Origin of the sequence: Streptomyces sp. NPDC101393 (assembly GCF_044767385.1) — a bacterium.
GTDB lineage: Bacteria > Actinomycetota > Actinomycetes > Streptomycetales > Streptomycetaceae > Streptomyces.
Window position 1 is genome coordinate 1 of record NZ_JBIWNU010000013.1, and the last position, 112,214, is coordinate 112,214.

At 72.4% G+C, this 112,214-nt stretch carries 103 protein-coding genes, 2 pseudogenes and 1 riboswitch (1 of these 106 running past the window's edge); of the genes and pseudogenes, 59 read left to right on the forward strand and 46 right to left on the reverse strand.

From position 1 onward, the window contains the following. Nucleotides 1-162: 162 nt before the first annotated feature. The 3 genes and pseudogenes from ACIRQ7_RS33000 to ACIRQ7_RS33010 form a co-directional block, all read right to left on the reverse strand. On the reverse strand, nt 163-819 hold the full coding sequence (locus ACIRQ7_RS33000; protein ID WP_404266267.1) for an MBL fold metallo-hydrolase: 657 nt from the start codon (nt 817-819) through the stop codon (nt 163-165). A gap of 83 nt (nt 820-902) precedes the next feature. After that, nucleotides 903-1,643 (reverse strand): maleylpyruvate isomerase family mycothiol-dependent enzyme, encoded by a 741-nt coding sequence (locus ACIRQ7_RS33005; RefSeq protein ID WP_404266268.1) that lies wholly within the window; start codon nt 1,641-1,643, stop codon nt 903-905. Nucleotides 1,644-1,735: 92 nt separating this feature from the next. Then, nucleotides 1,736-3,276 (reverse strand): annotated as a pseudogene (locus ACIRQ7_RS33010) (FAD-dependent monooxygenase). 165 nt (nt 3,277-3,441) lie between these two features. Between ACIRQ7_RS33010 and ACIRQ7_RS33015 the strand changes: the two are divergent. Next, nucleotides 3,442-4,203 (forward strand): TetR/AcrR family transcriptional regulator, encoded by a 762-nt coding sequence (locus ACIRQ7_RS33015; RefSeq protein ID WP_404266269.1) that lies wholly within the window; start codon nt 3,442-3,444, stop codon nt 4,201-4,203. Between the two features lie 276 nt (nt 4,204-4,479). Continuing rightward, nucleotides 4,480-7,497, forward strand: coding sequence for an excinuclease ABC subunit UvrA (gene uvrA / locus ACIRQ7_RS33020; RefSeq protein ID WP_404266270.1), 3,018 nt, complete (start codon nt 4,480-4,482; stop codon nt 7,495-7,497). A 214-nt stretch (nt 7,498-7,711) separates the two neighbouring features. Here the strand turns inward: uvrA and ACIRQ7_RS33025 are convergent, their stop codons facing one another. Together ACIRQ7_RS33025 and ACIRQ7_RS33030 are read right to left on the reverse strand one after the other, a co-directional pair. After that, nucleotides 7,712-8,683, reverse strand: a complete 972-nt coding sequence (locus ACIRQ7_RS33025; protein WP_404266271.1) for a carbohydrate kinase — start codon at nt 8,681-8,683, stop codon at nt 7,712-7,714. Then, nucleotides 8,680-9,735 (reverse strand): LacI family DNA-binding transcriptional regulator, encoded by a 1,056-nt coding sequence (locus tag ACIRQ7_RS33030; protein ID WP_404266272.1) that lies wholly within the window; start codon nt 9,733-9,735, stop codon nt 8,680-8,682. Before ACIRQ7_RS33030 ends, ACIRQ7_RS33025 begins: the two co-directional genes overlap by 4 nt. 246 nt (nt 9,736-9,981) lie before the next feature. Between ACIRQ7_RS33030 and ACIRQ7_RS33035 the strand changes: the two genes are divergently transcribed. Genes ACIRQ7_RS33035 through ACIRQ7_RS33045 form a run of 3 tightly spaced genes read left to right on the forward strand, consistent with a single transcriptional unit; the run spans nt 9,982 to nt 12,853 of the window. Continuing rightward, nucleotides 9,982-10,989 (forward strand): zinc-dependent alcohol dehydrogenase family protein, encoded by a 1,008-nt coding sequence (locus ACIRQ7_RS33035; protein ID WP_404266273.1) that lies wholly within the window; start codon nt 9,982-9,984, stop codon nt 10,987-10,989. A gap of 5 nt (nt 10,990-10,994) precedes the next feature. Next, entirely contained in the window at nt 10,995-12,416 is a 1,422-nt protein-coding gene (locus ACIRQ7_RS33040) for a sugar porter family MFS transporter (RefSeq protein ID WP_404266274.1), read from the forward strand. Nucleotides 12,417-12,466: 50 nt separating this feature from the next. Beyond that, nucleotides 12,467-12,853, forward strand: a complete 387-nt coding sequence (locus ACIRQ7_RS33045) for a Rieske (2Fe-2S) protein (protein ID WP_404266275.1) — start codon at nt 12,467-12,469, stop codon at nt 12,851-12,853. A 63-nt stretch (nt 12,854-12,916) separates the two neighbouring features. On the opposite strand, the gene ACIRQ7_RS33050 is transcribed toward ACIRQ7_RS33045, so the two are convergent. Further along, nucleotides 12,917-13,855 (reverse strand): hypothetical protein, encoded by a 939-nt coding sequence (locus ACIRQ7_RS33050; RefSeq protein ID WP_404266276.1) that lies wholly within the window; start codon nt 13,853-13,855, stop codon nt 12,917-12,919. 240 nt (nt 13,856-14,095) lie between these two features. Between ACIRQ7_RS33050 and ACIRQ7_RS33055 the strand changes: the two genes are divergently transcribed. From ACIRQ7_RS33055 to pgi, 12 genes are all read left to right on the forward strand, one after another. Continuing rightward, nucleotides 14,096-14,731, forward strand: coding sequence for a papain-like cysteine protease family protein (locus ACIRQ7_RS33055; RefSeq protein ID WP_404266277.1), 636 nt, complete (start codon nt 14,096-14,098; stop codon nt 14,729-14,731). Between the two features lie 4 nt (nt 14,732-14,735). Next, nucleotides 14,736-15,629, forward strand: a complete 894-nt coding sequence (locus tag ACIRQ7_RS33060) for a hypothetical protein (protein WP_404266278.1) — start codon at nt 14,736-14,738, stop codon at nt 15,627-15,629. A 222-nt stretch (nt 15,630-15,851) separates the two neighbouring features. After that, entirely contained in the window at nt 15,852-18,008 is a 2,157-nt protein-coding gene (uvrC, locus tag ACIRQ7_RS33065; RefSeq protein WP_404266279.1) for an excinuclease ABC subunit UvrC, read from the forward strand. Further along, on the forward strand, nt 18,005-18,958 hold the full coding sequence (gene rapZ, locus ACIRQ7_RS33070; RefSeq protein ID WP_401478933.1) for an RNase adapter RapZ: 954 nt from the start codon (nt 18,005-18,007) through the stop codon (nt 18,956-18,958). Before uvrC ends, rapZ begins: the two co-directional genes overlap by 4 nt. Next, the gene (gene yvcK / locus ACIRQ7_RS33075) at nt 18,955-20,016 is read left to right on the forward strand and encodes a uridine diphosphate-N-acetylglucosamine-binding protein YvcK (protein ID WP_401478930.1); all 1,062 of its coding nucleotides are present in this window, start codon (nt 18,955-18,957) and stop codon (nt 20,014-20,016) included. The genes rapZ and yvcK overlap by 4 nt, the downstream gene beginning before the upstream one ends. Then, entirely contained in the window at nt 20,007-20,996 is a 990-nt protein-coding gene (whiA, locus tag ACIRQ7_RS33080) for a DNA-binding protein WhiA (protein ID WP_159504431.1), read from the forward strand. The genes yvcK and whiA overlap by 10 nt, the downstream gene beginning before the upstream one ends. Before the next feature lie 221 nt (nt 20,997-21,217). Further along, the gene (gene gap / locus ACIRQ7_RS33085) at nt 21,218-22,222 is read left to right on the forward strand and encodes a type I glyceraldehyde-3-phosphate dehydrogenase (protein ID WP_404266280.1); all 1,005 of its coding nucleotides are present in this window, start codon (nt 21,218-21,220) and stop codon (nt 22,220-22,222) included. Between the two features lie 147 nt (nt 22,223-22,369). Next, nucleotides 22,370-23,581: a phosphoglycerate kinase gene (locus ACIRQ7_RS33090; protein WP_404266281.1), complete on the forward strand. Its 1,212-nt coding sequence runs from the start codon at nt 22,370-22,372 to the stop codon at nt 23,579-23,581. 38 nt (nt 23,582-23,619) lie between these two features. After that, a complete protein-coding gene (gene tpiA, locus ACIRQ7_RS33095) occupies nt 23,620-24,375 on the forward strand; it encodes a triose-phosphate isomerase (RefSeq protein WP_401479135.1) in 756 nt (251 codons plus the stop codon). A gap of 162 nt (nt 24,376-24,537) precedes the next feature. Beyond that, on the forward strand, nt 24,538-24,774 hold the full coding sequence (gene secG, locus ACIRQ7_RS33100; protein WP_128508572.1) for a preprotein translocase subunit SecG: 237 nt from the start codon (nt 24,538-24,540) through the stop codon (nt 24,772-24,774). A gap of 154 nt (nt 24,775-24,928) precedes the next feature. Continuing rightward, nucleotides 24,929-25,264 carry an RNA polymerase-binding protein RbpA gene (locus tag ACIRQ7_RS33105; protein WP_401478920.1) on the forward strand — a complete coding sequence of 112 codons (336 nt, stop codon included), beginning with the start codon at nt 24,929-24,931 and terminating at the stop codon, nt 25,262-25,264. A gap of 214 nt (nt 25,265-25,478) precedes the next feature. Continuing rightward, nucleotides 25,479-27,131, forward strand: a complete 1,653-nt coding sequence (gene pgi / locus ACIRQ7_RS33110; protein WP_404266358.1) for a glucose-6-phosphate isomerase — start codon at nt 25,479-25,481, stop codon at nt 27,129-27,131. 98 nt (nt 27,132-27,229) lie between these two features. Here pgi and pgl read toward each other — a convergent pair whose 3' ends face one another. Genes pgl through tkt form a run of 5 tightly spaced genes read right to left on the reverse strand, consistent with a single transcriptional unit; the run spans nt 27,230 to nt 33,818 of the window. Continuing rightward, a complete protein-coding gene (pgl, locus tag ACIRQ7_RS33115; RefSeq protein ID WP_404266282.1) occupies nt 27,230-28,012 on the reverse strand; it encodes a 6-phosphogluconolactonase in 783 nt (260 codons plus the stop codon). Next, nucleotides 28,009-29,037: a glucose-6-phosphate dehydrogenase assembly protein OpcA gene (opcA, locus tag ACIRQ7_RS33120; protein WP_404266283.1), complete on the reverse strand. Its 1,029-nt coding sequence runs from the start codon at nt 29,035-29,037 to the stop codon at nt 28,009-28,011. The genes pgl and opcA overlap by 4 nt, the downstream gene beginning before the upstream one ends. Then, complete coding sequence (gene zwf, locus ACIRQ7_RS33125) at nt 29,034-30,557, reverse strand: glucose-6-phosphate dehydrogenase (RefSeq protein WP_404266284.1); 1,524 nt, start codon at nt 30,555-30,557, stop codon at nt 29,034-29,036. The genes opcA and zwf overlap by 4 nt, the downstream gene beginning before the upstream one ends. Before the next feature lie 5 nt (nt 30,558-30,562). After that, nucleotides 30,563-31,681: a transaldolase gene (gene tal, locus ACIRQ7_RS33130; protein ID WP_401478908.1), complete on the reverse strand. Its 1,119-nt coding sequence runs from the start codon at nt 31,679-31,681 to the stop codon at nt 30,563-30,565. 34 nt (nt 31,682-31,715) lie between these two features. Beyond that, a complete protein-coding gene (gene tkt, locus ACIRQ7_RS33135) occupies nt 31,716-33,818 on the reverse strand; it encodes a transketolase (protein ID WP_404266285.1) in 2,103 nt (700 codons plus the stop codon). 497 nt (nt 33,819-34,315) lie between these two features. Here tkt and ACIRQ7_RS33140 point away from each other — a divergent pair, with 497 nt between their 5' ends. From ACIRQ7_RS33140 to ACIRQ7_RS33150, 3 genes are all read left to right on the forward strand, one after another. Next, nucleotides 34,316-35,275, forward strand: a complete 960-nt coding sequence (locus ACIRQ7_RS33140) for a heme o synthase (protein WP_404266286.1) — start codon at nt 34,316-34,318, stop codon at nt 35,273-35,275. A gap of 85 nt (nt 35,276-35,360) precedes the next feature. After that, entirely contained in the window at nt 35,361-35,741 is a 381-nt protein-coding gene (locus tag ACIRQ7_RS33145) for a hypothetical protein (protein ID WP_404266287.1), read from the forward strand. Nucleotides 35,742-35,883: 142 nt separating this feature from the next. After that, complete coding sequence (locus ACIRQ7_RS33150; protein ID WP_404266288.1) at nt 35,884-36,939, forward strand: amidohydrolase; 1,056 nt, start codon at nt 35,884-35,886, stop codon at nt 36,937-36,939. Here the strand turns inward: ACIRQ7_RS33150 and ACIRQ7_RS33155 are convergent. The 3 genes from ACIRQ7_RS33155 to ACIRQ7_RS33165 all read right to left on the reverse strand — a co-directional run bounded on the left by ACIRQ7_RS33155 (nt 36,903) and on the right by ACIRQ7_RS33165 (nt 39,701). Continuing rightward, the gene (locus tag ACIRQ7_RS33155; RefSeq protein WP_404266289.1) at nt 36,903-37,904 is read right to left on the reverse strand and encodes a heme A synthase; all 1,002 of its coding nucleotides are present in this window, start codon (nt 37,902-37,904) and stop codon (nt 36,903-36,905) included. The genes ACIRQ7_RS33150 and ACIRQ7_RS33155 overlap by 37 nt on opposite strands. A gap of 73 nt (nt 37,905-37,977) precedes the next feature. Then, nucleotides 37,978-38,778 carry an ABC transporter permease gene (locus tag ACIRQ7_RS33160; protein ID WP_404266290.1) on the reverse strand — a complete coding sequence of 267 codons (801 nt, stop codon included), beginning with the start codon at nt 38,776-38,778 and terminating at the stop codon, nt 37,978-37,980. Next, nucleotides 38,775-39,701 carry an ABC transporter ATP-binding protein gene (locus tag ACIRQ7_RS33165; RefSeq protein ID WP_401478888.1) on the reverse strand — a complete coding sequence of 309 codons (927 nt, stop codon included), beginning with the start codon at nt 39,699-39,701 and terminating at the stop codon, nt 38,775-38,777. Before ACIRQ7_RS33165 ends, ACIRQ7_RS33160 begins: the two co-directional genes overlap by 4 nt. A 243-nt stretch (nt 39,702-39,944) precedes the next feature. On the opposite strand from ACIRQ7_RS33165, the gene ACIRQ7_RS33170 reads away from it, so the two are divergent. The 12 genes from ACIRQ7_RS33170 (at nt 39,945) to ACIRQ7_RS33225 (ending at nt 49,957) form a co-directional block, all read left to right on the forward strand. Continuing rightward, nucleotides 39,945-40,820, forward strand: coding sequence for a helix-turn-helix transcriptional regulator (locus ACIRQ7_RS33170; RefSeq protein ID WP_404266291.1), 876 nt, complete (start codon nt 39,945-39,947; stop codon nt 40,818-40,820). Next, nucleotides 40,817-42,238, forward strand: coding sequence for a Fe-S cluster assembly protein SufB (gene sufB / locus ACIRQ7_RS33175; protein WP_401478882.1), 1,422 nt, complete (start codon nt 40,817-40,819; stop codon nt 42,236-42,238). Before ACIRQ7_RS33170 ends, sufB begins: the two co-directional genes overlap by 4 nt. Nucleotides 42,239-42,297: 59 nt before the next feature. Further along, entirely contained in the window at nt 42,298-43,482 is a 1,185-nt protein-coding gene (gene sufD, locus ACIRQ7_RS33180; protein ID WP_401478879.1) for a Fe-S cluster assembly protein SufD, read from the forward strand. Further along, nucleotides 43,479-43,796, forward strand: a complete 318-nt coding sequence (locus ACIRQ7_RS33185; protein WP_401478876.1) for a non-heme iron oxygenase ferredoxin subunit — start codon at nt 43,479-43,481, stop codon at nt 43,794-43,796. Before sufD ends, ACIRQ7_RS33185 begins: the two co-directional genes overlap by 4 nt. Before the next feature lie 7 nt (nt 43,797-43,803). Continuing rightward, nucleotides 43,804-44,568: a Fe-S cluster assembly ATPase SufC gene (gene sufC, locus ACIRQ7_RS33190; RefSeq protein ID WP_244415588.1), complete on the forward strand. Its 765-nt coding sequence runs from the start codon at nt 43,804-43,806 to the stop codon at nt 44,566-44,568. Between the two features lie 115 nt (nt 44,569-44,683). Then, entirely contained in the window at nt 44,684-45,940 is a 1,257-nt protein-coding gene (locus tag ACIRQ7_RS33195) for a cysteine desulfurase (protein WP_401478873.1), read from the forward strand. Nucleotides 45,941-45,995: 55 nt separating this feature from the next. Beyond that, nucleotides 45,996-46,454 (forward strand): Fe-S cluster assembly sulfur transfer protein SufU, encoded by a 459-nt coding sequence (sufU, locus tag ACIRQ7_RS33200; protein WP_401478870.1) that lies wholly within the window; start codon nt 45,996-45,998, stop codon nt 46,452-46,454. Continuing rightward, nucleotides 46,451-46,786, forward strand: coding sequence for a metal-sulfur cluster assembly factor (locus ACIRQ7_RS33205; protein WP_401478867.1), 336 nt, complete (start codon nt 46,451-46,453; stop codon nt 46,784-46,786). The genes sufU and ACIRQ7_RS33205 overlap by 4 nt, the downstream gene beginning before the upstream one ends. A 142-nt stretch (nt 46,787-46,928) precedes the next feature. Next, on the forward strand, nt 46,929-47,249 hold the full coding sequence (locus tag ACIRQ7_RS33210) for a DMT family transporter (RefSeq protein WP_404266292.1): 321 nt from the start codon (nt 46,929-46,931) through the stop codon (nt 47,247-47,249). Continuing rightward, nucleotides 47,249-47,827 carry a TetR/AcrR family transcriptional regulator gene (locus tag ACIRQ7_RS33215; protein ID WP_404266293.1) on the forward strand — a complete coding sequence of 193 codons (579 nt, stop codon included), beginning with the start codon at nt 47,249-47,251 and terminating at the stop codon, nt 47,825-47,827. The genes ACIRQ7_RS33210 and ACIRQ7_RS33215 overlap by 1 nt, the downstream gene beginning before the upstream one ends. 43 nt (nt 47,828-47,870) lie before the next feature. After that, nucleotides 47,871-48,869, forward strand: a complete 999-nt coding sequence (gene dapD / locus ACIRQ7_RS33220) for a 2,3,4,5-tetrahydropyridine-2,6-dicarboxylate N-succinyltransferase (protein WP_404266294.1) — start codon at nt 47,871-47,873, stop codon at nt 48,867-48,869. A gap of 131 nt (nt 48,870-49,000) precedes the next feature. Continuing rightward, nucleotides 49,001-49,957: an EI24 domain-containing protein gene (locus ACIRQ7_RS33225; protein ID WP_404266295.1), complete on the forward strand. Its 957-nt coding sequence runs from the start codon at nt 49,001-49,003 to the stop codon at nt 49,955-49,957. Here the strand turns inward: ACIRQ7_RS33225 and dapA are convergent. The 3 genes from dapA to ACIRQ7_RS33240 form a co-directional block, all read right to left on the reverse strand. After that, entirely contained in the window at nt 49,854-50,816 is a 963-nt protein-coding gene (gene dapA / locus ACIRQ7_RS33230; protein ID WP_404266296.1) for a 4-hydroxy-tetrahydrodipicolinate synthase, read from the reverse strand. The genes ACIRQ7_RS33225 and dapA overlap by 104 nt on opposite strands. Nucleotides 50,817-50,980: 164 nt before the next feature. Beyond that, nucleotides 50,981-51,118, reverse strand: coding sequence for a hypothetical protein (locus ACIRQ7_RS33235; protein ID WP_401478855.1), 138 nt, complete (start codon nt 51,116-51,118; stop codon nt 50,981-50,983). 99 nt (nt 51,119-51,217) lie between these two features. Then, nucleotides 51,218-53,056 (reverse strand): endonuclease/exonuclease/phosphatase family protein, encoded by a 1,839-nt coding sequence (locus ACIRQ7_RS33240; RefSeq protein WP_404266297.1) that lies wholly within the window; start codon nt 53,054-53,056, stop codon nt 51,218-51,220. A 215-nt stretch (nt 53,057-53,271) separates the two neighbouring features. Here ACIRQ7_RS33240 and ACIRQ7_RS33245 point away from each other — a divergent pair, with 215 nt between their 5' ends. Both ACIRQ7_RS33245 and ACIRQ7_RS33250 read left to right on the forward strand, forming a co-directional pair. Continuing rightward, entirely contained in the window at nt 53,272-54,768 is a 1,497-nt protein-coding gene (locus tag ACIRQ7_RS33245) for a hypothetical protein (protein ID WP_404266298.1), read from the forward strand. Nucleotides 54,769-54,926: 158 nt separating this feature from the next. Then, nucleotides 54,927-56,378 carry an alkaline phosphatase PhoX gene (locus tag ACIRQ7_RS33250; protein WP_404266359.1) on the forward strand — a complete coding sequence of 484 codons (1,452 nt, stop codon included), beginning with the start codon at nt 54,927-54,929 and terminating at the stop codon, nt 56,376-56,378. Here ACIRQ7_RS33250 and ACIRQ7_RS33255 read toward each other — a convergent pair. Beyond that, nucleotides 56,375-57,304 carry a class I SAM-dependent methyltransferase gene (locus tag ACIRQ7_RS33255; RefSeq protein ID WP_404266299.1) on the reverse strand — a complete coding sequence of 310 codons (930 nt, stop codon included), beginning with the start codon at nt 57,302-57,304 and terminating at the stop codon, nt 56,375-56,377. The two genes, ACIRQ7_RS33250 and ACIRQ7_RS33255, sit on opposite strands and share 4 nt — an antisense overlap. 93 nt (nt 57,305-57,397) lie before the next feature. Here ACIRQ7_RS33255 and ACIRQ7_RS33260 point away from each other — a divergent pair, with 93 nt between their 5' ends. Further along, entirely contained in the window at nt 57,398-58,417 is a 1,020-nt protein-coding gene (locus ACIRQ7_RS33260; RefSeq protein ID WP_404266300.1) for an MsnO8 family LLM class oxidoreductase, read from the forward strand. A gap of 926 nt (nt 58,418-59,343) precedes the next feature. Here ACIRQ7_RS33260 and ACIRQ7_RS33265 read toward each other — a convergent pair. The 3 genes from ACIRQ7_RS33265 to ACIRQ7_RS33275 form a co-directional block, all read right to left on the reverse strand. Further along, entirely contained in the window at nt 59,344-60,537 is a 1,194-nt protein-coding gene (locus tag ACIRQ7_RS33265) for a TerD family protein (protein ID WP_404266360.1), read from the reverse strand. An 81-nt stretch (nt 60,538-60,618) separates the two neighbouring features. After that, on the reverse strand, nt 60,619-60,891 hold the full coding sequence (locus ACIRQ7_RS33270) for a GlsB/YeaQ/YmgE family stress response membrane protein (protein ID WP_401479645.1): 273 nt from the start codon (nt 60,889-60,891) through the stop codon (nt 60,619-60,621). Between the two features lie 101 nt (nt 60,892-60,992). Then, nucleotides 60,993-61,802, reverse strand: a complete 810-nt coding sequence (locus ACIRQ7_RS33275; RefSeq protein WP_404266301.1) for an NAD-dependent epimerase/dehydratase family protein — start codon at nt 61,800-61,802, stop codon at nt 60,993-60,995. Nucleotides 61,803-62,026: 224 nt separating this feature from the next. On the opposite strand from ACIRQ7_RS33275, the gene ACIRQ7_RS33280 reads away from it, so the two are divergent. Both ACIRQ7_RS33280 and ACIRQ7_RS33285 read left to right on the forward strand, forming a co-directional pair. Continuing rightward, complete coding sequence (locus tag ACIRQ7_RS33280; protein ID WP_404266302.1) at nt 62,027-63,019, forward strand: 5-dehydro-4-deoxyglucarate dehydratase; 993 nt, start codon at nt 62,027-62,029, stop codon at nt 63,017-63,019. Then, on the forward strand, nt 63,019-64,242 hold the full coding sequence (locus ACIRQ7_RS33285) for a hypothetical protein (protein WP_404266303.1): 1,224 nt from the start codon (nt 63,019-63,021) through the stop codon (nt 64,240-64,242). The genes ACIRQ7_RS33280 and ACIRQ7_RS33285 overlap by 1 nt, the downstream gene beginning before the upstream one ends. A 15-nt stretch (nt 64,243-64,257) precedes the next feature. On the opposite strand, the gene ACIRQ7_RS33290 is transcribed toward ACIRQ7_RS33285, so the two are convergent. The 3 genes from ACIRQ7_RS33290 to ACIRQ7_RS33300 all read right to left on the reverse strand — a co-directional run bounded on the left by ACIRQ7_RS33290 (nt 64,258) and on the right by ACIRQ7_RS33300 (nt 66,898). After that, on the reverse strand, nt 64,258-64,992 hold the full coding sequence (locus ACIRQ7_RS33290) for a class F sortase (RefSeq protein ID WP_404266304.1): 735 nt from the start codon (nt 64,990-64,992) through the stop codon (nt 64,258-64,260). 87 nt (nt 64,993-65,079) lie between these two features. After that, nucleotides 65,080-65,757: a hypothetical protein gene (locus tag ACIRQ7_RS33295; RefSeq protein ID WP_404266305.1), complete on the reverse strand. Its 678-nt coding sequence runs from the start codon at nt 65,755-65,757 to the stop codon at nt 65,080-65,082. A 370-nt stretch (nt 65,758-66,127) separates the two neighbouring features. Continuing rightward, nucleotides 66,128-66,898, reverse strand: coding sequence for an IclR family transcriptional regulator (locus tag ACIRQ7_RS33300; RefSeq protein ID WP_403676448.1), 771 nt, complete (start codon nt 66,896-66,898; stop codon nt 66,128-66,130). A gap of 84 nt (nt 66,899-66,982) precedes the next feature. On the opposite strand from ACIRQ7_RS33300, the gene ACIRQ7_RS33305 reads away from it, so the two are divergent. Beyond that, on the forward strand, nt 66,983-68,569 hold the full coding sequence (locus ACIRQ7_RS33305) for an aldehyde dehydrogenase (NADP(+)) (protein WP_404266306.1): 1,587 nt from the start codon (nt 66,983-66,985) through the stop codon (nt 68,567-68,569). Between the two features lie 22 nt (nt 68,570-68,591). After that, the gene (locus ACIRQ7_RS33310) at nt 68,592-69,197 is read left to right on the forward strand and encodes a GNAT family N-acetyltransferase (protein WP_404266307.1); all 606 of its coding nucleotides are present in this window, start codon (nt 68,592-68,594) and stop codon (nt 69,195-69,197) included. Here the strand turns inward: ACIRQ7_RS33310 and ACIRQ7_RS33315 are convergent. After that, complete coding sequence (locus ACIRQ7_RS33315; protein WP_404266308.1) at nt 69,142-69,825, reverse strand: class I SAM-dependent methyltransferase; 684 nt, start codon at nt 69,823-69,825, stop codon at nt 69,142-69,144. The genes ACIRQ7_RS33310 and ACIRQ7_RS33315 overlap by 56 nt on opposite strands. A gap of 80 nt (nt 69,826-69,905) precedes the next feature. Between ACIRQ7_RS33315 and ACIRQ7_RS33320 the strand changes: the two genes are divergently transcribed. The 3 genes from ACIRQ7_RS33320 to ACIRQ7_RS33330 all read left to right on the forward strand — a co-directional run bounded on the left by ACIRQ7_RS33320 (nt 69,906) and on the right by ACIRQ7_RS33330 (nt 72,973). Beyond that, nucleotides 69,906-70,610, forward strand: a complete 705-nt coding sequence (locus ACIRQ7_RS33320; protein WP_404266309.1) for a DsbA family oxidoreductase — start codon at nt 69,906-69,908, stop codon at nt 70,608-70,610. Between the two features lie 113 nt (nt 70,611-70,723). Next, the gene (locus ACIRQ7_RS33325) at nt 70,724-71,791 is read left to right on the forward strand and encodes an aminotransferase class V-fold PLP-dependent enzyme (RefSeq protein WP_404266310.1); all 1,068 of its coding nucleotides are present in this window, start codon (nt 70,724-70,726) and stop codon (nt 71,789-71,791) included. Between the two features lie 111 nt (nt 71,792-71,902). Next, entirely contained in the window at nt 71,903-72,973 is a 1,071-nt protein-coding gene (locus ACIRQ7_RS33330) for an alkene reductase (RefSeq protein ID WP_404266311.1), read from the forward strand. A 42-nt stretch (nt 72,974-73,015) separates the two neighbouring features. Here ACIRQ7_RS33330 and ACIRQ7_RS33335 read toward each other — a convergent pair whose 3' ends face one another. From ACIRQ7_RS33335 to ectA, 5 genes are all read right to left on the reverse strand, one after another. Then, entirely contained in the window at nt 73,016-74,326 is a 1,311-nt protein-coding gene (locus ACIRQ7_RS33335; protein WP_404266312.1) for an alpha/beta fold hydrolase, read from the reverse strand. 99 nt (nt 74,327-74,425) lie between these two features. Next, entirely contained in the window at nt 74,426-75,325 is a 900-nt protein-coding gene (gene thpD, locus ACIRQ7_RS33340) for an ectoine hydroxylase (protein WP_401479603.1), read from the reverse strand. A gap of 91 nt (nt 75,326-75,416) precedes the next feature. Next, complete coding sequence (locus ACIRQ7_RS33345) at nt 75,417-75,821, reverse strand: ectoine synthase (RefSeq protein WP_404266313.1); 405 nt, start codon at nt 75,819-75,821, stop codon at nt 75,417-75,419. 46 nt (nt 75,822-75,867) lie between these two features. After that, nucleotides 75,868-77,136 carry a diaminobutyrate--2-oxoglutarate transaminase gene (ectB, locus tag ACIRQ7_RS33350; RefSeq protein ID WP_401479598.1) on the reverse strand — a complete coding sequence of 423 codons (1,269 nt, stop codon included), beginning with the start codon at nt 77,134-77,136 and terminating at the stop codon, nt 75,868-75,870. A 131-nt stretch (nt 77,137-77,267) separates the two neighbouring features. Further along, on the reverse strand, nt 77,268-77,837 hold the full coding sequence (gene ectA, locus ACIRQ7_RS33355; RefSeq protein WP_403676432.1) for a diaminobutyrate acetyltransferase: 570 nt from the start codon (nt 77,835-77,837) through the stop codon (nt 77,268-77,270). Nucleotides 77,838-78,331: 494 nt separating this feature from the next. Between ectA and ACIRQ7_RS33360 the strand changes: the two genes are divergently transcribed. Next, nucleotides 78,332-79,423, forward strand: coding sequence for an amidohydrolase family protein (locus ACIRQ7_RS33360; protein WP_404266361.1), 1,092 nt, complete (start codon nt 78,332-78,334; stop codon nt 79,421-79,423). 131 nt (nt 79,424-79,554) lie between these two features. Here the strand turns inward: ACIRQ7_RS33360 and ACIRQ7_RS33365 are convergent, their stop codons facing one another. Then, nucleotides 79,555-80,565, reverse strand: a complete 1,011-nt coding sequence (locus ACIRQ7_RS33365; protein WP_404266314.1) for a bile acid:sodium symporter family protein — start codon at nt 80,563-80,565, stop codon at nt 79,555-79,557. A gap of 391 nt (nt 80,566-80,956) precedes the next feature. Here ACIRQ7_RS33365 and ACIRQ7_RS33370 point away from each other — a divergent pair, with 391 nt between their 5' ends. Next, complete coding sequence (locus ACIRQ7_RS33370) at nt 80,957-81,943, forward strand: SCO1860 family LAETG-anchored protein (RefSeq protein WP_404266362.1); 987 nt, start codon at nt 80,957-80,959, stop codon at nt 81,941-81,943. A 104-nt stretch (nt 81,944-82,047) separates the two neighbouring features. Here the strand turns inward: ACIRQ7_RS33370 and cobC are convergent, their stop codons facing one another. The 3 genes and pseudogenes from cobC to ACIRQ7_RS33385 form a co-directional block, all read right to left on the reverse strand. Then, the gene (cobC, locus tag ACIRQ7_RS33375; RefSeq protein WP_404266315.1) at nt 82,048-83,157 is read right to left on the reverse strand and encodes an Rv2231c family pyridoxal phosphate-dependent protein CobC; all 1,110 of its coding nucleotides are present in this window, start codon (nt 83,155-83,157) and stop codon (nt 82,048-82,050) included. After that, on the reverse strand, nt 83,141-84,073 hold the full coding sequence (locus ACIRQ7_RS33380) for a sirohydrochlorin chelatase (RefSeq protein WP_404266363.1): 933 nt from the start codon (nt 84,071-84,073) through the stop codon (nt 83,141-83,143). The genes cobC and ACIRQ7_RS33380 overlap by 17 nt, the downstream gene beginning before the upstream one ends. A gap of 375 nt (nt 84,074-84,448) precedes the next feature. Further along, nucleotides 84,449-84,799, reverse strand: a pseudogene (locus ACIRQ7_RS33385) (cobalamin biosynthesis protein); the annotation flags it as partial. Nucleotides 84,800-84,948: 149 nt separating this feature from the next. Between ACIRQ7_RS33385 and ACIRQ7_RS33390 the strand changes: the two are divergent. Beyond that, nucleotides 84,949-85,674 carry a ZIP family metal transporter gene (locus ACIRQ7_RS33390; protein ID WP_401479589.1) on the forward strand — a complete coding sequence of 242 codons (726 nt, stop codon included), beginning with the start codon at nt 84,949-84,951 and terminating at the stop codon, nt 85,672-85,674. Nucleotides 85,675-85,697: 23 nt separating this feature from the next. Here the strand turns inward: ACIRQ7_RS33390 and ACIRQ7_RS33395 are convergent, their stop codons facing one another. The 6 genes from ACIRQ7_RS33395 to ACIRQ7_RS33420 are packed head-to-tail and all read right to left on the reverse strand — an operon-like array spanning nt 85,698 to nt 93,332. Beyond that, the gene (locus ACIRQ7_RS33395) at nt 85,698-86,372 is read right to left on the reverse strand and encodes a VOC family protein (protein ID WP_404266316.1); all 675 of its coding nucleotides are present in this window, start codon (nt 86,370-86,372) and stop codon (nt 85,698-85,700) included. Continuing rightward, nucleotides 86,369-87,820, reverse strand: coding sequence for a cobyrinate a,c-diamide synthase (locus ACIRQ7_RS33400; protein ID WP_404266317.1), 1,452 nt, complete (start codon nt 87,818-87,820; stop codon nt 86,369-86,371). Before ACIRQ7_RS33400 ends, ACIRQ7_RS33395 begins: the two co-directional genes overlap by 4 nt. 7 nt (nt 87,821-87,827) lie before the next feature. Continuing rightward, the gene (gene cobO, locus ACIRQ7_RS33405) at nt 87,828-88,424 is read right to left on the reverse strand and encodes a cob(I)yrinic acid a,c-diamide adenosyltransferase (RefSeq protein ID WP_401479580.1); all 597 of its coding nucleotides are present in this window, start codon (nt 88,422-88,424) and stop codon (nt 87,828-87,830) included. Further along, complete coding sequence (locus ACIRQ7_RS33410; RefSeq protein WP_404266318.1) at nt 88,424-90,616, reverse strand: putative cobaltochelatase; 2,193 nt, start codon at nt 90,614-90,616, stop codon at nt 88,424-88,426. Before ACIRQ7_RS33410 ends, cobO begins: the two co-directional genes overlap by 1 nt. Further along, nucleotides 90,616-92,316: a cobyric acid synthase gene (locus ACIRQ7_RS33415; RefSeq protein ID WP_404266319.1), complete on the reverse strand. Its 1,701-nt coding sequence runs from the start codon at nt 92,314-92,316 to the stop codon at nt 90,616-90,618. The genes ACIRQ7_RS33410 and ACIRQ7_RS33415 overlap by 1 nt, the downstream gene beginning before the upstream one ends. After that, nucleotides 92,313-93,332: a cobalamin biosynthesis protein gene (locus tag ACIRQ7_RS33420; RefSeq protein ID WP_404266320.1), complete on the reverse strand. Its 1,020-nt coding sequence runs from the start codon at nt 93,330-93,332 to the stop codon at nt 92,313-92,315. Before ACIRQ7_RS33420 ends, ACIRQ7_RS33415 begins: the two co-directional genes overlap by 4 nt. A gap of 132 nt (nt 93,333-93,464) precedes the next feature. Beyond that, nucleotides 93,465-93,622: riboswitch (cobalamin riboswitch) on the reverse strand. A 202-nt stretch (nt 93,623-93,824) separates the two neighbouring features. Here ACIRQ7_RS33420 and ACIRQ7_RS33425 point away from each other — a divergent pair. From ACIRQ7_RS33425 to ACIRQ7_RS33435, 3 genes are read left to right on the forward strand one after another with little or no spacing between them, the layout of a single operon-like run. Further along, the gene (locus tag ACIRQ7_RS33425; protein WP_404266321.1) at nt 93,825-94,280 is read left to right on the forward strand and encodes a hypothetical protein; all 456 of its coding nucleotides are present in this window, start codon (nt 93,825-93,827) and stop codon (nt 94,278-94,280) included. Between the two features lie 5 nt (nt 94,281-94,285). Then, entirely contained in the window at nt 94,286-97,000 is a 2,715-nt protein-coding gene (locus tag ACIRQ7_RS33430; RefSeq protein ID WP_404266322.1) for a caspase family protein, read from the forward strand. Beyond that, nucleotides 96,997-98,355, forward strand: coding sequence for an extracellular solute-binding protein (locus ACIRQ7_RS33435; RefSeq protein ID WP_404266323.1), 1,359 nt, complete (start codon nt 96,997-96,999; stop codon nt 98,353-98,355). The genes ACIRQ7_RS33430 and ACIRQ7_RS33435 overlap by 4 nt, the downstream gene beginning before the upstream one ends. 57 nt (nt 98,356-98,412) lie before the next feature. Here the strand turns inward: ACIRQ7_RS33435 and ACIRQ7_RS33440 are convergent, their stop codons facing one another. Continuing rightward, the gene (locus ACIRQ7_RS33440) at nt 98,413-98,643 is read right to left on the reverse strand and encodes a hypothetical protein (protein WP_404266324.1); all 231 of its coding nucleotides are present in this window, start codon (nt 98,641-98,643) and stop codon (nt 98,413-98,415) included. A 27-nt stretch (nt 98,644-98,670) separates the two neighbouring features. Further along, on the reverse strand, nt 98,671-99,948 hold the full coding sequence (locus ACIRQ7_RS33445; protein ID WP_404266325.1) for an anion permease: 1,278 nt from the start codon (nt 99,946-99,948) through the stop codon (nt 98,671-98,673). 386 nt (nt 99,949-100,334) lie between these two features. On the opposite strand from ACIRQ7_RS33445, the gene ACIRQ7_RS33450 reads away from it, so the two are divergent. From ACIRQ7_RS33450 to ACIRQ7_RS33460, 3 genes are all read left to right on the forward strand, one after another. Then, on the forward strand, nt 100,335-100,991 hold the full coding sequence (locus ACIRQ7_RS33450) for a class II aldolase/adducin family protein (RefSeq protein ID WP_401479553.1): 657 nt from the start codon (nt 100,335-100,337) through the stop codon (nt 100,989-100,991). Nucleotides 100,992-101,131: 140 nt separating this feature from the next. Continuing rightward, nucleotides 101,132-102,259, forward strand: a complete 1,128-nt coding sequence (locus ACIRQ7_RS33455) for an alpha/beta hydrolase (protein ID WP_404266326.1) — start codon at nt 101,132-101,134, stop codon at nt 102,257-102,259. A gap of 255 nt (nt 102,260-102,514) precedes the next feature. Beyond that, nucleotides 102,515-103,939, forward strand: coding sequence for a hypothetical protein (locus ACIRQ7_RS33460; RefSeq protein ID WP_404266327.1), 1,425 nt, complete (start codon nt 102,515-102,517; stop codon nt 103,937-103,939). 75 nt (nt 103,940-104,014) lie between these two features. Here ACIRQ7_RS33460 and ACIRQ7_RS33465 read toward each other — a convergent pair whose 3' ends face one another. Continuing rightward, complete coding sequence (locus ACIRQ7_RS33465) at nt 104,015-104,428, reverse strand: VOC family protein (protein ID WP_404266328.1); 414 nt, start codon at nt 104,426-104,428, stop codon at nt 104,015-104,017. 478 nt (nt 104,429-104,906) lie between these two features. Here ACIRQ7_RS33465 and ACIRQ7_RS33470 point away from each other — a divergent pair, with 478 nt between their 5' ends. The 3 genes from ACIRQ7_RS33470 (at nt 104,907) to ACIRQ7_RS33480 (ending at nt 107,945) form a co-directional block, all read left to right on the forward strand. After that, entirely contained in the window at nt 104,907-106,505 is a 1,599-nt protein-coding gene (locus ACIRQ7_RS33470) for an ABC-F family ATP-binding cassette domain-containing protein (protein WP_401479541.1), read from the forward strand. A 322-nt stretch (nt 106,506-106,827) separates the two neighbouring features. Then, the gene (locus ACIRQ7_RS33475) at nt 106,828-107,049 is read left to right on the forward strand and encodes a helix-turn-helix domain-containing protein (protein WP_384441440.1); all 222 of its coding nucleotides are present in this window, start codon (nt 106,828-106,830) and stop codon (nt 107,047-107,049) included. A 116-nt stretch (nt 107,050-107,165) separates the two neighbouring features. Next, nucleotides 107,166-107,945, forward strand: a complete 780-nt coding sequence (locus ACIRQ7_RS33480; protein ID WP_401479538.1) for an enoyl-CoA hydratase/isomerase family protein — start codon at nt 107,166-107,168, stop codon at nt 107,943-107,945. Nucleotides 107,946-108,013: 68 nt separating this feature from the next. On the opposite strand, the gene ACIRQ7_RS33485 is transcribed toward ACIRQ7_RS33480, so the two are convergent. After that, nucleotides 108,014-108,724, reverse strand: a complete 711-nt coding sequence (locus tag ACIRQ7_RS33485; protein WP_404266329.1) for a hypothetical protein — start codon at nt 108,722-108,724, stop codon at nt 108,014-108,016. A 185-nt stretch (nt 108,725-108,909) separates the two neighbouring features. On the opposite strand from ACIRQ7_RS33485, the gene ACIRQ7_RS33490 reads away from it, so the two are divergent. Genes ACIRQ7_RS33490 through amaP form a run of 5 tightly spaced genes read left to right on the forward strand, consistent with a single transcriptional unit; the run spans nt 108,910 to nt 111,300 of the window. Beyond that, nucleotides 108,910-109,374, forward strand: coding sequence for an Asp23/Gls24 family envelope stress response protein (locus ACIRQ7_RS33490; RefSeq protein WP_401479533.1), 465 nt, complete (start codon nt 108,910-108,912; stop codon nt 109,372-109,374). Between the two features lie 51 nt (nt 109,375-109,425). Further along, a complete protein-coding gene (locus ACIRQ7_RS33495; RefSeq protein ID WP_401479530.1) occupies nt 109,426-109,623 on the forward strand; it encodes a hypothetical protein in 198 nt (65 codons plus the stop codon). A 6-nt stretch (nt 109,624-109,629) separates the two neighbouring features. After that, entirely contained in the window at nt 109,630-110,022 is a 393-nt protein-coding gene (locus ACIRQ7_RS33500; RefSeq protein WP_401479527.1) for a hypothetical protein, read from the forward strand. Continuing rightward, a complete protein-coding gene (locus ACIRQ7_RS33505) occupies nt 110,019-110,687 on the forward strand; it encodes a DUF6286 domain-containing protein (RefSeq protein ID WP_404266330.1) in 669 nt (222 codons plus the stop codon). The genes ACIRQ7_RS33500 and ACIRQ7_RS33505 overlap by 4 nt, the downstream gene beginning before the upstream one ends. 7 nt (nt 110,688-110,694) lie before the next feature. Beyond that, nucleotides 110,695-111,300 carry an alkaline shock response membrane anchor protein AmaP gene (amaP, locus tag ACIRQ7_RS33510; RefSeq protein ID WP_404266331.1) on the forward strand — a complete coding sequence of 202 codons (606 nt, stop codon included), beginning with the start codon at nt 110,695-110,697 and terminating at the stop codon, nt 111,298-111,300. 40 nt (nt 111,301-111,340) lie between these two features. Here the strand turns inward: amaP and ACIRQ7_RS33515 are convergent, their stop codons facing one another. Further along, the gene (locus ACIRQ7_RS33515; protein WP_404266332.1) at nt 111,341-112,096 is read right to left on the reverse strand and encodes an SDR family oxidoreductase; all 756 of its coding nucleotides are present in this window, start codon (nt 112,094-112,096) and stop codon (nt 111,341-111,343) included. A 4-nt stretch (nt 112,097-112,100) separates the two neighbouring features. Further along, nucleotides 112,101-112,214: the final stretch of a glycoside hydrolase family 15 protein gene (locus ACIRQ7_RS33520; protein WP_404266333.1), read on the reverse strand. It continues 1,674 nt past the right edge of the window; only the last 114 of its 1,788 coding nucleotides appear in the window; its start codon lies off the right edge, out of view; its stop codon occupies nt 112,101-112,103.

Sequence of the window (112,214 nt, forward strand, 5' to 3'; positions counted from 1 at the left end):
CGCCGCGCCGCCCGCTCTCCCCCCCCCCCCCCGCCCCCGCTGGCGCGGCCCCCCCCCCCCCGGGCCCCGCGCGCCCCCCCCCCCCCCCGCGCCCGCCCCCCCCCCCCCCCGGGGCCCCCCCCCCCCCCCCCCGTCCACGCCGTCAGCGGTGCGAGGAGGCGCTCACCAGCCGCGCTCGCGCCACTCGTCCAGATGCGGCCGCTCCGCGCCGAGCGTGGTGTCGGAGCCGTGCCCCGGATAGACCCAGGTCTCGTCCGGCAGCTCGTCGAAGAGCTTGCCGCGGACGCCGTCGAGCAGGCTCGTGAAGTTCTCGGCATCGCCGTGGGTGTTGCCGACGCCGCCAGGGAAGAGGCAGTCCCCGGTGAACAGATGGGGCGCGCCGTGCGGGTCGTCGTAGATCAGCACGATGCTGCCCGGGGTGTGGCCGACCAGATGGCGCGCGGTCAGCCGGACGTGGCCGACGCTGAGGACATCGCCGTCCTCGACGGGGATGTCCGTGGCGACCGGGATGCCCTCGGCGTCATACCGCCCCGCATACGTCCGCGCGCCCGTCGCGTCGACGACCTCGCGCAGCGCGCCCCAGTGGTCACCGTGTTGGTGCGTGGTGACGACCGACGCGATGCCGCTGTCGCCGATCAGCGTGAGCAGGGTGTGCGGCTCGGCCGCCGCGTCGATCAGCAGCTGCTCATCGGTCGCACGGCACCGCAGCACATAGGCGTTGTTGTTCATCGGACCGACCGCGACCTTCGAGATCATCAGGTCGGTCAACTCGTGCACGTCGGCCGGTCCGCCGACCTTTACCGCTCCGCTGTAACCCATGCGTTCACTCTAGAGGCCCGTACCGGGCAGCGGAGTCCCGGCGGAGGTCCGTGGCCGCACGGGGCTCCGCCGGAGTCCACTCCCTAGAGGGGCGGGACGGTGGGCAGCGCGGCGCCCGCGGTGTCGAGTGCGCCGCCGTCGCTGCGACCGGTGAGCCAGCCCACCAGCGCCGTGGCGGACCCCGTCACCACCACCGGCCCCTCCCCGTCCGCTGCGGTGTCCGTGCGCCCCGTGCGCCAGCTGCGGCCGTCGTCGGTCCGCAGCTCCAGCGCCGGCACCTTCGGCTGCCCGGCGAACTTCACCTCCGCGAGGAAGGCCAGTTCGGCGTCGACGAACGCGGGCGAGAGCTGGTCGAGGGAGTAGCCGATGCCGAGGTCGAGGTGGTGCAGCTCGACCTCGGCGAGCCGCCGCAGCGGCAGCCGGTCGGCCCGCTCGACCACGCCGTTGCGCATCTCGACCTCGAAGGTCCGGCGCGCGTACGGGAGGGCGGCGGCCGCCGCGTCGAACCGTGCGCCGCTCTCCCGAAGGTCCTCCAGATGCGCGTCCAGGGTGCGGCCGGCGTCCCTGGCGATATCGCTGTCCCGGGCCGTCGCGCTGACGTACATCTGCGCGGGCACGTCCGTACGCGCCCAGGTGAGGAGGTTGACCAACGCGTCGGCGTTGCGCGCGAGATGGGCGAGGACATGGCCGCGGGTCCACCCTGGGAGCAGGGACGGTTCACCGATCGCTTCGTCGTCCAGCTTGGCCACCGACACCAGAAGCCGGTCGGTGGCCTCGTGGACGGCTGCCACGTCGTGCGGGAAGTCAGGCGGGGTCTGGGTCATGGTCCGACGCTAACGCCCCGGAGGCCCGTTCGGGAGTCGATCGGCGCCGATGCCGGGCGTACGCGGGGGTGGGGGAGGGCGGGCGCCGCACCTCAGCCCGCCGCGTCATCGGGCGCCCCGAACCACCGGCGCAGTGCGGCCTCCAGCCCGTCGAGCCCGCCGGGAGTGCCGGGAGCCTCCTGCGGAACCTCCACATCCGCTTCCGCGGACCCGAACGCCCATGCGGTGCAGCCGTCCGGGCGTACCAGGAGTCCGGTGAGGTACGGCCGTTGCGGACAGCCGGCGGTCAGCACCCGCACCCGCCCGTCGTATCCCGCCGCCCGTTTGCGGAGGCCGGCGTCGTCGGCGAGGTCGAGCAGCAGGGCCTGCCCGCCGAGCAGATGCGCGCCGAGCCGGCTGCCGTCGGACAGTTCCAGGTCGGGGGCGCTGCGGCCGGTCAGCGGATGCCCGCCGGGAAGGTCGTAGCGCTGCTGGACGCCGGAGATCTTCTTGGCGAAGAAGGTGGTGGCGGTGACGGTGTCCGTCAGCTCGGCGAGCACTCCGCGCAGCGCTTGGGTGTGTGACTCCGGCCGCATCAGCGCCACTTGGGCGCGGCTCCAGTCCAGCACCCACGCGCCGATCGGATGCCGCTCGGCGGTGTACGTGTCCAGCAGGCCCTCCGGAGCCCGGCCGTGCACCGTCGCGGCCAGTTTCCAGCCCAGGTTCATCGCGTCACCGATGCCCAGATTCAGCCCCTGGCCGCCGAACGGCGAGTGCACATGCGCCGCGTCACCGGCCAGCAGGACGCGCCCCGAGCGGTAGTCGGGCACCTGGGGGCGTTGTCGGTGAAGCGGGTCGCCGAGTGCACCTTGGTGACCGTGACGTCCGGCACGCCGGATACGCGCCGCAGCGAGCCCTGCAACTCCTCGGCGGTGACCGGTGCTTGGCGGTCGGCCGGCGGACCGTCGAACTCCACGGTGAGGATCCGGCCGGGCACCGGACCGTGCGCGTACGTCCCGGTGTCCGTCCAGTTCCAGCCGACGCCCAGCGCGTCGGAGCCGGAGAGCTCCACCAGGGCCTGCCGCCCGGTGATCTCGGGGGCGGTGCCCGGGAACGGGAAGCCGGCGAGGCGGCGGACCGTACTGCGCCCGCCGTCGCAGCCCACCAGCCAGCCGGTGCGCAGCGGCCCGTCCGACGTGTCCACGCGGACACCGTCCGCGTCGGCGTCGAAGCCGGTCAGCCGCACACCGCGGCGCAGCTCGACGCCCAGCTCGGCGGCGCGGGCGGCCAGCAGGTGTTCCAGTTCCGCCTGCGGGACCAGGCCGACGTCTCCCGCGGGGCCGGCGCTGCCGAAGTCCGGGTCGGACTCGTCCAGGAGGTCGCCGCGCAGCATGATGCCCGCGAAGTGCCCGGCGAACTTGGGCGGCTGCCGCACCTGGGAGGCGCCCGCCGCCTGCCGTTGCCGCATGAACGAACGGAACTTCCCGAGCGCGGCCTGCTGTATCTCCGCCAGCCTGGGCAGCATCCCGCGTCGGTAGAAGGCCTCCGCGCTGGGGGAGTTGATCGCCCCCGCCTTGATCGTCGTATCGACGTCGGTCAGCCGTTCAAGGACGACGACCCTGACATCCGCCAGGGCGAGTTCGCAGGCGAGCATCAGCCCCACCGGGCCGCCCCCTGCCACGACGACGTCGGCTATCTCTGCATCCTGGCCCGCTGCGTCCTGGCCCGTGTCCAGTACGTCTGTGTCGTGTGTGTCCGCGGCATGCTTCATACGCATCATTGTAGTGACTAAAAAATTGTTGCGGCTAAAATTCAGGTCATGGCGGAGGAGGGCGGCGACGTGACGGAGGTGGCAGGTGTGAACGGTGCGGCGGGACCGGACCGCGGGGAGCCGGATGCCGGCTATGCGGAGGACGGCGGGCGGCTGACGCTGCGCGAGCGCAAGAAGCTGCGTACCCGGCAGCGGATCTCCGGTGAGGCCACGCTGCTCTTCGTCGAGCGCGGCTTCGACAATGTCACCGTCGCCGAGGTCGCCCGCGCCGCCGAGGTGTCCACGATGACGGTCTTCAACTACTTCCCGCGCAAGGAGGACCTCTTCCTCGACCGGATCCCCGAGGGGCAGGAGCTGGTCACCCGCGCGATCCGCGAGCGGGCGGCCGGCGAGACGCCGCTCGACGCGCTGCGCCGGCTCGCCTTCGGCCTGCTGGAGCGGCGGCATCCGCTGGGTGGAGTGGGGGAGGGCTTCCCCTACTTCTGGCGCACAGTGCTGGACTCGCCGGCGCTGCGGGCCCGGGCGCGCGAGGCGGTCGAGGAGCTGGAGGGCACCTTGGCCGGGCTGCTCGCGGAGGCGGCGGAGGCCGGAAGGGAGACGGGGCCGGGTGACGGTCCGGGCGCCGGCGGTCGCCGTCAGGATGTCCGGCTGGCCGCCGCGCTCATCGTCGCGGCCTACCGCGCGGCCTACGCGGGAGCCGCGGCCCGGCAGCTGGAGGGTGACCCCGCGGAGGGTGTCGCCGTTGAACAGGAATCGGTGCTGCGCCGGACCTTCGATGCGCTGGCGCGGGCACTGCCGGACGGGGGCTGAGGGGCGGAAGGGCAGGTCAGCGGCAGCCTGCGGGGAGCGGGCGGGGGCGGGAAGGTTGTGGGCCCGCCACACGTTTGGGTGAAGAGGGCTTACGAGCTCCGTAAATCGAATGCGCGTGCTATAGGCTCGTGTGTGGCATCAAAAAGACAGTGCCGCGGCGGTCCCCATACCCTGGGGCGGGGGCTCCGCTCCGCTCCGCCGCCTCTGCTCACCCACCGAGCGGCGGACGCAGAGCCGCGGCTCTCCCGCCCCTCTCCAAGAAAGGTGCCGACCGGCGTGGCCGACCGTCTCATCGTCCGTGGCGCTCGCGAGCACAATCTCCGGAATGTCTCGCTCGACCTCCCCCGCGACTCCCTGATCGTCTTCACGGGACTCTCCGGGTCGGGCAAGTCCTCGCTCGCCTTCGACACGATCTTCGCCGAGGGGCAGCGGCGCTATGTCGAGTCGCTCTCCTCCTATGCCCGGCAGTTCCTCGGGCAGATGGACAAGCCCGATGTGGACTTCATCGAGGGCCTGTCCCCCGCGGTCTCGATCGACCAGAAGTCGACCTCGCGCAACCCGCGCTCCACGGTCGGCACCATCACCGAGGTCTACGACTACCTCCGCCTGCTCTTCGCCCGGATCGGCAAGCCGCACTGTCCCGAGTGCGGGCGCCCGATCGCCCGGCAGTCGCCGCAGGCCATCGTCGACAAGGTGCTGGAGCTGCCCGAAGGCAGCCGTTTCCAGGTGCTCTCCCCGCTGGTGCGCGAGCGCAAGGGCGAGTTCGTCGACCTCTTCGCCGACCTCCAGACCAAGGGCTACAGCCGGGCGCGGGTCGACGGCGAGACCATCCAGCTCTCCGAGCCGCCGAAGCTGAAGAAGCAGGAGAAGCACACCATCGAGGTGGTCGTCGACCGCCTCACCGTCAAGGAGACCGCCAAGCGGCGGCTGACCGACTCCGTGGAGACCGCCCTCGGGCTCTCCGGCGGCATGGTCATCCTCGACTTCGTCGACCTGGACGCCGACGACCCGCAGCGCGAGCGGATGTACTCCGAGCATCTGTACTGCACCTACGACGACCTCTCCTTCGAGGAGCTGGAGCCCCGCTCCTTCTCCTTCAACTCGCCCTTCGGCGCCTGCCCGGACTGCACCGGCATCGGCACCCGCATGGAGGTCGACCCCGAGCTGATCATCCCCGACGAGGACCGGTCGCTCGACGACGGCGCGATCCACCCCTGGTCGCACGGCCACACCAAGGAGTACTTCGGCCGCCTCGTCGGCGCCCTGGCCGACGCCCTCGGTTTCCGTACGGACATCCCGTGGGCCGGCCTCCCGCAGCGGGCGAAGAAGGCACTGCTGCACGGCCACCGCACCCAGATCGAGGTGCGCTACCGCAACCGCTACGGCCGCGAGCGGGCCTACACCACCCCGTTCGAGGGCGCGGTGCCGTTCGTCAAGCGCCGGCACACCGAGGCGGAGAGCGACAGCAGCCGGGAGCGCTTCGAGGGCTATATGCGGGTCGTCCCCTGCCCGACGTGTGAGGGGACGCGCCTCAAGCCGATCGTGCTCGCCGTCACGGTGCAGCAGAAGTCGATCGCCGAGGTCGCCGCCATGTCGATCAGCGACTGCGCCGACTTCCTGCGCGAGATGAAGCTCAACGCCCGCGAGAAGAAGATCGCCGAGCGGGTCCTCAAGGAGGTCAACGAACGGCTGAAGTTCCTGGTTGATGTCGGCCTGGACTATCTCTCGCTCAACCGCGCCGCGGGCACCCTCTCCGGTGGTGAGGCCCAGCGCATCCGTCTCGCCACCCAGATCGGCTCCGGCCTGGTCGGCGTGCTCTACGTCCTGGACGAGCCGTCGATCGGTCTGCACCAGCGCGACAATCACCGGCTGATCGAGACCCTGGTGCGGCTGCGCGACATGGGCAACACCCTGATCGTCGTGGAGCACGACGAGGACACCATCAAAGTCGCCGACTGGGTCGTCGACATCGGTCCCGGCGCGGGCGAGCACGGCGGCAAGGTCGTGCACAGCGGCCCGATGAAGGAACTGCTGTCCAACAAGGACTCCATCACCGGCCAGTACCTGTCCGGGAAGAAGGTCATCCCGACGCCGGACATCCGCCGGCCCGCGGACCCGTCCCGGCAGCTGACGGTCCACGGCGCGAAGGAGAACAACCTCCAGGACATCGACGCCTCCTTCCCGCTCGGTGTGCTCACCGCCGTCACCGGGGTGTCCGGCTCCGGCAAGTCGACGCTGGTCAACGACATCCTCTACACCCACCTGGCGCGCGAACTGAACGGCGCCAAGTCGGTGCCCGGCCGGCACACCCGGGTGGCGGGCGACGACCTGGTGGACAAGGTCGTCCATGTCGATCAGTCGCCCATCGGCCGGACGCCCCGCTCCAATCCGGCGACCTACACCGGCGTCTTCGATCACGTCCGCAAGCTCTTCGCGGAGACGATGGAGGCCAAGGTCCGCGGCTATCTGCCCGGCCGCTTCTCCTTCAACGTCAAGGGCGGCCGCTGCGAGAACTGCTCCGGTGACGGCACGATCAAGATCGAGATGAACTTCCTGCCGGACGTGTACGTGCCGTGCGAGGTCTGCCACGGCGCGCGCTACAACCGCGAGACGCTCGAGGTGCACTACAAGGGCAAGTCCATCGCCGAGGTGCTGGACATGCCCATCGAGGAGGCGCTGTCCTTCTTCGAGGCGGTGCCGACCATCTCCCGGCATCTGAAGACGCTGCATGAGGTCGGTCTGGGTTATGTCCGCCTCGGCCAGTCCGCGCCGACCCTCTCCGGCGGTGAGGCGCAGCGCGTCAAGCTGGCGAGCGAGCTCCAGAAGCGGTCCACGGGCCGTACGGTCTACGTCCTCGACGAGCCCACCACCGGCCTGCACTTCGACGACATCAGCAAGCTCATCAGGGTGCTGTCCGGGCTGGTCGACAAGGGCAACTCCGTGATCGTCATCGAGCACAACCTCGATGTCATCAAGACCGCGGACTGGGTCGTCGACATGGGCCCCGAGGGCGGCAACGGCGGCGGCCTGATCGTCGCCGAGGGGACGCCCGAGGAGATCGCGGCGGTCCCCGCCAGCCACACCGGCAAGTTCCTGCGGGACATCCTCGGCGACCGCGTCAGCGATGCCGCCTCCTCGGGGAAGCCGGTGAAGAAGACCGCGGCGGCGAAGAAGCCGGCAGCCAAGAAGACGGCGGCCCGGACGGCGGCGGCGAAGACGACCGCGAAGAAGACCGTGGCCAAGACCGTCTCCAAGAAGGCGGCGACCCGACGGGGCGGCCGGGCGGCCTCCTGACGGTCTCGCCACGGTCGTCGGTCGTCGGTCCGCGGTGCGTCGTACGGCATGCCGTGGCTCGGCAGGAAAACGGGCCTCGCCACTCCCCGGCCGGGGAGTGGCGAGGCCCGTTTCGTCTCCGCCCAGGCACCGACGCTTCCCCCGCCGCCTCCCCTCACACGCCCCTGAACTGCCCCTGCGCGCCTGTGCCCTCCGCCCCTACTGCCCTACGCCCCTACGCCGCGAGTTCGGCGGCGAACGGGGGCTCGGCGCCGGCGCGCGAGCAGGTGATGGCGGCGGCGCGGGCGGCGTAGCCGAGGATGTCGCGCCAGTCGTCGGGGCCGAGCGAGGCGACGGCGGCGTAGGAGAGCGCGTCATGGCTGCCCAGCCGGTGCAGCAGCGCGGCGTTGACGGTGTCGCCCGCGCCGATGGTGTCGACGACCTCGACCCGTTCGCCGGGGACCGTCACCTCGCCGCCGGGTGAGAGCACCGTCAGACCCTCGCCGCCACGGGTGAGGACGATCGCCGCGGGCCCGGCCGCCAGCCACCCCCTGGCCGCAGTGGTGATCTTGTCCCACGCGCCGCTCGCACCACCGCTGCCCGGTTCGCCCCCCGCCAGCCACAGCGCGTCCTCCTCCGACAGCTTCAGAAGCGCCAGATCGGGGAGCCAGGAGTGGAAGCGGGTGCGGTAGGCGGCCGGGTCGGCGATCAGACCGGCCCGGATGTTCGGGTCGAGCGTCGTGAAGACACCCCGCCGGGACTCACGCCGCAGCAGCGCCTCGTACGCACTGGCGCCCGGTTCCAGGACCAGCGAGCAGGTGCCGAGCGAGAGCGCGCGGGTGCCGTCCGGCAGGGCGGGCGGGAGGGTGAAGAGGCGGTCGGCGGTGCCGTCGACGTAGAAGCCGTAGCCGGCCGAGCCGTCCGGGCTGATGTCCGCCATGGCGAGGGTGGTCGGCTCGTCGCCGCGCTGCACCAGGGAGGTGTCCACGCCGCCGGTCCGCAGCCCGTCCAGCAGCGCCTCGCCGAAGGCGTCGTGCGAGACCCGTGAGCAGAACGCGGCGCGGGAGCCCAGCCGGCCCAGGGCGACCGCAGTGTTGTAGGGGCCGCCGCCGCGCCGGGGCAGCAGCGCGGGCAACTGGCCGTCCAGGGGCGGGTTCTGCGGGCTGGGGACGAGGTCGATCAGCGCCTCGCCGGCGACGACGATCACGGGGTGCGGTTCCTTTCCTGGAGGGCCTGGGAGGGCTGCGCGTCCGCTGCGCCCGGGTCGGGGCAGCCGCACGACGTACGGTGCACGAACGTGCAGGGGAGGCGGAGGGTGCGCGGCGGCCGGTCCGGCTGCTCCAGGCGTTCCAGCAGCAGGCGTACGGCAGCGGCCCCGATGTCCTTGCTGGGCTGTGCGATCGCGGTCAGCCGCGGTGAGAACAGGTCGGCCCAGGAGAAGTCGTCGAAGCAGGCCAGCGCGATGTCGCGGGGCACCTGGAGGCCGCGGTCGCGCAGGGCGCGCAGCGCGCCGATGGTCATCGCGTTGTTGGCGGTGATGACGGCGGTGGGCGGTTCCGGCGCGGCGAGCAGGTGGCGGGTGGCGTCCTGGGCGCCCTCCGCCTCGGAATTGCCGCCGGCCAGCAGCTCGGGGGCGAACGGCAGGCCGCGCGAGCGCAGCCCCTCGCGGTAGCCCTGCACGCGTTCGCCGGTGGTGCTCAGGCCGGGCAGGCCCGCCACCAGGCCGATCCGGGTGTGCCCCAAGTCGGCCAGATGCTCGACGAGTTGGCGTACCGGGCCGGTGTTCTCGGCGCACACCTGGTCGTGCTCGTCGCCGACCAGCCGGTCCAGGAAGACGGTGCGGACATCGCGCCGCGTCAGGTACTCGACCATTCCGGCCGGCTCCGCCGAGGGCGCGACGATCATGCCGTCCACCCGCCGTTCGTGCAGGAGTTGGACGACCTTGCGCTCGTGCTCCGGGTCGTCGTGCGGGTCGGCGATCAGCAGGCTGTAGCCGGCCTCCAGCGCGCCGGCCTCGACGCCCTGGAGGATCTCGGTGAAGTACGGGTTGCTGATGGCGGAGACCGCGAGACCGATGGAGCGGGTGCGGGAGGTGACCAGGGAGCGGGCGAGGGTGTTGTGGGTGTAGCCCAGCTCGTCGATGGCGCCGAGCACCGCGGCGCGGGTGTCGGGGCGTACCGGCCGGGTGTCGTTGAGCACATGCGAGACCGTGGCGACGGAGACGCCCGCGCGCCGTGCCACATCCACCATCGTTGTCATCCGGCTCTTCCTCCCCGAGCGTGCGCACCCCTGCGGTGCCCCGGCCGTCGGCCGGGACCCAGCCTCCCGCATGGTGGCCATGCGGTGGTGCGCGGCCCGCGGTCCGCGGTCCACGGCCTCCTGGGGGGCCTGGCCGGTCCTCTGTCGGCAAGGACATCAGACCACATACGTAAACGCTTGCGTAAGCGTTTACGCAGAGGCTACCTTCCGACCACCGAACCCGCACGACGTCGTGAGGAGGCGCGGATGCGCGCTCTCGTGGTCACCGAACCCGGCAATCCGGGCAGCACCGCCGTGACCGAACTGCCCGACCCCCGCCCCGCGCCCCACGAGGTGGTCGTGCGCGTCACGTCCTGCGGACTGTGCGGCACCGACATGCACATCCTCGGCGGCGAGCTGCCCGCCGTGCCCTATCCGCTGGTCCCCGGACACGAGCTGACCGGCGAGATCGTGGCGGTGGGCGAGGAGGTGCACGGCACGGCGGTCGGCGACCGGGTCGCGGTGGACCCCAACATGCCGTGCGGGGCCTGTCATTACTGCCGGATCGGCCGCGGCAACCTCTGCGAGAACTACAGTGCCATCGGCGTCACCCGCGACGGAGGCTTCGCCGAACTCGTGGCCGTCCCGGCGAGCTGCTGCTACCCGCTGCCCGACGGCCTCTCGGAGGCCGCCGCCGGACTCGTCGAGCCGCTGTCCTGCGCCGTGCACGGCCTCAACCGGCTGCCGCGCCGCCCCGGCGAGCACTATCTGATCTACGGCGCGGGCACCATGGGCCTGATGATGGCCGCGCTGGTACGCAACGCCGGCGCCGCCTCGGTCTCCGTCGTGGACCTGAACGAGGAGCGCCTCGCGTTCGCCGAGTCCTTCGGCGTCGACGCGGCCGTGACCCGCGCCGACCGGCTCGGGCGTACTCCCGGCTTCGAGGTCGTCGTCGACGCGACCGGCGTCATCGCGGCCATCGAGGACGGTCTGGGCCGGGTGCGCCGTGGCGGTACGTTCCTCCAGTTCGGCGTCGCCGACCCGGCGCGCGCCGCGTCCTTCTCGCCCTACCGCGTCTACCACCACGAGATCGACATCATCGGCTCGATGGCGGTGCACCACAGCTTCCAGCCCGCCATCGACGTCCTCGCCTCGGGGCTCGACCTCGACCCGCTGGTCAGCGACGTCTACGGGCTGGACGGGTTCGACGAGGCGGTGGCCCGCTTCCGGGCGGGCACCGCCCGCAAGATCCACATCGCTCCGCAGCAGGGCTGAGCGCCGTGCCCGGACGCATCAAGAACGCGCTGATCTGGGTCTTCGGGGCGCTCGGCGGCATCCTGTGGGGCTATGACACCGGCGTCATCTCCGGCGCCATGCTCTTCATCAAGAACGACATCGCGCTGACCCCGCTCCTGGAGGGCCTGGTCGTCTCGGGTCTCCTGGTCGGCGCGATGCTGGGCGCGGGGCTCTCGGGCCGGCTGTGCGACTCCTGGGGCCGCCGCCGGCTGATCCTGGCCGCCTCCGGCGTCTTCATCCTCGGCACCCTCGGTGCGTCGTTCGCCTTCGGCCCTGCCTCGCTGATCGCCTTCCGCTTCGTGATCGGCGTCGGCGTCGGCATCGCCTCCGTCGTCGTCCCGCTCTATCTGACCGAGCTCGCCCCCAAGCACCTGCGCGGCGGGCTGACGTCCCTGATGCAACTGCTGGTCACCGTCGGCATCTTCGTCGCGTACGGCACCGACTACCTGCTCGCCGGTGCCGAGGCCTGGCGCTGGATGATCGGGCTGGGCGTGGTCCCCGCGGCGATCCTGGCGCTGGGCATCATCACCCAGCCGGAGAGCCCGCGCTGGCTGGTCGGCAAGGGCCGCAACGACGAGGCCCGCGCGGTGCTCACGCGGCTGCGCGGCGGCGCCGGGCCGGCGGGGGAGGAGCTGGCGGAGATCGAACGGGCCGAGCGCGTGGAGCGGGAGCAGACCGAGCCGCTGACCATGCGGCGGCTGCTGTCGCCGCGGCTGCGGCCGGTGCTCGCCGTCGGGATGCTGCTGGTCCTCTTCCAGAACTTCGTCGGCATCAACACGATCATCTACTACGCCCCGACCCTGCTCACCGACATCGGATTCGGCTCCGACGGCGCGATCCTCGCCAACGTCGGCATCGGCCTGCTCAACATGCTGATGACGCTGCCGGCCATGCGGCTCATCGACCGCAAGGGCCGCAAACCGCTGCTGCTGGCCGGGGCGCTGGGCATGTGCGTGGCCATGGTGGTGCTGGCCGTCACCCATCTCTCCGGACTCGGATACGGCGCGCTGCTCTCCGCCCTCACGCTCCTGGGGATCGCGCTCTACATCGCGTCCTTCGCGATCTCCTGGGGCCCGGTGCAGTGGGTGATGCTGCCGGAGCTGTTCCCGATGCGGGTCAGGGCGTCGGCGGTCAGCCTGTGTGTGCTCTTCAACTGGCTGTTCAACATGATCGTGGCGCTGGTCTTCCCCTCCCTGCTGCACGCCTGGGGCGCGGGGGTGAACTTCCTGTTCTTCGCCGCCACGACCCTGCTCGCGTTCCTCTTCGTCCACAAGCTGCTGCCGGAGACCAAGGGCCGCAGCCTGGAGGAGATCGAACAGGAACTGCTGCGCGGGCGCTCGGGGCCCGCCGCCCCGCCGGAAGCGGACGGATCTGTGCCGGTATCGTCGGGAGCCGCCCGCCCCTGACCCCGTGACCTCTGGAGCCGCCATGAGCCAGCCCCCCCGCCCGTCGCACCGTGCTGCGCGGGGCCGCGCTCGCCGGCGTCGCAGGTCTCGGTGCCGCGGCCTGCTCGCCGGGGGAGTCCGGCAGCAACGCGCCGGCGGTGCCCACCGATCCGGTCGACCTGGGGGCCGCCGCCGCGGTGCCGGTCGGCGGCGCCAAGCTCTACCGCGAGGACCGTCTCGTCGTGTCGCAGCCCGCCAAGGGCGAGTTCAAGTGCTTCAGCGCCAAGTGCACCCACGCGGGCTGCGTGCTGGCCGAGGTCCAGAAGGAAGAGGGGCACTGCGCCTGCCACGGCAGCCGCTTCGACGTCACCACCGGCAAGGTCCTCGAAGGCCCGGCGTCACAGCCGCTGCCGGAGGTCCCGGTGAAGGACAGGAACGGCAAGCTGATCGCGGGCTGAGGGACCGGCCCTTCACGGCCCGCCGATCGCGGGCCGGCACCCACCGCCAGGCCCGTCCCGCGCTCACCCCCAGTCCCACCCGATCCCCAGGATCCCGGGCCGGACCCCCTGCTCCACCAGATGCACCGCCCGGTGCCGGCCGCTCAGCGTCAGCTCCTGCTGGGCGCTGCGCGGCGCGCCGGCCGACACCTGCGCGAAGCGCCGGCAACGCGCCGGCAGCGCCGCCTCGTCGAAGCGCACCTGGAGGACGTACTGGCCGCCGGCGAAACTGAAGCCGCGGACGTACTCCGCGCTCGGCCCGCCGCTGCCGTCCTCGAAGGCGTAGCCGAAGACGTGCGTGTCGCCGGCCCGCAGCCGGGCGTCGAAGAGCAGCTCGGCGACCACCACCCCGGAACCGGCGTCCCCGCGCACCCGCCCCAGCCGGCAGTTCTCCGCCGCCCGCACCGTCACCCGGGACGGATCACAGCCGGTGTCGCCCCGGTGTATGGCGATATAGCGGTCGATGCCGTCCCGGTGCGCGCGCACCACCTGCAGCGATTCGCGGGCGCTCAGCTCCCGCTCCGGCCCGATCAGCACCCGTTCGTGATGGCCGACGGTGTGCAGCCCGCCGTCCGCGGGCGTCTCCAGCTCGGCGAACAGCTGCTGCAGGGTGCCGGCGGGCGCGACCAGCGAGCGGTACGAGCGGGTGGCCGGGCGCTCGGTCTCCGGTCGGGCGCCGCCCTCCGGCACCAGCAGCCGGTGCAGCGACCGCGCGGGCAGGTCGAGGACCTCCTCCAGGGCGCGCACCGCCCGCAGCGACTCCGGCCGTTGCGGGCGTCTGGCCCCCTGCTGCCAGTAACTCAGGCTGGTCACCCCGACCTTGATGCCGCGCTGTGCGAGCTTGTGCTGGACGCGTTGCAGGGCGAGGCCGCGTGCGGTGAGCGCGCTGCGCAGTGCGAGATGGAACGGGCCGGTGCGCAGCAGTTGTTCGAGCTCGGCCGACTCGGGGGTGTTCTGTGCCATTTCCTCGATCCTCCGGCGCGCGGGTGAACATTCACAACCGGTTCGCACGCCGCGCGCTCTCCCCGCCCGTTCACTGCAGTACGCCGGGCACCGGCTGTTCACAACCGGGCCCGCTCGTTCACACCCCCGTGTCACCCCGCATTGAAGCGTGTTGACCCGCCTCCGACAACACCCGATGCTCCTCACAGCATCCGGATGCGCTCCTCTCCCCCTCACCCCCCTCTGTTCGGGAGGAACGCCATGACCCGTGCACGTTTCGCACGCCGTACACGCCGCAGATGGCTGTCGGCCGCGGCGCTCACCGCCGCCTCACTCACCGTGTTCACCGGCGCGACGGCCTCGGCCGCCCCCGCGCCCTCGGCGCACCGCCCCGCCGCCGCGACCCCCACCGCGTCGGCCGCCAACCGCCTGGACATCTCCATGCAGGCGCAGGAGCAGTCCAACTGGTGCTGGGCGGGCTCCGGCAACACCATCGCGTCCTGGTACGGCAAGAACTACAGCCAGAACCAGTTCTGCAACGCGGCCTTCGGCCGGCAGCAGAACACCAGCTGCCCCAACAACCAGGCCACCCTCGGCAATGTGCAGAACGCCTTCGACTGGATGGGCATCAACTCCGGGTCCTACATCTCCGGCTACCTCAACTACGGCACCGTGCAGAGCGAGATCAACGCCAGGCGCCCCATCGAGACCCGCATCCAGTGGTCCTCCGGCGGCGGCCACATGCACGTGATCTACGGCTACGACGCGGCCGAGAACTGGGTCTACTGGGGCGACCCGTGGGGCTCCAACAGCCGCTACAACTGGGGCGATTTCGGCTACTACGTGAATGGCAGCGACTTCTCCTGGACGCACTCCCTCTACCGGATAGGAGCCTGACGCCATGACGAAGCGCACCGCCGTACGCGCCGCGGCCACCGGGACGCTGGCCACCGCTCTGCTCGCGCTCGCCCCGCACTCCGCGCTGGCCGCCGATGCCCCCGCCCCGCCCACGGCTCCGACCCGCGCCGGCGTCGCCGCCGCCCACGAAGCGGCCGCGTCCCCCGCGACGCTGGACACCCTCGCCCGCTTCTTCGCCAGTGAGGGCGCCCGCCGCGGCGCCCGTGCCGCCGCCCCGACGGCGCAGGACGCCCCGCGCCTGGAGGGCGGCTCCGTCCCCGTCTACGTCCTCTCGCCGGACTTCGTCCGGGGCAAGGCCGGGGCCCCCGTCGCCCGGCTGGAGTTCCTCGCCGGCAAGGCCGTCGCCGCGGACGGCCGCAAGGCCTCCGTCTGGACCGCGCGGCAGGGCGGCTCCTGGAAGGTCGTCAACATCGCCAGTGGCGACGACGAGACCCGCTACGCCGCGGCCGGGGCCGCGAAGGACAAGGCGGGCACGGTCTTCCACGAACCGCAGATCGACGCCTGGTACGTGCAGCGCGGCAACCGCGTGGAACCCCTGGACGCGGACGCCGAAAAGGCGGTCGGCGCCCACGGCACCACCGTCGACGCCTACCGCGAGCGGGTGGTGAAGGCGTACGGCGACAAGCTCCCCGGCTCGGCGTACGACAAGCGCGGCGAGGCCGGCGGCTACGGCCCGCAGGCCGCCCCGGGGTCCGCCCCGGGGCCCGCCTCGCGGCCCGCGGCGCAGGCGGGCCCCGGCGGGCAGCCCACCGAGGCCGGCGCGCAGGCGGGGGACAGCTTCCCGCAGGCCGCCGCCTCGACCGTCGCCGCCGCCGCTGCGCTGCTCGCCCTCGGTCTGCTCGGCGCCGGGGCCGTGCGCCGCAGGCGCGGCCGCTGACCGGCCGTCCGGTGTGCGTCCGCCGCTGATCCGACCGCCTCCCCGCGAGCGGACAGCGGCCGGACGCCACCGGCAGCCACCCTGAACCCGCAGGGGCCCCGGCCCGTCGACGGCGCCACGCCGCGGCCCCTGCGATCCACCACCCGCCACGGGCGTCTTCGGCGGCGGCCCGGAGCGGTCCGGGCCCCGTGAATGTCGGTGGCGGTCAGTAGGGTGGTGGTCATGGCAGACCCCAGCAGCTACCGACCCAAGCCGGGACAGATCCCCGACTCGCCGGGGGTCTATAAGTTCCGCGACGACCACGGCCGGGTCATCTATGTCGGCAAGGCCAAGAGCCTGCGCCAGCGCCTGGCCAACTACTTCCAGGACCTCGCCGGCCTCCATCCGCGGACACGCACGATGGTCACCACCGCCGCCTCCGTGGAATGGACCGTCGTCTCCACCGAGGTCGAGGCCCTCCAGCTCGAATACAGCTGGATCAAGGAGTTCGACCCGCGCTTCAACGTCAAGTACCGCGACGACAAGAGCTATCCGTATCTCGCGGTGACACTCAATGAGGAGTTCCCGCGCGTCCAGGTCATGCGCGGCGCCAAGAAGAAGGGCGTGCGCTACTTCGGCCCCTACGGCCACGCCTGGGCCATCCGCGAGACCGTCGATCTGATGCTGCGCGTCTTCCCGGTGCGTACGTGCTCCGCCGGTGTCTTCAAGCGCTCCGCCCAGATCGGCCGCCCCTGCCTGCTCGGCTACATCGGCAAGTGCTCCGCCCCCTGCGTCGAGCGGATCTCCGCCCAGGAACACCGCGAACTCGCCGAGGACTTCTGCGACTTCATGACCGGCCGCACCGGCGCGTACATCCGCCGCCTGGAGCGCAAGATGCAGGACGCGGCCGAGGAGATGGAGTACGAGCGCGCCGCCCGGCTGCGCGACGACATAGTGGCGCTGCGGCGGGCGATGGAGAAGAGCGCCGTGGTGCTCGCCGACGCCACCGACGCCGACCTCATCGCGGTCGCCGAGGACGAACTCGAAGCCGCCGTGCAGATCTTCCACGTCCGCGGCGGCCGGGTGCGCGGCCAGCGCGGCTGGGTCACCGACAAGGTGGAGGCCGTCACCACCGCCGGCCTCGTCGAACACGCCCTCCAGCAGCTGTACGGCGAGGAGACGGGCGACGCGGTTCCCAAGGAGGTCCTGGTCCCGGCACTGCCCGAGCCCGTCGAACCGATCCAGCAGTGGCTCTCCGAGCGCCGCGGCTCCCAGGTGTCGCTGCGCATCCCGCAGCGCGGCGACAAGAAGGACCTGATGGCCACCGTCGGGCGCAACGCCCAGCAGGCCCTGGGACTGCACAAGACCAAGCGCGCCTCCGACCTGACCACCCGCTCCCGGGCCCTGGAGGAGATCTCCGAGGCGCTCGGCCTGGATTCGGTGCCGCTGCGCATCGAGTGCTTCGACATCTCCCACCTCCAGGGCGAGGACGTCGTCGCCTCGATGGTGGTCTTCGAGGACGGCCTCGCCCGTAAGAGCGAATACCGCCGCTTCCAGATCAAGACCTTCGAGGGCCAGGACGATGTCCGGTCCATGCACGAGGTCATCGGCCGCCGTTTCAAGCGCTACCTCCAGGAGAAGCAGAAGTCCGGTGAATGGACCGAGGACCCCGGGAGCGAGGCCGCGGCCGACGGGCGGGCCACGTCGGACAAGGACACCTCCGCCGGGGCCGGCACCGGCACCACCGGTGACGGCAACGAGCTGAGCGTCACCGCCGCCGTCGACGCCGCGGCCGCCGCCGAGCAGGAGCCCGATCCGATGGACGGCCGGCCCACCGACGAGGACGGACGCCCCAAGCGCTTCGCCTACCCACCCCAGCTCGTGGTCGTCGACGGCGGCGCCCCGCAGGTCGCCGCCGCCCGCCGGGCGCTCGACGAACTCGGCATCGACGACGTCGCCGTCTGCGGCCTGGCCAAGCGCCTCGAAGAGGTCTGGCTGCCCGACGACGAGGACCCGGTCGTGCTGCCCCGCAGCAGCGAAGGCCTCTACCTCCTCCAGCGCGTCCGTGACGAAGCCCACCGCTTCGCCATCACCTACCAGCGCAGCAAGCGCGCCAAGCGCCTGAAGTCCTCGCCGCTCGATGCCGTGGCCGGACTCGGTGACAGCCGCCGCCAGGCATTGCTCAAGCACTTCGGATCGTTGAAGAAACTGCGGGCCGCGACGATCGACGAGATCTGCGAGGTCCCGGGCGTCGGCCGCAAGACCGCGGAGACCGTCGCCGCGGCACTGGCCGGGGCGACACCGACCGCCCCCGCGGTGAACACCGCCACAGGAGAGATCATTGAGGATGACGGGGCCCCACCGGCCGCGTTGTCAGCAGAAGGGGGGCAGGACCGATGAGCACACCGCACGAGACGCAGGAAACCGAGAGAGACGGTGCACAGGTGAGTACGGGCACGATGCGCGAGTCCGACCAGGGCGAGAGCGCCGCGATCCCCGAGCTGGTGATCATCTCCGGTATGTCGGGCGCCGGCCGGAGCACCGCCGCGAAGTGCCTGGAGGACCTCGGCTGGTTCGTCGTCGACAACATCCCGCCCGAGCTGATCCCGCCCATGGTCGAGCTGGGCGCCCGCTCGCAGGGCAACGTCGCCCGCATCGCCGTCGTCGTCGACGTCCGCGGCCGCCGCTTCTTCGACAACCTCAAGGCGTCGATGAGCACCCTCGACTCGCAGAACGTCAAGCGCCGCGTCGTCTTCCTCGAGTCCTCGGACGAGGCCCTGGTCCGCCGCTTCGAGTCGGTGCGCCGCCCGCACCCCCTCCAGGGCGACGGCCGGATCGTCGACGGGATCGCCGCCGAGCGCGACCTGCTGCGCGAGCTGCGCGGCGACTCCGACCTGGTCATCGACACCTCCAGCCTCAACGTCCACGAGCTGCGCGCCAAGATGGACGCCCAGTTCGCCGGCGAAGAGGTCCCCGAGCTGCGCGCGACGGTCATGTCCTTCGGATTCAAGTACGGCCTGCCCGTCGACGCCGACATGGTCATCGACTGCCGCTTCATCCCCAACCCGCACTGGGTCCCCGAGCTGCGCCCGTTCACCGGCCTCAACGAAGAGGTCTCCGACTACGTCTTCAACCAGCCCGGCTCCAAGGAGTTCCTGGACGGCTACGCCGAGCTGCTGCGCCTCGTCGCCGAGGGGTACCGCCGCGAGGGCAAGCGCTACGTGACCATCGCCGTCGGCTGTACGGGCGGTAAGCACCGCAGCGTCGCGATGTCCGAGAAGCTGGGCCGCCGGCTCGTCTCCGAAGGGGTCGAAACCGTCATCGTCCACCGGGACATGGGGCGCGAGTGACCAGCCGTGCGCTGCGGCTGCGCCGGGTCCGCAGACTCGTTCCCAGCGGCCGCATGACCAAGGGCGCCACCCCCAAGGTGGTGGCGCTCGGCGGCGGTATGGGCCTGTCCGCCTCGCTGACCGCGCTGCGCCGCATCACCGGCGACCTGACCGCCGTGGTCACCGTCGCCGACGACGGCGGCTCCAGCGGCCGGCTCCGCGACGAGCTGGGCGTGCTGCCGCCCGGCGATCTGCGCAAGGCGCTGGCCGCCCTGTGCGGCGACGACGACTGGGGCCAGACATGGTCCCGGGTCATCCAGCACCGCTTCGCCAGCGAGGGTGAGCTCCATGACCACGCCGTCGGCAATCTGCTGATCGTCGCCCTGTGGGAGCAGCTCGGCGACCACGTCCAGGCGCTGGACCTGGTCGGCAAGCTGCTCGGCGCGCACGGCCGGGTGCTGCCGATGTCGGCGGTGCCGCTGGAACTCCAGGCCCAGGTCAAGGGCCACGACGAGAGCAGGCCGGAGGAGATCTCCACGGTCCGTGGTCAGGCCACCGTCGCGCTCACCCGCGGCGAGGTGCAGTCCGTCCATGTGGTGCCCGAGGACCCTCCGGCCGTCCCCGAGGCGGTCGCGGCGGTGCGCGACGCCGACTGGGTGGTGCTCGGCCCCGGCTCCTGGTTCTCCTCCGTGATCCCGCATCTTCTGGTGCCCGAATTGCGCGAGGCACTGGAGGAGACCAAGGCCCGAAAAGTCCTTTCGCTCAACCTTGCGCCCCAACCGGGCGAAACCGATGGCTTCTCCCCGCAGCGTCATTTGGAGGTTTTGGCCCGACACGCACCTAAACTCGCTTTCGACGTGGTGCTGGCCGACAAGGCCGCCGTGCCCGACATCGAAGGTCTGACGGTTGCCGCCAAGCAGCTCGTCGGCAGCGAGGTCGAGCTGGCGGCGGTCGCCGCACAAGTGGACGACTCCCGGCTGACGGCCGGGGGAGCCCCGGACCGGCACGACCCGGAGCTGCTGGCAGCCGCGTACGACCGTATTTTTCGGATGCATGGAAGGATCGGCCCATGGCGATGACGGCTGCGGTGAAGGATGAAATCTCCCGGCTCCCCGTCACCCGGACCTGCTGCCGGAAGTCGGAGGTCTCGTCGATCCTGCGGTTCGCGGGTGGTCTGCACCTGGTCAGCGGACGCATTGTGATCGAGGCGGAGCTGGACACGGGCATCGCTGCCCGGCGGCTGCGCAAGGACATCCTGGAGATCTTCGGACACTCCTCCGACCTGGTGGTGATGGCCCCCGGTGGCCTGCGGCGCGGCAGCCGCTATGTCGTACGGGTGGTCGCCGGCGGCGATCAGCTCGCCCGGCAGACCGGCCTGGTGGACGGGCGCGGGCGCCCCATCCGGGGCCTGCCTCCACAGGTCGTCTCGGGGGCGACCTGTGACGCCGAGGCGGCCTGGCGCGGCGCCTTCCTGGCGCACGGCTCGCTCACCGAGCCCGGCCGTTCCTCCTCCCTGGAGGTCACCTGCCCGGGGCCCGAGGCGGCGCTCGCGCTCGTCGGCGCCGCCCGCCGGCTCGGCATCGGCGCCAAGGCCCGCGAGGTGCGCGGCGTGGACCGCGTCGTGGTCCGCGACGGTGACGCGATCGGCGCGCTGCTGACGCGCCTCGGCGCGCACGAGTCGGTGCTCGCGTGGGAGGAGCGGCGGATGCGCCGCGAGGTCCGCGCCACGGCCAACCGCCTCGCCAACTTCGACGACGCCAACCTGCGCCGCTCGGCGCGGGCCGCGGTCGCCGCCGGCGCCCGGGTCCAGCGGGCCCTGGAGATCCTCGGCGAGGAGGTCCCCGAGCATCTCGCGGCGGCCGGCCGGCTGCGCATGGAGCACAAGCAGGCCTCCCTGGAGGAGCTGGGCGCGCTCGCCGACCCGCCGCTGACGAAGGACGCCGTCGCGGGCCGGATCCGCAGGCTGCTGGCGATGGCCGACAAGCGTGCCCAGGACCTCGGCATCCCCGGCACCGAGTCCAATCTCTCGGAGGAGCTGGCCGACGGCATGGTCGGCTGACCGGCGCTCCCCGAAAGCCTCCTCCCGCCCCGCTCGCCCCCGGTGTCCCAGGTGATTCCGGGGGCGCGGTGCGGTCCGTGCGAGGCCTCTCCGGGAGGCAGTGAGAGGGCCTCCTGTCAATGTCACGTACGTCTCGCATTGGGGGTAGGGTCGGAGGCGGTCGGGGACATCCCATACAGCTCGCCGGTATCGCGCCGGCGCACCAACGAGGAGATCGGTTCGTGACGATCCGCGTAGGCATCAACGGATTCGGCCGCATTGGTCGTAACTACTTCCGCGCGCTCCTGGAGCAGGGTGCGGACATCGAGATTGTCGGTGTCAACGACCTGACCGATAACGCCACCCTGGTTCACCTGCTCAAGTACGACACCATCCTGGGTCGCCTCAAGCAGAGCGTCAGCCACACCGACGACACCATCACCGTCGGCAGCCAGACCTTCAAGACGATGGCCGAGCGCGACCCGGCGAACCTCCCCTGGGGCGAGCTCGGCGCCGACATCGTCATCGAGTCGACCGGCATCTTCACCAAGAAGGCCGACGCCGCCAAGCACCTCGCGGCCGGCGCCAAGAAGGTCCTGATCTCCGCGCCCGCCAAGGACGAGGACATCACGATCGTGATGGGCGTCAACCAGGACAAGTACGACGCGGCCCAGCACCACGTCATCTCCAACGCCTCCTGCACCACCAACTGTGTGGCGCCGATGGCCAAGGTTCTCCTGGAGAACTTCGGCATCGTCAAGGGCATGATGACCACGGTCCACGCGTACACCAACGACCAGCGCATTCTGGACTTCCCGCACAGCGACCTGCGCCGCGCCCGCGCCGCCGCCGAGAACATCATCCCGACCACCACCGGTGCCGCCAAGGCCACCGCGCTGGTGATCCCGGAGCTCGCCGGCAAGCTCGACGGCATCGCCATGCGCGTGCCGGTCCCCACCGGTTCGGTCACCGACCTGGTCATCGAGCTGGAGCGCGAGGTGACCAAGGACGAGGTCAACGCCGCCTTCCAGAAGGCCGCCGAGGGCCAGCTCAAGGGCTTCCTGGACTACACCGAGGACGCGATCGTCTCCTCGGACATCGTCAACTGGCCCGCGTCCTGCACCTTCGACTCCTCCCTGACCATGGTCCAGGGCAAGAGCGTCAAGGTCGTCGGCTGGTACGACAACGAGTGGGGCTACTCCAACCGCCTGGTGGACCTGACCACCTTCGTCGGCGGCCAGCTCTGATCGTCAGCTGACGTGATGCCGGGCGGTGCCCGCAGCCCTGCCGGCACCGCCGCAGGCACCGAGATGTGAGGACGGGGCTCGTAGGACGCGATGAAGCGTCGTACGGGCCCCGACCCATGACTGACTGAAGCAACGGAGTCACTTCGCATGAAGACGATCGACGATCTCACCGCAGAAGGGGTCGCGGGCAAGCGGGTCTTCGTCCGCGCCGACCTCAACGTGCCGCTGGACGGCACGACCATCACCGACGACGGCCGCATCCGCGCCGTCCAGCCGACGATCGCCAAGCTCGCCCAGTACGGCGCCAAGGTCATCGTCGCCTCGCACCTGGGCCGCCCCAACGGCGCTCCGGACCCGGCCTTCTCGCTGGCGCCCGCCGCCAAGCGGCTGGGCGAGCTGCTGGGCCGGGAGGTGGCGTTCGCCACCGACACCGTCGGCGCCTCCGCCAAGTCCGTCGTCGACGGCCTGGGCGAGGGCCAGGTCGCCGTCCTGGAGAACCTCCGCTTCAACGCGGGCGAGACCAGCAAGGACGACGCCGAGCGCGGCGCCTTCGCCGACCAGCTCGCCGAGCTGGCCGACCTGTACGTCGGCGACGGCTTCGGTGCGGTGCACCGCAAGCACGCCTCCGTCTACGACCTCCCGGCCCGCCTCCCGCACGCCGCGGGTGAGCTGATCGCCGCCGAGGTCACCGTCCTGAAGAAGCTCACCGAGGACGTCAAGCGGCCGTACGTCGTCGTGCTCGGCGGCGCCAAGGTCTCCGACAAGCTCGCCGTCATCGACGAGCTGCTCGGCAAGGCCGACCGGCTGCTGATCGGCGGCGGGATGGCGTACACCTTCCTCAAGGCCAAGGGCTACGAGGTCGGCATCTCGCTCCTGCAGGAGGACCAGGTCCCGACCGTCACCGAGTACATGGCGCGCGCGGAGAAGAACGGCGTCGAGCTGGTGCTCCCCGTCGACATCCTCGCCTCGACGGACTTCCCCGACCTGAAGACCAAGGCCCCGGCCGACTTCGTCACCGTCGACGCCGACAAGATCCCCTCCGACAAGGAGGGCCTGGACATCGGCCCGAAGACCCGCGAGCTGTTCGCCGCGAAGATCGCGGACGCCAGGACGGTGTTCTGGAACGGCCCGGTCGGCGTCGCCGAGCACCCCGACTACGCCGGCGGCACCGCGTCCGTCGCGCGGGCGCTGCTCGACAGCCCCGGCTTCACCGTCGTCGGCGGCGGTGACTCGGCGGCGGCCGTGCGCGCCCTGGGCTTCGACGAGAACGCATTTGGCCACATCTCTACCGGTGGTGGCGCCAGCCTCGAATACCTCGAAGGCAAGACGCTCCCCGGCCTCGCCGCTCTGGAGGACTGAAGAACGTGACTGCTCTTAACGAGGGCCGTACCCCGCTGATGGCGGGCAACTGGAAGATGAACCTCAACCACCTCGAGGCCATCGCGCACGTCCAGAAGCTCGCCTTCGCGCTCGCCGACAAGGACTTCGAGGCGGTGGAGGTCGCGGTGCTGCCGCCCTTCACCGACCTGCGGTCGGTGCAGACGCTGGTCGACGGCGACAAGCTCAAGATCAAGTACGGCGCCCAGGACATCTCGGCGCAGGACTCCGGTGCCTACACCGGCGAGATCTCCGGCCAGATGCTCTCCAAGCTCAAGTGCGCCTTCGTGGCCATCGGGCACAGCGAGCGCCGCCAGTACCACGGCGAGAACGAAGAGATCTGCAACGCCAAGGTCAAGGCCGCGTTCAAGCACGGCATCACCCCGATCCTGTGCGTCGGCGAGGGCCTGGACGTCCGCAAGGCCGGCAACCAGGTCGCGCACACCCTCGCCCAGCTCGACGGCGGTCTCGACGGCGTCCCGGCCGAGCAGGCCGAGACCATCGTGATCGCCTACGAGCCGGTGTGGGCCATCGGCACCGGCGAGGTCGCCACCCCCGAGGACGCGCAGGAGGTCTGCGGAGCCATCCGCGGCCGTCTCGCCGAGCTCTACAGCCAGGAGCTGGCCGACAAGGTCCGCATCCAGTACGGCGGCTCGGTCAAGTCCGGCAACGTCGCGGCGATCATGGCGCAGCCGGATGTCGACGGCGCCCTGATCGGCGGCGCGGCACTGGACGCGGACGAGTTCGTCAAGATCGTCCGCTTCCGCGACCAGTAGGAGCTATGACGACGGGCCCGGCCCGTCGTACCCTGTCGGGGCCGGGTCCGGCGTCCAGCGCGCCGCCCGGCCCCGCAATATTTCGATCTCGTGTTGTGGCACCGTCACCCCAGGTGACGGAGTCATCGTTCCGTCCGTCAGTCCTAGAGAGTTGGTCCAGCCGTGGTCATCGGGTTCTCGATCGCCCTCATCGTCTTCAGCCTGCTGCTGATGATGCTGGTGCTCATGCACAAGGGGAAGGGCGGCGGCCTGTCCGACATGTTCGGTGGCGGCATGCAGTCCTCGGTCGGCGGCTCCTCGGTCGCCGAGCGGAACCTCGACCGCATCACCATCGTGATCGGTCTGCTGTGGTTCGCCTGCATTGTCGTCCTCGGTGTCCTGATGAAACTCGGTAACTGACATACCGTCGGAGGCGCGGCCTATCATGAGGGCGGCGTCCTTGGACGGGTAACTCCTGTCACTGGACGCGCGTTGGGCCTTACGTAGACTGGAGCGCCCGCAGCGCAGCTGCTGTGAGATGCACTGCAGCACCATTACGCAGGGAGTTACGACCGTGGCAAGTGGCAACGCGATCCGAGGAAGTCGGGTCGGGGCGGGGCCGATGGGGGAGGCCGAGCGCGGCGAGTCCGCGCCGCGGACCCGCATCTCCTTCTGGTGCTCCAACGGGCACGAGACGGTACCCAGCTTCGCCGGCGATGCGCAGGTTCCGGACACCTGGGACTGCCCGCGCTGTGGTTTTCCGGCCGGCAAGGACCGGGACAGCCCGCCGGCCCCGCCGCGCACCGAGCCGTACAAGACCCACCTTGCCTACGTCCGGGAGCGCCGTAGCGACGCCGACGGCGAGGCGATTCTCGCCGAGGCGCTCGCCAAGCTGCGCGGCGAGATCTGACGGACCCGCAGACGCGATGACCGGCCCGGCCGGAGGGTGAGATGTCCCCTCCGGCCGGGCCGGTCGCGTCCGTGTGCGCCGCGGTCGGACATCCGCCCGTCATCTGCCCGACAGCCCTTCGTCCCAGAGCGGACAGACACCTCATACCGCGCTCTGATCAATTAGGTTGGAGGGTGGCGGGGCCGGTACGAGACAGAGAAGGCTGATGTCCGAGATGAACGCAGAAGGCCGCAGCAGGCTCGACCAGATGCCTGAGTGGAGCGCGCTGAACAAGCACCGGGAGCAGCTGGGGGAGGTGCGGCTGCGCGAGCTGTTCGCGAAGGATCCGTCCCGCGCCGAGCGCTACACCCTCCAGGTCGGCGACCTCCACCTGGACTACTCCAAGCACCTGGTCACCGACGACACCCTGCGACTGCTGCGCGAGCTGGCCGAGGCCACCGGCGTCGGCGCCCTGCGGGACGCGATGTTCCGCGGCGAGAAGATCAACATCACCGAGGGGCGTTCGGTGCTGCACACCGCACTGCGCGCGCCCCACTCGGCGGTCGTCAAGAGCGACGGGGAGAATGTCGTCCCCGGAGTGCACTCCGTCCTGACGAAGATGGCCACCTTCTCCGACCGGGTCCGCTCCGGCGACTGGAAGGGCCACACCGGCAAGCGCATCAAGACGGTCGTCAACATCGGTATCGGCGGCTCCGACCTGGGCCCGGCGATGGCGTACGAGGCGCTGCGCGCCTTCAGCCACCGCGATATGCAGTTCCGCTTCGTCTCCAACGTCGACGGCGCCGACCTGCACGAGGCACTGCGCGACCTGGACCCGGCCGAGACGCTCTTCATCATCGCCTCGAAGACCTTCACCACCATCGAGACGATCACCAACGCCACCTCGGCCCGCGACTGGCTGCTGACCGGCCTGGGAGCCGGGTCCGACGCCGTCGCCCAGCACTTCGTGGCGCTGTCGACGAACGCCGAGAAGGTCGCGGAGTTCGGCATCAACACGGACAACATGTTCGAGTTCTGGGACTGGGTCGGCGGCCGCTACTCCTTCGACTCCGCGATCGGCCTGTCGCTGATGATCGCGATCGGCCAGGAGCACTTCCGCGAGATGCTGGCCGGCTTCCACCTCGTCGACGAGCACTTCCGCGCCGCCCCGCCGGAGGAGAATGCCCCCCTGCTGCTGGGCCTGCTCGGCGTCTGGTACGGCAACTTCTTCGACGCCCAGTCGCACGCCGTACTGCCCTACAGCCACTACCTCTCCAAGTTCACCGCCTACCTCCAGCAGCTCGACATGGAGTCCAACGGCAAGTCCGTGGACCGGGACGGCAATCCGGTGGGCTGGCAGACCGGCCCGGTCGTGTGGGGCACGCCCGGCACCAACGGCCAGCACGCCTATTACCAACTGCTCCACCAGGGCACGAAGATGATCCCGGCCGACTTCATCGGCTTCGCCCGGCCGGTCGACGATCTGCAGCCGGGGCTGGTCGCCCAGCACGACCTGCTGATGGCCAATCTCTTCGCGCAGGGCCAGGCGCTGGCCTTCGGCAAGACGCCCGAGGAGGTGCGGGCCGAGGGCGTGGCCGAGGAACTGGTGCCGCACAAGACCTTCCAGGGCAACCACCCCACCACGACGATCCTCGCCGAGGAGCTCAGCCCGTCCGTGCTGGGCCAGTTGATCGCCCTGTACGAGCACAAGGTGTTCGTCCAGGGCGCGGTGTGGAACATCGACTCCTTCGACCAGTGGGGCGTGGAGCTCGGCAAGGTCCTCGCCAAGCGTGTGGAGCCCGCGCTGACGGACGGCGCCGAGGTGCCGGGGCTGGATGCCTCGACGGCCGGCCTGGTCGCCAAGTACCGCGAGCTGCGCGGGCGTTGAGCGAGGCCAGGCGCTGCGGCGGCTGGCACCCGGACAACGGCAGCGGCCCCGCCCTCCCGAAGGAGGACGGGGCCGCTGCCGTTCAGCAGTTCAGCCGTTCACGCCGACGCCGGCGGATACAGGTCGCGCGGCAGTTGTGATGCCGCCGCCTCGTCCAGCAGCCACAGCGTCCGGCGGCGGCCCTTGGCGCCCGCCGCCGGGGCCTGCACCTCACCCGCGCCGGAGAGCGCGATGGCCGCGGCACCCGCCTTGTCCTCGCCGGCCGCCAGCAGCCAGACCTCACGCGCCGCGCGGATCGCGGGCAGCGTCAGCGAGACGCGGGTGGGCGGCGGCTTGGGCGCGCCGTGCACACCGATCACCATCCGCTCGCCCTCGCGCACGCCGGGCTGCTCGGGGAAGAGCGAGGCGACATGAGTGTCGGGGCCGACGCCGAGCAGCAGCACGTCGAAGGCCGGTACCGGGCCGTGGTCCTCGGGTCCCGCGGCGGCGGCCAGCTCGACCGCGTACGCCTCGGCGGCGGCGTCCGCGTTGTTGCCGTACGTGCCGCCCGCCGGGGCCATCGGGTGCACCCGGGCCGGATCCAGCGGGACGCTGTCCAGCAGCACCTCGCGGGCCTGGGTGTGGTTGCGCTCCGGGTCGCCGTCCGGCAGGAACCGCTCGTCGCCCCACCACAGGTCCAGGCGCGACCAGTCGACCGCGTCCCGGGCGGGCGCCTCGGCGAGGGCCGCGAGCAGCCCGTTGCCGTTGCGGCCGCCGGTCAGGACGACGGAGGCGAAGCCGCGGGCTGCCTGCGCGTCCACGATCTTGGTGATCAGCCGGGCCGCCGCGGCCTTCGCCATCAGCTCCTTGTCGCGGTGGACGACCACCTGCGGAGCACTCACTTGGACGCTGCCTTCTTGGCGGGCGCCTTCTTCGCCGCGGGCTTGGCCGGGGTGCTCTCCTCGGCGGCGGGCTCACCGGGGCCCTGCGTCGCCCCGGCGGGCTCACCGAGCCGGTCCACGCCGAACTTCAGCGCGGCGGCGTAGGTGTCGTCCGGATCGAGCCGGCGCAGTTCCTCGGCGAGCAGCTCGGAGGTCTCCCGCCGCTTGAGCGCCACCGCGCGGTCCGGCTGGGCGCGCATGGAGAGCGTGGCGAGCGAGCCGTCCGGGCGGTCCAGCACGATCGTGCCGCTGCTGGACTCCATGCGGACCGCCGTCAGACCGGGACCGGCCGACACCGTGCGCTTGACGGGGACGTTCAGCCGGCCGGCGAGCCACATGGCGAGCAGCTCGCAGCTGGGGTTGAACTCCTCGCCCTCGACCTCGGCCGAGGTGACCGTGCAGGGGACCTGGTCCAGCGCCGCCGCGAGCATCGAGCGCCACGGGGTGATGCGGGTCCAGGACAGGTCGGTGTCACCGGGGGTGTAGTTGTCCGCGCGGCCGGACAGCTCCTGGATGGGCTGCTCGGAGGCGTACGCGTCCGTGACACGGCGCTGGGCCAGCGCGCCCAGCGGGTCCTTGGCGGGGTCCAGCGGGCCGTTCACGGCCCACCAGACCACGACGGGGGCGTCCGGCAGCAGCAGCGGCAGCACCACGGACTGGGCGTGGTTGATCGCCTCGCCGTAGAGCCGCAGCACCACCGTCTCGCCGGTGCCCGCGTCCGCGCCGACCCGGACCTCGGCGTCCAGGCGGGCCTTGGCGCGGTCGCGTGGCGACCGGCTGACCCGCTTGATGACGACCAGGGTGCGCGAGGGGTGCTCGCGGGAGGCCTCGTTGGCCGCCTTCAGGGCGTCGTAGGCGTTCTCCTCGTCGGTGACGATGACGAGGGTGAGCACCATGCCGACGGCGGGGGTGCCGACGGCGCGACGGCCCTGGACCAGCGCCTTGTTGATTTTGCTGGCCGTGGTTTCCGTCAGATCGATCTTCATGGCCGACGCCAGCTCCGTCCGTCTCGTGCGAGCATTTCGTCCGCCTCGGCCGGGCCCCAGGTGCCCGCCGGATACTGCGCGGGCTTGCCGTTCCGGTCCCAGTACTCCTCGATCGGGTCGAGGATGCGCCAGGACTGCTCGACCTCTTCCAGTCGCGGGAAGAGGTTGGCGTCCCCGAGGAGGACGTCGAGGATCAGCCGCTCGTAGGCCTCGGGGCTGGACTCCGTGAAGGACTCGCCGTACGCGAAGTCCATCGAGACGTCCCGGACCTCCATCGAGGTGCCCGGCACCTTGGAGCCGAACCTGACGGTCACGCCCTCGTCCGGCTGCACCCGGATGACCAGGGCGTTCTGCCCCAGCTCCTCGGTGGCGGTGTGGTCGAAGGGGGAGTGCGGAGCGCGCTGGAAGACCACCGCGATCTCCGTGACCCGGCGGCCGAGGCGCTTGCCGGTGCGCAGGTAGAAGGGGACGCCGGCCCAACGGCGGTTGTCCACCTGGAGTTTGACGGCGGCGTAGGTGTCGGTCTTCGACTTGGGGTCGATGCCCTCTTCCTGCAGATAGCCGACGGCCTTCTCGCCGCCCTGCCATCCGGCCGCGTACTGTGCGCGCACCGTCGACTTGCCGAGGTCTGCCGGCAGCCTGACGGCGCCCAGCACCTTGGTCTTCTCCGCGACCAGCGCGTCGGCGTCGAAGGAGGCGGGCTCCTCCATCGCGGTCAGCGCGAGCAGCTGGAGGAGGTGGTTCTGGATGACGTCGCGTGCGGCGCCGATGCCGTCGTAGTAGCCGGCCCGGCCGCCGATGCCGATGTCCTCGGCCATCGTGATCTGGACGTGGTCGACATAACTGCGGTTCCACAGCGGCTCGAACATCGTGTTGGCGAACCGCAGCGCCATGATGTTCTGGACCGTCTCCTTGCCCAGGTAGTGGTCGATCCGGAAGACCTCGTGGGGCGGGAAGACCTCGTGGACGACCTTGTTGAGCTCCTGCGCGCTCTCCAGGTTGTGGCCGAAGGGCTTCTCGATGACCGCGCGGCGCCAGGAGTCCTCCTTCTGGTCGGCCAGCCCGTGCTTCTTGAGCTGCTGGACGACCTTGGGGAAGAACTTGGGAGGTACGGAGAGGTAGAAGGCGAAGTTGCCGCCGGTGCCCTGGGCCTTGTCGAGCTCGTTGATCGTGTCCTTGAGCGTCTCGAAGGCGTCGTCGTCGTCGAAGTTGCCCTGGACGAAGCGGCAGCCCTGGACGAGCTGCTGCCAGACCTCCTCGCGGAAGGGTGTACGGGAGTGCTGTTTGACCGCCTCGTACACCTCCTGCGCGAAGTCCTCGTTCTCCCACTCGCGGCGGGCGAATCCGATGAGCGAGAAACCCGGCGGAAGCAGACCGCGGTTGGCCAGGTCATAGACGGCAGGCATCAGCTTTTTACGGGACAAATCGCCCGTGACGCCAAAGATGACAAGGCCGGACGGCCCCGCGATACGCGGGAGCCGCCGGTCCTGTGCGTCACGCAGCGGATTGCTGCTGGACAAGTTGGTCAGCCCTCCGAAGGAGCGAGGCGCTTGAGCTCTGCCTCAGTCGACTTGAGCAGGTCGTTCCAGGCCGCCTCGAACTTGTCGACGCCCTCGTCCTCCAAGAGCTGCACGACGTCGTCGTACGAGATCCCGGCCTTGGCGAGCGCCTCCAGGTCGGCCTTGGCCTGCGCGTACCCGCCGCGCACGGTGTCACCCGTGATCTGGCCGTGGTCGGCGGTGGCCTCCAGAGTGGCCTCCGGCATGGTGTTGACCGTGCCGGGCGCGACCAGCTCGTCGACGTACAGCGTGTCCTTGTAGGCCGGGTCCTTGACACCGGTCGAGGCCCACAGCGGACGCTGCCTGTTGGCGTGTGCGCGGTCCAGCGCGGCCCAGCGGTCCGAGGAGAAGACCTCCTCGAACGCCTCGTAGGCGAGCCGGGCGTTGGCCAGCGCGGCCTTGCCCTTGAGCGCCTTGGCCTCGTCCGTGCCGATCTTCTCCAGGCGCTTGTCGATCTCGCTGTCCACACGGGAGACGAAGAACGAGGCGACGGAGTGGATCTGCGAGAGGTCCAGGCCGGCGGCCTTGGCCTTCTCCAGGCCCGCGAGGTAGGCGTCCATGACCTCGCGGTAGCGCTCCAGCGAGAAGATCAGCGTGACGTTGACGCTGATGCCCTTGCCGATGACCTCGGTGATCGCCGGCAGACCGGCCTTGGTCGCCGGGATCTTGATCAGGGTGTTGGGACGGTCCACCAGCCAGGCCAGCTGCTTGGCCTCGGCGATCGTCGGCGCGGTGTGGTGCGCCAGGCGCGGGTCGACCTCGATGGAGACCCGGCCGTCCTGGCCGCCGGTGGCGTCGAAGACCGGCCGCAGGATGTCGGCGGCGTCGCGGACGTCCGCCGTCGTGATCATGCGGATGGCTTCCTCGACGGTGACCTTGCGGGCGGCGAGGTCGGCGACCTGCTGGTCGTAGCCGTGGCCGTCCGAGATCGCCTTCTGGAAGATCGACGGGTTCGTCGTGACGCCGACGACGTGCTGCTGGTCGATCAGCTCGGCGAGGTTGCCGGACGTGATGCGCTGTCGCGACAGGTCGTCCAGCCAGATCGCGACGCCTTCATCGGAGAGGCGCTTGAGTGCGTCTGTCATGGGTTTTGCATCTCCTACTTGTCGTATACGGGCGTCAGCGCTGGGCGGCTTCGAGCGATTCCCGGGCAGCGGCCGCGACCGCGTCGGCGGTGAAGCCGAACTCGCGGAAGAGGACCTTGGCGTCGGCCGAGGCACCGAAGTGCTCCAGCGACACGATGCGCCCGGCGTCACCGACGAAGCGGTGCCAGGTCAGACCGATGCCGGCTTCGACGGCGACACGGGCCTTGACGGACGGGGGAAGCACGCTGTCCCGGTACGCCTGGTCCTGCGCGTCGAACCACTCGACACAGGGCATCGAGACGACCCGGGTCGGGACGCCGGCGGCCTGCAGCTGCTCACGCGCCTCGACGGCGAGCTGGACCTCGGAGCCGGTGCCGATCAGCAGGACCTCGGGCTCGGCGCTCTTCCCGTCGGGGCCCGCGGCCTCGAACAGGACGTAACCGCCCTTGGCCGCCTCCCCGTTGGCCTCGTACGTGGGCACACCCTGGCGGGTCAGCGCGAGACCGTGCGGGGCCCCCACGCCGAACTCCTTGGTGTAGCGCTTGAGGATCTCGCGCCACGCGATGGCGGTCTCGTTGGCGTCGGCCGGGCGCACGACGTTGAGGCCCGGGATGGCGCGCAGCGAGGCGAGGTGCTCGACCGGCTGGTGGGTCGGGCCGTCCTCGCCCAGACCGATGGAGTCGTGCGTCCACACGTACGTCACCGGCAGGTGCATCAGTGCGGACAGCCGGACGGCGTTGCGCATGTAGTCGGAGAACACCAGGAAGGTGCCGCCGTAGATGCGGGTGTTGCCGTGCAGCGCGATGCCGTTCATCTCCGCGGCCATGGAGTGCTCGCGGATGCCGTAGTGGATCGTGCGGCCGTACGGGTGGGCGCCCGGCAGCGGGTTGCCCTTCGGCAGGAACGACGAGGTCTTGTCGATCGTGGTGTTGTTCGAACCGGCGAGGTCGGCGGAGCCGCCCCACAGCTCGGGGATGACCGCGCCGAGGGACTGCAGCACCTTGCCGGAGGCGGCGCGGGTGGCGACGGCCTTGCCGGTCTCGAAGGACGGCAGCTTGTCCTGCCAGCCCTCGGGCAGCTCGCCCGCGGCGATCCGGTCGAACTCCGCGGCCCGCTCGGGGTTGGCGGTCCGCCAGGCGGCGAACGACTTCTCCCACTCGGCCTTGGCCTCACGGCCGCGGTCGAGGGCGGCGCGGGTGTGCGCGAAGACCTCGTCGGAGACCTCGAAGGACTGCTCCGGGTCGAAGCCCAGCACGCGCTTGGTCGCGGCGACCTCGTCGTCGCCGAGCGCCGAGCCGTGCGCCGCCTCGGTGTTCTGGGCGTTCGGGGCGGGCCAGGCGATGATCGAGCGGGCCGCGATGAACGACGGGCGCTCGGTCTCGGCCTTGGCGGCCTGCAGGGCCTTGGCCAGACCGGCCGGGTCCAGGTCGCCGTTGGGCAGCTGCTCGACCCGCTGGACGTGCCAGCCGTAGGCCTCGTAGCGCTTGAGGGTGTCCTCGGAGACCGCGGTCTCGGTGTCGCCCTCGATGGAGATGTGGTTGTCGTCCCACAGCAGGACGAGGTTGCCGAGCTTCTGGTGACCGGCCATCGAGGACGCCTCGGCGGAGATGCCCTCCTGGAGGCAGCCGTCGCCGGCGATGACCCAGATGGTGTGGTCGAAGGGCGAGGTGCCGGGAGCCGCCTCGGGGTCGAACAGGCCACGCTCGAAGCGGGCTGCCATGGCCATGCCCACGGCGTTGGCGACACCCTGGCCCAGCGGGCCGGTGGTGGTCTCCACGCCGGTGGTGTGGCCGTACTCCGGGTGGCCGGGGGTCTTCGAACCCCAGGTGCGGAAGGCCTTGAGGTCATCCAGCTCCAGGCCGTAGCCGGCGAGGTAGAGCTGGATGTACAGGGTCAGGCTGGAGTGGCCGGCGGAGAGCACGAACCGGTCGCGGCCGGTCCATTCGGCGTCCGCGGGGTCGTGCCGCATGAGCTTCTGGAAGAGAAGGTAGGCGGCCGGTGCCAGGCTCATGGCCGTACCGGGATGGCCGTTACCGACCTTCTGCACGGAATCCATGGCCAGGACACGGACGGTATCCACGGCCCGCTGGTCCAGTTCGGTCCACTCGAGATCTGTGGTGGTCGGCTTGGTGCTCACCCTGAGTCAGGGCTCCTCTCCACATGTCGAATGCCGGGGACGGTATGTCCGCCAGGCGGTGTCGAGCCTACCCCCGCAAGGGCGTGCGTCTTTTCGACGCTCAGTCGAAGTTTTCGGCGCTCAGGCGGCGACCCGTCACGGCGACAGCTCGATGCTCCGGGCAACCAAATCGGGACATCAGGCATTCCCGGCCAGGATGTGACGCCACACGACCAGACTGCCGGGCGCGGTGCGCGTTCGCCTCTTGAACGGCGGGCGAACGGTGGGCGAAAGCCGGCGCCCCGGTGCCGGGCCGCCGCCGGATGCACGCCCTGACGGGCGGTCGGCGCTGCCCGGTCCCCGCGCCCAACACGACCCCACCCCCGCGAAGATCGCTGTATCCGCAACGTCTAAAGTGGCGTGGTAAGTGCAAGCCTTTACCGGGTCATCACGGACGGCGGAGCTTGCTGGCCTTATCTCTGCGGCGGAAGCCGCAGATGTTACTTCCAGGGGTGTGCGTGACGGCCGTCGAATCCCGTCCTGCGGGGGCGCTCTCTCGGGTCCCCGGGAGTCCCGATGGTCCTGGCGACCGGCCGTTCGGGGCCCGGGTCAAGGCATTCGTGGCGCTGACCAAGCCACGGGTCATCGAATTGCTGCTGATGACCACGGTCCCGGTGATGTTCCTTGCGGCCGGAGGGGTTCCCGACCTGTGGCTGGTGCTCGCCACCTGCGTCGGCGGATACCTCTCCGCCGGCGGCGCCGCGGCCTTCAACATGTACATCGACCGCGACATCGACGCCCTCATGGACCGCACCTCGCAGCGGCCGGTGGTCACGGGCATGGTCTCGCCGCGCGAATGCCTGGTCTTCGCCAGCGTGCTCGCGGTCGGCTCCACCGCCTGGTTCTGGTTCCTGGTCAACCCCCTGTCGGCGATGCTGTCGCTCGGCGCGCTGCTTTTCTATGTCGTCGTTTACACGATGATTCTCAAGCGGCGCACCACGCAGAACATCGTCTGGGGCGGAATCGCCGGCTGCCTTCCGGTCTTCATCGGCTGGTCCGCCGTCACGAATTCGCTTTCCTGGGCAGCGGTGATCCTCTTCCTCGTCATCTTCTTCTGGACGCCGCCGCATTACTGGCCGCTGTCCATGAAGGTCAAGGACGACTACGAGCGGGTCGGTGTGCCGATGCTGCCGGCCGTCGCGGGCAACAAGGTCGTCGCCCGGCAGATCGTCGCCTACAGCTGGGCGATGGTCGGGGTCTCGCTGCTGCTCCAGCCGCTGGGCTACACCGGCTGGTTCTACACCGTCGTGGCGGTGCTCTGCGGTGCCTTCTGGCTCAAGGAGGCGCACGGCCTCCAGTCCCGTGCCAAGTCCGGCATCACCGGCGCCAAGCTCAAGGAGATGCGGCTGTTCCACTGGTCCATCACCTACGTCTCGCTGCTTTTCGTCGCCGTCGCCGTGGACCCCTTCCTCCGTTAGCACCCGTCCCCCCGTCCCCACTTCCGCGCGCGGATGTGGGGACCGCCACCCCCGCAACCGCCTTACCGGCGGGTAGCATGCGGGCATGGCAGACACCCAGCAGGCGGACGAGCAGGTGGAGACGGCGGCCGACGCGAAGGCGACGCGGGCCGGCAAGCGGGCCGGCCGGCGCACGGCCAGGCTCGCCAAGGAGATCCGCGCCTTCGCCGACTCGCACGGCGGCAGCGCCGAGGGTCAGCTCGCCCACATAGGCCGTGGCCGCACCCGCATCGCCCTCGTGGGCGCCAACGGCGAGTGGGGAAACCTCGTCGCCGACAGCTTCGGCTCCGCCGAGGACGCCGTGGAAGCGGCGGGCGTCGCACTCCAGGACGATTTCGACGGCGACCTCGCCGCCAAGGTCCGTACGGGCCCCTACGAGTGGTCCCGGATGGCAGGCATCCAGGTCGGCGGCCCGGCCAACAGCTGAGGCCCCCGCGCGGCCGGACCCGGCGCCGCGCGCCGGGGCGCACGCCGGATCCGCGCCCGATACCTGACCACCTTCCCGTCCGTTAGCCCACCGGACGCGGCACTCTCGCCGCGCACGGTGGGCTCTCGGCGAGGAGGAGCGGATGGACGACCTTCCGCCGCTCATCGATCAGCACAGCCACGGCGCGCTGCACGGCGAACTCGGCCTCGGCTCCTTCGAGGCCCACCTCGCCGCCGCGGCCGGCGCGCACCGCCCGGCCCCCGCGGGCACCAGCTACTTCGACAGCTGGACCGGCATCGCGATACGCAGATGGTGCCCCCCGCTGCTCGGCCTCGAGCCGCACTGCCCGCCCGCCCGCTATCTGGCCCGCCGGCGCGAGCTGGGCGCCTTCCGCGCCGGCCGTCTGCTGCTGCGCGGCGCGGGCATCGGCACGTTCCTGGTGGAGGCGGACGGCACCGGCGATCTGACGTCGGCGGCCGAACTGGCCGCCGCGGCCGAGGCCCGTGCCCACGAGGTCGTACGGCTCGAAGCGCTCGCCCAGCAGATCGCCGACACCTCGGGCAGCGTCGACTCCTTCCTCGGCTACACGGCGGAGGCCCTGTACGCCGCGGCCCAGCACGCCACCGCCTTCGCCTCCGGCGCCACCTACTGCGACGGGCACGCCCCGGAGGCGGGTGAGGTACGGCGCGCGGCGGACCGCTGGCTGCGCGGCCGCCGGCCCGGGGAGCGGCCGGTCGGGCCCGTGCTCGGACGGCATCTGCTGTGGAGCGCGATGGCGACCGGGCTGCCGGTGCAGCTGCACTGCCACGATCCGCGGCCGCTCGCGGAGTTCCTGCGGGCCACCGCCGGCATCGGTGCGGACCTGGTGCTGCTGCCCGGGACGCCGCACCACCCGCAGGCGGCGAGTCTGGCCGCCGCGCACGCGCACGTCTACGCGGACGCCGGGCCGGACCCCGCACAGACCCTCGGCCGGGCACCGTTCGGCAAGCTGCTGTTCTCCTCCGGCGCGCGGGGGCTGCCGGAGCTCTACGTCACCGGCGCCGGGCTGTTCGTCCGCGCCATGCGGCGGACGCTGCGGGAGTGGACGGACGAGGGGCTGTGCACGGCACAGGACGGGCGCCGGATCATCGAGATGGTCGGGTCGGGCACCGCGCGGCGGATCTACCGGCCGGCGGCGGAGGTGGCGGCGGCCGGCTGAGCCGCCGGCGTCTCCTCGTCCCCGGCGGGCGCCGGCACGACCGGCAGCGGACCGCGTTCGCGCAGCGCGAGGACGATCCGCAGGACGGCGATCCAGACCAGCGCCGAGCCGAACATGTGCAGTCCGACGACGATCTCCGGCAGTCCCAGGAAATACTGGGTGTAGCCGATGACGCCCTGCAGCAGCAGGCAGCCGAACAGCTCCAGCACGGCGCGGCGCGGGGCGGCCGGCGCCTTGACGGCGCGGAGCACGAACCACAGCGCGACGGTCAGGCCCACGACGACGTATACGAAGTCGACGTGCAGCTGGGTGATCTCCTGCCAGTCCAGCGGGATGCGGTGGACCTTCTTGGCGTCGCCGGCGTGCGGGCCGGTGCCGGTGACGACCGTGCCCACGAGCGTCAGCACCGCCGTCGCCGCGAGCAGCACCCAGGACAGCTGGCGCACCGGGCGGACGACCACGCCACGCGGTTCCTCGTCGCCCTCGCAGGCCCGCCGCCAGGTCACCACGGCCACCGTGAGCAGGCCGGTGGTGAGCAGGAAGTGCGCGCTGACGATGTACGGGTTGAGGCCGGTGAGGACCGTGATCCCGCCGACGACGGCGTTGCCCATGACGATCCAGAACTGGGCCCAGCCGAGCCGGGTCAGCGAACGGCGCCGGGGCGCGCGGGCGCGGGCCGCGATGATGAAGAGGCCGACGACCGCGCAGAGCACGTACGTCAGCATGCGGTTGCCGAACTCGATCAGGCCGTTGATGCCCATCGCCGCGGTCGGCGTCAGGCTGTCCGGGGTGCACCGGGGCCAGGTGGAGCAGCCGAGGCCGGACTGGCTCAGCCGCACCGCACCGCCGGTGATGACGATGATGACGGCCATGACGACGGCGGCGAGTGCGGCCCGCTGCACGAAGCGTGCGGACGGCTGCCAGCGGCGGGCGATCAGCTCAAGGGGATTCAGCGTGTTCGGCACGGGAGCAATCGTAGGCGGCCCTTTGTGCAAACTTTCACGAGGGGTGCGTATCGCAACGGAACGCCCCCGGCGGCTACTCCCAGCGGAAGAAGCGGGCCGCCGCGCCGAGGCCCAGCACCGACCACGCCGCCAGGATGCCCAGGTCCGCCCAGGGCAGGCCCGCGCCGTGCTGGAGGACGTCGCGCAGCCCGTCGGACAGCGCCGCGATCGGCAGCAGGCCGAGCACGGACTGCGCGGCCTCCGGGAACTTCTCCAGCGGCACGATCACGCCGCCGCCGACCAGGAGGAGCAGAAAGACGAGGTTGGCGGCCGCGAGGGTCGCCTCCGCCTTGAGCGTGCCCGCCATCAGCAGGCCGAGACCGGAGAACGCCGCGGTGCCCAGCAGGAGGAGCAGCACCACGGAGAGCGGGTTGCCGTGCGGGGACCAGCCCAGGGCGAGCGCCACGACGGTCAGCAGCGCGATCTGCAGCACCTCGGTGACCAGCACCGCGCAGGTCTTCGCGGTCATCAGGCCCCAGCGCGGCAGCGGCGAGGCGCCGAGCCGCTTGAGCACGCCGTACCGCCGCTCGAAACCGGTGGCGATGGCCTGCCCGGTGAAGGCGGTGGACATCACGGCGAGCGCCAGGATGCCGGGGGCCAGGAAGTCGACGGAGCCGCCCGCGCCGCCCGCCGTGTCCGTGGGCACCGCGATGATGTCGACGGCGGAGAACAGCACCAGCAGCAGCGTCGGGATGATGACGGTCAGCAGCAGCTGCTCGCCGTTGCGCAGCAGCATCCTGGTCTCCAGGGCCGCCTGCGCGCGGATCATCCGGGGCAGCGGGGCCGCCCCGGGGCGCGGCGTGAACGTGCCGGTGGTGGCCTCGGTGACGGTCATACGCGCAGCTCCTTACCGGTCAGCTCCAAGAAGACGTCCTCCAGGGTGTGCCGTTCGACGGCTATGGCGTCGGGCATCACGCCGTTCTGCGCGCACCAGGAGGCGACGGTGGCGAGGAGCTGCGGGTCGACCTTGCCGTTGACCCGGTAGGTGCCGGGGACGATTTCGGTGGCGGCGCTGTCGGCGGGCAGCGCCTTGAGGAGCGAGGCGACGTCGAGGCCGGGGCGGCCGGTGAAGCGCAGGGTGTTCTCGGCGCCGCCCCGGCACAGGGCGTCCGGGCTGCCCTGGGCGATGACCCGGCCGCCGTCGATGATCGCGACGTCGTCGGCCAGCTGCTCGGCCTCGTCCATGAAGTGGGTGGTCAGCACGACGCTGACGCCGTCCGTGCGCAGTTCGCGCACCAGGTCCCAGGTGGCGTGCCGGGCCTGCGGGTCGAGGCCGGCCGTCGGCTCGTCGAGGAAGACCAGCTCGGGCCGGCCGACGACGGCCATCGCCAGCGCGAGCCGCTGCTGCTGGCCGCCGGAGAGCCGGCGGTAGGCGGTGCGGCCGCAGCTGCCCAGGCCCAGCCGTTCGATGAGGTGATCCACGTCGAGGGGGTGGGCGTGCAGGGTGGCGGTGTGCCGCAGCATCTCCTCGGCCCTGGCGCCCGGGTAGACACCGCCGGACTGGAGCATCACCCCGATCCGGGGCCGCAGTGCCGCGGCGTCGGCGACCGGGTCGAGGCCCAGGACGCGGACCGTGCCGGCGTCCGGGCGGCGGTAGCCCTCGCAGGTCTCGACGGTGGTGGTCTTGCCGGCGCCGTTGGGGCCGAGGACCGCGGTCACCGCGCCGCGCGCGACGGTCAGGTCGAGCCCGTCCACGGCGGTCTTGGTCCCGTATCGCTTGACCAGGCCGACGACCTCGGCGGCAGGCTCGGTTCGCATGCCGGGCAGTCTACGGAGCGGGGCCCGGCGCCCGGGAGCGGGGCCCCGGCGGTGTGCGGGTAGTCAGGATGGCGGTGTCCGGGCGCGCGGGTTCCGGTGCCGGTGCGGCCGGCGGAGAGGTGCCCCGGACCGGTGCGGGGCCCGGCAGCCGCTCGGATTAGGTAACCCTAAGTGATCGAGACCACCAGTCCGTGATCCGGACGAGGGTTGTATCGCCTTGACGAATTACGCAACAATGGCGTTGTGAAATACGCGAGCGAGGATCAGGAAGGGCCCGCGGTCGAGACGACCGCAGGGCCGGCCGCCTCCGCGCCCGACCGGAGCGAGCAGGCCGCCCGGACCGCATTCCCGCAGTCCCCCCACCCGGCCGCAGCTCCGCACGACGAGCAGCAGGGCACCCGCAATCGGGTCGTCCGCTCCATTCTCGACCACGGTCCGTCCACCGCAGCCGAGCTGGCGCTGCGCCTGGAGCTGACCCAGGCGGCCGTCCGACGGCACCTGGACGCGCTGGCCGCGGAGGGTGTCGTCGAGCCCCGCGAGAAGCGGGTCTACGGCGCGCGCACCCGCGGCCGCCCGGCCAAGGCCTTCGCCCTCACCGACTGCGGGCGGGACGCCTTCGACCAGTCCTACGACGAGCTGGCCTCCGACGCGCTGCGCTGGATCGCGCAGAGCGCGGGAGGCGGCGAGAAGGGCGAGGCGGCGGTCGCCGCGTTCGCCCGCGCACGGCTCGCCGGTCAGGCCGAGGGGTACCGCGAGGCGGTCGAGGCCGCCCGGCCCGAGGCCCGTACCCAGGCCCTTGCCGAGGCATTGACCGCGGACGGGTACGCTGCTACGGCGCGCAGCGCGCCCAATTCCCAGCTCGGTGAACAGCTCTGCCAGCACCACTGCCCGGTCGCCCATGTCGCCGAGCAGTATCCGCAGCTGTGCGAGGCGGAGACCGAGGTCTTCTCCCGATTGCTCGGGACCCACGTACAGCGTCTTGCCACCATCGCCCACGGCGACGGGGTGTGCACGACCTTCATCCCGAAGGCCGGCAGGACCGCTCACCGCACCACAGCGCCGAAGAACACCAAGACCATCACAGCATCTGCAAGCACGGCCGGGAGGAACCCCGCATGACGCTCCCCACGGAGACTGCTCACCCCGAGCTCGAGGGCCTGGGCAAGTACGAATACGGCTGGGCCGACTCCGACGTGGCCGGCGCCTCCGCGAAGCGCGGTATTTCCGAGGCCGTCGTCCGCGACATCTCGGCCAAGAAGAACGAGCCGGAGTGGATGCTCAAGCTCCGTCTCAAGGGCCTGAAGCTGTTCGGCAAGAAGCCCATGCCGAACTGGGGCTCCGACCTGTCGGGCATCGACTTCGACAACATCAAGTACTTCGTCCGCTCCACCGAGCAGCAGGCCGCCTCCTGGGAGGACCTGCCCGAGGACATCAAGAACACCTACGACAAGCTCGGCATCCCCGAGGCGGAGAAGCAGCGCCTGGTCGCCGGTGTCGCCGCGCAGTACGAGTCCGAGGTCGTCTACCACCAGATCCGTGAGGACCTGGAGGAGCAGGGCGTCCTCTTCCTGGACACGGACACCGCGCTGAAGGAGCACCCGGAGCTCTTCCAGGAGTACTTCGGCACGGTCATCCCGGTCGGCGACAACAAGTTCGCGTCGCTGAACACCGCGGTGTGGTCCGGCGGGTCGTTCATCTACGTCCCCAAGGGTGTCCACGTCGACATCCCGCTGCAGGCCTACTTCCGGATCAACACCGAGAACATGGGCCAGTTCGAGCGGACGCTGATCATCGTCGACGAGGACGCCTACGTCCACTACGTCGAGGGCTGCACGGCGCCGATCTACAAGTCGGACTCGCTGCACTCCGCGGTCGTCGAGATCATCGTGAAGAAGGGCGGCCGCTGCCGCTACACGACGATCCAGAACTGGTCGAACAACGTCTACAACCTGGTCACCAAGCGCGCCGTCGCTTATGAGGGCGCGACCATGGAGTGGGTCGACGGCAACCTCGGCTCCAAGGTGACCATGAAGTACCCGGCGGTTTACCTCATGGGTGAGCACGCCAAGGGCGAGACCCTGTCCATCGCCTTCGCGGGCGAGGGCCAGCACCAGGACGCCGGCTCCAAGATGGTCCACATGGCGCCGAACACCTCCTCCAACATCGTCTCCAAGTCGGTGGCGCGAGGCGGCGGCCGGACCTCCTACCGCGGTCTGGTCGAGATCGGCGAGGGCGCCGCGGGCTCCAAGTCCAACGTGCTCTGTGACGCCCTGCTGGTGGACACCATCTCCCGCTCGGACACCTACCCGTACGTCGACGTCCGCGAGGACGACGTGTCGATGGGTCACGAAGCGACCGTCTCCAAGGTCAGCGAGGACCAGCTCTTCTACCTGATGGCCCGCGGCCTGACGGAGTTCGAGGCCATGGCGATGATCGTGCGCGGCTTTGTCGAGCCGATCGCCCGTGAGCTGCCGATGGAGTACGCACTGGAGCTCAACCGGCTGATCGAGCTGCAGATGGAAGGTTCGGTCGGCTGACCCCCGGCCCCCCGCAGCGACCGACTCCCTGATTGCAGAAAGCGAGCACGACGACAGCCATGGCTGAGGCTCAGAACATCCCGGCGGGTTCCACGACCACCGGCTCCATCGCGGTGGCCGCGGAGTCCACCGTCGCCACCCGGATGAGCGCCCCGCCGTCCTATGACGTGGCGGACTTCCCGGTGCCGCACGGCCGCGAGGAGGAGTGGCGCTTCACGCCCCTCGCGCGCCTGCGGGGCCTGCACGACGGCACCGCCGTCGCCGGTGGTGCCGACCTGAAGATCGACATCACCGCGCCCGAGGGCGTCACCCACGAGCTGGTCGACCGCGACGACGCCCGCGTCGGCAAGGCCGGCAAGCCCGTGGACCGGGTCGCCGCGCAGGCGTACAGCGGCTTCGAGAAGGCCTCGGTCGTCACGGTCCCCAAGGACACCGTGCTCGACGAGCCCATCCGGATCGCTGTGCACGGCGAGGGCGGCACCGCCTTCGGCCACCAGGTCATCGAGCTGGGCGCGTTCGCCGAGGCGGTCGTCGTGATCGACCACACCGGCGACGCCGTGCTGGCCGCCAACGTCGACTACCTCCTCGGTGACGGCGCCAAGCTGACCGTCGTCTCCGTCCAGGACTGGAACGACACCGCCGTCCACGTCGGCCAGCACAACGCCCTCGTCGGCCGCGACGCCTCGTTCAAGTCCGTGGTCGTCACCTTCGGCGGGGACGTCGTCCGCATCCACCCGCGGATCACCTACGCGGCCCCCGGCGGCGAGGCGGAGCTCTACGGCCTCTACTTCACCGAAGAGGGCCAGCACCAGGAGCACCGCCTCATGGTCGACCACGAGGCGCCGAACTGCCGCTCGCACGTCACGTACAAGGGCGCGCTGCAGGGCCAGGACGCGCACGCCGTCTGGATCGGTGACGTCCTCATCCGGGCGTCCGCCACCGGCACGGACACCTACGAACTCAACCGCAACCTCGTCCTCACCGACGGCGCGCGGGTCGACTCGGTCCCCAACCTGGAGATCGAGACCGGCGAGATCGTCGGTGCCGGACACGCCTCGGCGACCGGCCGCTTCGACGACGAGCAGCTGTTCTACCTGATGGCCCGCGGCATCCCCGCCGACGAGGCCCGCCGGCTGGTCGTCCGCGGCTTCTTCGCCGAGCTCGTCCAGCAGATCGGTCTCCCGGACGTGGAGGCCCGCCTGATGACCAAGATCGAGGCTGAGCTGGAAGCGTCCGCCGCATGACGTACGTACGCGCAGCGGCGCTCAGCGAGCTGGAGGAGGACACCCCCACCAGGGTGGAACTCGACGGCACGCCGGTCTCCCTGGTCCGCACCGAGGGCGAGGTGTTCGCGATCAACGACATCTGCTCGCACGCGAACGTCTCCCTCTCGGAGGGCGAGGTGGAGGACTGCTCGATCGAGTGCTGGCTGCACGGCTCGAGCTTCGACCTGCGCACCGGCAAGCCGTCCGGTCTTCCCGCGACGCGCCCCGTCCCCGTATACCCCGTAAAGATCGAAGGGGACGACGTGCTCGTCTCCGTCACCCAGGAGTCCTGAGTTCCCCATGGCAACGCTTGAGATCCACGACCTGCACGTCTCCGTCGAGGCCGAGAACGGCCCGCGCGAGATCCTGAAGGGCGTCGACCTGACTGTGAAGCAGGGCGAGACGCACGCCATCATGGGCCCCAACGGCTCCGGCAAGTCGACCCTCGCCTACTCGCTGGCAGGCCACCCCAAGTACACGATCACCGGTGGCACGGTCACCCTCGACGGCGAGAACGTCCTGGAGATGTCCGTCGACGAGCGCGCCCGTGCCGGCGTCTTCCTCGCCATGCAGTACCCGGTCGAGGTGCCCGGCGTCTCCGTCTCCAACTTCCTGCGGACGTCCGCGACGGCCATCCGCGGCGAGGCCCCCAAGCTGCGGCTGTGGGTCAAGGAGGTCAAGGAGGCCATGGAGCGTCTCTCCATGGATCCCGCCTTCGCCGAGCGCAACGTCAACGAGGGCTTCTCCGGCGGTGAGAAGAAGCGCCACGAGATCCTCCAGCTGGAGCTGCTCAAGCCGGCCATCGCGATCCTCGACGAGACCGACTCCGGTCTGGACGTCGACGCGCTGCGCACCGTCTCCGAGGGCGTCAACCGCGTCCGCGAGACCGGCGAGGTCGGCACCCTGCTGATCACCCACTACACGCGCATCCTGCGCTACATCAAGCCCGACCACGTCCACGTGTTCGCGAACGGCCGGATCGCCGAGTCCGGTGGCGCCGAGCTCGCGGACAAGCTTGAGGCCGAGGGCTACGAGGAGTACACGAAGGGCGGCGCAAGCCTGTGAGCTGGGGGCACCTCTCAGCGATAGCTGGGGGAGCACGCGAGGCCACCGGCCTGCGGACGACCTGCTCCCCGCAGGTGCGCCTCGTGGGCGGAGAAGCGAACGAAAGGGCACGAGCGTGACACAGATGCCGGGCCTCCTCGACACAGAGGCGATCCGTAAGGACTTCCCCCTCCTGGATCGCGTGGTCCACGACGGGAAGAAGATCGTTTACCTGGACAACGCGGCGACTTCGCAGAAGCCGCGCCAGGTGCTCGACGCGCTGAACGAGTACTACGAGCAGCACAATGCCAACGTCCACCGCGGTGTGCACGTGCTCGCCGAGGAGGCCACGGCGCTGTACGAAGGCGCCCGCGACAAGGTCGCGGCCTTCATCAACGCGCCGAGCCGCGACGAGGTGATCTTCACGAAGAACGCCTCCGAGTCGCTCAACCTCGTCGCGAACATGCTGGGCTGGGCCGACGAGCCCTACCGCGTGGACCGCGAGACCGAGATCGCGATCACGGAGATGGAGCACCACTCCAACATCGTCCCGTGGCAGCTGCTCTCGCAGCGCACCGGAGCGAAGCTGAAGTGGTTCGGGCTGACCGACGACGGCCGGCTCGACCTCTCCAACATCGACGAGGTCATCACGGAGCGGACCAAGGTGGTCTCGTTCACCCTGGTCTCCAACCTGATGGGCACGATCAACCCGGTCGAGGCGATCATCCGGCGCGCCCAGGAAGTCGGCGCGCTGGTCTGCATCGACGCCTCGCAGGCCGCCCCGCACATGGTGCTGGACGTGCAGGCGCTGCAGGCCGACTTCGTGGCCTTCACCGGCCACAAGATGGTCGGCCCGACCGGCATCGGTGTGCTGTGGGGCCGCCAGGAGCTGCTGGAGGACCTCCCGCCGTTCCTCGGTGGCGGCGAGATGATCGAGACCGTGTCGATGCACTCCTCGACCTACGCCCCCGCGCCGCACAAGTTCGAGGCCGGTACGCCCCCGATCGCCCAGGCCGTCGGCCTCGGCGCGGCCGTGGACTACCTCTCCGCGATCGGCATGGACAAGATCGCCGCGCATGAGCACGCGATCACCGAGTACGCCGTCAAGCGGCTGCTGGAGGTCCCCGACCTGCGCATCATCGGTCCGAGCACGGCCGAGGACCGCGGGGCGACGCTCTCCTTCACACTCGGCGACATCCACCCGCACGACGTGGGCCAGGTGCTGGACGAGCAGGGCCTCGCGGTCCGGGTGGGCCATCACTGCGCCCGGCCCGTTTGCCTGCGGTACGGAATTCCTGCGACCACGCGAGCGTCGTTCTATCTGTACTCCACTCCCGGCGAGGTCGATGCCTTGGTCGAGGGCCTGGAGCACGTCCGCAACTTCTTCGGTTAAGAGACAACCGCCGGTTCATTGGGCACAGCGGATGAGGACGAGGACTGACTGAGCTGTGAAGCTGGATTCCATGTACCAGGAAGTCATCCTGGACCACTACAAGCACCCGCACGGGCGCGGTCTTCGGGACGGCGACGCCGAGGTGCACCACGTCAATCCCACCTGCGGTGACGAGATCACCCTGCGGGTGCGGCTCAACGGCGCGACCATTGAGGATGTGTCCTACGAGGGCCAGGGCTGCTCCATCAGCCAGGCCAGTGCGTCGGTCCTCAACGATCTCCTGGTCGGCAAGCAGCTCGGGGACGCGCAGAAGATCCAGGAGACGTTCCTGGAACTGATGCAGTCCAAGGGGCAGCTGGAGCCGGACGAGGCGATGGAAGAGGTGCTGGAGGACGCTGTCGCGTTCGCCGGTGTCTCGAAGTACCCCGCGCGCGTGAAGTGCGCGCTGCTCAGCTGGATGGCCTGGAAGGACGCCACGGCCAAGGCTCTCTCGGAGGAGGCGAAGACCGCATGACCGACACCCCGACCACCACCAAGCCGGCCTCGGAGGAAGAGGTCCGCGAGGCGCTGTACGACGTCGTGGACCCCGAGCTGGGCATCGATGTCGTCAACCTGGGCCTGATCTACGGCGTGCACATCGACGACGCCAACATCGCCACCATCGACATGACGCTGACCTCGGCGGCCTGTCCGCTGACCGATGTCATCGAGGACCAGGCGAAGTCCGCGACGGACGGTCTGGTCAACGAACTGAAGATCAACTGGGTCTGGATGCCCCCGTGGGGCCCGGACAAGATCACCGACGACGGCCGCGAGCAGCTGCGCGCGCTGGGCTTCAACGTCTGATCGCCCCCTGGGCGCCGCCTGAGGCGCCCTTGGTGAACGGTTTCACGGCCGTGCCCGCCGGACTCACCGGCGGGCACGGCCGTTTCGCATGCCCGCCCGTGCTTGTGTACGACCGTACGCAACGTTGTGTACGCTCGTACGCATGGTCTATGTGACGCTGGCCGGCGCGATCGCGTCCGAGATACTCGCGACCACCGCGATGAAATACAGCGACGGCTTCAGCAGGCTCTGGCCGTCCCTGGGCACCGCGGTGGGCTACCTCATCGCCTTCGCCCTGCTCGCCCGGACCCTCCGGACGATGAGCATCGGCGCCGCGTACGCGATCTGGTCCGGCGCCGGCACCGCCGTGATCGCGGCGATCGGCATGGTCTTCCTGGGCGAGAGCGCGAGCGCGCTGAAGATGCTCGGCCTGCTGCTGGTCATCGCCGGCGTCGCGGTGCTCAACCTGGGCGGGGCGCACTGATGGCCCGCCGCTACGACCCCGCGCGCCGCCAGCGGATCATCGACGCGGCGATCGGCATCGTCGGCCGGCGCGGGATCGCCGCGCTCAGCCACCGCACCGTGGCCGCCGCCGCCGACGTCCCGCTCGGCTCGACGACCTATCACTTCGCCACGCTCGACGATCTGCTGGTCGCCGCCCTGCGGCAGGTCAACGGCGAATGGCTGGCCGGCTTCGCACGCTGGGTCGATTCCATCGACCCGGCGGTACCGCTCGCCGACGAGGTCACCCGGCTCATCGAGGAGACCCTGTCCGGCGACCGCTCGCGGGTGGAGCTGGAGTACGAGCTGTATCTGGCGGCGCTGCGGCACGCGGCGGTACGGCCGATCGCCGCCGAGTGCCTGGACGAGATGGTGCGGCTGCTCGGCCGGCGGACCGGGGACGTGCCCACCGCACGGGCCGTGGTCGCCCTCGCCGACGGGCTGATGCTGCAGCACCTGCTGACCGGGCTGCCCTTCGAACGCGCCGCCGTGCGGGCCGGGCTGGGCGGGGTGCTGGGCCGAGCGGACGGCGCCGCGACCCCGGGGCCGCCCGGCCGCTGAGACCGGTTCGCCTCGGCGGGCGCCCTCCGGTTAAGTTTTCGGCATGACCGATGCTGCTACCTCTCGTACCACCGGCGCCGTCGCCGCCGGGCTCGCCACCGTCACCTCCGACGGCACCGTTCTCGACACCTGGTTCCCCGCGCCCGAGCTGATCGCCGCGACGGCCGACCTCGGCCCCGCCGGCACCGAACGGCTGGACGACGAGCGCGCCGCCGAGCTGCTGGGCGCCGCCGCGCCGAAGGCCGTCGGCCTCGACCCGGTCCGTGATGTCGAGGTCGTGGCCGTCCGTACGGTCATCGCCTCCCTGGACGACAAGCCGCTGGACGCCCACGACGTCTACCTGCGCCTCCACCTGCTGAGCCACCGCCTGGTCAAGCCGCACGGCCAGAACCTGGAGGGCCAGTTCGGTCTGCTGTCGAACGTCGCCTGGACCTCGCTCGGCCCGGTGGCCGTCGACCGGCTGGAGAAGGTGCGCCTGAACGCCCGCGCCGAGGGACTGCACCTCCAGGTCACCAGCGTCGACAAGTTCCCGCGGATGACCGACTACGTCGCGCCCGCCGGTGTGCGCATCGCGGACGCCGACCGGGTGCGGCTCGGCGCGCACCTCTCCGCCGGCACCACCGTCATGCACGAGGGCTTCGTGAACTTCAACGCCGGCACGCTCGGCACCTCCATGGTCGAGGGCCGGATCAGCGCGGGCGTCGTCGTCGGCGACGGCTCGGACATCGGTGGCGGCTCCTCCACGATGGGCACCCTGTCGGGCGGCGGCAAGCAGATCATCTCGATCGGCGAGCGCTGCCTGCTCGGCGCCGAGTCCGGTATCGGGATCGCCCTCGGCGACGAGTGTGTCGTCGAGGCGGGCCTGTACGTGACCGCGGGCACCCGCGTCACGCTGCCCGACGGCCAGGTCGTCAAGGCCCTGGAGCTGTCCGGCGCCGACAACATCCTCTTCCGCCGCAACTCCACCACCGGCGTCGTCGAGGCGCGGCCCAACAAGGCGGTCTGGGGCGGCCTCAACGAGGTGCTGCACAGCCACAACTGATCGCTCACGATCGACGGCGATCACTTCGCGCGGCCCGGTGGGGGATCCCCACCGGGCCGCGCGCGTAACGGATCCGCTGCGGCTGCCATGGGCGTGACAAAAGCCGGGCAGGGCGCCGTTAGGCTTTACCCATGCGTGATCTTGTAGCGGGGATGCGGTATCTGGGCAAGGGCCAGCGGTGGGTCGCCGGGCACGGCCGATGGTGGGGGTTCGGGCTGATCCCCGCGCTGATCGCCCTCGTGCTGTACGCCGCGGTGCTCACCGTGCTCGCCATCTGGTCCGGCGACATCGCCGCCTGGGCGACACCGTTCGCCGATGGCTGGGGCGCGCCCTGGCAGGCCCTGCTGCGCGGGCTGTTCGTGGCCCTGCTGTTCGCCGGCGGGCTGATGCTGTCGGTGCTCACCTTCACCGCCGTCACCCTGCTGATCGGCGACCCCTTCTACGAAGCGCTGTCGGAGAAGGTCGAGGAGTCCGAGGGGGCCTGTCCGCCGAGCCCGGACCGGCCGCTGTGGCAGGAGATCTGGATCGCCCTGCGGGACAGCGTCCATGTGCTGCTGCGGGCCGCCGGCTTCGGTGTGGTGCTCTTCGCCCTCGGCTTCCTGCCCGTCATCGGGCAGACCGTGATCCCGGTGCTCGGCTTCTGCGTCTCCGGCTTCTTCCTCGCCGTCGAACTGACCTCGGTCGCGATGCAGCGCCGGGACATCCCCGTCCGGGAACGTCTGCGGCTGATGCGCGGCCGCAAGGCGCTCGCCATCGGCTTCGGCGTCCCGGTCGTGCTGCTCTTCCTCGTCCCCTTCGTCGCGGTGTTCCTGATGCCGGGCGCGGTGGCCGGCGCGACGCTGCTCGTACGGGACCTGGTGCCGGGCGAGGAGGAGCCGCCGGCGGCGCCGGGGGACGGCATGGACCAGCTCGGGACCGGATCGCCGTACGGCGGGGCCGCCCCGGCGGCGGGCGGCTTCGGACAGGCCCCCGCCCCCTTCCCGGCTACCCCGGGACAGCAGCGGGCACCGCAGTCCCCGCCGGCGCCGTACCCGCATCCGCCGACCGGCCCCGGGTCGTCCGCAGGGCGTCCGCCAGCCGGCTGGTGAGCTGCGGCCCGGCGTCCAGCAGCGGGCCGCGGACCGGGCCCGCGGGCAGTCCGAGATGGTTCAGCAGGGCCTTCGCGGTGACCGTTCCGGGGGCCTCGCCGCCGGTCATCGCCTCGATGAGGGGCACCAGGCCGAGCTGGCGGCGGGCGGCCTGTGCCGTGTCCCCGGCGTCGTAGGCGTCCAGCACGGCGCGGACGGCTCCGGGCGCCACGTTGGCGGCGGTGCTGACGCAACCGGTGGCGCCCAGGGCCCGTAGCGGCAGGATCTGCTCGTCACACCCCGAGTAGTAGGCCAGGCCGGTGCCGGCCAGCACCTTCGCCGACTTCAGCGGGTCGTAGGCGCAGTCCTTGACGGCCAGGATCCGTGGATGGGCGGCCAGCCGCAGCAGGGTGTCCGCGGTCAGCGCGGTGCCGGTGCGGCCCGGGATGTCGTAGAGCATCACCGGCAGGCCGGTGGCGTCGGCGACCGTCCGCAGATGGTGCGCGACGGCCTCCTGGGTGGGCCGCGAGTAGTACGGCGTGACCACCAACAGGCCGTGTGCGCCCGCGCGTTCGGCGCTGTGGGCGAGGGCGAGGGTGTGCCGGGTGTCGCTGGTGCCGATGCCCGCGGTGATCCGGGCCCGGTCGCCGACCGCTTCGACGACGGCCCGCAGCAGGGTTTCCTTCTCGGCGTCCGTGGTCGTGGGGGACTCCCCGGTGGTGCCGCTCAGGACGAGGCCGTCGCAGCCGCCGTCCACGAGGTGTGTGGCGAGCCGCTGCGCGCCCTCGGGGTCCAGCTCCCCGGCGGCGGTGAACGGGGTGATCATGGCGGCGGCCGTGCGGCCGAAGTCCGGTGCGAAGGGTGGGGTCGCGGTGTTCATGCCGGGAGTGTCACTCCGTCCATCATTTCACGTCCACTTAGTTGTGCCGGCTTCTCCGTTAAGCACTGCTACGCAGAAGCCGTGGCGGCCGTGCCGGAACGCGAGAGCGGCCGCCGCGCTGTTCAGGCGCGGCGGCCGCTCAGGCATCACAGGCTCAACACCGGTCAGGCGTTGCGCGACCGCGACTTGAGGTCCTGGGTCCGCTCGGAGGCGGTCTCAGGGCTCTGCGGCTTCCGCTCGCGGTCCGTGCGCCGCTCGGGAGCGCGGTCCTTGCCCGACTTACGGTTGGGGGCCTTCGGCATGATGACTCCTTGTCTGGCCGATTTGCTTACCTGCCCAGTACCGCACCCTCAGGGGGAGTTGGCGATCCGGACGTGGGCCACAGGAGTGACGGCCCCTTCTCAGGGCCGGATGCGCAGCACCTGCGGATCATGGTCGCTCGCCTGATCCGCGTACTCGGCGTTGATGTGCACGATGTCGTAATCGGTGCGGGTCAGGTGGCGGCTGGTGAGCATGTGGTCCAGCACCTGGGAGTTGCCGCTGTAGACATAGCCGTAGCGCTCGGCGCGCGGCAGCCGGCCGACGAGGTCGGTGAGCGCACCGCCGTCCGTCAGGGCCTTCAGCGCGGGCGAGAACTGGTAGTCGTTGAGGTCGCCGGCCACCACCACATCCGCCTTGGGGTCCTTGGCCAGCAGGTCCTTCACGAAGGCGTTGACCAGCTTGGCCTGCCCGGTGCGCTGGGTCTCCGAGCTGCGGGCCGGCGGCTGGAAGCGGCTGTCCAGGGCCTGGTCGCCGCCCTTGGAGTTGAAGTGGTTGGCGATCACGAACACCCGGCTGTCCGGGCGGCTCCTGAGCGCGAACTGGCCGACCAGCGGCTTGCGGCTCTCCTTCCACGCCGGGTCGGTGGGCGCGATCCGGCCCGGTGAGGCGGAGAGGGTGGCCCTGCCGTGGTCGCCGACCGCCTTCACCGGCGTGGTCGCGTCACCGCCGGCGATGTCCTTGAACGCCACCCGGTCGGGGTTGAAGAGGAACGCCACCCGGATGTTGCCGCCCGGCTCGCCGCCGTCCTTGTCGTTGGCCGGGTCGATCTGCCGGGCCTCGTACGCGGGCCCGCCGGCCGCCTTGATCGCCTCGGTGAGCTTCTTCAGGGTCTTCCCGGCGGTGACGGTGCCGTCGTCGGTGGCGCCGTTGTCGTCCTGCACCTCCTCCAGGGCCACCACGTCGGGCGCGGCCAGATGGTGCACCAGCGCCTTCGCGAGCCGGTCGAACTTGGCCTGCGGCGTGGTGGGGGAGAGGTTCTCGACGTTGTAGGTGGCCACCGACAGCTCGTTGTCCGCCTGCTTGCGGGTGGACTCCGGGTCCGGGCTCTTCCCCGCGGCCTTGCCCAACTCGGTCGCCTGGAGGGTGTAGCCGCCGAAGTTGTCGTAGTCCAGCGGGCCCGACGTGGTCCCGGTCAGCTTGTCGCCGACATCGGCGACAGGGAAGGGCTGCTGCGCGAGGGGGATCAGCGAAGCCACCTTGACGCGGCCGCCGTTGGGGTCGCCGTAGGAGCTGTAGAGGGCGCCGCCGCGGGCCGTGCGCTGGTGCTTGGGCTCGGCGGTCACCCACAGCTCGTGGTGGGTGTTCGTCGGGCCGACGACCGGGGCGTCGGACACCGACACCCGCATGCCCTCCAGGGACTCGTAACGGTCCAGGGCGTACGAGGACGGGCGCAGGGCGCGCGACTCGATGCTCTTGCCGCCCGCGTCGGGTGCGTAACGGGCCGGAATCGAGGCCGCGTTGAGCTTGAAGGTGGCCGGCAGCTCCGCGCCGGAGGCGGTGACCTTCCAGGTGGCGTCGGTGATCTCGGTGACGGACTGGAGGCCGGCGTCCTTGCCGCCCGGGTAGTACTCACTGACCGTGCCGTCGACGGTGACCGCGTCACCGACGGCGACCTTCGGCGATTCCTTGCCGGTGTAGACGAAGACGGCCTCACTGGTCGCCCGGTCGTCGTCCGGGTGCGGGTCCTGGACCCAGAAACCGCGTGCCGATCCGAACGTCCGGACCGCGGTGACCGTACCGGGCACACCGCTGACCTGTTTGCCGGCCAGCGGGGATATTCGGGTGCTGCCCTGGATGTCGTGGATGCGGGCGCCGGCCGCGGAAGCGGACTGCGGGGACGTGAGCAGTCCGGTGGCGAGGGCGGCGCAGGCCACCGCGCCGATGGCGGCAGGCCTGCGGAGCGAACGACGGGACGGCATGAATGCCTCCGGGGAGTGGGGGAGTGGGACAGATCCGTGCGGAGCGGGACCGGCGCTCTCTACGCGCGTCAATCTCTTGTGTGGCCAAGGGAGTTGTCAAGGTTCACCCGGTGGCCGGTGCCCGTCCGGGGGGAGAACTGCCCGAGATAGGAAGATTTCCGTCTACGCTTGGTCGGCGCACGAGCCCGTAGTCCGTTCGAGGAGCTGAGCCCCAGATGTCCGCAGACCGTCCCACCCTGCCGCCGGTGCGGCTGCACTCCGAAGCGGAGCTGGCCCGGGACGCGCTGAGCGCGCCCCTGATGGCCAGGGCCGCCAAGCTCGCCCGCTGGGCCGAGCGGGGTGTCCCCGTGGGCGTCGGCGGCGAGATCCTCCAGGAGTCGCTGGGCGCCGCCACCGCGCACCTCGGGCTGGACGGTGACGAGGACGGCGTCGCGTACACCGCCGAGGCCTGGCAGCTGGCCGTGGACACCGGCCTGGTGGACATCGACGAGGGCGACGAGGAGGCCGGGGAGGACGCCGCGGACCTGCCGGACGGCGCCGCGGTCGGCACCGCCACCCCCGGCGAGGAGCTCGGCCTGCTCACCTCCGGCAGCCCGCAGGACATCCTCGACATCTGGCTCGGCGGCATGGAGACCGTGCTCGCCGACGCCGTCGCCCCCGACCTCTCCGACATCGCCGACCAGCTCGCCGACGGCGGCGAACTCGACCTCGACGCGATCGACTGGAACCCGGAGGAGGAAGCCGAACTGCTCGACGGCATCCTCGGCAACCTCTACCTCCTCACCGCCCTCAATGAAGGCCCTGACCAGGACGTCCCGCTGCCGGCGCTGGCCGCGTCCATGATCGTCCCGGACGACATGGACGAGCCCACCGACGACATCCTCGAAGAGGTCTCCGCGGCGATGATGCGCCTGGACGACCAGTTCCGGGTGCTGGAGCCGATCGGCCTGGTCGCCTACACCCCCGTCGACGAGGCCCTCATCGAGGAGCTGGACGAGGACGGCGAGACGGTCAGGGCCGCCGAGCCGCAGGACGAGGAGGACGTCTCCCGCTACGGCCTGGTCCGCCTCACCCCGCTCGGCATCTACGCCGTACGCGCCCGGATGCTGGACGCCGGAGTCCAGGCCCCCGCCGTCGGCGACCTCACCGACAAGGGCGCCGACGTCCTCCTCGACGCGCTCCCCGACTACCCCGAGACGCTCGCCCAGGCCGAGTCCGAGCAGTGGCTCGCCGCCCGCACCCCCGCCGACGCCGCCCGCGACCTGCTCGCCGCGGCCCGCGGGGACGACGAGCGCGCCCCGCTGCGCCGGCTCGCCGCCCAGCAGACCCTCTCGCTGGTCGCACCGGACGCCGAGCCCGCACTGCGCGAGGTGCTCGACGACCGGCAGCTCGGCGGCCTGTCCCGGGTCTGGCTCGCCGAGCGCGCCCTGCCCGGCATCCCCGAGCCGTCCCAGGACATGATCTTCTGGCTGACGGTGGACACCATCGCGGCACAGCTCGACAGCGAGGACGAGGACACCGCGGCCGAGCTGCGCGACCTCGTCCAGGGCCTCACCGACCAGCACAGCGGCTTCTTCGACGCCGCCTGGCGGGTGGACCACCCGGCCACCGCCGACGTCCTGGAGGCCATGGGCCGGCTGCACCCGGACAAGAAGGCCGCCAAGGAGGCCCGCAAGGCCGCCTTCAAGGCACGCTCCCGCCAGGGGGACTGACCCCCGGAGCACCACGAGCAGCGGCAGCGGCCGCGCAGGGCCTGTCCGCCGGACAGGCCCTAAGTGCTTCCTGGAAGTCGCACCGCGTTCAACTGGAATTCGGTGACGGGCGGGAACGTGTGCTGCGCAGGCACCGACCGGCCATCTTGGAGATGACTATGCCGCTGACCCGTAGAGACTTCGCCAAGCGTTCCGCCGTCGCCGGCGCGGGGGTGGCGCTGGCCGGCAGCGTCGGCGTACTGGCCACCGCCCCCGGGGCCCTCGGCGCGGAACTCCCGGACGCGGGCCCCGACGGCGCCGAGGACCGTCACCGCATCGGCTACGGCCCGCTCGTCGAGGACCCGGACGGCATCCTCGCGCTGCCCGCCGGCTTCGCGTACCGGATCATCACCCGCACCGGCGTCACCACGCTCGACAGCGGCGAGTCCACGCCCTCCAACCACGACGGCACCGGCACCTTCGAGGGCCACCGCGGCACCACCCTCCTCGTCAACAACCACGAGCTGAAGGGCCCGCGCGCCGACTGGCCGCACCCGGTGCCGCTCACCGAAGGGCTGGTCTACGACCCGGCCGCGGCCGGCGGCTGCACCGTCGTCGAGGTCGCCAAGGACGGCACCCCGGTCGGCGAACGCGTCGGCATCGCCGGTACCTCCACCAACTGCTCCGGCGGACACACCCCTTGGGGCACCTGGCTGACCTGCGAGGAGAACGAGGACAAGGCCGGCCACAACGGCATGACCAAGGACCACGGCTATGTCTTCGAGGTCGACCCGCACGACCTGCGGGCAGGCCGCGACCCCCGGCCCGTCAAGGCGCTCGGCCGCTACGCCCACGAAGCGGTCGTCGTCGACCCCCGGCGCGGCCACGTCTACCTCACCGAGGACGCCGACACCCCCAACGGCCTCCTCTACCGCTGGACCCCGCCGCACGGCTTCCGGCACGGCCGCGGACAGCTGCGCACCCTCGCCGACGACGCCGGTGTGCTGGCGGCCCCCAAGTGCTTCGACTCCGGCGGCCGGTTCGTCGACGACCTCTCGCGCGCCACCCGGGCCGGCACGGTCTACGGCGTCGACTGGATCGAGGTCCCCGACCGCGACGCCCGCACGGTCTCGGTACGCAAGCAGTTCGACGACGGCGACATCACCCGCGCCCGCAAGCTGGAGGGCATGTGGTGGGCGGACGGCGGCGCCTACTTCGTGTCCTCGTTCGCCCGCGAGGAGAGCCCCGTCCAGCACGACGGACAGGTCTGGTTCTACGACCCGCGACGCCGGACCCTGACCCTCAAGGTGCTGCTGGGCGTCAACCCCGACCCCGGCAAGGACGGCGCGTTCGACGGCCCCGACAACATCACCGTCTCGCCCTACGGCGGGCTGATCATCGCCGAGGACGGCGAGGGCGTACAGCACCTCTTCGGGGCCACCGACGACGGCCGGACCTACCCCATCGCCCGCAACGACCTCAACATCGGCACCGCCGACGAGCCGGAATTCAGCGAGTTCACCGGACCGGTGTTCTCCCCCGACGGCCGGACGCTGTTCGCCAACATCCAGGAGCCCGGCATCATGCTGGCCATCACCGGCCCCTGGAAGCGGCACCGGCACAACCGCTAGGGGGACGGGGCGGCCGCCGCCGTGACGACGTAGTAGTCCAGCAGACCGGACTCGTACGCCGTCAGATAGCGGCGCGGCCACCCGTCGCGCTGGTCCGGCTGCTGCGCCATATAGCGGTCGTACGGCTCCCAGACGCCGTCCCCGATCGCCTGCACCGCCACCTCCCGCAGCCCCGCCCCGGACAGCGCCGCCGTGACGTCGTCGACCACGTGCGGCACGTCCAGACCGTTCGCGAAGGGGGGCAGCAGTCCGGGCAGCGCGCCCGCCGCGTCCTGGTCGCGGGCGAAGAAGGTCGTCAGCGTCAGCCGGCCGTCCGCGCGCAGCACCCGGGCCGTCTCCCGGGCGAACCCCGCCAGATCACGGAAATGCTGCGCGGCCTCGACGGAGAAGACGCAGTCGACCGAAGCGTCCGGCAGCGGAATCCGCTGGGCCGCGCCCTGCACGAAATCCAGCCGGCCCACGGGCGGGCCCTGACCCTCGGCGGGCTCCCCCGCCTCCCGGCCGAGCAGGGCCGCGTGGGTGCGGCGGGCGCGGGCGATCTGGTCCGGATGGGCATCCAGACCGATCACCGACCCCAGACCGAACTCCCGCAGCGCCAGCACACAGCCCAGCCCCCGCCCGCAGCCGACCTCCAGCGCGGCGCGGCCCTGCGGCCGCGTGAAGCTGCTGAGCACCAGGCGGTAGAGGTCCTGCTCGCTGCGGATCCGGTCCGCCTCGGTCAGCGGCCGCTCCGCGACACCGGGCAGCTGCGCCCAGTAACCGAAATTGATGAACCCGCCGGCGAACGCGGGAACGGTGCTGAGGTCGAGCTCCCCGTACGTCACCGCCACGCGCTCGGGGATGTCCGGCTGCGCTGCGCCGTCCGGGTGACCGGAGCGACCGGGCGGTCCGGCCGCGTCGTCGGCCGGGGGCGACTGCTGCGTCATCGAACGCTCCTCATGCGTGCCGTGGGCTGCCGTGCGGTGACGGCCGGTGGCGGGCGGGCGGAATCCTGAGCGCGTGCGGACGTTGAAGGAGGGGTGAGCTCGACGATACGGACAACCCAATTCTCGATCCTGGACCGCTCCCGCACCAGAGAGGGCCACCCGGAGGCGGCGGCCCTCCAGGACACCGTGGCCCTGGCCCGGCAGGCGGAGCAGCTCGGCTACCACCGCTTCTGGGTCTCCGAACACCACAGCGTGCCCGGGGTCGCCGGTTCCGCGCCCACGGTGCTGGCCGCGGCGGTCGCCTCGGCGACGTCCACGATCCGGGTCGGCACGGGCGGCGTGATGCTGCCCAACCACCGTCCGCTGGTCGTCGCCGAACAGTTCGGCGTCCTGGAATCGCTCTTCCCCGGCCGGATCGACATGGGCCTGGGACGCTCCGTCGGCTTCACCGACGGCATCCGCCGGGCACTCGGCACGGACAAGGACGCGACGGCCGACTTCGGCGAGCAACTCGACGAACTTCTCGGCTACTTCACCGGAGCCCAGACCGCGCATCCGCAGGTCCACGCGCGGCCCGCGGAGGGGCTGCGGCTGCCCGCCTTCGTCCTCGCGACGGGCGCGGGGGCGCGGGTGGCGGCGGAGGCCGGGCTGGCGCTGGTGATCGGCGATGTGCGCGGCCGGGAGAAGATGCTCGACGCGATCGACTCCTATCGCGCGGCCTTCCGGCCCTCGGCGCTCTGGCCCCGTCCGCACGTCGTGATCTCGGGGACGGTCGCGGTCGCGGGGACCACCGAAGCGGCGCGTCGGCTGCTGGTGCCGGAGGCGCGGGCGCTGGCGCACTCCCGTACGCACGGGGTCTTTCCGCCGCTGCGGCCGGCGGGGGCGGCTTCCGGTGGGGAGCGGATGACGGAGCGGGAGCGGGGGTTCTACGAGGACGCGATGCGGGGGCATGTCCACGGGACGGAGGAGGAGGTGGCCGAGGCGCTCGGGGTGCTGCTGGAACGCAGCCGGGCGGATGAGGTGCTGGTGACCACCAGCACGTACGAGCGGGAGGCGCTGATCGAGTCGTACGAGCGGCTGGCCCGGGTGGCGGGGCTGGTGGGGCGGGGCTGAGCCCTGGGCACCTGTGGCGGCGCGGCCGGCAACGCTGGGCTGGTGGGGCGTGGCGGGGCCGCGGGTGGGGCGTCGTCGCGTACGGGGTTCGCGCCGCCGGTGTGAGGGGGGCGGCGGGGCCGAGGGCCGGTTGGGGTGTGTGGGTGGTGGGGGCCGGAGGGTCCGTACCGGGGTGTCTCCTCGACGCATGTGCCCTCGGCTACGTGCAGAAGTGGGCCCCCGTCCGGCACCTGTCGCTGCGGGGACCCCCCGGTACGGCCCCTCCGGCCCTACGCACGCCCCCGACCGCCCACCGACCCACGACCCGTCACGACAACACCAAGACCCCCACACCACCAAGACCCCCACACCACCAAGACCCCCACACCGCCTGGGCCGCGCAGGCACACCACCCCGGCCCGCACAGACACGCCAACCAGGCTGGTGCGGGTACACCAGCCGGGTTCGGCACACCATCCCGGCCCGCACAGGCATGCCACCCCGGGCTCGCGCGGACACACCACCCCGGGCTCGCGCGGGCACACCACACCCGCCCTCACATGAGCGAGCAACGGGCCCGCACATGGCGAGCAAAACGGGCCGGAGCGTGAGCGAACTACGGGCCCGGGGCGTAGGTCTGTCGTGTCTCCGTCTCTGGACGGTCATACGGTCATGGGTACGGCGGGAGAGTCGGCGACGGCGGACGGCCGGAGGGGGGCCGCCCCGGGGTGTCCCCGCAGCGACAGGTGCCAGACGGGGCCCCGTCTACACCACGTACCCGAGGGCACATGCGTCGAGGAGACACCCCGGGGCGGCCCCCCTCCGGCCCCACCACCCACACACCGAACCCACCCCACCCAAGCCACCCGACCCGTAACCACGAACGCCGACGGCAACGCGTACGCACCCGGCGTACCCCGACGCCCCGGGGAAGCCGCAGGCGACGCTCAGAGAGCCTGGGCCGCCGGCTTGACCATGCCGCGGACCGTGCGGGAGTCGACGAACTCGCCCATGGCCGTCATTTCCCACTCGCCGGAGAACTGCCGGATGAGCTTGGCCATCATCACGCCCGTGCGCGGCTCCGCGCCGGTGAGGTCGAAGCGGACCAGCTCCTCGCCGGTCTGCGCGTCGGCCAGCCGGCAGTACGCCTTGGCGACGTCCGAGAACTTCTGGCCGGAGAAGGAGTTCACCGTGAAGACCAGGCCGGTGACCTGCGGGGGCAGCCCGCCGAGGTGGACGGTGATGACCTCGTCGTCTCCCGAGCCGTCGCCGGTGAGGTTGTCGCCGGAGTGCTGGATCGCGCCGTTGAGGATCTGCAGCTTGCCGAAGAAGCAGTTGTCGACCTTCTTGCGGTCCGGGCCGTAGGCGATCACGGAGGCGTCCAGATCGATGCTCTTGCCGCGGAAGGCCGGCTCCCAGCCGAGGCCCATCTTGACGGAGCTGAGCAGCGGCTGACCGCCCTTGACCAGGGAGACGGTCTGGTTCTTCTGGAGGCTTACCCGGCCCTTGTCGAGGTTGATCTTGCCCGCGGCGGCCGGCGGTGCGGCGGGCGGGGCCGGCGGCGCGGCGGGTGCGGCGGCCTGCGGGGCGGCCGGGGCCGGGGGCGCCTGCGGGGCGGCGGGGGCGGCCGGAGCCGCGGGCGCGGCCGGCTCCTCGACGCTGACGCCGAAGTCGGTGGCGATCCCGGCGAGGCCGTTGGCGTAGCCCTGGCCGACGGCGCGGACCTTCCAGGCGCCGTTGCGGCGGTAGATCTCGACGACGACGAGGGCGGTTTCGGCGCCGAGCTGCGGCGGGGTGAAGGAGGCGATGACGCTGCCGTCCGCGGCGTTGCGGACCGTGCCGGTGGGCTCGGTGCCGGAGAACGTCGCCCCGGGTGCGTCGAGGCTCGCGGTGACGACGATCTTCTCGATGCCGTCGGGCACCGCGGCGGTGTCCACCGTGATGGTGTCGCCACCGCCGCCGGCGGCGGCGCTGTGGGTCACACCGGGGCCGTTGGGCTGGTTGTAGAACACGAAGTCGTCGTCGGAGCGCACCTTGCCGTCGGCGGTGAGCAGCAGGCCCGACACATCCAGCCGCACGGGGGCGGTGACGTCCACCGCCACCCGCGCGGAGGTGAGCGGGAGGTTCGAGCCAGGAGTCATAGCGGTCATGCCAGCAGTAACGAACGATTCGCTTTTACGGTTCCATTACTTCCGCCCCGGATATGGCCGGCCGCGCCGCCGTCAGCGGCGGTCGCGTGAGTTGCCGAACAGCAGGCGGTAGGCGATGAGCAGGACCAGTGCGCCGGCGACCGCGGCGACCCACATGGACGGGTCGTAGAAGTCCTTGGGTATCGGGCGGTCCAGGATGCGGGTGGACAGCCAGCCGCCGATGAAGGAGCCGGCGATGCCGATCAGGGTCGTGCCGACGAGCCCGCCCGGGTCGCGTCCCGGCAGCAGGACCTTGGCGATGACACCTGCGATCAGTCCCAGGACGATCCAGCTGACGATACCCATGATGCGTTTCCTCGTTCCTGCGTGATGATGCGCTCTTCCCAGTCAAGGACGCCGTGGAGCGGAGGTGAGTTCCGTCGGTGGCCGGATGTTCCGCGGTGCGGTCAGTACGGCCAGATCGGCGGGTCGGTGCAGAACGCACCGCCGATATGGGCGTGCTCCGGGTTGGCGGGGTCGAGTTCGCCCTGGGCGGCGATCAGTTCGGCGGCGTACGGCTCGGAGTCGTCCTGCGGTGCGTAGCCCAGCGCGCGGGCCGTGGTCAGGTCCAGCCACAGACGGGTGTTGGCGGAGGCGGCGTAGGCGACGGTGTGGCCGACGTCCTCGGCGGTCAGGGCGGCGTGCAGCAGGCGGGCGCAGTCGGGCGGGCTCAGCCAGATCGACAGCATCCGTACGCTCGTCGGTTCGGCGAAGCAGGAGCCGATGCGCAGCGAGACGGTTTCGATGCCGTGCAGGTCCCAGTAGAGGGAGGCGAGGTCCTCACCGAAGCCCTTGGAGAGGCCGTAGTAGGTGTCGGGGCGGCGCGGGGTGGTGACGGGGACGGTGTCGGTGCCGCCCGCGGGCCGGGGGGTGAAGCCGACGGCGTGGTTGGAGGAGGCGAAGACGATGCGGCGTACGCCTTCCTCGCGGGCGGCCTCGTAAAGGTGGTAGGTGCCCTCGATGTTGGACCGCAGGATCTTCTCGAACGGGGCTTCCAGGGAGATGCCCGCGAGATGGATGATCGCGTCGACTCCGCGTACGGCCTCGCGGAGCGCCTCCTTGTCGCCCAGATCGGCGGTGATCGCGTCCGGTGCGCCGTCGACCGGCCGCTGGTCGAAGAGCCGCAGCCGGTAGCCGTGTGGGGGCAGCAGTTCACGCATCAGGGTGCCGAGCCCGCCGGCGGCGCCGGTGAGCAGAACTGTGCGGGGTGCGGTCATGGGCGAGGACTCCTCGGGGCCGGGCGGGGAGGCTGTGCGCAGCGGGTGTATGCGCGGACAGCATTCAGATGTGTGGACAACGTAGGGAGCCGGATCGTGGCCGGTCAAGATGCCTGACGGACCGGCCAAATCCGCTTGTGGGGCACGGGATTCGGGCCCTTGACCGGTGCGGGGGGACTGTTCTAGCGTGGCGGCGTTCAGAAATATGGACGCAGATCAGGGACATGTACAGGCCGAGGCTTGTACGAGCATGCCAGGGAGAGCCCGTGACCTCAGACTCGCCGCTCGCCGACCGCCTCGACGGACTGCTGTTCTTCCCCGTGACCGCGTACGGCCCGGACGGCGCCCTGGATCTGGAGGCCTTCCGCACCCATGTGCGCGCCGGCGTCGACGCGGGTGCCGCCGCCGTCTTCGTCTGCTGCGGCACCGGTGAATTCCACGCGCTCACCCCCGAGGAGTTCGCCGACTGCGTCAGGGCCGCCGTCGACGAGGTCGCGGGCCGGGTCCCGGTGGTCGCCGGTGCGGGCTACGGCACCGCGCTCGCCACCCGGTTCGCCCGGCTCGCCCACGAAGCCGGCGCCGACGGGCTGCTGGCCATGCCGCCCTACCTCGTCGTCGCCGGGCAGGAAGGGCTGCTGCGGCACTACACCGAAGTCGCCGCCGCCACCCCCCTCCCCGTGATCGTCTACCAGCGCGACAACGCCGTCTTCACACCGGCCACCGTCGTCTCGCTGGCCCGCACGCCGGGCATCATCGGCCTCAAGGACGGCCTGGGCGACCTCGATCTGATGCAGCGCATCATCAGCGCGGTGCGCACCGAGGCCACCGACGAGGAATTCCTCTACTTCAACGGCCTGCCCACCGCCGAACTCACCGGCCCCGCCTACCTGGGCCTGGGCGTCCGCCTCTACTCCTCGGCCGTCTTCGCCTTCGCCCCCGAGATCGCGCTCGCCTTCCACCGGGCGCTGACCACCGGCGACGAGGCCACCGTCACCCGGCTGATGGACGGCTTCTACCGGCCGCTGGTCGAACTGCGCAACCAGGGCCGCGGCTATGCCGTTTCGCTGGTCAAGGCGGGGGTGCGGCTGCGCGGTCTGGACGTCGGCGGGGTCCGGCCGCCGTTGGACGACCCGGGCCCGGCGCATGTCAAGGAGCTCTCCGCGCTGATCGACCGGGGTCTGGCCCTGGTCGCGGACCCGGCGGAGGACGGCGCCTGATGCGGACCGCCGCCTTCCTCTACCCCTGGGACGTCGTCGGCGATCCGGAGGCCGCCGGACGGATCGCCGCTCTCGGCGTCCAGCAGGTCACCCTGGCCTCCGCCTACCACTCCACCCGCGCCCTCACCCCCCGCCACCCACGTCACCGCATCGTCACCGCGCGGCACGCCGCCGTCCTCTACCCGCCCGACGCCGCACGCTGGGCGGGGCGGGACCTGCGGCCGTACACCCAGGACTGGATGGCCGCTGAGGATCCCTTCGAGGAGGCGGCGCGGGCGCTCGCCGACGCGGGTCTGGAGGTGCACACCTGGGTCGTGCTGGCCCACAACTCCCGGCTGGGCGCGGACCATCCGTCCTCCGTCGTCCGCAACGCCTACGGCGACCCGTATCCGTGGGCGCCGTGCATCGCCCGCCCCGAGGTGCGCGCGTATCTCGTGGACCTCGCCGCCGAGGCGGCCGTACGGCCCGGTGCCCGCGGTACCGAGCTGGAGTCCTGCGGCTGGTACGGGATGGCCCATCTGCACGGCCACGACAAGACCGGCGGGGTGCCGCTCTCCGGGGCCGCGCAGTATCTGATGTCGCTGTGCTTCTGCACGGTCTGCGCGGCGGGCTATGCCGGACTCGGCCTGCCGGAGAAGGAGTTGAGGGCCGCGGTTCGGGGAGCGCTGCGGCCGCTGTGGGCGGGCGGCGGCGCCCCGCACGGGGCACCGGGCCGTGCGGGGGAGTGGGACACGGTCGAGGCGCTGCTCGGCGAGGAGCGTGCGGGCGTGGTGCGCGCCTGGCGGGACCGGGCCGCCGCCACCCTCCGGCGCGCGGCCGTGAGCGCCGTACGGGAGGCCGCCGCCGGGGAGTTCCGGGTGCTGCTGCACGCCGATCCCGCCGCGCACCGCTGCGGCGCCAACGTCGGCGTCGACCCGGCGGACGTCTTCGCGCACACCGACGGGGTGGTCGTGCCGTGCACCGGTGACGACGCGGCGCGTGCCGACGCGCTCGGCCCGTTCGCGGCGCACCGTGGCACCGGCACCGTCGCCGCCAATCTCACCGTCGTCTCCGGTATGGGCGGCAGCCCCGGCACGCTCGCCGCCGATGCCGCGCACGCCGCCTCGCTCGGCGCCGGTGAACTGCGGCTCTACCACGCGGGGTTGGCGGGCGAGGGCGACCTGACGGCGGTACGGGAGGCGCTGCGCGGCCTGGCGGCTCCGGCCGCCCGTACCCCGTCCTGACGGTCCGCCGGCCGGTCAGTCCGGCGGGGGCACGGTGCGCAGACCGGACAGCCAGGGCGGGGCCGGAGTGCGGGCGGGCCGGGCGCGGCCCGTGGGTGCCGGGTTCCGGCTGCCGGTGAGATGGGCGAAGACCACGACGTTGCCCAGGTACTCCTGGGCCTTCTTGTCGAAGCCGCCGCCGCAGGTGATCAGGCGGAGCTCGGAACGCCGGGCCGGTCCATAGACCTTGTGGTCGGGGAAGTTCCGGCCGTCGTAGACCTCGACGGCGTCGATGCCGAACACCGCTGTCCGGCCGTCCTTGCGCAGGATGCGGACGGTGTCGTTCTTCTTCAGGGAGCCGAGGCGGTAGAAGACGGCGGGGCCGGCGCGGTTGTCGACATGGCCGGCGACCAGTGCGGTGCCCAGGGCCCCGGGCGCGGTGCCGTCCGCGTACCAGCCCGCCAGGTTCGTGTCCTTGTCCGGCGGCACGCCGAGGGAGCCGTTCGCGGCCAGGCCCAGCTTCATCAAGGGCGCGTCGATGCGCACGGACGGCACCGTGACCCGGACCGGCTCCGATGGCGGCAGGGGGGCCACGGCCGCCGGTGACGGGGCGGGGCGCGGCCGGCCGGCGGCGAAACTCTCGGCGGCGGACGGCTGGGGTGGCGGGGTGCTCGCGGCGCCGTCGGTGAGGAGCCAGACCCCGGCGCTCAGGGCGAGGAGGGCGGCGGCGGTGGTGATCCGTCCGAGCCCGGTGCGGCTGCTGGTTCCCATGGCAGTGTTTGCACACCTCCCGAGGAGCGCTGGACGGTTTGCGGCCCGGTAGGGCTGCTGACGGCAGCCCGGTCGTGGCGGGCCAGGTCAGGCCCGGCCGTCCGCGCGGCGTCGGCGCAGGACCCAGATGCAGGCGCCGGCGCCGGCCAGCAGCGCACCGGCGCCCGCGGCGATCTCGCTGCTGTGGGAGCCCTGGCTCGTGGTGCCGGTACCGGTGGCCACCTTGCCCCTGGGCGCAGTGGCGCCCCCGGTGGCGGTCCCGCCCGGCGTGGTGCCGGTGTTCCCGCCCGTTCCACCGGCGGTGGCGCCTCCGGTCGTCGTGCCGGTGGCCCCCCTCGTCCTGCCTGCGGTGGTCCCACCCGTCGTGCCGGTGGTCTCCTTCGCCATCCCGCCCGTGGCCTCGCGTGCGCCGCTGCGCGCGCCGACATTGACCGTGCCGGTGATCTCCTTGCCGTTCTCGCACTCGCCGCCGATGCCGTAGTTGCCCTGCTCGGTCCCGGGCTTGATCTTCAGCTCGCCGACCAGTGAGCCCTTGCTCGCCCCCGGGGTGAGCGTGACGTCGCCCGCGCCCAGGGTGCTGGCGTCGACGCTCGCGGAGTGGCTGCTGCCGCAGTCCGTGGTGGACAGCGAGGCGGTGGAGCCGGGCCGGGCAGGGCTGGGTGAGGCCTCGACCGCACCGAAGTCACCGGCGAACGCCGCGGAGGTGGAGAGACCGAGAGCGGCGGCGGACAGCGCGGCGCCGGTGAGAAGCCGGGTGGAACGCATCTGAGGACCTCCACGAAACGCGGAGGTGGCACACCGCTGCGCCACCACGGAGTCGGGGAAGCTCCGCGCTTCTTGTGTCCGAGGTAAGCCGTCCGGCGCGGGTCGGGCCTGTTGACGTACTGTCAGAAGGCCCCCCGGCGGCCGGCCCGGCGTCCGGAATGCAGGGAAAGCGGCAGGTCGGAGGGGCTCTCCTGGTACGGACACCCCCGGTGACGGATTGGGGTGTTCGGGTGACGGGGTGTAGTCGGCCGGGTGTGGCGGCAGTGCGGTGGCCGCGGGGCGGTGGCCGCCGCTGCGCCGTACGCGGCAGCGTGCCCGGCTCCCCGGGCGTCGTGACCGTCGCGCCCCCGCGGGAGGCGCTACCGCGGCGTCAGAGCCGCCGGGTGGCCAGCGTCAGGCGGTCCCGGGCGTCGAACAGCGTGTCCTTGATCATCTGCTCGTGGGCCGGGGTCAGCCGCGCCACCGGCACCGAGCAGCTGATCGCGTCCCGCGCCGGGGTGCGGTAGGGGATCGCGATGCCGAAGCAGCGCAGGCCCAGGGTGTTCTCCTCGCGGTCTACCGCGTAGCCCTGCTCGCGGACCGTGTGCAGTTCCTCGATCAGCTTCTCGCGGTCGGTGAGGGTGTGTTCGGTCAGCGGCGCGAGGTCCGGCGGCAGCATCGCGCGGACCTGGTCGTCCGTATAGGTGGCGAGCAGGGCCTTGCCGAGCGAGGTGGAGTGCGCGGGCAGCCGGCGGCCGACGCGGGTGAACGGCCGCAGATAGTGCTGCGACTGGCGGGTGGCGAGGTAGACGACGTTGACGCCGTCCAGCCGCGCGAGGTGGATGGTCTCGGTGGTGTCGTCCGAGAGCCGGTCGAGCGTCGGGCGGGCGGCGGCCACCACCTCGTCCCCGTCGATGTACGACGTGCCGACCAGCAGGGCGCGGACGCCGATGCCGTAGCGGGTGCCGGTGGCGTCGGTCTCCACCCAGCCGAGGTCGACAAGGGTGCGCAGCAGCATGTAGAGACTGGACTTGGGGTAGCCGACGGCTTCCTGTACGGAGGCCAGGCTGTGCATCCCGGGGCGGCCCGCGAAGTACTCCAGCAACTCCACCGTCCGCACCGCGGATTTGACCTGCGATCCACCGGTATCGGCAGCAGACATCGCCCTTGACCCCTCTGTTCGGACAGCCATAGAGTCCCTGATATTCACCAGCTGGGACGATGTTCAGCATATCGAACGCGATCCATGGTGCGGCAAGACTTGGCCCGGGAGGAATGCACGGTGGCAGCAGCGGCAGCAGCACCAGTCTGGAGTGTCGACCCCCGCAACGGGAAGCGCCGTGAGCAGGTTGCGGTGGAGGCCACAGCGGAAGAGGTGGACTCAGCGGTGCGCACCGCGCACGCCGCCCGCGCCGCGCTCGCCGACCGTACCGTCCGCGCCGCCTTCCTGCGCCGCGCCGCCGATCTCCTCGACGAGGCCGGCGACCGGGTCATCGAGGCCGCCGACGCCGAGACGGCACTCGGTCCCGGTCGGCTCACCGGCGAACTGAGCCGGACCACCTACCAGTTGCGGGCCTTCGCGGACAGCGTGGCCGAGGGCGCCTTCCTCGACGTGCTCATCGACCACGCCGACCCCGCCCTCGCCCCGCCGCGGCCCGACCTGCGCCGCTACAAGATCCCGCTGGGCGCCGTCGCCGTCTACGCCGCCAGCAACTTCCCGCTGGCCTTCTCGGTGCCCGGCGGCGACACCGCCAGCGCCCTCGCGGCCGGCTGCCCCGTCGTGGTCAAGGCGCACCCCGACCACCCCGCCACCTCCGAACTCTGCGCCGCGCTGATGCGCCGCGCCGCCGCCGACACCGGAGTGCCCGAGGGCGTGCTGAATCTGGTGCACGGCTTCCAGGCGGGCATCGACCTGGTGCGCCATCCGCTGATCACCGCCGCCGGCTTCACGGGTTCGGTGCGCGGCGGCCGTGCCCTCCACGACGCCGCCGCGGCCCGCCCGCGGCCCATCCCCTTCCACGGCGAACTGGGCAGCCTCAACCCCGTCGTGATCACCGAGGCCGCTGCGGGCGAACGCGCCGAGCAGATCGGCGCCGGGCTGGCGGGTGCCATGACGCTCGGCGTCGGCCAGTTCTGCGTCAAGCCCGGCCTCGTCCTCGCGCCGGAGGGCGAGGTGGGCGACCGGCTGCTGACGTCGCTGACCGCGGCCGTCAGCGACACCGAGGCGGGCGTGCTGCTGGACCAGCGGATGCGCGACGCGTTCCTCGACGGGGTCCGGACCCGCGCCGGCCTCCCCGACGTCCACGCACCGGTGACCCCGGGCGCCGGCGGCGAACACACCGTCAGCGCCGGCTTCCTCGCGGTGCCCGCCGCCCGCCTCGCCGGCGAAGGGCCGCACGACCTCCTCCTGGAGGAGTGCTTCGGGCCGGTCACCGTCCTGGCCCGCTACGCCGACGAGGCCGAGATCACCGCCGTCCTCGCCCGGCTCCCCGGCAACCTCACCGCGACCCTCCAGCTCGGCGACGACGAGTGCGCCGGGACCGACGCCGACGGGCGCGGCGCCCGGCTGCTCGCCGACGTCACCCCGCTCGCCGGCCGCGTCGTCGTCAACGGCTGGCCGACCGGGGTCGCGGTCGCGCCGGCCCAGCACCACGGCGGCCCCTACCCGGCCACCACCTCCACCTCCACCTCCGTCGGCGGCACCGCCGTCGAACGCTGGCTGCGCCCGGTCGCCTACCAGGACACCCCGCCCGCCCTGCTGCCGCCCGAGCTGCGCGAGGACAACCCGCTCGGCCTGCCGCGGCGCGTCGACGGCCGGCCCGAGGGCGCGTAGCGGCTCACGGACGACCGGCCCCGTGCGCACCGACACCGGCGGCCCCGCCCTGCGGGTCCGCGCGGCGACCGCCGCCGACCTGGAGGCGATCGCCGCCCTGCACACCGCCGCCCGCGCCGCGTACCAGCACGGCCGGGCGCCCGGCAGCCCCTTCGACACCCCGGCCGAGCACGCCCGCCTGCGCGCCGCCTGGGGCCGCGTCCTGGACCGCGGCGACACCTCCGCCCTGTGCGCCGAACGGGACGGCACGGTCATCGGCGCCGCCTCCTACCACCGCGGCGCGGGCAGCCACACGCCGCGCCCGCCGGAATCCGCGGAGCCCGCAGGCCGGCAGGCCCTCACTCCGGGCGGCGCCACGGTCACGCTCCACCAACTGCACGTCGACCCCGGCCACTGGGGCACCGGCGTCGGCCGCGCCCTGCACACGGCCTGCCTGCACGCCTGGCGCACGGCAGGCTGCTCCCGCGCCGTCCTCGACGTGCTCTGGCACAACCACCGCGCCCGCGCCTTCTACGCCGCCCTCGGCTGGCAGCCCGACCCAGGCCGCCGCCCCGCCCCGGACGCCACCCACCTCACCCTGCTGCTCCCGCTGGTCCCTCGGACGGACCCGCCGCCCGCCGGGCGATGAGCTGCAGGCGCCGCACGGTGCGCCCGTCCAGCGTCCCCACCTCGTCGGTACGCTCCTCCACCACCGCGAACCCCGCCGCCCGCACCAGCCCGCGCAGCCGCTGTGGCGGGTGGTGCCGGAAGACCCCGCCGTCGGGCGTGGTGAACACCCCGTACGTGCCGCCCGCCTCCGCGTGCCGCGCGTACCGCTCCCGGTGGAAGGCGTCCTCCTGCAGCGGCACATCGCTCAGATACAGCACCCCGCCGGGCCGCACCAGCCGTCCCAGATCCACCGTCAGCGCCTCCTGCGCCGCGTCGTCCGGGACACAGGTGAGCACCGCGAAAAGCAGCGCCGCATCGAACGAAGCGGCTTCGAACGGCAGCGGGACGGACGCGCACCGCACGAGATCCAGCCCGGGATGCTCCCGCCGCCCGCGCGCGATCAGGGCGGCCGATACATCCACCCCGCGCACCCGGTAGCCCAGCCCGGCCACTTCGGCGGTCAGCCGCCCGTATCCGCAGCCGTCGTCCAGCACCAGGGCGCCGGGCGGGACGTACCGCGTCAGCAGCTCCCGGTCCAGCGGATGGGTGAAGGTCTTGCCGGCCCCGGTGGTCTCCCAGAACCCGTAGGACTCCTGCGGCATGGTCATGCCCGGAACGTACCCACGGAATAGCCGGGGATCCCGCGAGGTTGCACCCGGCACACATCCCCCGCGTGGAAAGTCAGCACATGCGCGTCGAAATCTGGTCCGACATCGCCTGCCCCTGGTGTTACATCGGCAAGGCCCGCTTCGAGGCGGGGCTCGCCGGATTCGCGCACCGCGGCGACGTCGAGATCGTGCACCGCTCCTTCGAGCTGGACCCGAAGGCGCCCGCCGCCACCGACGTCCCGGTCCTCGACATGCTGGCCACGAAGTACGGCGTGAGCCCCGAGCAGGCCGCGGCCATGGAGGCGCGGGTCGCCGAGGCGGCGGCCGGCGAAGGGCTGGGCTACCGCTCGGACCGCATCCACGGCAACACCTTCGATCTGCACCGGCTGCTCCACCTCGGCAAGGCGCACGGCGTCCAGGACGCCCTGCTCGGCGCCTTCTACCGCGCCAACTTCGCCGAGGCCAGGACACTCGGCGACCCCGCCCAGCTCACCGAGCTCGCCGTCGGCGCGGGACTGCCCGCCGACGAGGTCCGGCGGGTGCTGGCCGACCCGGAGGCGTACGCCGAAGCGGTGCGGGCCGATGAGCGCGAGGCCGCCGAGCTGGGCGCCACCGGAGTGCCGTTCTTCGTCATCGACCGGCGCTACGGCATCTCCGGCGGTCAGCCCGCCGAGGTGTTCCGGCAGGCCCTGGAGCGCGCCCACGCCGACGGCGCCGTGCGGATCCTGCCGTCCGACGACGCCGGGACATGCGGGGACGACGGCTGCGCCGTGCCCGGCAGATGACGCCGCCGCGATCCGCCCGCACCCCGCCCGGCCTGCACGGATAAGGAATCCTTGCGGGCCGGCGAAGCGGATTCGCCATGGACGCGGGCCGGATCGCCGAGCAGAGTGGGGGCATGCAGCGACGTGAGCCACTCGGCGGGGCCGAATTCGCGCCCGAGACGACCTATCTGAATTCCGCGTCCGGCGGACTGCTTCCCCGGCGGACCGCTGACGCCCTGCGCGCGGCACTCGACGAAGCCGCCTCCCACGGCACCATGGGCCGCGACTACTTCGGCCCGGCCGACGCGTCCCGGGCCGCCTTCGCCCGGCTGCTCGGCATCCCGGCGGACCGCGTGGCCGTGGGCAGCTCGGTCGCGGTGCAGTCCGCCTTCGTCGCGGGCACCCTGCCGCCCGGCTCGGAAGTCCTGGTCCCCGAGGGCGACTTCAGCTCCCTGGTCAACCCGCTCGCCGCGCACCCCGGCATCAAGCTGCGCACCGCGCCGCTCGACGACCTCGCGGCGGCGGTGCGCCCCGGCACGGCGCTGGTCGCGTTCAGCGCGGTGCAGTCGCTCGACGGCCGGGTCGCCGACCTGGCGGCGGTGCGGGCCGCGGCCCGTGCCCACGGCGCGCGCACCTACCTCGATGTCACCCAGGCCGCCGGCTGGCTGCCGCTGTGCGCCGACGACTACGACTTCGTCGCCGCGGGCGCCTTCAAATGGCTGCTGTGCCCGCGCGGTACGACCTTCATGGCCTTCGGCGACCCCGAGGGCCGCGGCACGGCCGGATGGCCCGAGCCGCGGCACGCGGGCTGGGTGGCGGGCGCCGATTTCGACGAGTCCTGCTACGGACCGATCCGGCAACCGGCCCCTACCGCCCGGCGCTTCGACGAACCGCACGCCCTCTACTCCTACATCGGCGCCCGGCATTCCCTCGCGCTGATCGAGGAGATCGGCGTCGCCGCCATCCACGCCCACAACACCGCCCTGGCCGACCACTACCGCGCGGGTCTCGTCGAGCGCGGCCACGCGCCGCTGCCGGCACCCGGCTCGGCGATCGTCTCCGCCCCGGGGCTCGCCGATGCGGAGGCCCGGCTCGCCGCCGAGGGGGTCAAGGTCTCGGTACGCGGCGGACTGCTGCGCGCGGCCTTCCACCTCTACAACTCCACCGATGACGCGGACCGCCTGCTGGACCTGCTCGGATAACGGGAATGCCGGGCCCGCCCGGAGTGCTGGGACGAGGGGGAACTGTCATGCCGGGAGCACCGGCTGACGCCCCGTAACGCCGTCTTCGACCATTCTGTGAGAGGCCTCTCAGTGACGACCGTTTTTGACCCCGTCGATCTCGCCGGCACCCCGCTCGCCAACCGCATCGTCATGGCGCCGATGACCCGCAGCCGCGCCACCGAGGCCGGCGGAGTGCCGACCGATTCGATGGTCGCCTACTACGCCCAGCGCGCCTCGGCCGGCCTGATCATCACCGAGGCGACCCAGACCTCGGTCGTGGCCCAGGGCTACCCCCTCACTCCCGGACTGCACACCGCGGAGCAGATAGCCGGATGGCGCCGGGTGACCGAGGCGGTCCACGAGGCAGGCGGCAAGATCTTCGCGCAGTTGTGGCACAGCGGCCGGATCGGCCACCCGGTCGTGCTGCCGGACGACCTGGTCCCGGTCGCCCCCTCAGCGGTGGCCGCCGACGCCCAGGTCTTCACCCCGGACGGCATGCTGGACTGCGTGGTCCCGCGCGAGCTGACCGACGACGAGATCCACGCGACCGTCGCCGAATTCGCGGCGGCGGCGCGCAATGCCGTCGAGGCGGGCTTCGACGGAGTGGAGATCCACGGCGCCAACGGCTATCTGGTGCACCAGTTCCTGGCGCCCCACAGCAATCTGCGCACGGACGGCTGGGGCGGCTCGACCGAGGGCCGGATCCGCTTCGCGACGGAGGTGACCCGGGCGGTCGCCGAGGAGATCGGCGCGCACCGCACCGGTCTGCGGCTCTCGCCCGGCAACCCCTTCAACGGCATCGACGAGCCCGCCCCGGAGCCGGTCTACACCGCGCTGCTGCAGGCTGTCGAACCGCTCGGGCTGGCCTATCTGCACATCTGCGACGTTCCCGACAACGACCTGCTGGCGCGGCTGCGCAAGCACTTCACCGGCACCTTCGTCCTCAACCCCGCCAACGGCGGCCGGCCCACGGGCCCCGAGGACCTGGGGCTCATCGAGGACGGCAGCGCCGATCTGCTGGCCTTCGGACGGCAGTTCCTCGCCAACCCCGATCTGCCCCGGAGGCTCGCGGCCGGCGGCCCGTTCAACACCCCCGAGCGGTCGAGCTTCTACGGCGGTGACGACACCGGCTACCTCGACTACCCGGCCCTGGAGGCCTGAGCCCGGCCGGGCCGGGGTGCCACGCCGCACCCCGGCCCCGCCTCACAGCTCTCCGCGCACCGTTTTGATGAGCCGGTCCAGCACCGCGCCGTCGCTCACCCGCAGCCCGTCGTGCTCCCACTCATTGGTCACCCACGTCCGCAGCCCGCGGATCCGCTCCGCGGTGCGCAGCGAGTGGACGGTGTCGACGTACATGTCGTCGAAGTAGACCGCGGCCGCCGCCGGCACCTCATTGGCCGCCAACTGCCCCGCGTCGTACAGATCCGGCCAGTCGGCCCGCTCCGCGAGCGCCTGCGCCGTCTCCTTGAGCGGCCGCAGCGCCGGGTCGGTGTCGAAGAGCCACGGGTAGATCATCTCGCCGGTGAAATACAGCGGCCCGTCCCCGGCCAGCGACGCGTCCGCATCGAACTCCGGGAACGCCTCCCGCACCCGCGCCGCCGCCCAGCCGGTCGGCCGCGGATCCACCGAACGCTGCCCGTAGATCGACTCGTGCAGGACCGCGAAGAGAGGGGTGGCGGCGTGCGAGAGATGGCCCTCGACGGCGTGCAGGAACGCATCGGCGAGTTCCGGGCCGGCGGGCCCGGTCACCCAGGCCTCGCTGATCAGGTGGTGCAGGGTGTGCGAGCCGGTGCCGCTGCCCAGCATCAGACCGAGCGCCTGGAACGCCTCGGCGGTCAGCAGCCCGCCGCCCGGCAGCCGTACGGTGTGCTCGCGCAGCCGGGCCGCGATGCGGCGGGCCGCCTCGATGTCCGCGGGATAGCGGGCGTAGTGCTGCGCGTTCTTCCGGGCGACCCGCGGGTACGCCGCCCGGTAGACGTCCTCGGCCCCGGCGTCGATACCGGGCAGACCGCCGGTGACGAAGGCCTCGCGCAGCCCTTCGGGAGCCCGCGAGAGGTAGGCGACGGCAGTGAAACCGCCGAAGCTCTGGCCCAGCACGCTCCACGGCGTACCGTCCCCGGCCAGATCGCGGCGGAAGAGTTCGGCGTCCCGCACGATCGCGTCGGCGCGGAAGTGGCCGAGATACCGGGCCTGTTCCCGGGGGCCGCCGCGCAGCGGGAGGGTCTGCCGGTTGGCGGGCGTCGAGCGGCCGGTGCCGCGCTGGTCCAGCAGGAGTACGCGGTAGTCGTCCAGCGCCCGCGACAGCCAGGACTCGCGTCCCAGCGGCCGAGGCGCGGGGCAGCCGGGACCGCCCTGCAGGTACACCAGCCACGGCAGCCGCTCGTGCTCGCGGCCGGCGGCGACGACCTCGCGCCCGTACACCTCCAGCCGTTCCCCGTCCGGATCGTCGTGATCCAGCGGGACCTGACGCACATGGTCGCGCAGCACGACCCCGGGCAGCCGGTCGGCACCCATCGCCACCCCTCCCTCGAAGAAAACGCGGCGCGGCCGCCGCACAGACGATGCTGTGCGGCGGCCGCGCCGTCCGTACACGTACCGGAGGTCGAGCCGTGCCTATCTCACCGGTGTGAATTCCCGGGCGCCGATGTAGTCCGGGCGCCGGACCGGGGCGGCGAACGGCTCCACCGCCGCATTCTCCACGCTGTTGAACACGAGGAAGACGTTGCTGCGCGGGTACGGCGTGATGTTGTCACCCGAGCCGTGCATCGCATTGCAGTCGAACCACGTCGCCGAGCCGGCCTTGCCGGTGAACAACTGGATGCCGTGCTTGTCGGCCATGTCCGACAGCGCGCCGTCCGAGGGGATGCCCGCGTCCTGCATCTGCAGCGACTTCTTGTAGTTGTCCTTCGGCGTCTCACCCGCGCACCCCAGGAACTGCTGGTGCGACCCGGGCATGATCATCAAGCCGCCGTTGGTGTCGTAGTTCTCGGTGAGCGCGATCGAGACCGACACGGTGCGCATGTTCGCCAGACCGTCCTCGGCGTGCCAGGTCTCGAAATCCGAGTGCCAGTAGAAGCCGGAGGCACCGAAGCCCGGCTTCACATTGATCCGCGACTGATGGACGTAGACGTCCGAGCCGAGGATCTGACGTGCCCGACCGACCACGCGCGGGTCGGCGACCAGCTTGGCGAACACCTCGCTGATCTTGTGCACCTCGAAGACCGTCCGTACGTCCCCTGACTTCGGCTCGACGATCGAGCGGGGGTCGGCCCGCATCGTCGGGTCCAGGACGAGACGGTTCAGCTCCGCGCGGTACACCGCGACTTCTTCCGCCGTGAGCAGTTCCCCGATGGCGAAAAAGCCGTCGCGTTCGAAGTCGCTCAGCTCGGACTGCTGGAAGGGGCCAGCAGCACCGGGCTGCGACCACACCACCGGGTCCTCCCGCGGGGTGATCACCTCGGTGGCTCCACGGGTCGGGTACAGGTCGGCGGTGCGCTCGGGTGCGGTGGTCATGGTGTTGCCTTCCTCTCCTCTCGTACGTGCTCTGCGTTACCTGCTCGTGTTGTGCCTTCCTGAGCTGCCGGACGGGGCAGGCGGAATGGGCCTAGCCCGCTTCGGGCTCGGTGAGCAACGGGTAGACCCCGTTCTCGTCGTGGTCCTCGCGGCCGGTGACCGGGGGGTTGAAGACACAGACGCAGCGGAAGTCCGTCTTGGGCCGCATCGTGTGCTTCTCATGGCCGTTGAGCAGGTACATCGTGCCGGGCGTGATCCAGTGCTTCTCGCCGGTCTCGTCGTTCGTGAGCTCGGCCTCGCCCTCTACGCAGAGTACGGCTTCGATGTGGTTTGCGTACCACATCGACGTCTCGGTTCCGGCGTACAGAGTGGTCTCGTGGAGGGAGAAGCCGACGCGCTCCTTGGCGAGCACGATGCGCTTGCTCTCCCACGTGCCGGACTTGGCCTTGACGTGGCGGTCGGTGCCTTCGATGTCCTGGAAGGATCGGACGATCACGGTGAGTCGGTGCCTTTCTGTGAAACGGTAAGGAGCTCTAGGCCGTTCAGGCGCAGTCGCGGACCGCGCGGGCGAGGGTGCGGAGGCCCTCGTCCAGCTCCTCGGGGGTGGTCGTCAGCGCGGGAAGCAGCTTGACGACCTCGCTCTCCGGGCCGGAGGTCTCGATGAGCAGACCCAGCTCGAAGGCGCGTTTGGCGATTTTTCCGGCGAGCGGCTTGTCGACGCACTCCAGGCCCCACACCAGACCGCGGCCGCGGTACTCGGCGATGGCTTCCGGGTGCTCCTCGACGATGGCCTTCAGATGCGCTTCGACGATCTCACCGCGGGCGAGCGTCTGCTTCTCCATCTGGCCGTCGGCCCAGTACGTGTCGAGCGTGGCGGCGGCGGTGACGAAGGCCGGGTTGTTGCCGCGGAAGGTGCCGTTGTGCTCGCCCGGCTCCCAGACGTCCAGCTCGGGCTTGAACAGGGTGAGCGCGAGCGGCAGGCCGTAGCCGCTGATGGACTTCGAGACGGTGACGATGTCCGGCACGATGCCCGACTCCTCGAAGGAGAAGAAGGCACCCGTGCGGCCGCAGCCCATCTGGATGTCGTCGACGATCAGCAGCATGTCCCAGCGCTTGCACACCTCGGCGAGCTGGCGCAGCCACTCGGCGCGGGCGACGTTGATGCCGCCCTCGCCCTGGACGCTCTCGACGATCACCGCGGCGGGGGTGTTCAGGCCGGAGCCCTGGTCCTCGAGCAGCCGCTCGAACCACAGGAAGTCCGGGTAGGCGCCGTCCAGGTAGTTGTCGAACGGCATCGGGGTGCCGTGCACCAGCGGGATACCGGCACCGGCGCGCTTGAAGGCGTTGCCGGTGACGGCCAGCGAGCCGAGCGACATGCCGTGGAAGGCGTTGGTGAAGGACACGATCGACTCGCGGCCCTTGACCTTGCGGGCCAGTTTCAGCGCGGCCTCGACGGCGTTGGTGCCCGTCGGGCCCGGGAACATGACCTTGTAGGGCAGGTCGCGGGGCCGCAGGATGATGTTCTGGAAGGACTCCAGGAACGCCCGCTTGGCCGTCGTCGACATGTCCAGGCCGTGCGTGACGCCGTCCCGCTCGATGTAGTCGATCAGCGCGCGTTTGAGGACCGGGTTGTTGTGGCCGTAGTTGAGCGACCCCGCACCGGCGAAGAAGTCGAGGTAGCTGTGGCCGTCCTCGTCGTACATGCGGCTGCCCTGCGCACGGTCGAACACGACGGGCCAGGCACGGCAGTAGCTCCGCACCTCGGATTCAACGGTTTCGAAGACGCTCAGGTCGGGCTGGGTGATGGTCACAGCATGCTCCAGGGAGATGAGTGGCGAAAGGAGGGAGAAGTCTGAGGGGGCTGGGCGGACCCGGCGGTCCTGCGGGGTGTGCCGGTTCCGCACGGCGTGCGCGGCGTTGTGCCGCGCGGGCCAGGAGGCCGTCAGCGCCCGGGGCCGGCCGGTGGAGGGTCGAACGGACCGATGAGGTGCAGCACCTCCGGCTCGTGCCCCTGCTCGGGGAACAGCCCGGCGTCGAAGAGCACCTCGCGCTTGATCTGCACTCCGTGGCGTTCCGCGAACGACGCGAACAGCCGGTTGGAGGCGGCGTTGTCGGGCGTGATGGTGGTCTCGACGTGGCGGACGCCCAGGTCACGCGTGGTGCGGGTGGTGAGCCCGTCCAGCAGCGCTGCCGCCAGGCCCTGGCCGCGGTGCGCGTCGTCGACGGCGACCTGCCAGACGACGAGGGTCTCCGGGCGGTCGGGGCGGAGGTAGCCGGTGACGAAGGCGGCCGGCTCGCCCTCCGCGTCACGTGCGACGACGGAGGTGGCGGCGAAGTCGCGACACCACAGGAGGTAGCTGTAGGAGGAGTTGAGGTCCAGTGCCTTGGAGTCGCGGGCGATACGCCAGATCGCGGCTCCGTCCTCCACGCGTGGGGTGTCGAGCTTGAAGCCCTCCGGCAATTCTCTGATATCGCTACGGGCACGTGCATGGTCTGCTTGTGCGGCGGTCATGGGAATTAAATTTACCCAGGGAAAAGGGAAATTGCATCGCGAGCAGGGGTTACGCAAACGGCGGATCTATGTTATCGCGCGGGGGCGCCCGAGCGCGCGATCGGGCTGCCGGATGTACCATTTTGACCAGGAGGATCGTGACGAATCGGACCACTTGTGTAGTCGGTCACAGGTGCGTAACGTCCCTGAGACGGGTCCGAATTATGGCTCTTGACGCTAGCGAAACCTTAGCGTTTGAGGCCCGGAAAACCGGGCAGAAGAATACGGGAAGCTACGCTTCTGAGGAATTGGGAATTCGCCTGAGGAAGGCTCACCTGAAGGCGTACGCCAAGGAAATCAGGGTAGTTGACGGGGTTTCCGGTAATGGGCCCGCAGTGAAGACCCGCAGTCTCGCCGCTTCGGTGTCCCCTTCGGTGTCCGCTTCGGTGTCCCGCCCGGGGGAAGGCCGCCCCGGCCCCGCATGGCGCCCCGCCTAAAGTTGGCGTATGACGTCCATGAGTGAAGGTGCGGCGCTGCACCTCAAGGGGAGGGTCCTGGCCGGACCGGACGACGTGCGCGACGAGCTGTGGGTCGTCGGCGGCCGGGTGACGTACGAGCGGCCGGGTGGGACACGAGAGCTCACCACCGTCGAGGGCTGGGTGCTGCCGGGCCTGGTGGACGCCCACTGCCACGTGGGCCTCGACGCCCACGGCCCGGTCGACGAGGCCACCAGCGAGAAGCAGGCGCTCACCGACCGCGACGCCGGCACGCTGCTGATCCGGGACGCCGGATCGCCCTCGGACACCCGCTGGATCGACGACCGCGAGGAGCTGCCGCGGATCATCCGCGCGGGCCGCCACATCGCCCGCACCCGCCGCTACATCCGCAACTTCGCCCATGAGATCGAGCCGGAGGACCTGGTCGCGTACGTCGCCCAGGAGGCCCGGCGCGGCGACGGCTGGGTCAAGCTCGTCGGCGACTGGATCGACCGCTCCACCGGCGACCTGGAGTCCTGCTGGCCGCGCGGCGCCGTCGAGGCGGCCATCGCCGAGGCGCACCGGCTGGGGGCCAGGGTGACCGCCCACTGCTTCGCCGAGGACTCCCTCGCCCCGCTCGTCGAGGCGGGTATCGACTGTGTCGAGCACGCCACCGGCCTGACCGAGGAGACCATCCCGCTGTTCGCCGAGCGCGGCGTCGCCATCGTCCCCACGCTCGTCAACATCGCCACGTTCCCGCAGCTCGCGGACGCCGGCGCCGGGAAGTTCCCGCGCTGGGCCGATCACATGCGGCGGCTGCACGCCCGCCGCTACGACACCGTGCGCGCCGCTCATGACGCCGGGGTGCCGATCTTCGCCGGTACGGACGCCGGTGGCTCGCTCGCGCACGGCCTGGTCGCCCAGGAGGTCGCCGAGCTGATGAAGGCCGGTCTGCCGGCCGTCGAGGCCCTCTCCGCGACGACCTGGGGGGCCAGGGACTGGCTGGGCCGCCCCGGCCTCACCGAGGGCGCCCCGGCGGACCTGGTCGTCTACGAGAGCGATCCGCGCGCCGACGTCCGGGTGCTGGCCGCGCCCCGCCGGGTGGTGCTGCGCGGCAAGGTGATCGGCTGAGGGGCGCCGGACGCACGGCGGCGTGCCGGGGAGCCGGGCCGGGGCGACTCCATGACGCCCCTCGGACACGCCTCACGGGCTCCCGGGGCGCGGGGAGCCCGGAGAACCCCTCCGGCCCTGCCGCCTGCCGCCTACGGCGTACGGCGCGACGACCGGGCCATCCAGGCCGCGACGACCGCACCCGAGACGTTGTGCCACACCGAGAAGACCGCGGCGGGCAGCGCCGCCGCCGGGCTGAAGTGGGCGGTGGCCAGGGAGGCGGCGAGGCCGGAGTTCTGCATGCCGACCTCGAAGGCCATGGCGCGGCTCGCGGGCCTGCCGAGCCGGGCCACCTTCCCGGCGGCATAGCCGAGGGCCAGGCCGAGGCCGTTGTGCAGCACCACGGCGAGCAGCACCAGGGCCGCCGCGTCCTTGATGGCCGCGGCGCTGCCGGAGACCACGGCCAGCACGATGGCCGCGATGGTGACGGCGGAGATCCAGGGCAGCGCCCGCAGCACCTTGTCGACGAAGCGGCCCGCGACGACGCGGACCAGCAGGCCCGCGATCACCGGCAGCAGCACCGTCTTGAGGATGTCGGTCACCATCACGCCGGCGTCCACGTCCAGGAACTGCCCGGCGAGCAGCAGGGTCAGCGGCGGCGTGATGAGCGGGGCGAGCACGGTGGAGACCGTCGCGACCGAGACCGAGAGGGCGACATCGCCGCGGGCCAGGAACGTCACGACGTTGGACGCGGTGCCGCTGGGGGCGCAGCCGACGAGGATGACACCGGCCGCGAGCTGCGGCGGCAGGTGCAGCACGGTGGCGATCAGCCAGCCGAGACCCGGCATGATCACGTAGTGCGCGACCAGGCCGAGGCCGACCGCCCAGGGCCGCTTGGCGACGGCGGTGAAGTCCGGCAGGGTCAGCGTCAGCCCCATCGAGAACATCACGACGCCGAGCATCCACGGCACCGCCGGCGCCCAGCCGGTGAACTGCGAGGGCCACAGCAGCCCGACCGCCCCCGCGGCGATCACCAGCAGCGGGAAGACCGTCACGGCGCGGCGCGCGGCGCGATCGGATGCGGGCAGGTCGGAGGCGGGCGGCGCGGGTATCGCGGGGCCGGCGGCCGTTTCGTTGCTCTGGTTCGTCTGCTCGGTCGACACGGCGGCACCCTAACCGGCGTCTTCGTGTACGGGACAACGGATTTCGGATGGTGGACGCCGGGGCGGCCCGCGGCCCGGCCCGGCGCCCCGTCAACGGGCGGCGTCAACGGCCGTGGCCCGGTCCCGTGCGCCCGCCGGACCGCGTCACCCCGGAGGTGGGACGGCTGTGACGGGAGGGGCGCGGGCCGACACAGGAATCGAATACAGGCGCGGAAACCACCCATTGGGATGAACTCACCGCACGTGGCTGCCCGTTCACCCTCGGTGCGGACACGATGTGCGGGTCGAGGTCGTCGGCCCGCGTGATGTCCCCCATTGGCGCGGTCGGCGGCTCCATTTCTCTTGTGGGGGTTCCACTCACGTGTCCACCAGTCCCACCAGCTCCACCGGCATGCCCAGAGGCGGCCGGACGGCCGGTCCCACCGCCCTGCTGCCGGTCCGCCGCCCCGCCCGCGGGCTCGCCGCGACCTTCGTCGCGACCGTGCTGACGGCCGGCCCCGCCGTCCTGCTCGGCGCCGCCCCCGCGCAGGCCACCGGGGACCACGGCACCACCCGCGGCACCTCGGGTGCCGTCGTCCTGCGCACCGGCCTGGACGTCGGGCTGCTCAACAAGACGGTCAAGGTCCCGCTGCGCGTCGCGCTGAACGAGGTGCACGCACCCGGCTCCGCCGACAAGACCGCGCTCAGCGTCAACCTGGACGGCATCGACCGGGGCCGGCCGTTCAGCGTGCTGCGGGCCGACGTCGCCACCGCGCGGGCCACCGCCGACCGCCACAAGGCCGAGGGGTATGCCAACGTGGCGCACGCCAAGGTGCACGTCCCCGGCCTGCCGCTGCTGTCCCTGATCGAGGTCCGCCAGGTCACCGCCAAGGCGGTGTGCGAGGCGGGCCGGAAGCCGCGGGCCGAGTCGAATGTGCTGGGCGAGGTCCGGGTCCTGGGCAAGAAGGTCACGCTGACCGCCGGCGGTACGACGGAGGTCAAGGTGCCGGGGGTGGGCACCGTACGGCTCGACCTGTCCAAGCGGAGCGTCACGTCCCGGAGCGCCGCGGCCACCGCCCTGGACCTGAACGTCGACATCAACCCTCTGAAGCTGAACGTCGCCGAGGTCAACGGCCGCGTCACGCTCGCCGAGGCCACCTGCACCGCCCCGCGCGGCAAGGCACCCGAGCCTCCCGAGGCCGGCGGCACCACGGGCGCCACCGCCGGCGGCAAGGCCACCGAGGTCACCGACCGGAGCGACGCCGGCCCCGCCCCGCAGAACCTCGCCGAGACCGGCGGCAGCTCGACCACCCCGTATCTCGCCGGTGGCGCGGCCCTGCTGCTCGCCGCGGGCGCCGGTTCGCTCGCCTACGCCCGCCGCCGCGCGGGCCGCGGCTAGACAGGCCCCGTATCCCGTACCGGTGCCGTGGGGGCGCCGGTGCGGGATACGGCCCGAGGTGACCGGTGCGGGCCCGACGGGGTCCGCACCGGTCACCTCACCCCTCAGGGATTCGCGGCGAGTACCTCGGTCAGGGCGGCCAGCAGGCGGTCCGTCGTGGCGCGGTCCCGGACGGCGAGCCGGAGCCAGTCGGGGCCGAGCCCCGGGAAGGTGTCACCGCGGCGCAGCGCGAACCCGCGGGCCCGCAGCCCGGCGCGCACCGCGCCCGCATCCGGCAGCCGGATCAGCACGAACGGCCCCGTGGCGGGTCGTACCACCCGGATCTCGGCGAACTTCGCCAGTCCGGCCAGCAGATGGGTCCGGTCCCCGGCGATCTCCAGTGCGGCCGTGGCCGCCTCGGCGAGCGCGGCCGGTTCGCAGCAGGCCTGCGCCGCGGCCAGCGCCGGACTGGAGACGGGCCACAGCGGCTGTGCCCGCTCCAGGGCGGCGACGGTGTCCTCGGCGGCCAGGACGTAGCCGATCCGCAGACCGGCCAGCCCCCAGGTCTTGGTGAGACTGCGCAGCACGACCAGGCCCGGCAGGTCGGTGCGTCCGGCCAGGGACGCCCGCTCGCCGGGCACCGCGTCCATGAACGCCTCGTCCACCACCAGGGTCCGGCCGGGCCGCGCCAGCCCGGCCAGCGCGTCCGCGGAATGCAGTACGGACGTCGGATTGGTCGGATTGCCGATGACGACCAGGTCCGCGTCCTCGGGCACCGCGCGCGGGTCCAGCCGGAAGCCGTCCCGCTCGCTCAGCAGCACCCGCTCGACGGTGTGCCCGGCGTCCGCCAGCGCCGCCTCGGGCTCGGTGAACTGCGGGTGCACCACCACCGGCCGGCGCGCCCGTACGGCGCGGGCGATCAGCACGAACGCCTCGGCCGCTCCTGCGGTCAGCAGCACCCGTTCCACGGGCAGCCCGTGCCGCGCGGCGACGGCCGCCCGCGCGGCCCGCCCGTCCGGGTACGCGGCGAGGCCGTCCAGCGACGCGGCGATCCGGGCCTTCAGCCAGGCCGGGGGAGTGTGGTCACGGACGTTGACGGCCAGGTCCGTCAGCGAACCGTCGGCGCCCCGTACCTCGGCGTCACCGTGGTGGCGCAGATCAGGTTCGGGGGAGGGGGCCGGCCCGGCCGCGGGCGTTGCCGCCGCGCGCCGGGCCGTCTCAGTGCGCGCGGACATGGTCACCCCGGTCCTCGTCGGCATCCGGGCCGGCCGTCCGCCGGTCGGGTGCGCCGTCCGCGTCCCGGGCGTCCTCCGCCGCCGCCCGGCAACCGCAGGGTGCGCCGCCCAGCAGCGGGTCGCCCGCCACCGTCTCGCGGTAGCGCTCCATGACCACGTCGGCGAGCGCCGGCGGGGACCCGAGCACCTGGGCGCCCAGCACCTCGGTCTCCGGATGTGCGGCGGACCAGCCCTCGGTCTGCATCCACAGCCGCTCCAACAGGCCGCCGGGGAAGAGGAAGTAGGGCAGCACCACGATCCGTCCCCGGCCGCCGGCGGCCCGGGACGCGGTGGCGAGTGTCCGGCAGCGGTCCAGCCCGGCCGGGACATCGGGCGCCGTGTGCGACACGAACGCGATCTCCACGCCGGCGAAGCCGCGGCCCTCCCACAGCAGCCGGGCGGCCCGCGCCACCTCGGCGTTGGCGTGCGGGTCGGTGGCGCCGCGCGCCACCAGCAGCACCGTCGTCCGGGCCCGGTCCTGCGGCCGCCGGGCGCCGCCGCCCAGCGCCTCGTCCAGCCGCCGCTCCAGCGCGTCCAACAGCCGGGGATGCGGGCCCAGCTCGCCGCTGTGGGCGCAGTCGAGCCCGGGGTGGTCCAGCTGGGCGCGCTCCAGGGCCGCCGCGAGGGAGCCCGGTACGGGCCCGGTCGGGGCCAGCAGCAGGGGGACGGCGGCGAGCCGCGTCACGCCCCGGCCGACGAGCTCGGCGACGGCGTCGCCCAGTGGCAGCTCCGCCGGCGCGGGGCCGAAGAACCCGCCGGCGACGGGCACTTCGGGGTGGCGCTCGCCGAGCTCACGCACCAGCGCACGCAGGGCCTCGGCCCCGCCTTCGTCGCGGGTGCCGTGACCGGCGATGAGCAGAGCGGGAGGGGTGGTCACAACATCTCCTTGGTACCGGGTTCTCGCTGGTGAGCGGTGGCCGTGCCGACGGCCGCCGCTGCGGGGCGGGTCAGGGGGTGCCTCCCCGGTCGCCGTGGGCCCTGCGGCACCCGGCACCGCGTCTCGCGGCGTTGTCGCATCATCCGCGGACACCGGGTCCGAGGGCGATGCTCCGCCGTGCGAGGCGCGGCACCGGGCACCGCAGGCCGGTCCACGGTGACCGGGGGGACATCCCCTACGGGAGGTGATGACGATATCGGCCCCGGCCGCGGGCCCGGCGGGCGCGCCCTGCCCGGCGCCCGTGACCGCCGCGGCGGCCAGCGCGCAGGTCGCCCGCGCGGGCCCGGTCCGCGGCGCCGACTTCCGCTTGCCGGCGACGAGTTGGGCGCCCGGCCCGGCGGCCAGCAGCGCCGCGGCCTCGGCGACGCTCGGCGTCCCGACGGCGGCCCACGCGGCGGCGGACGGCGCCGGCACCCGTACGCCCGCGAGGTCCCGCGCCGGATACGACCGCAACGGCACCCCGAGCCGACGGGCCGCCGCCACCAGCCCCGGCTCGGCCGCCTTGGCCGCCACCGTGGCCAGCGCGCCGACCGCACCCGGCGCCGCACCGGCCGCGGCGAGCGCTGCCGCGATCAGCTCCAGCACCTCGTCGACCGGTACGCCCCGGCTCGCGCCGACGCCCACGACCAGTGCCGTGCCGTCCCCCGTGCGCCCGGCGGCCGTCATCCGGGGTGTCCTTCGAGGCGTGCGCGGTGACCGGTCGCGGGTACCCGGTCCGGTGGCTCCGCGGGGCGGCGTGCCGGTCGCCGCGGGCCGGGCCAGACTTTGACGACACCCGCCACGTCAGGGCGGATCCCCGGGAAAGGGGTGGAACCGTGCCGGTGGCCATCGCACTGGGCGCGTTCGTGATGACGCTCTTCGGTGGCTGGGTCGCCCAGCACGTCACCGACCGCCGGCACCTCATCCTGGGCCTGGCGGGCGGGCTGATGCTGGGCGTCGTCGGCCTCGATCTGCTGCCGGAGGCGCTGGAGGCCGCCGGCGACGAGGTCTTCGGGGTGCCGGCCGGGCTGCTCTGCTTCGTGCTGGGCTTCCTCGCCGCGCACGCCCTGGAACGGCTGCTCGCGGTGCGCAAGGCCGCGCACGGCATGGACCCGGACGAGCGGGTGCCGCAGGTGGGGCTGACGGCCGCCGGCGCGATGGTGGTGCACAGCGTCATGGACGGTTTCGCGATCGGGCTGGCCTACCAGGTCGGACGGGACATGGCGGTGGCCGTGGCGCTCGCCGTGATCGCCCATGACTTCGCCGACGGCTTCAACACGTACACGATCACCAGCCTCTACGGGAACGCCCGGCGCCGGGCGCTGGTGATGCTGGGCGCGGACGCGGTGGCGCCGCTGGTGGGCGCCGCGTCCACCCTGCTGTTCACCCTTCCGGAGCACTGGCTCGGGATCTATCTCGGGTTCTTCGGCGGTGTGCTGCTCTACCTCGCCACCTCCGACATCCTCCCGGAGGCACACCACGAACATCCCGCGCTGTCCACCCTGGCCTGCACGATCGCCGGCGCGGGCTTCATCTGGCTGGTGGTCGGCATCGCGAGCTGACGGCTGCCCGCCGCCGGCGACGCTCATACCCCGACGGCTCCCCGGCCGAACGCCACCGGGCCGTGCGGCCCCGCCAGGACGGCGCGGAGAGCGGCCGGCCCCGCCGTGACCGGACCTCCGGGCAGGTGGACTCCCAGGGCCGCCAGCCCGGCCTGAACCGCACCCGGCTCGGGGTGGGTCGCGGTGAACGAGACCAGCGGCAGCACGGGGAGGCCGTCCGCCGCGGTGGGGTGCGGGGTGTCGCCCCAGTCCAGCAGGAACGGCAGCACGCCGTCGGCACCGGAGGCGGGCGGCGTCAGCCGCCAGCCGATCCGGCCGCCGTCCGGGGCCCGCCGGGACATCGCCACCGGGTCGCCCGGATCGTGGCCGAGTGCCCGTGCCCGCGCGACGTGGCCGTCGATGCCGGTGACCCGCACGGCCCAGGTCACCAGCCGCGGGCCGGCCAGCGCGTCGATACCGAACCAGCGCGGACCCTCCGGCGCCGGCTGCTCCGGGTCGGGGCCGATGATCTCGACGTACGCCCCGGCGCCCAGCCCCAGCAGATGGTTCCGGGTGCCGCGCCCCGGATGGCTGCCGCCGGGCACCGGGCGCAGACCGGTCAGCGCGGCGACCTCGGCGACGGTCCGGTCCAGGTCGGGGGTGGCGTAGACGAGGTGGTCGAGGACGGCGGGCGCGGCCGGGCCCGCGGCGCCCGTCACCGGGCACCGCCCGGGGCGCCCACCGGTGTGCTCCGGGCGGCGCTCTCGACCAGCCGCCCGGCCAGCGACGGTTCTGCGGCCCAGTGCACATGCAGGTACGAGGCGTGCACCCCGCCGTGCAGATAGCCCTCGACCCGGCGCTCCGGATGCGTCAGCCCCCACGCCGGGCGGGCGCCCGCGCCCGGCTCCAGTGCCGTGCGGTGGAACTCGTGGCCGCGCACCCGCGTCCCGGCCGCGGCCAGCGCGTTGTCCTCCAGCGCCACCGCCTCCCGGTAGCCGAGGGTGAGCCGTTCGGACATCCGGGCCTCGCCGGGCAGCACCCCGCACATCGGCTTCCCGTCGATGGACCGGGAGAGATACAGCAGCCCGGCGCACTCGGCGGACACCGGAGCACCGGAGGCGGCCAGCGCGGCCACCGCCGCGCGCAGCGGCGCGTTCGCCGACAGATCCGGCGCGTACACCTCGGGGAAGCCGCCGCCGATCACCAACCCCTGGGTGCCGGACGGCAGTTGTTCGTCCCGCAGCGGGTCGAAGGGGGCCACCTCGGCGCCCGCGGCGGCCAGCAGCTCGGCGTGCTCCGCGTACGAGAAGGTGAACGCGGCGCCGCCCGCCACGGCGATCAGCGGCTTGCCGGGGCCGGCGGCGGATCCCGCACCGGACGGCGGCAGTTCCGCCGCCGGGTCCCAGGGCGCGTCCGCCAGTTCGGGCACATTGCGGGCCAGTGCCAGCAACGCGTCGAGGTCGCAGCCCTCGCGCACCCGGGCGGCCAGCTCCCGCACCGACTCCATGGCCTCGGCCCGCCGTTCGGCGACCGGCACCAGTCCCAGATGCCGGGAGGGCGTACGGGCCTCCTGGGTGCGGCGCAGCGCGCCCAGCACCGGCACCCCCGAGGACTCCATGGCCTCGCGCAGCAGCTCTTCGTGCCGGTCCGAGCCGATCTTGTTGAGGATCACCCCGGCCAGCCGTACCTCCGGGTCCCAGGAGGCGAAGCCGTGCACCAGCGCGGCCACCGACCGGGACTGCGAGGACGCGTCCACGACCAGCACCACCGGCGCCCGCAGCAGCTTGGCGACCTGCGCCGTCGACGACAGTTCGCCCCTCCCCGACGCCCCGTCGAACAGTCCCATCACGCCCTCGACCAGCGCGAGGTCCGCGCCGGCCGCGCCGTGCAGGAACAGCGGGGCGATCCGGTCGGGGCCGCACAGATAGGCGTCCAGGTTGCGGCCGGGGCGCCCGGTGGCCAGCGAGTGGTAGCCGGGGTCGATGTAGTCGGGGCCGACCTTGTGCGGCGACACCGCGAGGCCGGCCTCGGCGAAGGCCGCCATCAGGCCGGTGGCCACCGTCGTCTTGCCGGCGCCCGAAGAGGGCGCGGCGATGACCAGCCGCGGGACGGCCCGGCCCGCCGCGCCGCCCGTGCCGCCGCCCGCGGAGCCCGTGGTGCTCTTCACGCGTGGCTCACCATTCGATGCCCCGCTGGCCCTTCTGGCCCTCGTCCATCGGGTGCTTGACCTTGGACATGTCGGTGACCAGGTCGGCGAAGTCCACCAGCGGCTGCGGGGCGTTGCGGCCGGTGATGACGACGTGCTGGGTGCCGGGGCGCTCGCGCAGCACCGACACCACCTCTTCGGGGTCGATCCAGCCCCAGTGCATCGGATAGGCGAACTCGTCCAGCACCAGCAGCTTGTACGTCTCGGCGGCGAGGTCCCGCTTGACCTGCTCCCAGCCCTCGCGCGCCGCGTCCTCACTGGAGGCGATGTCGCGCTGCACCCACGACCAGCCCTCGCCCATCTTGTGCCAGGCGACGCTGCCGCCCTCGCCGGTCGCGCCGAGCACCTTCAGCGCCCGCTCCTCGCCGACCTTCCACTTCGCCGACTTCACGAACTGGAACACCCCGACCGGCCAGCCCTGGTTCCAGGCCCGCAGCGCGAGCCCGAAGGCGGCGGTGGACTTGCCCTTGCCGACGCCCGTGTGGACGAAGACCAGCGGGCGGTTGCGGCGCTGGCGGGTGGTGAGCCCGTCGTTCGGTACGACGGACGGCTGTCCTTGTGGCATTACGCGACCCTCCGGGATCCCTGGGTGTGAACGGTGGTGCGGGCGCGGTGCCCGCCGACGGTCTCCTGCGGGGCGGCGCGGTGCCCGCCACGGCCCTCCCGGCCGCCCTGGACGTCCCGTACCAGCGCCGAAACGCTGTCCGCGCGCAGCTCGTCGAGGGTGACCGCGGTGCCCTGCAGCTCGCGCGCCAGCTCGCCGGCCAGCCCCAGCCGGACCGGGCCCGACTCGCAGTCCACGACGACCGAGGCGACGCCTTCGGAGGCCAGCAGCCGCGCCGCGCGGCCGGACCGCTGCACGGGCTGCGGCCCGCCCGTCGCCCGGCCGTCGGTGACGACCACCAGCAGCGGACGGCGGGTGGCGTCCCGCATCCGCTCGACCCGCAGCACCTCGTGGGCCTTGAGCAGCCCCTCCGACAGCGGCGTCCGGCCGCCCGTCGGCAGCGACTCCAGGCGTACCGCGCCCGCCTCCACCGAGGAGGTCGGGGGCAGCGCCACCTCCGCGCCCTTGCCCCGGAAGGTGATCATGCCGATCTTGTCCCGGCGCTGGTAGGCGTCCAGCAGCAGCGACAGCACCGCGCCCTTGACCGCGCTCATCCGCTGCCGCGCCGCCATCGAACCGGACGCGTCCACGACGAACAGGACGAGATTGCCCTCCCGCCCCTCGCGTACCGCCTCGCGCAGATCGTCCCTGCGCACCACCAGGCCCCGGCCGTCGCGGCCGCGCGCCCGCTGGTGCGGGGCCGCGGCCTGCACGGTCGCCGACAGGTGCAGCTTGCCCAGCGCGCCCCGGGGCCGCCGGGCCCCGGTCGTCCGGCCGTGCGCGGTGCGCGCCCGGGACCTGCGGCCGTCCGCACCCTCACCGAGGCCCGGCACGTCCAGGCGCTTGGCCCGGAACGGGTCGCCGGCGCCGACGGCCGACTGCTGCGCCGCGGGCCCGGCCGCGGGCTGCTCGGCCGGCTGCTGCTCGGGGGCTTCCGCGGGCCCGTCGGTTTCCGGGGCGTCCGCAGGGCCCGTCTCCGGCTCCGGCTCGCGGGGGGCCGAAGGCGCCGGGTCCTGCGCTCCGTCGTCCTGCGGCGGCTGCCCGCCGGGGCCGTCCGGTCCGCCGTCCGGCCCGCCCTCGGGCCCGCCCTCGGGTCCGCCGTCCGGGCCCTCCGGCTCGGGGTCGTCATCGCCGTCCTGGCCGCCGAACTCCTCCAGGGTCTCGTCGAGCTTGTCCTCGTCGAGACCGGGCGCGTCGAAGGGATTACGGCGCCGGCGGTGCGGCAGCGCCAGCAGCGCGGCCTGCCGGACGTCCTCGGCCAGCACGTCGGTGCGCCCGGCCCAGGCCGCCAGCGCGGTCGCGGTCCGCGCCATCACGATGTCCGCGCGCATCCCGTCCACCTCGAACGCCGCGCAGGTCGCGGCGATCTGCCGGAGCGCCTTGTCGCCCAGCGTCACCTCCGGCAGCACCTCCCGCGCCACCGTGATGCGTGCGCGCAGCGCGTCCTCCTCGGCCGCCCAACGGGCCGCGAAGCCGGACGGGTCGGCGTCGTACGCCAGCCGGCGCCGGACGACCTCGACCCGCTGGTCCGGCTCGCGGGACGCGGCCACCTCGACGGTCAGGCCGAAGCGGTCCAGCAGCTGCGGCCGCAGCTCGCCCTCCTCCGGGTTCATGGTGCCCACCAGGAGGAAGCGCGCCGCGTGCCGTACGGAGACGCCCTCGCGCTCCACGTAGGAGGCGCCCATGGCGGCGGCGTCCAGCAGCAGGTCGACGAGGTGGTCGTGGAGGAGGTTGACCTCGTCGACGTAGAGCACCCCGCGGTGCGCGTCGGCCAGCAGGCCCGGCTCGAAGGCCTTCACGCCCTCCGACAGCGCCCGCTCGATGTCCAGCGCACCCACCAGACGGTCCTCGGAGGCGCCGACGGGCAGTTCGACCATCCGCGTCGGGCGGTCCTCCGCGGCGCCCGGCTCATGCGGCCCGTCCGGGCAGCCGGGGTCGGGGGCGGCGGGGGAGCAGGCGAAACGACAGCCGGTGACGACGTCCACGGCGGGCATCAGCGACGTGAGGCCGCGCACCATCGTCGACTTCGCGGTGCCCTTCTCCCCCCGGACGAGCACCCCGCCGATGGCCGGCGAGATGGCGTTGAGCAGCAGGCCCAGCCGCATGTCGTCCATGCCGACGACCGCGGTGAATGGGTATGGGGCCGAGGCCATTAACGGGTACCCCCTTCAAGGGAATTGCGGTGACCGGGCGTGTCGACGCCCGGGTGCGGTGCGGTGCGCTCCGGACCGCGCGGCGCCCCCGGAGGGACGAACGGCAGCCCCTCGGGCACCCCTTTCTCGATGAGCCGCAACAGCGCGTCGGTGTCCGCGTGCTCCTCGATCAGATCGCCGAGCCGGTCGAGCTGCTCCTCCCGCAGGGTGCCGAACGAGGTGTCGGGGGCCGGCACGAACGCCCGGCCCGCGTCCGCGGCGACCCGGCGCAGGAACGCCCGCCGGAATCCGTCGCTCTCCAGTGAGCCGTGCCAGTGCGTGCCCCAGACGGAGCCGACCCGGCACCCGTCCAGACTCTGCCCCTCCCCGTCGGAGAAGAACGTCTCGCCGCCCTCGACCTCGGCCACCCCGTGGTGGATCTCGTAGCCCTCCACGGGCTCGCCCAGCGCCGAACCGACCGGCCGCGCCAGCGTCTTGCGTACCGCGAACCGCACCCGTACGGGCAGCAGCCCCAGGCCGGGCACCGCGCCCGCCCGCGACTCGACCTCGTCCTCGATGTGCTGACCGAGCATCTGGTAGCCGCCGCAGATGCCGAGCACCGGGCGGCCCTCGGCGGCCCGGCGGGCGATCGCGTCGGCGAGGCCGCGCTCGCGCAGCCACTCCAGCGCCCGGACGGTGCCCCGGGTGCCCGGCAGCACTGCCAGGTCCGCGTCGGCCAGTTCCTCGGCCCGGTCCACGAACCGCACCACCACGCCCGGTTCGGCGGCCAGCGCGTCGACATCCGTGAAGTTCGACATCAGCGGCACCGCGGCGACCGCGACCCGCAGCACGTCCCTGCCGTACGGCGGCGCGACCACGCTCTCGCGCACCGCGCCCCGCAGCGAGACCCGCAGGCCGTCCTCCTCGTCGATGCCCAGCCCGTGCGCGAACGGCAGCACGCCCAGCGTCGGCCGCCCGGTGATCTCGCGCAGCATGTCCAGACCCGGCTCCAGCAGCGACACATCGCCCCGGAACTTGTTGACGAGATACCCGGCGATCAGCGACTGGTCCTCCTTCGACAGCAGCGCCGTGGTGCCGAAGAAGGAGGCGAACACCCCGCCCCGGTCGATGTCGCCGACCACGACGACCGGCAGCCGGCCGGCCCGCGCGATCCCCATGTTGACGATGTCGGTGCGGCGCAGATTGATCTCGGCGGGGCTGCCCGCGCCCTCGCAGATCACCGCGTCATGGGTGCGCCGCAGCTCCTGGAGGCAGTCCGTCACCGTGCCGAGCAGTTGCTCGCGGCGCCCGGCGTACGGGGCCTCGCCGCCCGGCGTGCCGCTGCCGGTGTGGCCGAAGTACCCCTTGGCGCTCAGCTCACCCACCGGATGCCCCAGCAGCACCACCTGGCTGCTGCGGTCGCTGCCGGGCTTGAGCAGCACCGGATTCATCAGCGCGGTCGGCTCGACCCGGGCCGCCGCGGCCTGCATCGCCTGGGCCCGCCCGATCTCCGCGCCCTCGCGCGTCACGAACGAATTCAGCGACATGTTCTGCGCCTTGAAGGGCGCGACCTTGACGCCCTGCCGGACCAGCCAGCGGCAGATGCCCGCCGTGACCACGCTCTTGCCGGCGTCGGACGTCGTCCCGGCGACCAACAGGCCACCGCCGACCGCCCCGCCCGACCGCTCGCGCTGCCCGTGCTGCCCGTGCTGGCCGTTCACTGGGGCCTCCTCTTCCTGTGCCGGGCGTACAGCGCGCCCACCGCGAGCCGTCCCGCGACCGTCGTCGCCAGCGTCAGCGCGCTCACCCGGCGCGAGAGCCGTACCGCACGTGCGATGTCGGGCGCAGCGACCGGCGGCGCCCCGCCGTTGAGCTGCGGCCGGTGCTCGATCCGCCCGCCGTAGGCCAGCGTGCCGCCGAGGCGTACGCCCAGCGCGCCCGCGAACGACGCTTCCACCGGGCCCGCGTTGGGGCTCGGATGGGATCCGCCGTCCGCCCGCCAGGCCCGCAGCGCGCCGCGCCGGTCGGGCCCCGCGAGGACGGTCAGCGCGGCGGTCAGCCGGGAGCCGGGCCAGCCGGCGAGGTCGTCGAGCCGGGCCGAGGCCCAGCCGAACCGGAGGTACCGCGGCGACTTGTGGCCCACCATCGCGTCGAGGGTGTTCACGGCCCGGAATCCCACCAGCCCCGGCACCCCGGCCAGCGCGCCCCAGACCAGGGCGCCCACCACGGCGTCGGAGGTGTTCTCGGCGACCGACTCGACCACCGCGCGGGCCATCTGCGGCCCGTCCAGCGCCTGCGGATCGCGGCCGCACAGATGTGGCAGCCGCTCGCGCGCCAGGTCCAGGTCGCCCGCCGTCAGCGCGCCGCCGATGGCCCGCGCCTCGCGGCCGAGCGACGTACCGCCCAGCACGGCCCACACCGCCGCCGCGGTCAGCGCGATGTCGGCACCCGTGCGGAGGGAGAACGGAACGGAGGGGGAGCCGGGGGAGCCCGGGGAAGGCGCCGGACCGCGTACGGCGCGCCGCAGCAGCGCCGCGCCGGTGGCCGCGCCGCCCGCGCACAGCACGGCGTGCAGCGTCCCGTGGCCGCGGTGGTCGTGCCAGAGCCGGCGTTCGACGGCGCCCGCGGCACGGCCGAAAGCGGCCACCGGATGGCCGCGGCGGGGATCCGCCACGATCAGGTCGCCGAGAAAGCCGAGGGCCGCGCCGCACGCGTACGTGACGTGTTCCGCGCGCATCGGATCAGACCGCCGTCATGCCTCGGAGGGGTGCTGCGACAGGGACTGCCGGACGGGTTCTCGTACTGCGGCCGGGCATGGCGGTATGTCCTCACTCAGGGTCCGCGCCCTGGCTCGACGTGACGGCGACCAGAGTCTCCTGGCTCCCCGGATCGGCACTTCCCCCGGCCTTCCAGTCCGTACACGTGCGACCCGACGGGCCTGCGCGCAGCGGACCGTGACCTTTGGTGGAGGAACGCTCCCCGGTGACAGTGGCGGGACCGCGCCGGATTCTCACCGGACTTCCTCATCTGTCGCCGAATGGCCCCGGCAGTCCACCACGCCCCGCGAATGCCCGTCAACTCACCCTTGACCTGCACCGCAGCCATGTGACAGGCACTGTGGCGCACGCCACAGGGTGGCGGGTGTGTCACGGACTGTTGCCCCCTGACCTGATCCCGCGTCACTATCTGGTGCACGGCGGGCGATGGCCCGCCGGAAGGGGGCCGGGGGATGCCGCAGCACGCTGACCGTCAAGAGATCCGCCTACGGATCACGGGCACGAACAATCCGCAGCAGGACAACGCCGACCTCAAGGCCTGGCTGGAGCGCGAACCCTGGCTGGCGCGCCGCCCGCACGCATGGGAACAGCGGGCGCGGCCGGACGACGCGACGGGCGGTGCGGACCGGCCCGGCCGCGGGGACATGGCCGTCGGCGTCGACGACCTGATCCTGGTCGTCGTCGGCGCGGCCGCCGCCGAAGTGGCCAAGGGGCTGGGCATCGCCCTGCGCGAATGGCTGCGGCGGCGCAGGGAGGAACGCGCCGCGGGCGAGCAGCCCGCTCTGGAGGCGGGCGGCGCCGGCGGCGGTCTGCGGCAGGTCGGCGACGGTCTCCCGCACGGCGCGGCGCCCGGACGCCCCGATCCCGGCAGCCCGGCGGCCGAGGGCGGCAACACCTCCGAGGGCTGAGCCGGATGTCCGAATACGACGCGCGGGGCAAGGACAACCGTGCGCTGCTGATCTGCGTCAGCGACTACCTGCATCTGCCCGAGCTCCCCGCCGTGAAGGACAACGCCGAGCAGCTGGAGCGCGTCCTGACCGCCCCTGGCACCGACCTGTTCACCGGCGACGAGGTCGTCATCTGCCGGCCCAAGGAGCCGTGGGAGCTGGAAAGGGCGCTGGACGCCGTCACCAGGGAGGCGCGCGGGCTGCTGCTGGTCCACTTCTCCGGCCACGGACGCGTCGGCCCCGACGGCGGTGACCTCCAGCTCATGGTGGGCGGCTCGGCGGCCAAGGGCGGCCACAAGACCGTCTCCTGGCAGGACCTGGTGCTGTCCTACCTCGGCAATGCGCGGGCCGACCGGATCGTGATCGTCCTGGAGTGCTGCTATGCAGGCAACGCCGGCGAGGCCTTCCACTCCAGCCGCACACCCATGTCGCTGCTGATGGCCGCGCAGCCCAACCGCCGGATCTTCAGCGGCGAGGAGCCGGCCGGCGGCACCCTCTTCACCCGCGCCGCCGTGCAGATCCTCGAACGCGGCATACCCGGCAAGGCGTTCGTCACCTTCGAGGACCTCGTCCGCGCCCTGCGCGACCGGCTCGCCGGCGAGGAGACGCCGATGGGCGACGTATGGGAGCCGCGCTCGGCCAAACAGAACACCGTCGACGACGTCATCCTCTCCTTCGCCACCCCCGAGGTCCGGCCCAGGACGCCGCTGCGGATCCGGTTACGCCGCTGGTGGAAAGTGCGCATCCTGCGCTGGCGGCGCGTCCTGATGGTGTTCCTGACGGCGCTGGTGCTCCTCACCGGCGGTGTCGTCGCGCTGAACGCCGTCAGCACGCCGCCGGCCTGCCCGCCCGCACTCGAACTGCGGCTGCTGACCGCCCCCGAGGCTGAACCCACCCTGCGCAGCGCGGCCTTCTCCTACGAGATGTCCGACCTCAACACCCGGCCGCTGCAGGGCGAACGGGACCTGCCCGACGGCTGCCGGCGCGCCCAGATCACCGTCTACTCCGCCGCCAAGGACCAGGTCGGCGCGGGCTTCGCCGCCGCCGACCGCTGGCAGGGCGAGGCGCACGGCGCGAACGCGGGCGCGCGGGACGCCAAGGGCGCCGACCCGCTCCACCGGCCGGGACCGCAGCCCGACCTGTGGATCCCCGAATCCACCGCCGACTACGAGGAGGCCCGGCGGGTGCTGCCCGATGGCTCCCCGGCGACCCTGCACAACACCGGCCCGGTCGCCTACAGCCCGCTGGTCGTCGGCATCCCCGCCGACAAGCGGCTCGACGACGTCGAACGGGTCGGCGCCTCCTGGAAGGACCTGCTCACCGGCACCGACAGCGCCCACCGCGATCTGGAGCTCCTCCGCCCCAGCCCGGTCCTGTCCGGCACCGGCCTGCTGCACACCATCGGCCTCTACCTCGCGGGCGACGGCTCCCGGATCGGTCCGGCGGGCACCCCCGACCGCTCGCTCGCCCAGGATGCCGAGAGCCGGCTGTCCGCCCCGGGCAGCCAGTACGCGGGCAGCACCGAACTGCTGTGTTCGCTCCGCCCATACGAGGAAGGCACGGACGGCACGGACGGCACGGACGGCAAGGACGCCCGCAGCGCGGGGGGTGCGGAGGGTGCGAAGGGGCGAGCGGGCACGGCCGGCAGCGGCGACCGGTCGGCGCCGCTGGTCTCCGAGAAGTCGCTCGTCGACTACAACCTCGGCCACCCGGTCGGCACTTGCCCGGCCCTGGACACCGCGCTCGCCCCCAAGGACCGCTACGCCGCCTACTACCCCAAGAACGTTCCGGCGCTCGATCACCCCCTGGTCAGGGTCGACTGGTCCGGCGCCGACGACGCCACCCCACGGCAGGCCGCCACCGACCGCTTCGCCGGCTGGCTGCGCGACCCGGGAGCCGGCCAGCACATCCTCGTCGGGCAGGGCTACCGCGGGGTGCCGGACAAGGACGGCGAGGTGCCCCGCCCGGAGCCCGGCTCCCCCCTGCTCAACACCCGCTCCGACGCCGACCCCGCAGCCCCCGTCATCCGCTACACCGCGGGCGGCGACCAGGTCAGCCGCGTCCTGGACCGCTACGACAAGGCCCAGAAGTCCAGCCGGCTGCTGATCCTCTTCGACACCTCCACCTCCATGGCGGACGGCGGGAGACTGCCGGTCGCCGTCGGCGCGGCCGACCGCACCCTGGAAATGGTGGGCGCCCACCACACCTACGGCCTGTGGACCTTCCCCGACCCCGCGCACCCCACCGACCCCGCAGCGGTCCACCGGGCCGTCCCGCTGGGCAGCGCCGACCCCGCCCCCGGGAAGGCCGCGCTGGACCGCATCGCGAAGGGCGGACTCGTCGCCCACGGCGCGGCGATGGAGGAGGCGCTGACCGCCGCGGTCCGCGAACTGAAGGACTCCGCCGGGGCCAACAAGGCCGTCGTGCTCATCGTCGACCAGGACGACGGCGCCCCGCGGCGCGCCGCGGGCGTGGAGCAGACCCTCAACAAGCTCCTCAAGGGCACTCCCGAAGTGCCCGTGCTGACACTGGTGATGGGCAAGGCCGGCTGCGACACCCTTGCCTTCCAGGGCCTGGCCGACGCCTCCGGTGGACAGTGCGTGCCCACCGGCCCCACCGCCCCCGACCTGCTGGCCGGGCTCGTCGCCTCCGTCGGTACGGCCGGCAAGGAGGACCGGTGAACGCCCCGCGCCGCGCCGCGCCCGCCGCTCTGCTCTGCCTGACGCTGGCGGCCGCCGCGAGCGGCTGCACGTCGGGGCCGGGGCCCGGCCCCGAGAAGGGTGCCATCGTGCTGGCCACCGGCAGTGACCTCAGCAGCTCCGGCGTCCGCCAGGACCTCATCCTCGACTGGGAGAAGCGCACCGGCCGCACCGTGCGGATCGTCGAACTCCCGGACACCGCCGACGGCCAGCGCAGCCAGCTGCTGGCGGCCGGCCAGTCCGGCAACAGCGGCTATGACGTGCTCAACATCGACGTCGCCTGGACCGCGGAGTTCGCCGAGGCGGGCATCATCCGCCCCTGGGGCGAGGAGCTGGACGCCGACTTCCTCGACAGCGTGGTCAAGACGGCCGACCACAACGGCAAGGTGTGGGGCGTCCCCTTCAACACCGACGCCGGTCTGCTCTTCTACCGCAAGGACATCCTGCACGACTACGGATACGACCGGCCGCCCTCCAACTGGGGCGAGTTGAAGAACGTCGCCGGCCAGGTCGCGGACGCCTACAACCGCGCCGGCACCGGCAGGCGGATGTACGGCATGGTGGCCCAGCTGCGCCCGTACGAAGGGCTGACCGTCAACACCCTGGAGTCCGCCTGGGCCAACGGCGGCGACCCGGACGCGGTCAGCTTCACCAAGGGCGAGCAGGTCGGCGCGCTCCAGCAGGGCGTCGCCGACGTCAAGGACCGGCTCGACTCGATCATGCCGCACGAGGCGACGACGATGGACGAGACCGAGAGCCGCCGCTGGTTCGCCGACGGCCGCGCGCTGTTCATGCGCAACTGGCCCGTGGAGTACGCCTCGGTCGCCGAGAAACTCACCCCGGGCGTCCAGTTCGACGTCGCCCAACTGCCGGGCCGCCCCACCGACGGCAAACGGATGTCGGTCCTGGGCGGGCAGAATCTCGCGATCGCCGCCGACAGCTCCCACCCGGAGGGCGCCCGGCAGCTGATCGAGGCGCTGACCGGCCCGAGCAGTGAACGCTGCCTGCTGGAGCGGGGGTTCGCGGCGACCCGCGATTCGGCGTACCGGCCCGCGGCGAAGGCGCCCGACTGCTCGCTGCCGCCCGGGGACGCCCAGCGCGGTGAGCACGGCGCGACCCGGCCACCGGCCCGTTGGCCGGACCAGGAGCCGCCGTACACCCGGACGCTGTACGCGGCGCTGCGGGCGGCCGAGCCACGGCCGCGTAGCGCCCACTACCAGACCTTCAGCAAGGTCGTGCAGATCCGGGTCTCCGAATACCTGGGCAGCCGCGGCGGCACGGCCATCGCCGACGCGCTGGCCAAAGAAGCGGACGAGGCGCTCAGCGGCCGCCGCTGATGCGGTGGTCCGCCGAACGCCTCGTCCGGTGTCGTCCTGAGGGCGAGCGCCCCTGACTCAGGTGGCGACGATCAGGTAGATGCCGTACCCCACGGCCGCCGCGCACAGCGCGAACGCGCCCGCCGCGACGGACCGCGCGCCCACCCCGGGCGCCACGGCCGCCGCGCCGTCCCGCTGCGGCTTGCGCGACGTACCCATGATGCCGACGGTGAACAGACCCACGATCCCGACCGTCACCACGAGGGTGACGCCGAAGACCTGGCCGAGTGCTGCCCATTCGATGTTCATTGCTGGAGTCCTTAGCTGGCTGGGCCGCTAGCGGGAGGCCGTCGCGGCCTTGGCACGCCGGGTGGTGGCAGGCACCGTCCGGCTGTCGGCGGCGGGCACCGGTGCCGTGGCGGCGGTGTCCGCTTCGGCGGCGGCCGGGGCCACCTGACCTGCCGGGGGAGGGGAGACGGTCTGCAGCGCGGTGGTCACCACGCCCGCCGGCTCGATGTCATTGACGTTGCTGTGGTCGATCGGCTTGCGCCGGGAGGCGGCCCAGATCGCGCCGCACACGGCGAGCGCGAGAACGGCGACCGTCGCCACGCCCCAATTGCCCTGCCCGGCCAGGAACGCGGCACCCGCCGCGACCAGACCCGCGGCCGGCAGCGTCAGGCACCAGGCGATGACCATGCGGCCCGCCGTGGACCAGCGCACCACGCCGCCCTTGCGGCCGAGCCCCGAGCCCATCACGGAACCGGAGCAGACCTGGGTGGTGGAGAGCGCGAAGCCGAGGTGGGAGGAGGCCAGGATGGTGGCCGCGGCGCCCGTCTGGGCGGCGAAGCCCTGCGGCGGCCGGATGTCGGTGATGCCCTTGCCCATCGTGCGGATGATCCGCCAGCCGCCCAGGTAGGTGCCGAGGGCGATGGCGATACCGGCCGAGGCGATGACCCACAGCGGCGGGTCGGCGTGCGGGGCGACCACTCCGCCGGTGATCAGCGCGAGAGTTATCACGCCCATCGTCTTCTGCGCGTCGTTGGTGCCGTGGGCGAGCGAGACCAGGGCCGCCGAGGCGATCTGGCCGGCGCGGTAGCCCTTGGCGGTGTCCGCCTCGTCGCGACCTCGGGCGAGGCGGTACGTCAGCCGGGTCGCCGCCATCGCGGCGAGGCCCGCGACGACCGGTGCGGCCACTGCCGGGATGAGGACCTTCATCACGACGGCGTCGCCGTGCACACCGCTGGGGCCGACCGACACCACAGTGGCGCCGATCAGGCCGCCGAAGAGGGCGTGGGAGGAGCTGGAGGGGAGTCCGGCGAGCCAGGTCAGCAGGTTCCAGACGATGGCGCCGACCAGTCCTGCGAAGATCACTTCTGGTCTGATGCCGGCGCTTTCGTCGATGATCCCGCCGGAGATGGTCTTGGCGACCTCCACCGACAGAAATGCCCCGACAAGGTTGAGCGCCGCTGACATCGCCACCGCGGTCTTGGGCTTGAGTGCCCCGGTGGAAATGGTGGTGGCCATCGCGTTGGCCGTGTCGTGGAAGCCGTTCGTAAAGTCGAACACCAAGGCCGTGACGATCACGATCCCGATGAGAAGCGTGATGTGTTCCATTCACCCAGGCAATCAGTTTGGTGGGCAGTGACGCTCGGGACCGTACGGAGAGTGGGTGAACGGAAAGTGAACTGGGGCCAGCCGGGTGATGACGCCCCCGGAGGGTTCACGCGGAGGTGCCTCTGCCGTCACTTCCGCATCATCCCCCGGCGACCTTCGTGAGCTCTGCCACCGCCCCCTTCCACCGGTCCGGATCACCGGCAGCGGGCCCCTCCGGGCGTACTGCCGGATGCCCGGACCGCCCTCCCGGGCCGACCGCCGGCGCGGCCCTCAGGAGCCCTCCCTGCCGCGGATCCCGGCCCCGGTGGCCGTGCCGTACTGCCGCCGCCTGCCCGTACGGTGTCGCGCACCGCATCCGCTTTCGCCGCACCGCGCCGGAGGACCCCATGAAGGACCAGCTCGACCGCATCGCCGCCGCCTGGGCCGACCTGATCGCCACCGCACGCCGCACCGTCGCCGACGGCCTGGTCGTCGGCACCTCCGGCAATGTCTCGGTACGCGTCGGCGATCTCGTCCTGGTGACCCCCAGCGGAGTCCCCTACGACCGCCTCGGGCCCGCCGACCTCACCGCCGTCGACCTCGAAGGCCGGCAGGTCACCGGCGTTCTCCGGCCCACCAGCGAACTCCCGATGCACCTGGCGGTCCACCGCAGCACCCCGGCCGCCGCCGTCGTCCACACCCACGCCCCGCACGCCACCGCCGTCTCCACCCTCGTCTCCGAACTCCCGCCGATCCACTACATGACCGCGGCGCTCGGCGGGCCCGTCCGGGTCGCCCCCTACGCCCTGTACGGCAGCGACGAACTCGCCGCGCACATGCTCGACGCGCTGCGTGACCGCAGCGCCTGCCTGCTCGCGAACCACGGGACCATGGCGTACGGCGACAGCCTCGGCCAGGCACTGGACCGCACCGCCCAGTTGGAGTGGATGTGCCGCGTCTGGCTCACCGCCCGCTCCGTCCCCGGCCACACGCCGGGCCTGCTGTCCGCCGCCCAGCTCGACGAGGCCGGTGCGCAGCTGCGCGGCTACGGCCAGCGCGGCTGACCCGCGGCCGGTCCGGGCGTCGAACCGGGTGCCGGCCCGGCGGCCGCGGCGCGTGCCGGACCGGCGCCCGGCAGCGGGCACCATCACCCGCCCGCCGTCGCCCACTGGCCGCTGTGGCCGCCGCTGCGCACACTGGGGAGGTGCGCCTGGGTACTGCGGCGGCTGCGGCCGTCACCACCGTGATCGGTGCCGGGGCGGCCGCGGTGGCGGTCGGCCGGTACGCCAGCGATGTTGCCCTGAAACCGTCGCCCGACCACCCCCTGCCGGGCGACTCCCGTCTCACGGTGCACTCCGCCACCGACGACCTGATCACCCTCACCCGCAGTCTCGGCTCCCTGCGCCCCGGCACCTACGGGCTCACCGGCTCCGGCTGCCACGCGGTGGTCGGCCCGGTCGTACGCCACCTGCCGCACCCCGCCGACACCGTGGTACGCCGCCTGGAGCGGGTCACCCACGGCACTCTCGCACCGGGCATGCGGATGCGGCTGACCCCGCAGGTGCACATCGGCAATCCGCGCGACGCCCTCGGCCTGGACTGCGCCGACGTCGACATCCCCGGCGAACTCGGCGCACTCCCCGCGTGGTTCGTCCCCGGGGTCCGCGAGACCTGGGTCATCACCGTGCACGGCCTCGGCACGACCCGCGAGCACCCCATGGTGATCATGCCGTTCCTGCGGCGCCACCGGCTCCCCGTCCTCGACCTCGCCTACCGCAACGACGTGGGGGCCCCGTCCACCGCCGACGGCATCCATCACCTCGGCGACAACGAATGGCGCGACCTGGACGCCGCGATCCGCTACGCGATCCGCTACGGCGCCCGCGATGTCGTCCTCCACGGCTGGTCCACCGGCGCGACCATGGCCCTGCGCGCGGCCCTCAACTCCGCCCTGCGCGAGCGGATCAGCGGCATCGTCCTGGACTCCCCGGTCCTCGACCGGCACGCCACGGTCCGCGCACTGGCCGCCGCCCGCAGGGTCCCGCGGGCCCTGCTGCCCCTGGTCGTACGTGCCGCCGAGGGCCGGACCGGCCTGCCCGTGGACCGGCCCGCCGACGCCGTCGACCCCGCCGGGCTGACCGCGCCCACCCTCCTCTTCCACGGCCCGGACGACACCATCGCCCCCTGGGCCGTCTCCCGCTCCTTCGCGGCCCGCCGCGCGGACCTGATCACCCTTCAGCCGGTCCCGCACGCCCCGCACGCCGCGATGTGGAACGCCGACCCGGCCGCGTACGAAGAGGCACTGCGCCGTTTCCTGACCCCGCTGATGTAGCACCCGCCCGGCGGACCCGCGGGCCGGCAGCCGTCCCGCAGGGACACGGAAACCTTCCTGACCCCGCCGGAACCCTCCCGAACCCGTCCGGAAGCTGTCCGGCGGGCCTCCGGCAGTCGTCCGGCCGGCATCCGGAGGGCATCCGGGGGGACAACTCCCCACATCGGGGATGGGTCGCCGGGGCGGTGCCGCCCGGGTAGATCGCAAGCCGGGTTCCGATTGGGCTTTCGGGCCGTCAGAGGCAAGACTGCTCCTGTGACGTCCCGTACTCCGCGCGACTCCCGGCTCCGCCTCGTCCCCCGCCAACCGATCGCGGCCGCCCGACGGGCGGTGACCACCCGGACCACCCGCCCGGCGCCCCGCCCGCCCGAGGGCACCCCGCCGCCCGCGGAACTGGCCCGGCAGGCCCGCGCCGTCCTGGCCGGCGCCGCCCGGCTGGCCCGCTGGGCCGACGGCGCCGGCGGCACCGGCACCGGCCTGCGGGCCGGCTCGGACGGCGCCCTGCCGGCCGCCGCCGTGGCGCGCGCGGCCGAGGCACTGCGGCTGGCCCCGGAGCAGGTGCGCGCCGACTGGGACCGGGCGCGGCTCTCCGGGCTCATCGAACTCCACGGCGGCCTGGCCCGCCCCGGCTGGCGGCTGCGGGCCTGGGACCGCGACGACACCGCCGCGCTGCGCGGCTGGGTCGCGCTCTTCGACGCCTGGTCGCTGGCCCGCCCCACACCGGAGGGCGCCGGGCCGACGATCGTCGCGGAAGTCGTCGAGGCGGTACCGCAGTTGTTGTCGCTGCTGCACCTCTCGGCGGGGCCGGTGCGGCTTCCGGTGCTGCTGGACATGCTCGACCAGCGCGTCGCCGAGCTGCGTACGGAGCGCTGCGAGGTCCCTTACGGACCCGGCCCGGCCCGGCCGGGCAGCGGCGCCGACGGGGCGGTGAACGACGCCGCGGGGGCGTCGCTCGGGCAGCTCCTGGGCTGGGCGCTGGACGCTCTGACGACCGTGGGCGCGCTGGTGCCGCAGGAGCCGGCGGGCGGGCCGGAGGCCCAGCTGACGCCGCTCGGCAACTGGTCGGTCTGGGTCAAGCTGGAGCAGATCTGTGTCGCCGCGCAGAGCCCGGCCGGCCATATCGAGCAGTCCGCCGAGGCGATGCTGCGCGGCTGCGCCCGGCTGACCCCCGGCCCGGCCCGCACCGAATACCGTGCCTGGCTCGCCGCCCGCTCCGTGGGCGCGGCCGTGGAGGAGCTGCTTGCCGTGGCCCGCGGTGAGGACGCGCTGCTGCGCGGCCTGGCCTTCGAGGCGCTGCGCGCGGTCGGCGCCCCCGCCGAACCCGCCGTGCGCGCCGCCTCCACCGAGCCGGCGCTGCGGCCGTACGCCCTGCTGTGGCTCGTCGAGCACGAGGGCGGCGACCCGGAGACCGCCCCCGATGTGCTCACCCGCGAGGAGTCCACCTGGCTGTGGGTGGACACCGCGGCGGCGGTGGCCGACCACGGCGAGAGCCAACTCCTGGTCCGGCACCTCGACTCGGCGGTACAGGGCTCGGTGCCGCGCCTGCTGGACGAGGTGCGCGCGATCGGGCATCCGCGGACCGTGCAGGTGCTGGTGGCGCTGGCGGCCGCCCACCCGGACCCGGCGCTCGCCAAGGCCGTACGACGGGCGGCGTTCCAGGTCCACACGGGCGGCTCCTGACACGGGCGCACGGGGCGCGGGCGGCCGGATCGGTAACGACCGGCGTCCGGCCCCGTCCCCCGTCCCCTCCCTGCCTCAGGCCGAGGCGCCGGGGACGTACGTCCCGAAACTCCAGATGTTGCCCTCGCCGTCCCGGGCCATGTAGTCCCGCGAGCCGTAGTCCTGGTCCTTGGGCGGCATCAGGATCTCCACCCCGGCGGCCTCGGCCCGCGCGAAGTGCGCGTCGGTGTCCTCGACCACGACATAGACGCCGGTCGGCCCGGCGTCACCCATCGCGGTGTCGAAGACCCCGCCGTGCCCCTTGGAACCGAGCATCACCTTGCCGTTGCCGTACGACAGCTCGGCGTGCAGCACCGCGCCGCCCTCGCCTTCGTAGACCGCGTCCTTGGCGAATCCGAAGGCCTCGGTGAGCAGCCGGATCGCGGCCTGGGCATCGCGGTAGAGCACTGTCGGGTAGATCGTCGGGGCACCGCCGGCGGCGCTGGTCATGGCCGTCACCATCCCTCTCTCCGGTTCCTTCGATCCCGCTCATGGAGATCTGTGTCACAGTCTCGCAGCGGGGTCTGACATCGCACCCGCAAGCACCCGCGGCGGCCGTTCCCCGCCCGCACTCCGCGAGGAGCAGGGCCGCCCGCGGCGGTCGGGGTTCCCCGGGCGGTGGCGGCATGACCGGTGAACAGCACACTCGGCCCGGCGACCGGACCCGCCGGCGCCACCCCGCCCCCCGCGGATCCGCTGCCCGGATCCGCGGGGCCCGCGGGGACCGATCGGGGGACGAGCGGGACGGGAGAGGTGGGTGCGGCGGGTGCCCGGCGGGTGCGGCGCCCGCGGGAGCCGCCCGGGAAAAATGGTTGCGCAGCACCGTTAGACTGCCTGTATGGCAGTTCTCCTTTGGGTTCATTAGACGGCGTCGACCGCTCTCGGACCGTCCGTCCAATCCGCCGTCTTCCTGCCCTGGAGTTTTTCCGTGATCACCGCCTCCGGCCTTGAGCTGCGCGCCGGCGCCCGCATCCTCATCGAGTCCGCTTCCTTCCGCATCGCCAAGGGCGACCGCATCGGCCTGGTCGGCCGCAACGGCGCCGGCAAGACGACCCTCACGAAGGTGCTGGCGGGCGAGGGCATCCCCGCCGCCGGCACGGTCACCCGCTCCGGCGACGTCGGCTATCTGCCGCAGGACCCGCGCACCGGCGACATGGACGTGCTGGCCCGCGACCGCATCCTGTCCGCCCGTGATCTGGACTCCGTGCTCCGCAAGATGCGGGAGAACGAGGACCGGATGGCGAACGGCAAGGGCGCCACCCGCGACAAGGCGATGAAGAAGTACGAGCGCCTGGAGACCGAGTTCCTGACCAAGGGCGGCTATGCCGCCGAGGCGGAGGCCGCGACCATCGCCGCCAGCCTCGGACTGCCCGACCGCATCCTCGGCCAGCCGCTGCACACGCTCTCCGGTGGTCAGCGACGCCGTGTCGAGCTGGCCCGGATCCTCTTCTCGGACTCCGACACCCTGCTCCTCGACGAGCCGACCAACCACCTCGACGCCGACTCCGTCGTCTGGCTGCGGGACTACCTCAAGACCTACCGCGGCGGCTTCATCGTCATCTCGCACGACGTCGACCTGGTCGAGACCGTCGTCAACAAGGTGTTCTACCTCGACGCCAACCGCTCGAACATCGACATCTACAACATGGGCTGGAAGCTCTACCAGCAGCAGCGCGAGGCCGACGAGAAGCGCCGCAAGCGTGAGCGGCAGAACGCCGAGAAGAAGGCCGCGGCCCTCAACTCCCAGGCCGACAAGATGCGGGCCAAGGCGACCAAGACCGTCGCCGCGCAGAACATGGCCAAGCGCGCCGACCGGCTGCTCGCCGGTCTGGACGCGGTGCGGGCCTCCGACAAGGTCGCCAAGCTGCGCTTCCCGGACCCGGCGCCGTGCGGCAAGACGCCGCTGACCGCCGAGGGCCTGTCGAAGTCGTACGGCTCCCTGGAGATCTTCACCGACGTCGACCTGGCCATCGACAAGGGCTCCCGGGTCGTCATCCTCGGCCTCAACGGCGCGGGCAAGACCACCCTGCTGCGGCTGCTGGCCGGCGTCGAGACCCCGGACACCGGCGAGGTCCGCCCCGGTCACGGCCTCAAGCTCGGCTACTACGCCCAGGAGCACGAGACGCTGGACCCGGACCGCACGGTCCTGGAGAACATGCGCTCCGCCGCCCCCGACATGGATCTGGTGGCCATCCGCAAGACGCTGGGTTCGTTCCTCTTCTCCGGCGATGACGTCGACAAGCCCGCCGGGGTGCTCTCCGGCGGCGAGAAGACCCGGCTCGCGCTGGCGACCCTGGTCGTCTCCTCCGCGAACGTCCTGCTCCTCGACGAGCCGACGAACAACCTCGACCCGGCCAGCCGCGAGGAGATCCTCGGCGCGCTGCACACCTTCACCGGCGCCGTCGTCCTGGTCTCGCACGACGAGGGAGCGGTCGACGCCCTGGAGCCGGAGCGCATCATCCTGCTGCCCGACGGTGTCGAGGACCTGTGGGGCCAGGACTACGCGGACCTGGTCGCGCTCGCCTGATCAAGGCGATCTGGATCATTCGGCCGACGTGTGATCCATCATCTGAGTGAGAACGGCTCGTACATCGGCGAGCCTGCGGTGCAAGGCCGGGCCCCTGGGGCCCGGCCTTCATCTTTGCCCTCACACCACACCTGACCTGCCATTTCTGGCCGAAAGTGATGCCCTGGCCGCAAGCGGGTACGGCGGAATGAGGCATTCCGACGGCTGTGTCGGGGCGTCGAGCGGGAAACGATGTCGTACAGACCTTGCGGAATGGGTGGCCAGGAAGCCGGGGAGGGGTGATCATGAGAGTCCAGAGCGCACTTCCCACGAGGAGGCACGGGTGGCCGAGACTCTGAAGAAGGGCAGCCGGGTAACCGGCGCCGCGCGCGAGAAGCTCGCGGCAGACCTGAAGAAGAAGTACGACTCCGGAGCAAGTATCCGGGCGCTGGCCGAGGAAACCGGCCGCTCCTATGGATTCGTGCACCGGATGCTCAGTGAATCCGGTGTGAATCTGCGCGGTCGTGGCGGAGCCACGAGGGGCAAGAAGGCCGCCTCGGCCTGACGACCGCACCTCCGGGTATCAACGGTGTCCCCCCGGTCGGTCGAGCAGCCGACCGGGAGGTTACCGTTCAGTCACTTACGCACGCAGGTGCGACTGGCTGACTCGGAGGCGCCCCCATGACTCTGCTCGACAAGGACGGTGTGCGGCTCACCGTGGACGACGCGATCGCCACGGTGACCCTCGCCAACGCCGTCAAGCGCAATGCCCAGTCGCCTGCCATGTGGCGGGCGCTGGCCGAAGCGGGTTCCCTGCTGCCGGGAAACGTCCGTGTCGTGGTCCTGCGTGGTGAGGGCAAGTCCTTCTCCGCGGGTCTCGACCGGCAGGCGTTCACGCCCGAAGGCTTCGACGGCGAGCCGTCCTTCATCGACCTGGCACGCGGTGCGGACAGCGAGCTGGACGCCACCATCGCCGAGTACCAGGAAGCGTTCACCTGGTGGCGGCGCAACGACCTGGTGTCCATCGCCGCCGTGCAGGGTCATGCCATCGGTGCGGGCTTCCAGCTCGCCCTCGCCTGCGATCTGCGCGTCGTCGCGCAGGACGTCCAGTTCGCCATGCGCGAGACCAGCCTGGGCCTGGTGCCGGACCTGACCGGCACCCACCCCCTGACCGGTCTGGTGGGCTACGCCCGTGCACTGGAGATCTGCGCCACCGGCCGCTTCGTGCACGCCGACGAGGCGGAGCGGGTCGGCCTCGCCAACCTCGTCGTGCCCGCGGACGAACTCGACGCCGCGGTGGCCGACTTGGCCGCGGCGCTCACCGCCGCCCCGCGCGACGCCGTCATCGAGACCAAGGCCCTGCTGGCCGGCGCGGCGGACCGTACCTATGAGGAGCAGCGGGTGGCCGAGCGGGCCGCCCAGGGGCGCCGGCTGCGCGATCTGGCGGGCGTGGGGGAGTAGTTCCCGGCCCGTGGATCGTGCCGCGGACCGGCGGCGCCGCTGACCCGCACCCGTCCCACGGGTGCGGGTCAGCCGCGTTCCACGGCCGTGACCAGCACGGCGACCGTCAGCGGCGGCGGCTCGACGGACCGCGCCGCCGCCCGTACGGCGAGGGCGACGTCCAGTGCGCGGTGGCCGGCCGTGAACGCCAGCTGCAGCAGGGCGTGCCCGTCGGCGAGCCGCACCGCGCGGGAGCCGCCGCCGAGCACCGGCGCGAGCCCGGCGACCCCGGGGACGCCCAGCGCGGCGGCGGCGATCGGGCCGGGCGGTTCCGTACCCCCGTCCGGTCCCGGCGTACGGTCGGGCGCCGCGTGCCGGCCGTCCTCCCGCGCTCCTTCCCCGTCCTCCAGCAGCCCGCTGACCCGCAGGTCCGCGGCGCTCACCAGCAGCCCCAGTTCCCGGTCGGCCGCCTCCAGCAGTGCCGCGCGCAGCCGTTCGGCGATGGCGGGCAGCGGGCGGTCGGCGACGGCGGAGAAATCCGCGGTGATCCGCAGCGGCCCCGGCGGCAGCGCGCTCGGCGGCGCCGGCACCGCGGGCGGATCCACGGCGGCCGCGGAGTCCGCGGTGGTCAGCCGCAGCGCACCGAGGTGCACCCCGGGCGGCGTGCCGACTGTCCGCCGCAGTACTTCCGTTGCCGCGCGCTCGGTGATCCAGGCCCCGTCCCGTGGCCCGCCCAGCGGCAGCACCCGGCCGATCCCGAGCTGTGCTCGCACCGCTTGCGCCAAGTGGTTCACGGACACCCGTCACCCCTCTCCGGACTGTGCTCCCACCCTGCCGCAGACCGGCCGGTACGCCACGGCGGTGCGCCGGACGGGGCGGGTGGTACACCCGGCTGCCACATCCCTGGAGCGGCCCCCGGGAACCCTGCCTACTGTGATACCGGAGCGGGCAGAGAGCACCTCCCCCCGGAAAGGGTCGAACAGCGATGAGCGAGATCCAGCAGCAGTCAGACGGCGCGAAGACGCTGGGCGGCAAGCGGGGCGGCGGCGACCCCGCGTCCCGTGGGCGTACGACCATCGCCGACGGCGTCGTGGAGAAGATCGCCGGCCTCGCGGCGCGCGAGGTGGTCGGTGTGCACGCCATGGGCAGCGGCTTCGCCCGTACCCTCGGTGCCGTCCGGGACAAGGTCCCCGGCGGCGGCCGGTCCTCGACCGCGACCCGCGGGGTGAAGGCCGAAGTCGGTGAGGTGCAGACGGCGCTGGATCTGGAGATCGTGGTGGATTACGGCGTCTCCATCGCCGATATCGCCCGCGCCGTCCGGGAGAACGTCATCTCGGGCGTGGAGCGGATGACCGGTCTTGAGGTCGTCGAGGTCAACATCGCGGTCAGTGACGTCAAGCTGCCCGACGAGGAGGACGAGGAAGAGGAGTCGGAGTCGCGCCTGCAGTAGTCCGGGCCGCGGGGATCGGTTCCGTCCGCAGTGGTAGCGAAGGAGCGCACGATGAGCATGGCCGTGGTCGGCCTCTTGGCAGGTATGGCGCTGGGCTTCGCCGGATACTTCGGCGGCTTCGGGGCCTTCGTCCTGGTGGCGGCGCTGGGCGCCATCGGGTTCGTGGCGGGCAGGTTCCTGGACGGGGACCTGGAGCCGGGCGAGTTCTTCCGTACGCGTACGGGCGACCGCGACGACCGGCGGCGGTGAGGCCGGATGGCGACGGTGTCACCGGCCGCCGCTGTCACTGCCGTACCGGCGGGGGAGCGGGGCGCGACCAGAATCGCAGACCGGGTCGTGGCGAAGATCGCCGCGCAGGCGGCGCGTGAGGCACTGCGCGACGCCTCGTCCACCCTGCGCACCGACGCCCATGCGATGGTGACGATCCACCGGCGGGACGGCCGGCAGCCCTTCGGCGAGGCCCGCGTCATGGTCTCGCTGGTGCTGGGCTACCCCTGCGACATCGGTGCGCAGTGCCGCGCGGTGCGCCGCCAAGTGACCGAGCGGGTGAAGGCGTTGGCGAACATGGAGGTGCCGGAGGTCGAGGTGGAGGTGGAGCGGCTGCGCTCTCCGCTGCTGGACGACGAGGGCCGGGGGAGGGTGCGATGAGTGACCAGGACGCTCAGCCGCCGGACACCCGGCGGCTGACCGCACCCGGTACACCGCAGGGCGCCACGGCCGACCCTGGGCAGCCCACGCCGGCCGGCGACCGTCCGGCCGCGGCGGACGGCGGCCGGGCCGGGCGCTTCTGGTCGGCCCGCCGGGTGCCGGCCGTCATCCTCGGGCTGGTCCTGCTGGGCGCCTCCGGGCTGATGCTCTACGACGTGGCCGCGGTGCGTGCCGACCGCCCCGCGATGGCCTGGCGCAAAGAGCTCGCCGACCAACTGGCCACCCGCCACCTCGACAACCCCTGGGTGCTGGGCGTCGCCTCCGCCGCGATCCTGATCGGCCTCTGGCTGCTGGTGCTGGCCCTCACCCCCGGACTGCGCGAGCTGCTGCCGATGCGGCGCACCGCTCACGGCATCCGGCCCGGTCTCGACCGTTCGGCCGCCGAGTTGGTGCTGCGCGACCGCGCCGTGCAGGTCTCCGGCGTCCAGTCGGTACGGATGAAGGTCACCCGCCGCAAGGCCAAGGCGCGGGCCGTCTCGCACTTCCGCGAACTGGACGAGGTGCGCGGAGATCTCGATGCGGCGCTCGGCGACGGGCTGCGGCAGCTGGGGCTCGCGCACCGGCTGGGTCTGTCCGTCGGCGTCCGGCGCCCGAAGAAGAGGTGAGCGCGCGATGCGTACGGTACGCAGAACCACCAACCGGGTCCTGATGGGCCTGGCCGGCGCGGTGCTGTTCGGGGCCGGCGGGTCGGTCCTGATGGGCGGTCTCGACCTCCCGGCGAAATGGCACTTCACGCTGCCGGGCGGCTGGCCCTGGTCGCATCCGGACGACGTGCTGCTCTCGGATCACAACCGCACCCGCTGGACGGGCAGCGGCTGGTGGTGGCCCGTGGTCATCGCCGCCCTGGCCGTCATCGTCCTGCTGCTGCTGTGGTGGCTGCTGTCGCAGTTCCGCAAGCACCGGCTGAACCAGCTCCTGGTGGACAGTGGCGACGGCGAGGGCGCCCGGCTGCGCGGCCGGGCGCTGGAGGGCGTGGTGACGGCCGAGACCGAGGCGCTGGACGGTGTCGACCGGGCCCGGGTGCTGCTGACCGGGCGGCGCTCCGAACCGCGGGTGCGCGCCGTCCTGGCGCTCGCTCCGCACGCCGACCCCGGCGCCGTCGTGGCGCGTTTCGCGGACGAGGCGGTGGAGCACGCGCGCGGCTCCGCCGGGCTCGACGAGCTGCCTGCGGACATCCGGCTGCGGGCGGTCAAGCACCGGGCGGAGCGGGTCAGTTAGCACCCGTCCGCCCGTCCGCCCGTCCGCCCGTCCGTGCCTGTCAGAAGCCGTGCCGGGCTCCGCCGTCCACCGGCACCATCACCCCGGTGACGTACGACGCGGCCGGCGACAGCAGGAAGGCCGCGGTCCGGCCGAACTCCTCGGGCTCGCCGTAGCGGCCCAGCGGGATCGCCGCCGAGTTGCGGGCCCGGGACGCTTCCGGGTCGCCCGAGAGCGCGTCGAGCTGGGTCATCCGGTCGGTGGCGATCCGGCCGGGCATGACGCCGACGACGCGGATGCCGCGCGGGCCCAGTTCGTTGGAGAGCGACTTCGCGAAGCCGGCGAGCCCCGGGCGGAGCCCGTTGGAGATGGTCAGGCCGCCGATCGGCTCGTAAACGGAGCCGGAGAGCACGAAGCCGATGACGCTGCCCTCGGTCAGTTCGGCGGCGGCGGTGCGCGCCAGCCGCACCGCGCCGAGGAAGACCGACTCGAAGGCGGCCTGCCACTGGTCGTCGGTGTTGTCGGCGGCGGAGCCGGGCGGCGGGCCGCCCACGCTGATGAGCACCCCGTCGAAGCGGCCGAACCGCTCGCGGGCCGCCGCGATCAGGCGCGCGGCGGCGTCCGGCGCGGCGTTGTCCGCGCCGACGCCCAGGGCGCGCTCGCCCAGGGTGGCGGCGGCCTCGGCCGCGGCCTCCTCGGTACGCCCGCTGATCACGACGTTGGCGCCGTCGGCGGTCAGTGCGCGGGCGGTGGCGAACCCGAGGCCACGGGTCGCTCCGGTGACGATGTACGTCCGGTCGGTGAGTCCAAGATCCATGGCCCTAGTCTGCCCCTGCCCCGTCGAGGAGGGTGAAGGCGGTCCCGACCAGGCCGATGTGGCTGAACGCCTGCGGGTAGTTGCCCAGCAGCCGTTCCGCGGCCGGGTCGTACTCCTC

Bases quoted from the DNA above. Each gene is read 5' to 3' on its own strand.
- ACIRQ7_RS33000 (WP_404266267.1), bottom strand. From the start codon at position 819: ATGGGTTACAGCGGAGCGGTAAAGGTCGGCGGACCGGCCGACGTGCAC.
- ACIRQ7_RS33005 (WP_404266268.1), bottom strand. From the start codon at position 1,643: ATGACCCAGACCCCGCCTGACTTCCCGCACGACGTGGCAGCCGTCCAC.
- ACIRQ7_RS33015 (WP_404266269.1), top strand. From the start codon at position 3,442: ATGGCGGAGGAGGGCGGCGACGTGACGGAGGTGGCAGGTGTGAACGGT.
- ACIRQ7_RS33030 (WP_404266272.1), bottom strand. From the start codon at position 9,735: ATGACAACGATGGTGGATGTGGCACGGCGCGCGGGCGTCTCCGTCGCC.
- ACIRQ7_RS33035 (WP_404266273.1), top strand. From the start codon at position 9,982: ATGCGCGCTCTCGTGGTCACCGAACCCGGCAATCCGGGCAGCACCGCC.
- ACIRQ7_RS33050 (WP_404266276.1), bottom strand. From the start codon at position 13,855: ATGGCACAGAACACCCCCGAGTCGGCCGAGCTCGAACAACTGCTGCGC.
- ACIRQ7_RS33055 (WP_404266277.1), top strand. From the start codon at position 14,096: ATGACCCGTGCACGTTTCGCACGCCGTACACGCCGCAGATGGCTGTCG.
- ACIRQ7_RS33060 (WP_404266278.1), top strand. From the start codon at position 14,736: ATGACGAAGCGCACCGCCGTACGCGCCGCGGCCACCGGGACGCTGGCC.
- uvrC (WP_404266279.1), top strand. From the start codon at position 15,852: ATGGCAGACCCCAGCAGCTACCGACCCAAGCCGGGACAGATCCCCGAC.
- rapZ (WP_401478933.1), top strand. From the start codon at position 18,005: ATGAGCACACCGCACGAGACGCAGGAAACCGAGAGAGACGGTGCACAG.
- whiA (WP_159504431.1), top strand. From the start codon at position 20,007: ATGGCGATGACGGCTGCGGTGAAGGATGAAATCTCCCGGCTCCCCGTC.
- ACIRQ7_RS33090 (WP_404266281.1), top strand. From the start codon at position 22,370: ATGAAGACGATCGACGATCTCACCGCAGAAGGGGTCGCGGGCAAGCGG.
- tpiA (WP_401479135.1), top strand. From the start codon at position 23,620: ATGGCGGGCAACTGGAAGATGAACCTCAACCACCTCGAGGCCATCGCG.
- pgi (WP_404266358.1), top strand. From the start codon at position 25,479: ATGAACGCAGAAGGCCGCAGCAGGCTCGACCAGATGCCTGAGTGGAGC.
- opcA (WP_404266283.1), bottom strand. From the start codon at position 29,037: ATGAAGATCGATCTGACGGAAACCACGGCCAGCAAAATCAACAAGGCG.
- tal (WP_401478908.1), bottom strand. From the start codon at position 31,681: ATGACAGACGCACTCAAGCGCCTCTCCGATGAAGGCGTCGCGATCTGG.
- ACIRQ7_RS33145 (WP_404266287.1), top strand. From the start codon at position 35,361: ATGGCAGACACCCAGCAGGCGGACGAGCAGGTGGAGACGGCGGCCGAC.
- ACIRQ7_RS33150 (WP_404266288.1), top strand. From the start codon at position 35,884: ATGGACGACCTTCCGCCGCTCATCGATCAGCACAGCCACGGCGCGCTG.
- ACIRQ7_RS33160 (WP_404266290.1), bottom strand. From the start codon at position 38,778: ATGACCGTCACCGAGGCCACCACCGGCACGTTCACGCCGCGCCCCGGG.
- ACIRQ7_RS33165 (WP_401478888.1), bottom strand. From the start codon at position 39,701: ATGCGAACCGAGCCTGCCGCCGAGGTCGTCGGCCTGGTCAAGCGATAC.
- sufB (WP_401478882.1), top strand. From the start codon at position 40,817: ATGACGCTCCCCACGGAGACTGCTCACCCCGAGCTCGAGGGCCTGGGC.
- sufD (WP_401478879.1), top strand. From the start codon at position 42,298: ATGGCTGAGGCTCAGAACATCCCGGCGGGTTCCACGACCACCGGCTCC.
- ACIRQ7_RS33185 (WP_401478876.1), top strand. From the start codon at position 43,479: ATGACGTACGTACGCGCAGCGGCGCTCAGCGAGCTGGAGGAGGACACC.
- sufC (WP_244415588.1), top strand. From the start codon at position 43,804: ATGGCAACGCTTGAGATCCACGACCTGCACGTCTCCGTCGAGGCCGAG.
- ACIRQ7_RS33205 (WP_401478867.1), top strand. From the start codon at position 46,451: ATGACCGACACCCCGACCACCACCAAGCCGGCCTCGGAGGAAGAGGTC.
- ACIRQ7_RS33210 (WP_404266292.1), top strand. From the start codon at position 46,929: ATGGTCTATGTGACGCTGGCCGGCGCGATCGCGTCCGAGATACTCGCG.
- ACIRQ7_RS33215 (WP_404266293.1), top strand. From the start codon at position 47,249: ATGGCCCGCCGCTACGACCCCGCGCGCCGCCAGCGGATCATCGACGCG.
- dapD (WP_404266294.1), top strand. From the start codon at position 47,871: ATGACCGATGCTGCTACCTCTCGTACCACCGGCGCCGTCGCCGCCGGG.
- ACIRQ7_RS33225 (WP_404266295.1), top strand. From the start codon at position 49,001: ATGCGTGATCTTGTAGCGGGGATGCGGTATCTGGGCAAGGGCCAGCGG.
- dapA (WP_404266296.1), bottom strand. From the start codon at position 50,816: ATGAACACCGCGACCCCACCCTTCGCACCGGACTTCGGCCGCACGGCC.
- ACIRQ7_RS33235 (WP_401478855.1), bottom strand. From the start codon at position 51,118: ATGCCGAAGGCCCCCAACCGTAAGTCGGGCAAGGACCGCGCTCCCGAG.
- ACIRQ7_RS33240 (WP_404266297.1), bottom strand. From the start codon at position 53,056: ATGCCGTCCCGTCGTTCGCTCCGCAGGCCTGCCGCCATCGGCGCGGTG.
- ACIRQ7_RS33245 (WP_404266298.1), top strand. From the start codon at position 53,272: ATGTCCGCAGACCGTCCCACCCTGCCGCCGGTGCGGCTGCACTCCGAA.
- ACIRQ7_RS33250 (WP_404266359.1), top strand. From the start codon at position 54,927: ATGCCGCTGACCCGTAGAGACTTCGCCAAGCGTTCCGCCGTCGCCGGC.
- ACIRQ7_RS33255 (WP_404266299.1), bottom strand. From the start codon at position 57,304: ATGACGCAGCAGTCGCCCCCGGCCGACGACGCGGCCGGACCGCCCGGT.
- ACIRQ7_RS33265 (WP_404266360.1), bottom strand. From the start codon at position 60,537: ATGACTCCTGGCTCGAACCTCCCGCTCACCTCCGCGCGGGTGGCGGTG.
- ACIRQ7_RS33270 (WP_401479645.1), bottom strand. From the start codon at position 60,891: ATGGGTATCGTCAGCTGGATCGTCCTGGGACTGATCGCAGGTGTCATC.
- ACIRQ7_RS33275 (WP_404266301.1), bottom strand. From the start codon at position 61,802: ATGACCGCACCCCGCACAGTTCTGCTCACCGGCGCCGCCGGCGGGCTC.
- ACIRQ7_RS33280 (WP_404266302.1), top strand. From the start codon at position 62,027: ATGTACAGGCCGAGGCTTGTACGAGCATGCCAGGGAGAGCCCGTGACC.
- ACIRQ7_RS33285 (WP_404266303.1), top strand. From the start codon at position 63,019: ATGCGGACCGCCGCCTTCCTCTACCCCTGGGACGTCGTCGGCGATCCG.
- ACIRQ7_RS33290 (WP_404266304.1), bottom strand. From the start codon at position 64,992: ATGGGAACCAGCAGCCGCACCGGGCTCGGACGGATCACCACCGCCGCC.
- ACIRQ7_RS33295 (WP_404266305.1), bottom strand. From the start codon at position 65,757: ATGCGTTCCACCCGGCTTCTCACCGGCGCCGCGCTGTCCGCCGCCGCT.
- ACIRQ7_RS33300 (WP_403676448.1), bottom strand. From the start codon at position 66,898: ATGTCTGCTGCCGATACCGGTGGATCGCAGGTCAAATCCGCGGTGCGG.
- ACIRQ7_RS33305 (WP_404266306.1), top strand. From the start codon at position 66,983: ATGGTGCGGCAAGACTTGGCCCGGGAGGAATGCACGGTGGCAGCAGCG.
- ACIRQ7_RS33315 (WP_404266308.1), bottom strand. From the start codon at position 69,825: ATGACCATGCCGCAGGAGTCCTACGGGTTCTGGGAGACCACCGGGGCC.
- ACIRQ7_RS33320 (WP_404266309.1), top strand. From the start codon at position 69,906: ATGCGCGTCGAAATCTGGTCCGACATCGCCTGCCCCTGGTGTTACATC.
- ACIRQ7_RS33325 (WP_404266310.1), top strand. From the start codon at position 70,724: ATGCAGCGACGTGAGCCACTCGGCGGGGCCGAATTCGCGCCCGAGACG.
- ACIRQ7_RS33335 (WP_404266312.1), bottom strand. From the start codon at position 74,326: ATGGGTGCCGACCGGCTGCCCGGGGTCGTGCTGCGCGACCATGTGCGT.
- thpD (WP_401479603.1), bottom strand. From the start codon at position 75,325: ATGACCACCGCACCCGAGCGCACCGCCGACCTGTACCCGACCCGTGGA.
- ectA (WP_403676432.1), bottom strand. From the start codon at position 77,837: ATGACCGCCGCACAAGCAGACCATGCACGTGCCCGTAGCGATATCAGA.
- ACIRQ7_RS33360 (WP_404266361.1), top strand. From the start codon at position 78,332: ATGAGTGAAGGTGCGGCGCTGCACCTCAAGGGGAGGGTCCTGGCCGGA.
- ACIRQ7_RS33370 (WP_404266362.1), top strand. From the start codon at position 80,957: ATGCCCAGAGGCGGCCGGACGGCCGGTCCCACCGCCCTGCTGCCGGTC.
- cobC (WP_404266315.1), bottom strand. From the start codon at position 83,157: ATGTCCGCGCGCACTGAGACGGCCCGGCGCGCGGCGGCAACGCCCGCG.
- cobO (WP_401479580.1), bottom strand. From the start codon at position 88,424: ATGCCACAAGGACAGCCGTCCGTCGTACCGAACGACGGGCTCACCACC.
- ACIRQ7_RS33410 (WP_404266318.1), bottom strand. From the start codon at position 90,616: ATGGCCTCGGCCCCATACCCATTCACCGCGGTCGTCGGCATGGACGAC.
- ACIRQ7_RS33420 (WP_404266320.1), bottom strand. From the start codon at position 93,332: ATGCGCGCGGAACACGTCACGTACGCGTGCGGCGCGGCCCTCGGCTTT.
- ACIRQ7_RS33425 (WP_404266321.1), top strand. From the start codon at position 93,825: ATGCCGCAGCACGCTGACCGTCAAGAGATCCGCCTACGGATCACGGGC.
- ACIRQ7_RS33430 (WP_404266322.1), top strand. From the start codon at position 94,286: ATGTCCGAATACGACGCGCGGGGCAAGGACAACCGTGCGCTGCTGATC.
- ACIRQ7_RS33440 (WP_404266324.1), bottom strand. From the start codon at position 98,643: ATGAACATCGAATGGGCAGCACTCGGCCAGGTCTTCGGCGTCACCCTC.
- ACIRQ7_RS33445 (WP_404266325.1), bottom strand. From the start codon at position 99,948: ATGGAACACATCACGCTTCTCATCGGGATCGTGATCGTCACGGCCTTG.
- ACIRQ7_RS33450 (WP_401479553.1), top strand. From the start codon at position 100,335: ATGAAGGACCAGCTCGACCGCATCGCCGCCGCCTGGGCCGACCTGATC.
- ACIRQ7_RS33465 (WP_404266328.1), bottom strand. From the start codon at position 104,428: ATGACCAGCGCCGCCGGCGGTGCCCCGACGATCTACCCGACAGTGCTC.
- ACIRQ7_RS33480 (WP_401479538.1), top strand. From the start codon at position 107,166: ATGACTCTGCTCGACAAGGACGGTGTGCGGCTCACCGTGGACGACGCG.
- ACIRQ7_RS33490 (WP_401479533.1), top strand. From the start codon at position 108,910: ATGAGCGAGATCCAGCAGCAGTCAGACGGCGCGAAGACGCTGGGCGGC.
- ACIRQ7_RS33495 (WP_401479530.1), top strand. From the start codon at position 109,426: ATGAGCATGGCCGTGGTCGGCCTCTTGGCAGGTATGGCGCTGGGCTTC.
- ACIRQ7_RS33500 (WP_401479527.1), top strand. From the start codon at position 109,630: ATGGCGACGGTGTCACCGGCCGCCGCTGTCACTGCCGTACCGGCGGGG.
- ACIRQ7_RS33505 (WP_404266330.1), top strand. From the start codon at position 110,019: ATGAGTGACCAGGACGCTCAGCCGCCGGACACCCGGCGGCTGACCGCA.
- amaP (WP_404266331.1), top strand. From the start codon at position 110,695: ATGCGTACGGTACGCAGAACCACCAACCGGGTCCTGATGGGCCTGGCC.
- ACIRQ7_RS33515 (WP_404266332.1), bottom strand. From the start codon at position 112,096: ATGGATCTTGGACTCACCGACCGGACGTACATCGTCACCGGAGCGACC.